83 protein-coding genes, 2 tRNA genes, 2 pseudogenes and 1 other annotated feature are annotated in these 96,813 nt (G+C 49.3%); of the genes and pseudogenes, 48 read left to right on the top strand and 39 right to left on the bottom strand.

Annotated elements, in window-relative coordinates; all coding sequences use genetic code 11:
* Window positions 1-59 precede the first annotated feature (59 nt).
* The 15 genes from PGS38_RS14015 (at window position 60) to PGS38_RS13945 (ending at window position 14,720) form a co-directional block, all read left to right on the top strand.
* Complete coding sequence (locus PGS38_RS14015; RefSeq protein WP_158578726.1) at window positions 60-845, top strand: TIGR02452 family protein; 786 nt, start codon at window positions 60-62, stop codon at window positions 843-845.
* Window positions 846-1,042: 197 nt separating this feature from the next.
* Window positions 1,043-2,071, top strand: a complete 1,029-nt coding sequence (locus PGS38_RS14010; RefSeq protein ID WP_118594508.1) for an RNA ligase (ATP) — start codon at window positions 1,043-1,045, stop codon at window positions 2,069-2,071.
* Between the two features lie 151 nt (window positions 2,072-2,222).
* Window positions 2,223-2,522 carry a hypothetical protein gene (locus tag PGS38_RS14005; RefSeq protein ID WP_119188929.1) on the top strand — a complete coding sequence of 100 codons (300 nt, stop codon included), beginning with the start codon at window positions 2,223-2,225 and terminating at the stop codon, window positions 2,520-2,522.
* A gap of 21 nt (window positions 2,523-2,543) precedes the next feature.
* The gene (locus PGS38_RS14000; RefSeq protein WP_118594506.1) at window positions 2,544-3,494 is read left to right on the top strand and encodes an RNA ligase family protein; all 951 of its coding nucleotides are present in this window, start codon (window positions 2,544-2,546) and stop codon (window positions 3,492-3,494) included.
* 312 nt (window positions 3,495-3,806) lie between these two features.
* Window positions 3,807-4,634 carry a helix-turn-helix transcriptional regulator gene (locus tag PGS38_RS13995; RefSeq protein ID WP_118594505.1) on the top strand — a complete coding sequence of 276 codons (828 nt, stop codon included), beginning with the start codon at window positions 3,807-3,809 and terminating at the stop codon, window positions 4,632-4,634.
* A gap of 242 nt (window positions 4,635-4,876) precedes the next feature.
* Window positions 4,877-5,128 carry a helix-turn-helix domain-containing protein gene (locus PGS38_RS13990; protein WP_158578725.1) on the top strand — a complete coding sequence of 84 codons (252 nt, stop codon included), beginning with the start codon at window positions 4,877-4,879 and terminating at the stop codon, window positions 5,126-5,128.
* A 202-nt stretch (window positions 5,129-5,330) separates the two neighbouring features.
* Window positions 5,331-5,403: transfer RNA gene (locus PGS38_RS13985), tRNA-Val, on the top strand.
* Between the two features lie 21 nt (window positions 5,404-5,424).
* Window positions 5,425-5,498 (top strand) — tRNA-Met (locus PGS38_RS13980).
* Window positions 5,499-5,636: 138 nt separating this feature from the next.
* Window positions 5,637-6,770 (top strand): exonuclease SbcCD subunit D, encoded by a 1,134-nt coding sequence (locus PGS38_RS13975; protein WP_118594503.1) that lies wholly within the window; start codon window positions 5,637-5,639, stop codon window positions 6,768-6,770.
* Complete coding sequence (locus PGS38_RS13970) at window positions 6,767-10,060, top strand: AAA family ATPase (protein WP_118594502.1); 3,294 nt, start codon at window positions 6,767-6,769, stop codon at window positions 10,058-10,060. Before PGS38_RS13975 ends, PGS38_RS13970 begins: the two co-directional genes overlap by 4 nt.
* A gap of 153 nt (window positions 10,061-10,213) precedes the next feature.
* Window positions 10,214-11,239 (top strand): tRNA preQ1(34) S-adenosylmethionine ribosyltransferase-isomerase QueA, encoded by a 1,026-nt coding sequence (queA, locus tag PGS38_RS13965; RefSeq protein WP_118594501.1) that lies wholly within the window; start codon window positions 10,214-10,216, stop codon window positions 11,237-11,239.
* Window positions 11,240-11,467: 228 nt separating this feature from the next.
* Window positions 11,468-12,142: a phosphatase PAP2 family protein gene (locus PGS38_RS13960; RefSeq protein ID WP_022461411.1), complete on the top strand. Its 675-nt coding sequence runs from the start codon at window positions 11,468-11,470 to the stop codon at window positions 12,140-12,142.
* Window positions 12,132-13,193, top strand: coding sequence for a lysylphosphatidylglycerol synthase transmembrane domain-containing protein (locus PGS38_RS13955; RefSeq protein WP_118594500.1), 1,062 nt, complete (start codon window positions 12,132-12,134; stop codon window positions 13,191-13,193). Before PGS38_RS13960 ends, PGS38_RS13955 begins: the two co-directional genes overlap by 11 nt.
* The gene (locus PGS38_RS13950; RefSeq protein WP_022461413.1) at window positions 13,177-13,812 is read left to right on the top strand and encodes a CDP-alcohol phosphatidyltransferase family protein; all 636 of its coding nucleotides are present in this window, start codon (window positions 13,177-13,179) and stop codon (window positions 13,810-13,812) included. The genes PGS38_RS13955 and PGS38_RS13950 overlap by 17 nt, the downstream gene beginning before the upstream one ends.
* Window positions 13,809-14,720 carry a phosphatidylserine decarboxylase gene (locus PGS38_RS13945; protein WP_243037593.1) on the top strand — a complete coding sequence of 304 codons (912 nt, stop codon included), beginning with the start codon at window positions 13,809-13,811 and terminating at the stop codon, window positions 14,718-14,720. Before PGS38_RS13950 ends, PGS38_RS13945 begins: the two co-directional genes overlap by 4 nt.
* 60 nt (window positions 14,721-14,780) lie before the next feature.
* Here the strand turns inward: PGS38_RS13945 and aroA are convergent, their stop codons facing one another.
* Window positions 14,781-16,064: a 3-phosphoshikimate 1-carboxyvinyltransferase gene (gene aroA / locus PGS38_RS13940; RefSeq protein ID WP_118594499.1), complete on the bottom strand. Its 1,284-nt coding sequence runs from the start codon at window positions 16,062-16,064 to the stop codon at window positions 14,781-14,783.
* A 34-nt stretch (window positions 16,065-16,098) separates the two neighbouring features.
* A complete protein-coding gene (locus tag PGS38_RS13935) occupies window positions 16,099-17,211 on the bottom strand; it encodes a prephenate dehydrogenase (protein ID WP_055265977.1) in 1,113 nt (370 codons plus the stop codon).
* A gap of 398 nt (window positions 17,212-17,609) precedes the next feature.
* On the opposite strand from PGS38_RS13935, the gene PGS38_RS13930 reads away from it, so the two are divergent.
* The 3 genes from PGS38_RS13930 to PGS38_RS13920 all read left to right on the top strand — a co-directional run bounded on the left by PGS38_RS13930 (window position 17,610) and on the right by PGS38_RS13920 (window position 22,997).
* Window positions 17,610-19,700 carry an elongation factor G gene (locus tag PGS38_RS13930; RefSeq protein WP_022461417.1) on the top strand — a complete coding sequence of 697 codons (2,091 nt, stop codon included), beginning with the start codon at window positions 17,610-17,612 and terminating at the stop codon, window positions 19,698-19,700.
* 233 nt (window positions 19,701-19,933) lie between these two features.
* Window positions 19,934-22,339 carry a leucine--tRNA ligase gene (gene leuS / locus PGS38_RS13925; RefSeq protein WP_022461418.1) on the top strand — a complete coding sequence of 802 codons (2,406 nt, stop codon included), beginning with the start codon at window positions 19,934-19,936 and terminating at the stop codon, window positions 22,337-22,339.
* Window positions 22,340-22,433: 94 nt separating this feature from the next.
* On the top strand, window positions 22,434-22,997 hold the full coding sequence (locus tag PGS38_RS13920; RefSeq protein ID WP_117761562.1) for a TIGR01440 family protein: 564 nt from the start codon (window positions 22,434-22,436) through the stop codon (window positions 22,995-22,997).
* 89 nt (window positions 22,998-23,086) lie between these two features.
* On the opposite strand, the gene PGS38_RS13915 is transcribed toward PGS38_RS13920, so the two are convergent.
* Together PGS38_RS13915 and PGS38_RS13910 are read right to left on the bottom strand one after the other, a co-directional pair.
* Window positions 23,087-25,555: a cation-translocating P-type ATPase gene (locus PGS38_RS13915; RefSeq protein ID WP_270476383.1), complete on the bottom strand. Its 2,469-nt coding sequence runs from the start codon at window positions 25,553-25,555 to the stop codon at window positions 23,087-23,089.
* A 215-nt stretch (window positions 25,556-25,770) separates the two neighbouring features.
* On the bottom strand, window positions 25,771-27,513 hold the full coding sequence (locus tag PGS38_RS13910; RefSeq protein WP_270476382.1) for an Rqc2 family fibronectin-binding protein: 1,743 nt from the start codon (window positions 27,511-27,513) through the stop codon (window positions 25,771-25,773).
* Between the two features lie 151 nt (window positions 27,514-27,664).
* Between PGS38_RS13910 and PGS38_RS13905 the strand changes: the two genes are divergently transcribed.
* Genes PGS38_RS13905 through pgsA form a run of 5 tightly spaced genes read left to right on the top strand, consistent with a single transcriptional unit; the run spans window position 27,665 to window position 30,704 of the window.
* A complete protein-coding gene (locus PGS38_RS13905; RefSeq protein WP_055218332.1) occupies window positions 27,665-27,943 on the top strand; it encodes a DUF370 domain-containing protein in 279 nt (92 codons plus the stop codon).
* Window positions 27,936-28,550 carry a guanylate kinase gene (gene gmk, locus PGS38_RS13900; protein ID WP_022461423.1) on the top strand — a complete coding sequence of 205 codons (615 nt, stop codon included), beginning with the start codon at window positions 27,936-27,938 and terminating at the stop codon, window positions 28,548-28,550. Before PGS38_RS13905 ends, gmk begins: the two co-directional genes overlap by 8 nt.
* A 15-nt stretch (window positions 28,551-28,565) precedes the next feature.
* The gene (gene rpoZ / locus PGS38_RS13895; protein WP_022461424.1) at window positions 28,566-28,844 is read left to right on the top strand and encodes a DNA-directed RNA polymerase subunit omega; all 279 of its coding nucleotides are present in this window, start codon (window positions 28,566-28,568) and stop codon (window positions 28,842-28,844) included.
* 1 nt (window position 28,845) lies between these two features.
* Complete coding sequence (gene rimO, locus PGS38_RS13890) at window positions 28,846-30,171, top strand: 30S ribosomal protein S12 methylthiotransferase RimO (protein WP_055217739.1); 1,326 nt, start codon at window positions 28,846-28,848, stop codon at window positions 30,169-30,171.
* Window positions 30,168-30,704 carry a CDP-diacylglycerol--glycerol-3-phosphate 3-phosphatidyltransferase gene (gene pgsA / locus PGS38_RS13885; RefSeq protein ID WP_055228244.1) on the top strand — a complete coding sequence of 179 codons (537 nt, stop codon included), beginning with the start codon at window positions 30,168-30,170 and terminating at the stop codon, window positions 30,702-30,704. Before rimO ends, pgsA begins: the two co-directional genes overlap by 4 nt.
* A 76-nt stretch (window positions 30,705-30,780) precedes the next feature.
* Here the strand turns inward: pgsA and PGS38_RS13880 are convergent, their stop codons facing one another.
* Window positions 30,781-31,080: a hypothetical protein gene (locus PGS38_RS13880; RefSeq protein ID WP_022461427.1), complete on the bottom strand. Its 300-nt coding sequence runs from the start codon at window positions 31,078-31,080 to the stop codon at window positions 30,781-30,783.
* Window positions 31,077-31,439 (bottom strand): hypothetical protein, encoded by a 363-nt coding sequence (locus PGS38_RS13875; protein WP_055217741.1) that lies wholly within the window; start codon window positions 31,437-31,439, stop codon window positions 31,077-31,079. Before PGS38_RS13875 ends, PGS38_RS13880 begins: the two co-directional genes overlap by 4 nt.
* Before the next feature lie 137 nt (window positions 31,440-31,576).
* On the opposite strand from PGS38_RS13875, the gene PGS38_RS13870 reads away from it, so the two are divergent.
* Window positions 31,577-31,726, top strand: coding sequence for a hypothetical protein (locus tag PGS38_RS13870; RefSeq protein ID WP_172680771.1), 150 nt, complete (start codon window positions 31,577-31,579; stop codon window positions 31,724-31,726).
* Between the two features lie 88 nt (window positions 31,727-31,814).
* On the opposite strand, the gene PGS38_RS13865 is transcribed toward PGS38_RS13870, so the two are convergent.
* From PGS38_RS13865 to purF, 4 genes are all read right to left on the bottom strand, one after another.
* Window positions 31,815-32,099 carry a hypothetical protein gene (locus tag PGS38_RS13865; RefSeq protein WP_055228247.1) on the bottom strand — a complete coding sequence of 95 codons (285 nt, stop codon included), beginning with the start codon at window positions 32,097-32,099 and terminating at the stop codon, window positions 31,815-31,817.
* A gap of 92 nt (window positions 32,100-32,191) precedes the next feature.
* The gene (locus PGS38_RS13860) at window positions 32,192-32,434 is read right to left on the bottom strand and encodes a helix-turn-helix transcriptional regulator (protein ID WP_022462361.1); all 243 of its coding nucleotides are present in this window, start codon (window positions 32,432-32,434) and stop codon (window positions 32,192-32,194) included.
* A 146-nt stretch (window positions 32,435-32,580) separates the two neighbouring features.
* Entirely contained in the window at window positions 32,581-34,281 is a 1,701-nt protein-coding gene (locus PGS38_RS13855) for a S8 family peptidase (RefSeq protein ID WP_158565941.1), read from the bottom strand.
* Between the two features lie 120 nt (window positions 34,282-34,401).
* The gene (gene purF / locus PGS38_RS13850; protein ID WP_117761558.1) at window positions 34,402-35,838 is read right to left on the bottom strand and encodes an amidophosphoribosyltransferase; all 1,437 of its coding nucleotides are present in this window, start codon (window positions 35,836-35,838) and stop codon (window positions 34,402-34,404) included.
* Window positions 35,839-36,302: 464 nt separating this feature from the next.
* Here purF and PGS38_RS13845 point away from each other — a divergent pair, with 464 nt between their 5' ends.
* The 17 genes from PGS38_RS13845 (at window position 36,303) to PGS38_RS13765 (ending at window position 56,943) form a co-directional block, all read left to right on the top strand.
* Window positions 36,303-37,913: a CTP synthase gene (locus PGS38_RS13845; protein ID WP_117802401.1), complete on the top strand. Its 1,611-nt coding sequence runs from the start codon at window positions 36,303-36,305 to the stop codon at window positions 37,911-37,913.
* Window positions 37,914-38,142: 229 nt separating this feature from the next.
* The gene (gltB, locus tag PGS38_RS13840) at window positions 38,143-42,681 is read left to right on the top strand and encodes a glutamate synthase large subunit (protein WP_118750552.1); all 4,539 of its coding nucleotides are present in this window, start codon (window positions 38,143-38,145) and stop codon (window positions 42,679-42,681) included.
* A 14-nt stretch (window positions 42,682-42,695) separates the two neighbouring features.
* On the top strand, window positions 42,696-44,180 hold the full coding sequence (locus PGS38_RS13835; RefSeq protein WP_118750551.1) for a glutamate synthase subunit beta: 1,485 nt from the start codon (window positions 42,696-42,698) through the stop codon (window positions 44,178-44,180).
* A 139-nt stretch (window positions 44,181-44,319) separates the two neighbouring features.
* Window positions 44,320-45,651 carry a type I glutamate--ammonia ligase gene (gene glnA, locus PGS38_RS13830; protein ID WP_270476381.1) on the top strand — a complete coding sequence of 444 codons (1,332 nt, stop codon included), beginning with the start codon at window positions 44,320-44,322 and terminating at the stop codon, window positions 45,649-45,651.
* A gap of 23 nt (window positions 45,652-45,674) precedes the next feature.
* Entirely contained in the window at window positions 45,675-46,223 is a 549-nt protein-coding gene (locus PGS38_RS13825; RefSeq protein ID WP_022462354.1) for an ANTAR domain-containing response regulator, read from the top strand.
* A 27-nt stretch (window positions 46,224-46,250) separates the two neighbouring features.
* Entirely contained in the window at window positions 46,251-47,465 is a 1,215-nt protein-coding gene (locus tag PGS38_RS13820) for an LL-diaminopimelate aminotransferase (protein ID WP_118750550.1), read from the top strand.
* A gap of 166 nt (window positions 47,466-47,631) precedes the next feature.
* A complete protein-coding gene (locus PGS38_RS13815; RefSeq protein ID WP_158555021.1) occupies window positions 47,632-47,781 on the top strand; it encodes a hypothetical protein in 150 nt (49 codons plus the stop codon).
* A gap of 194 nt (window positions 47,782-47,975) precedes the next feature.
* On the top strand, window positions 47,976-49,304 hold the full coding sequence (gene aspS / locus PGS38_RS13810; RefSeq protein ID WP_270476380.1) for an aspartate--tRNA(Asn) ligase: 1,329 nt from the start codon (window positions 47,976-47,978) through the stop codon (window positions 49,302-49,304).
* A gap of 39 nt (window positions 49,305-49,343) precedes the next feature.
* A complete protein-coding gene (gatC, locus tag PGS38_RS13805; protein ID WP_022462350.1) occupies window positions 49,344-49,637 on the top strand; it encodes an Asp-tRNA(Asn)/Glu-tRNA(Gln) amidotransferase subunit GatC in 294 nt (97 codons plus the stop codon).
* Window positions 49,638-49,652: 15 nt separating this feature from the next.
* A complete protein-coding gene (gene gatA, locus PGS38_RS13800; protein ID WP_118750549.1) occupies window positions 49,653-51,113 on the top strand; it encodes an Asp-tRNA(Asn)/Glu-tRNA(Gln) amidotransferase subunit GatA in 1,461 nt (486 codons plus the stop codon).
* Window positions 51,114-51,128: 15 nt separating this feature from the next.
* Window positions 51,129-52,565, top strand: a complete 1,437-nt coding sequence (gene gatB / locus PGS38_RS13795; protein WP_118750548.1) for an Asp-tRNA(Asn)/Glu-tRNA(Gln) amidotransferase subunit GatB — start codon at window positions 51,129-51,131, stop codon at window positions 52,563-52,565.
* A 163-nt stretch (window positions 52,566-52,728) separates the two neighbouring features.
* Window positions 52,729-52,941 (top strand): DUF378 domain-containing protein, encoded by a 213-nt coding sequence (locus tag PGS38_RS13790; RefSeq protein ID WP_118750547.1) that lies wholly within the window; start codon window positions 52,729-52,731, stop codon window positions 52,939-52,941.
* Window positions 52,942-53,055: 114 nt separating this feature from the next.
* Window positions 53,056-53,205 carry a hypothetical protein gene (locus PGS38_RS13785; RefSeq protein WP_158568563.1) on the top strand — a complete coding sequence of 50 codons (150 nt, stop codon included), beginning with the start codon at window positions 53,056-53,058 and terminating at the stop codon, window positions 53,203-53,205.
* Between the two features lie 106 nt (window positions 53,206-53,311).
* Window positions 53,312-54,109, top strand: coding sequence for a GGDEF domain-containing protein (locus PGS38_RS13780; RefSeq protein WP_243037557.1), 798 nt, complete (start codon window positions 53,312-53,314; stop codon window positions 54,107-54,109).
* 434 nt (window positions 54,110-54,543) lie between these two features.
* The gene (locus tag PGS38_RS13775) at window positions 54,544-55,344 is read left to right on the top strand and encodes a transporter substrate-binding domain-containing protein (protein WP_330411495.1); all 801 of its coding nucleotides are present in this window, start codon (window positions 54,544-54,546) and stop codon (window positions 55,342-55,344) included.
* Window positions 55,345-55,520: 176 nt separating this feature from the next.
* A complete protein-coding gene (locus PGS38_RS13770) occupies window positions 55,521-56,210 on the top strand; it encodes an amino acid ABC transporter permease (protein WP_117762276.1) in 690 nt (229 codons plus the stop codon).
* A complete protein-coding gene (locus PGS38_RS13765; protein WP_118594491.1) occupies window positions 56,200-56,943 on the top strand; it encodes an amino acid ABC transporter ATP-binding protein in 744 nt (247 codons plus the stop codon). The genes PGS38_RS13770 and PGS38_RS13765 overlap by 11 nt, the downstream gene beginning before the upstream one ends.
* A gap of 50 nt (window positions 56,944-56,993) precedes the next feature.
* Here PGS38_RS13765 and PGS38_RS13760 read toward each other — a convergent pair whose 3' ends face one another.
* Entirely contained in the window at window positions 56,994-58,781 is a 1,788-nt protein-coding gene (locus PGS38_RS13760) for an aminopeptidase P family protein (protein ID WP_117805378.1), read from the bottom strand.
* A gap of 289 nt (window positions 58,782-59,070) precedes the next feature.
* Here PGS38_RS13760 and PGS38_RS13755 point away from each other — a divergent pair, with 289 nt between their 5' ends.
* Entirely contained in the window at window positions 59,071-61,800 is a 2,730-nt protein-coding gene (locus tag PGS38_RS13755; RefSeq protein WP_118594490.1) for a beta-mannosidase, read from the top strand.
* Between the two features lie 54 nt (window positions 61,801-61,854).
* Here PGS38_RS13755 and PGS38_RS13750 read toward each other — a convergent pair whose 3' ends face one another.
* Window positions 61,855-62,736, bottom strand: a complete 882-nt coding sequence (locus PGS38_RS13750) for an AraC family transcriptional regulator (RefSeq protein ID WP_158565949.1) — start codon at window positions 62,734-62,736, stop codon at window positions 61,855-61,857.
* 133 nt (window positions 62,737-62,869) lie between these two features.
* On the opposite strand from PGS38_RS13750, the gene PGS38_RS13745 reads away from it, so the two are divergent.
* Window positions 62,870-64,219, top strand: a complete 1,350-nt coding sequence (locus PGS38_RS13745; RefSeq protein ID WP_117805371.1) for an MATE family efflux transporter — start codon at window positions 62,870-62,872, stop codon at window positions 64,217-64,219.
* A gap of 91 nt (window positions 64,220-64,310) precedes the next feature.
* On the opposite strand, the gene miaB is transcribed toward PGS38_RS13745, so the two are convergent.
* Together miaB and PGS38_RS13735 are read right to left on the bottom strand one after the other, a co-directional pair.
* Entirely contained in the window at window positions 64,311-65,795 is a 1,485-nt protein-coding gene (miaB, locus tag PGS38_RS13740) for a tRNA (N6-isopentenyl adenosine(37)-C2)-methylthiotransferase MiaB (protein ID WP_118594489.1), read from the bottom strand.
* A gap of 105 nt (window positions 65,796-65,900) precedes the next feature.
* Window positions 65,901-67,001, bottom strand: a complete 1,101-nt coding sequence (locus tag PGS38_RS13735) for an SLC13 family permease (protein WP_118594488.1) — start codon at window positions 66,999-67,001, stop codon at window positions 65,901-65,903.
* A gap of 228 nt (window positions 67,002-67,229) precedes the next feature.
* Window positions 67,230-67,502, top strand: a binding site (T-box leader).
* Between the two features lie 114 nt (window positions 67,503-67,616).
* On the opposite strand from PGS38_RS13735, the gene PGS38_RS13730 reads away from it, so the two are divergent.
* The 4 genes from PGS38_RS13730 to PGS38_RS13715 all read left to right on the top strand — a co-directional run bounded on the left by PGS38_RS13730 (window position 67,617) and on the right by PGS38_RS13715 (window position 74,193).
* Window positions 67,617-68,117, top strand: coding sequence for a TRAP transporter small permease (locus PGS38_RS13730; protein ID WP_118594487.1), 501 nt, complete (start codon window positions 67,617-67,619; stop codon window positions 68,115-68,117).
* Window positions 68,114-71,500: a TRAP transporter large permease subunit gene (locus PGS38_RS13725; RefSeq protein ID WP_118594486.1), complete on the top strand. Its 3,387-nt coding sequence runs from the start codon at window positions 68,114-68,116 to the stop codon at window positions 71,498-71,500. Before PGS38_RS13730 ends, PGS38_RS13725 begins: the two co-directional genes overlap by 4 nt.
* 195 nt (window positions 71,501-71,695) lie before the next feature.
* Window positions 71,696-73,099, top strand: coding sequence for a hypothetical protein (locus tag PGS38_RS13720; protein ID WP_147398224.1), 1,404 nt, complete (start codon window positions 71,696-71,698; stop codon window positions 73,097-73,099).
* Between the two features lie 128 nt (window positions 73,100-73,227).
* Window positions 73,228-74,193 (top strand): Rpn family recombination-promoting nuclease/putative transposase, encoded by a 966-nt coding sequence (locus PGS38_RS13715; protein WP_158578721.1) that lies wholly within the window; start codon window positions 73,228-73,230, stop codon window positions 74,191-74,193.
* Window positions 74,194-74,227: 34 nt separating this feature from the next.
* On the opposite strand, the gene PGS38_RS13710 is transcribed toward PGS38_RS13715, so the two are convergent.
* The 7 genes from PGS38_RS13710 to PGS38_RS13680 all read right to left on the bottom strand — a co-directional run bounded on the left by PGS38_RS13710 (window position 74,228) and on the right by PGS38_RS13680 (window position 82,800).
* Window positions 74,228-75,910 (bottom strand): recombinase family protein, encoded by a 1,683-nt coding sequence (locus PGS38_RS13710; RefSeq protein ID WP_046438251.1) that lies wholly within the window; start codon window positions 75,908-75,910, stop codon window positions 74,228-74,230.
* 118 nt (window positions 75,911-76,028) lie between these two features.
* Window positions 76,029-76,295, bottom strand: coding sequence for a DUF6870 family protein (locus tag PGS38_RS13705; protein WP_007884026.1), 267 nt, complete (start codon window positions 76,293-76,295; stop codon window positions 76,029-76,031).
* 469 nt (window positions 76,296-76,764) lie between these two features.
* Window positions 76,765-77,175, bottom strand: coding sequence for a sigma-70 family RNA polymerase sigma factor (locus tag PGS38_RS13700; RefSeq protein WP_014080198.1), 411 nt, complete (start codon window positions 77,173-77,175; stop codon window positions 76,765-76,767).
* Between the two features lie 580 nt (window positions 77,176-77,755).
* Window positions 77,756-80,266 (bottom strand): ABC transporter permease, encoded by a 2,511-nt coding sequence (locus PGS38_RS13695; protein ID WP_117461332.1) that lies wholly within the window; start codon window positions 80,264-80,266, stop codon window positions 77,756-77,758.
* A gap of 15 nt (window positions 80,267-80,281) precedes the next feature.
* A complete protein-coding gene (locus tag PGS38_RS13690; protein ID WP_005335790.1) occupies window positions 80,282-80,947 on the bottom strand; it encodes an ABC transporter ATP-binding protein in 666 nt (221 codons plus the stop codon).
* Between the two features lie 141 nt (window positions 80,948-81,088).
* A complete protein-coding gene (locus PGS38_RS13685; protein ID WP_117461331.1) occupies window positions 81,089-82,120 on the bottom strand; it encodes a sensor histidine kinase in 1,032 nt (343 codons plus the stop codon).
* Window positions 82,117-82,800 carry a response regulator transcription factor gene (locus PGS38_RS13680; protein ID WP_117461330.1) on the bottom strand — a complete coding sequence of 228 codons (684 nt, stop codon included), beginning with the start codon at window positions 82,798-82,800 and terminating at the stop codon, window positions 82,117-82,119. The genes PGS38_RS13685 and PGS38_RS13680 overlap by 4 nt, the downstream gene beginning before the upstream one ends.
* A gap of 246 nt (window positions 82,801-83,046) precedes the next feature.
* On the opposite strand from PGS38_RS13680, the gene PGS38_RS13675 reads away from it, so the two are divergent.
* Window positions 83,047-83,406: a helix-turn-helix domain-containing protein gene (locus PGS38_RS13675; RefSeq protein WP_054754179.1), complete on the top strand. Its 360-nt coding sequence runs from the start codon at window positions 83,047-83,049 to the stop codon at window positions 83,404-83,406.
* Between the two features lie 201 nt (window positions 83,407-83,607).
* On the opposite strand, the gene PGS38_RS13670 is transcribed toward PGS38_RS13675, so the two are convergent.
* From PGS38_RS13670 to PGS38_RS13585, 18 genes and pseudogenes are all read right to left on the bottom strand, one after another.
* Window positions 83,608-84,954: a relaxase/mobilization nuclease domain-containing protein gene (locus PGS38_RS13670; RefSeq protein ID WP_173815476.1), complete on the bottom strand. Its 1,347-nt coding sequence runs from the start codon at window positions 84,952-84,954 to the stop codon at window positions 83,608-83,610.
* 158 nt (window positions 84,955-85,112) lie between these two features.
* Window positions 85,113-85,460 (bottom strand): plasmid mobilization protein, encoded by a 348-nt coding sequence (locus PGS38_RS13665; protein ID WP_003020363.1) that lies wholly within the window; start codon window positions 85,458-85,460, stop codon window positions 85,113-85,115.
* Entirely contained in the window at window positions 85,457-85,621 is a 165-nt protein-coding gene (locus tag PGS38_RS13660; protein ID WP_014080207.1) for a hypothetical protein, read from the bottom strand. The genes PGS38_RS13665 and PGS38_RS13660 overlap by 4 nt, the downstream gene beginning before the upstream one ends.
* 12 nt (window positions 85,622-85,633) lie before the next feature.
* On the bottom strand, window positions 85,634-86,218 hold the full coding sequence (locus tag PGS38_RS13655; RefSeq protein ID WP_117461328.1) for a defense against restriction DarA-related protein: 585 nt from the start codon (window positions 86,216-86,218) through the stop codon (window positions 85,634-85,636).
* 13 nt (window positions 86,219-86,231) lie between these two features.
* A complete protein-coding gene (locus PGS38_RS13650; protein WP_117461327.1) occupies window positions 86,232-87,191 on the bottom strand; it encodes a hypothetical protein in 960 nt (319 codons plus the stop codon).
* Between the two features lie 179 nt (window positions 87,192-87,370).
* Window positions 87,371-87,724, bottom strand: a complete 354-nt coding sequence (locus PGS38_RS13645) for a cysteine-rich VLP domain-containing protein (protein ID WP_119189024.1) — start codon at window positions 87,722-87,724, stop codon at window positions 87,371-87,373.
* Window positions 87,725-87,728: 4 nt separating this feature from the next.
* On the bottom strand, window positions 87,729-87,905 hold the full coding sequence (locus PGS38_RS13640; RefSeq protein ID WP_014080211.1) for a hypothetical protein: 177 nt from the start codon (window positions 87,903-87,905) through the stop codon (window positions 87,729-87,731).
* Entirely contained in the window at window positions 87,902-88,651 is a 750-nt protein-coding gene (locus tag PGS38_RS13635) for a DUF4366 domain-containing protein (protein ID WP_117461325.1), read from the bottom strand. Before PGS38_RS13635 ends, PGS38_RS13640 begins: the two co-directional genes overlap by 4 nt.
* Window positions 88,652-88,653: 2 nt before the next feature.
* Window positions 88,654-88,908, bottom strand: coding sequence for a DUF4315 family protein (locus PGS38_RS13630; RefSeq protein ID WP_117461324.1), 255 nt, complete (start codon window positions 88,906-88,908; stop codon window positions 88,654-88,656).
* A 14-nt stretch (window positions 88,909-88,922) separates the two neighbouring features.
* Window positions 88,923-90,641, bottom strand: a complete 1,719-nt coding sequence (locus PGS38_RS13625; protein WP_117461323.1) for a C40 family peptidase — start codon at window positions 90,639-90,641, stop codon at window positions 88,923-88,925.
* A complete protein-coding gene (locus PGS38_RS13620) occupies window positions 90,622-92,982 on the bottom strand; it encodes a VirB4-like conjugal transfer ATPase, CD1110 family (RefSeq protein ID WP_173815472.1) in 2,361 nt (786 codons plus the stop codon). Before PGS38_RS13620 ends, PGS38_RS13625 begins: the two co-directional genes overlap by 20 nt.
* A complete protein-coding gene (locus PGS38_RS13615; protein ID WP_117461322.1) occupies window positions 92,939-93,328 on the bottom strand; it encodes a PrgI family protein in 390 nt (129 codons plus the stop codon). The genes PGS38_RS13620 and PGS38_RS13615 overlap by 44 nt, the downstream gene beginning before the upstream one ends.
* Before the next feature lie 3 nt (window positions 93,329-93,331).
* Window positions 93,332-93,901 (bottom strand): MT-A70 family methyltransferase, encoded by a 570-nt coding sequence (locus tag PGS38_RS13610; protein ID WP_257319276.1) that lies wholly within the window; start codon window positions 93,899-93,901, stop codon window positions 93,332-93,334.
* Between the two features lie 2 nt (window positions 93,902-93,903).
* A pseudogene (locus PGS38_RS13605) lies at window positions 93,904-94,685 on the bottom strand (DNA-methyltransferase).
* Entirely contained in the window at window positions 94,675-95,406 is a 732-nt protein-coding gene (locus tag PGS38_RS13600) for a septation protein SpoVG family protein (protein WP_117461321.1), read from the bottom strand. The pseudogene PGS38_RS13605 and the gene PGS38_RS13600 overlap by 11 nt, the downstream one beginning before the upstream one ends.
* 15 nt (window positions 95,407-95,421) lie before the next feature.
* Entirely contained in the window at window positions 95,422-96,288 is an 867-nt protein-coding gene (locus tag PGS38_RS13595) for a VirB6/TrbL-like conjugal transfer protein, CD1112 family (protein ID WP_117461320.1), read from the bottom strand.
* Window positions 96,289-96,299: 11 nt separating this feature from the next.
* A pseudogene (locus tag PGS38_RS13590) lies at window positions 96,300-96,380 on the bottom strand (Maff2 family mobile element protein); the annotation flags it as partial.
* A gap of 90 nt (window positions 96,381-96,470) precedes the next feature.
* A partial coding sequence (locus PGS38_RS13585; protein WP_270476378.1) for a DUF4368 domain-containing protein occupies window positions 96,471-96,813 on the bottom strand: 343 nt, incomplete at its 5' end.

Raw genomic sequence — 96,813 nt, 5'->3', positions numbered from 1 at the left:
AAGCGTAATTCATGAGTAACGTAGCAATATTTTGCGCTTACGATGGTAAGATGGCTTACATGAGAGAACAGAGGAACAACAGAAAAATCGAGAATGCGGTAAAGGCTGAGCGTCATACGAAGCTGATGCAGGACAAGTACAAGGATCAGATTCAGGCTTCTATTTCGGCAACGAAACTTTATAAAGTAGTCTGGAATTCGAAAGATCCGGACGAGAATGCAGAGCAGAATAAGATGCGTATTTTCGTGGAGGATCTGGACAGCGTTGCTGCAATCCTAAAATATCAGGGATCGAAAACGGCGGTTCTGAATTTCGCTTCTTACCGGAGTCCGGGCGGCGGTTTTATCAGGGGCAGTATCGCGCAGGAAGAATGTCTGTGTCATGAATCGTTTTTGTACAATGTGCTGGAAAGTTTTCAGAGAGAGTTTTATGAATGGAATATGCAGCATAAACAGAAAGGGCTGTATTTGAACCGTGCGCTGTATTCGCCGGAAATTGGATTTTTCCGTAATGGGAAGGAAGCGTTCTGCGATGTGATCACCTGTGCAGCACCGAATAAGGCGGCGGCACAGAAATACGAAAATGTCTCCGACCGGGAAAATACAGAGGCGCTGAAAAGCAGAATCCAGTTTGTGCTGGATATTGCGGAAAAGAACGAGGTAAAGACTCTGATTCTGGGTGCATACGGATGTGGTGTTTTCGGACAGGATGCAAAAGAAGTTGCCGGGATTTTCAAGGAATTTCTGACAACGACGCATACAAGTTTCGATACGGTCGTGTTCGCGGTGCCGGATGGAAAGAATGGGAACTACAGAAGATTTGCGGAAGTATTTAAAGAAAACTGAGCATATATATTTAGGAAAGAAGAAAACCGGGATGTTTTCCTGCAGATGAAGCAGGGTGGCATCCCGGTTTTGCTTAAAAGAGCGCGCAGCAGTTATACTACGGGATGAATGACTGGGCAGATGAAGCATGATAAAATTTTACCTGTGGCGTTTTACAAATGCCTATATAAAATTATTTTGAGAGAGGATTTTGAAAAATGGGAAAGCGAAAATTGGCATCTGTGCAGTATGTACATCACATAACTCCAATTGAAGGAGCAGACAGAATAGAGTGTGTGCATGTCCTGGGATGGAAGTGTGTTGCGAATAAGGGACAGTTTCGGGTTGGAGATTGCTGTGTATATATGGAAGCAGATTCGTTTCTTCCGATTTGTGAGCAGTTTGAATTTCTGCGAAGCAGCAGCTATGAGAAGAACGAACTTCTGGGAGAAGGTTTTCGGCTGAGAACTATGAAATTTAGAGGCCAGATTTCTCAGGGCCTGGTTCAGCCTTTATCTATATTGCCGGAAGGAACGTATAAGATTGGTGATGAGGTTACAGAGCTGCTTGGAATCAGAAAGTGGGAAGTAGAGGAAAGAGTCACCAGCAGTGGTACGATTATAGGGGAGTTTCCAGACGGAATTCCAAAAACAGATGAGCTGAGAGTACAGTCTTATCCAGAATTGATCGACGAATTTAAAAAGATAAATGGATATTACATCAGTACAAAGATGGACGGAACCAGTGTTACGATGTATCGGAAAGACGATCATTTTGGTGTATGCGGAAGAAATTTTGAATATGCAGATGACGGAAAATGTGCGATGTGGAAATATGCACATGAAAATGGGATACCCGATAGAATAAAGGAGAATAATCTGTCAGATCTCGCAATTCAGGGTGAATTCTGCGGTGCTGGTATTCAAAAGAACAGATTAAAGCTGAAAAAACCGGAATGGTATGTATTTACCATGATAGATCTGAAAACACACAGAAGACTGTCTCTTGCGAAGATGAAAGAACTGTGCGGAATTCTGAACCTAAAAATGGTTCCGGTGGAAGAAGAAAGAGATTTGTTTGAGTATGATAGTATCGAAGAACTTTTAGAAAGAGCAAAGGGAAAGTATACATCTGGTATGAATAAAGAAGGAATTGTAATACGCCCATTGGAACCGGTGTATTCCAGAATTGTGGAAGGACCGTTATCTATGAAAGTATTAAACAATGATTATTTGCTAAAGAAATAAAAGAACTGTTTGAAGAAACTTGAGCATGTATATTTGTCAATAGAGGAAAACCGGGATGGTATTCTGCTTCATCTGCAGGATACCATCCCGGTTTTGCGTAAAAGAGAACGCGGCAGTTATACTGCGGGACGAATGACTGGGCAGATGAGGTATGATAGAATTTTACATGGTGAAAGAGATGAGAACGGCCAGGTATCTCATCGAGTGGGAGAGATTAATTATGCGCCTGCCATCCCGGTACAAGGAACTCGTTACTGTCTGCCTTTATCAGAAACTGAAGGATGAGATTGCGGATCTGGATGAGAAGATCATGGACAATCTTTTCTTCTTCCGAATCAGTGCATCGGACTGCAACGAGCATGATACGCTCTTCTACCTGAAGAGCCTGGATCTCGACCGCAGAATGGGTTATGAGCTGGGTACGATCTATGAGTGTACCCATGAGAATTAGAAAGGAAAGGGGTATTATTTTATGGAGCAGAAGAAATTTATGGATATCAAGCGAATCGTGCAGGAAAATGAGATGCACAAAAACAAGAACACCTGGGCTTTCGAGCCCGGGGATCACATTGTGATTCAGATTAAAATCGATGGAAGCAATGCCAGCGTACGGTATGACCCGGAAACAGGAAAGCTTGCGGCGTTCTCCAGAAAGCAGCAGATCGTGAGGACAAAGGATGTCGACGCGACATCAAAATTTCTCGACTATGTGGATACACTGGACGCGGAGAAGTTTCAGAAGTATCCCGATTATGTATTTTTCGGGGAATGGATGACGCGTCATCGTGTACCGTATCCGGAGAAATATCTGAATATCTGGATCATGTACGATGTCTACGATCTGAAAGCGGACGGTTATCTGCCGCAGAAGCAGGTAAAGGCGCTGGCGGCTGAGGTAGGAGTTCCGTATATACATGTGCTGTATGACGGACCTTTCGTGGACTGGGATCACTGTCGGAGTTTCATGCGGATTACGAAGTATACGGATGGGGACTGCGAGGAAGGCATTATCGTCAAGAATATGTCGAAACTGAATAATCCGGACTCGAGAGCGCCGTTTGTGCTGAAGATTGTGAATGAAAAATTTTCAGAGATGAAAGCACAGAAAGCACCGATCACATCGGAGCAGGAAGCGGCGAAAAAGATGGCGTTTGCAACTGTTGAGCGGATGGTGACGCGGGAGCGCGTGGAAAAAGAGCTGTATAAAATGCGCGATGAAGGTATTCTGCCAGAGGAGTTTGGAACGGCAGAATGGAAGCTGATTGCCCCGGTGATCGCAAAAAGAATCTATGCGGACTGCGTGAAGGAAGAGGCGGAGGCCGTGGAAGCCTGCGGAAAACTCTTCGGTAAAATGTGCGGTGGGCAGACGATGAATCTTGCAAAGAGTATTCTGAAGAAGATGGATGAAGCACGCGGGAAATAAGGAATTTTTTCTGGCGGAGATCTGATAAAAGAAAAAGCTCAGGGGAACCAGAGTTATGAAAGTAAGGTTAACTCTGGACCTGAGCTTTTTTGGGGGTTGTAGCTTAGGGTAGTAGTTGCTTTGCGTAGGCAGAAGCCACTCAGTTTCCTTTTAGTTACATCTATGATATTACACTTTCCAGAGAAAAAATGCAAGCCCAGGATGAGAAAAAGGATTCAACTGTCGGGGGACAGTTACGGTTCACTGCTGAATGAACAGTAACGAGGATACATTTTTTAGAAATAATTTGGAGAATAACGAGGAGAATTTTAGATGGATGCTTATAATAATGTTGGGATTGATTCCATAGAAACAGCAAAAAATCTGAAAAAACTTAGAATTGAGAATAACTTGAAGTTAAAACAGGTGAGAGACGCGATTGGACTTTCGGCAGAGCAGACGGTATGCAGTTGGGAGAGCAAAACACATCCGAAACTTCCAAGCATTGATAATGCGTTGAATCTGGCACGGCTTTATGGAGTCAGACTTGACCAGTTGTACAAGACACGTCCGGTGAAAACAGGCAGCCCGGAAAAAGTGGATCAGGAAATCCGGGACAGAATAACGATTTCCATGCGGATGGGTGAGTTTGAGGAGTTCTTTGACGATATGCGGATGGAACGGGAAAGCATCTGCGGGCCATTCGTCGCAGCGGAAGCACAGCGTGAGGACGGAACCTGGGAACCGGAGACGATTCCGCTGCCGGATGAGCTGACTTATTTTTCATATGATCTGTTCAAACTGAAACTTTGTAAAAAGAAAGGAAGCAACAAGGCTCAGTTTTACCCTGGCACAGGATGCTTTGTCATAACACCGGAAGGGCTGGAAGACGAAAAACTTGTACTGCACAACATGATCCATCTCCACGAGTGGGTGCTGAACCAGGTGCCGGGCCATTACAAAGAAATGGTTACCAAAAGTCTCTATCAGGAACTGCGAAAGAGCATCAGCAATCTGGATGAACGTATAGAGGAAAACCTGTCCTTCTTCCGGGAAAGCCAGACGGACTGCGATGAACATGATACGCTCTTTTTCCTGAAGAGCCTCGACCTTGACAGAAAAAGAGGGTATGAACTCGGGACGATTTACGGAAGTAAGTGACATTTTTAAAAATTTAACCCGAAAAAATATGTGTCCAGAAAAGAAAGCAAAAGTTGGGGAGACCAAAAACACATATAATCTAAAATGATAAAAAAGTACCTGAAACAGTATATAAAAAGGGGTAAAAGGAAAAAAGAAGGGGGTCTAACCTGAACGAAAATTTTTTCTGTCCTGACCTTTTATGATTTTAACCCGGAGTGTAAAATATGGGTATAAGAAAAGAAATTAGGGAGGGCAAAGATATGAAAGAATCGGAACAGATCTATGCAAACTTGAACATGAAGAAAACGGGCGAAAATATCCGTAGCCGGCGTGAAAGATTGGGGATGAACCGACCGGACATTCAGAAGAAGATGGGGCTCGCCGGGGTTCAGAGTGTCTGGAACTGGGAGAAAGGAAAAAAGATGCCGAACATTGAAAATCTGTTTGCACTTGCCGAGATCTTACATACGACGGTAGATGATCTGTGTGTGCGGGAGATCGTGGAAGTTTGACATGGATGAGAAGAAGGCTGTCTGCTGAGAAAGCAGGCAGCCTTTTTCCTGAATTGGGCATGTTCGTACCATAATCGACGCTATTGTAGGAATAAAAGAAAAAATTTGAAAAATTTTAAAAATTACCGTTGACAAATTAAAAGAACAGTGCTAAAATCTATAAATGTCAGCGGGACATAAGCGCTGATGAAAAACAGGATATGGGATCTTAGCTCAGCTGGGAGAGCATCTGCCTTACAAGCAGAGGGTCATAGGTTCGAGCCCTATAGGTCCCATATTTATCAAAAATTACATATGGCGAGATAGCTCAGTTGGCTAGAGCACGCGGTTCATACCCGCGGTGTCGAGGGTTCGAATCCCCCTCTCGCTATGGTTGGAGGCTCCTGTGTGAACAGGAGTCTTTTTTTCGTTTTCCTGGCGGATGATTTCTTTTTCTGGTTGGGTATAGTATAATGAGCAGAGAACATAGGAAAAACAGAGTTTTTGCTGCAGAAAGGGGATAGTTTTTGTGAAGTTGTTTCATTTATCGGATCTTCACATTGGAAAACGCGTGCATGAGTTTTCCATGATCGAGGACCAGAAATATATGTTGACACAGATCCTGCAGGCGGTTATGCGGGAAAAACCGGATGGAGTTCTGATTTCCGGAGATGTATATGACCGGACGATTCCAACGGCGGAGGCAGTGCAGGTGTTGGATGCCTTTTTAACCAGCCTTTCGGAGCAGGAAGTTCCGGTTTTTATCATCAGCGGCAATCATGACTCGGCGGAGCGGCTGGCATTTGGGTCGAATCTGATGGGGAAGAGCGGAATCTATTTGTCGAAGGTATATGATGGAAGAATAGAAAAGTTCGCGTTACAGGATGCATATGGAACGGTGTGGATTCATCTTCTTCCGTTTCTGCGCCCGTCAACCGTACGCCATGCCCTGCCGGAACGCGCGGAGGAGATTCAGTCCACGGCAGATGGCGTGAGGGCGGCACTGGAGCAGACCCAAATAGATCCAGGAGAGCGGAATATCCTTTTAGCGCATCAGTTTGTGACAGGCGCGCTGCGGTGCGAGGCAGAGGAACTGCAGGTAGGTGATGTGGATCAGATTCCGGTGGAGCTTTTTGATGCGTTTGATTACGTGGCGCTCGGCCATATCCATAGTCCGCAGAAGGTTGGCCGCGAGACCGTGCGCTACTGTGGTTCACCACTCAAATATTCGTTTTCCGAGGCTGGACAGGAGAAGTCGATTACCATTGTAGAGCTGAAAGAAAAAGGAACTGTCGAACTTCGCACGATTCCATTGAAACCGCTCCACGATCTTCGAAAAATCCGTGGAACGTATCTGGAAGTGACAGCAAAAACGTTCTATGAAAACAGCGACCGTACGGATTATCTGATGGTAACCCTGACGGATGAGGAGGATGTTCCGGACGGCATGGCGAAGCTTCGGACGATTTATCCCAATTTGATGCGTTTGGAATATGACAATAAAAGAACGCGTTCCAATGCGGAGGTAACGGCGGCGGAACGTATCGAGGAAAAATCGGAACTGGAGCTGTTTCAGGAATTTTATGAACTGCAGAATAACCAGAGCATGACGGAACAGCAGAAAGCATTTGTGAAAGCATTGCTTAGGGGGATAAAAAGATGAAGCCAAAGAAATTGATTATCAGTGCATTCGGACCATATGCGGACCGGACAGAACTGGATTTTACAAAACTGGGCAGCGGCGGCCTGTATCTGATTACAGGTGATACCGGTGCAGGAAAAACAACAATTTTTGATGCGATTACCTTTGCGCTCTACGGCGAGGCAAGCGGTGAAATCCGGACGGGGGAGATGTTCCGCAGCAAGTATGCCGCGCCGGAAGTGCGCACTTTTGTGGAGCTTACCTTTGCGCATCAGGGAAAAGATTATATGGTAAAGCGGAATCCGGAGTATGATCGGCCGAAGGAGCGCGGTCAGGGAATGACGAGAGAAAGAGCAAATGCAGAACTGATTTTTCCGGATGGGAGACAGCCGGTGACGAAAAGTACGGAAGTGACAAAAACTGTAACGGAACTTCTCGGACTGGATCAGAAGCAGTTTCGACAGATTGCCATGATCGCGCAGGGGGATTTCCAGAAACTTCTCCTGGCAGAAACGGCAGATCGAAGTGAAATTTTCCGGAAAATGTTTCATACGGAAATTTATCAGGAGCTGCAGAATCGTCTGCGGGATGCCGCGAAAGAGCGAAGCAATACGTATAGTGAAAAGCGGAGGAGTATTCTCCAGTATCTCGACAATATCGTCTGCCCGGAGGATGCGGTGTTCAAAGAGGAATTTGCGCAGTTGAAAAAGGCAAATTTCGACGGTCAGGTGATGCGGGGGATGGAACTGCTGGCACGTTGCATCGAGATGGATCAGAAAAGACTTTCGGATCTTGAGCAGGAGCGGAAAGCGGTGGAAACAGAGATGGAGCAGAAAACCCAGCTGCTCGGCAAGGTAAAAGAGAGCCAGAAGCGGCGGGAGGAAAAAGCACAGAAGGAAAAGAAACTGGCGGGACTGGTTCCAGAGGAAGCGGAAAAACAGCAGAAAAGCGAACGGGCAGAACGGGAGGCTTCCATCTGCAAAGAACTGGAGGAGCAGATCCGCGCAGAACAGGAAAGCCTGGAACTGCTGAAGAAGATGAAGCAGGAACAGGCAGAGCTTTTGGAAAAGCAGAAAGAACTGCAGACGGCAGCGGAAGAGAAGGACAGACTGAAAGCAGAGCAGGAACAGGCAAAAGCGCAGCTGCTTGAGAAAAGAAAACGGGAAGAAGATCTTTCCGGCGTGGATGCGGTTTTGGCGAGGGTACAGCAGAACGAAACGCGGGCGCAGGAGCAGATCATGGCAATCCGGGGATGCCGCGAAAAAGTTCAGGAGTCCGAGAAGAAGACGGGGCTTCTGGCAGCAGAACTGGAAGGCCTGACACAGCAGGACACCGAGCTGGCATCCCGGATGGAAGCAACGACGGTATTTCTGAAAGAAAGACAGGATGCTGCATTTGCGGAGGAAGAATATCGCCGGGCGCGGACCGAATTTTCGCAGCTGCTGCGAAAATGGACGGCAGCGCAGAAGGAATGGAAAGAAAAGCAGGAAGCGTATCGAAAAAGTCTGGAAATCAGAAATGATGTGCGGGAAACGTGTCAGGAACTGGAACAGCTGTTTCTGGATGCGCAGGCGGGAATCCTGGCAGAAAATCTGACAGAGGGAATCCCATGTCCGGTCTGCGGATCCGTGCATCATCCAGTGCTGGCGAGAAAGGCGGAACATGTGCCGGATAAAGAAACACTGGATCAGCAAAAAGAAAAACTGCAGAAGCAGAACGAAGTGACTGCGGCATTAAGCGAAGCGGCAGGAAACTGTAAAAGACAGGCTGAAACGGCAAGGGAAGAGCTGACGCAGCGGATTGCCCGGGGAACCGCTGCTCCGGCAGAAACAGCAGATCAGGAATGCAAAAAAGAGCAGGAACGTCTGACACAGCTTTCGGAAGAGCAGTTTGCACAGGCTGCGGATGAAACAGAAAAGCAGCTTGCGGCAGAAGAAAAGCGTCAGAAAACACGACGGGAAGAATATGCGGCATATGAGAAACGTCAGCAGCAGGAACAGAAGCAGCGGGAAAAACTGAAACAGGTGATGGCAGAAAAACAGGCAGAGCTTGGACGGCTGGGCGGAGAAAAGCAGACACTTCTGGATCAGCTGAAACAGAAAATGGAAGACGCACAAAAAGCGATCTGTGAGGAAGTGGACATGGAAGAACAGCCAGCTGCTGTGGCAGCAGCTTACTGTGAAAAGCGTCTGGAAGAGAAAAAGAACAGAATCATTCTCTATAAGGAACGAATGCTGGAAAGACAGAGCGAATGGAAAGCTCTGAAACAGATGATTCCAGCAGAAACTGAGCGGGCAGAGCAGCGGGAAAAAGCAATCCATGCGAAGGAACTGCTGGAGGCGAAAGGAAAAGAGGCGGAAAAAGCGCTGCTGGAAAAGATCGGAGAAAAAAAAGAAAAGCTGGAAGGAAAAGACGAAACACAGCTCCGAACAAATATTTCCGTATGGAGTGCAAAAAAAGAGCAGCTGGAACAGGCGCAGAAGAAAGCAAAAGAAGCATATGAAACAGTGAAAGAACGGCTTACCGAAGTGCGCGCGGCACTAGAGACGATCCGCTCTCTGGAAGAAAATGAGGAGACAGATCGGACACTTCCTTCCGAAACAGAGCTGCAGGAAAAAATAGCGGAGCTGACAGAACAGAAACAGCAGCTGGAACAGAAATACAACGAACAGTATCATGCGGCAAATACAAACCGTAAGACGTACGAAAATGTACAGAATCAGCAGAACCAGATGCAGGCATTGGAGGAAGAATACAAATGGGTGCGGGCGCTTTCGGATACGGCGTGCGGCGGCATGAGTCAGAAATTGAAAATCGAACTGGAAACGTACGTTCAAATGACGTATTTCGACCAGATTCTGCGAAAAGCCAACCTGCGTTTCATGACGATGAGTGATGGTCAGTATGAATTGAAGCGTCAGGAAGCCTCAGGAAAAAATCTGAAGGTCAAAACTGGTCTGGATCTGAATGTCATTGATCATTATAATGGAACGGAGCGCAGCGTGCGTACCCTCTCCGGCGGCGAAGCATTTCAGGCCTCCCTCTCTCTGGCCCTTGGCCTTTCCGATGAGATTCAGTCGCACGCAGGCGGAATCCAGCTCGATGCGATGTTTGTGGACGAGGGGTTTGGCTCTCTTGACGAGGAATCCCTGAATCAGGCTGTGAAAGCACTGGAGGGACTGGCCGGTGGAAACTGTATGGTTGGAATTATCTCCCATGTGCCGGAACTGAAAGAGCGAATTGAGAGAAAGATTGTCGTAATGAAAAGCAGAAGCGGCGACCGCGTAGGAAGCATGGCGGTTATTGAATAAGTGAAAATCCAGGAAATGAGTTTTTAAATTTCTTGTCAGAAGGCGGATGCAATGGTATAATAAGGTTCGTTGAGCCCGAAAGAACGGGCGCAGCACAGTATTTTACCTGACATCGGCCTTTTGTGCCGATTTGCAATAGAATGGAGGAAACCAATGAAAACTTCAGATTTTTACTATGATCTGCCAAAAGAACTGATTGCGCAGGATCCGCTCGAAGATCGCAGCGCCTCCCGCCTGATGCATCTGAATAAAGAAACCGGTGAATATGAGCATGGTCATTTCCGCGATATTCTGAAATATTTAAAACCGGGCGACTGCCTTGTGATCAACGATACCAAAGTAATTCCGGCGCGTCTCTACGGTTCGAAAGTCGGCACCGATGCAGCAATCGAAATCCTTCTGTTAAAAAGAAGAGAAAATGATATCTGGGAGACCCTCGTAAAACCGGGCAAAAAATGTAAGGTCGGCACGGTGATCTCCTTCGGCGACGGCATTCTGACCGGAGAGGTTGTAGATATTGTCGATGAGGGAAACCGTCTGATCCAGTTCCATTACGACGGCATTTTCGAGGAGATCCTCGACCAGCTTGGCGAGATGCCGCTGCCGCCGTATATCACACACAAACTGCAGGACAAGAACCGCTACCAGACGGTATACGCGAAACACGAGGGAAGCGCAGCCGCTCCGACCGCAGGACTGCACTTTACAAAAGAGCTTCTGCAGCAGGTACAGGATGCCGGTGTAAAGATCGCCCATGTAACCCTGCATGTCGGCCTTGGCACCTTCCGTCCGGTGAAAGTGGAGGATGTCACCCAGCATCACATGCACTCTGAGTTCTATGTGGTAGAAGAAGATCAGGCAAAACTGATCAACGATACGAAAGCAGCAGGCGGCCGTGTGATCGCAGTCGGAACAACGAGCTGCCGTACTCTGGAGTCGGCAACCGGCGAGGACGGCATTTTAAAAGCCGGAAGCGGCTGGACCGAGATCTTTATCTATCCGGGTTACCGCTTCAAGATGATCGACGGACTGATCACCAATTTCCATCTGCCGGAGTCCACACTGGTGATGCTGGTATCGGCACTGGCTGGAAAAGAGCATATTATGGCAGCTTATGAAGAGGCTGTAAGAGAAAAATACCGCTTTTTCTCCTTCGGCGATGCCATGATGATTGAATAAAAAATTCGTTTATGACAAAAATACGATGCTGAAAGAAAACGACCATATAGGAACACCCGTGAAGCCCTATATGGTCGTTTTTTTCTCTGCGAATCTTCTAAATCTTTCTTTTTCCCTGCCGAAAAACAGAAGATTTTATTAAGGTTTCTGAAAACGAGCGGAACTGGGTTGTGTCAGGGAATGTTTTTGCGTATACTGATACGTGTTTGAGACAAGGGAGGACGGATTTTGAAGAGAGACGAGAGAAGAAAGTTTCCATACTATGGTATCCTGCCGCTAATTCTGACGCTGACAGCGAATTTTATCGCTTATTTTGGAACGCGGCCGTTCACCAGTTCGTGGAAACATTACAATATAGAAACGGTGCTGGATCAGCAGATCCCGGTGATCCCGTGGACGATCGTGATTTATTTTGGCTGTTATCTGGTCTGGATTGTAAATTATCTGATTGCCGCAAGCAGAGAGAAAGAATTTGTCTGGCGGTTCTTTGCAGCAGATGTTCTGGCGCGGCTTGTCTGTATGGCATTTTATCTGCTGCTGCCGACAACGAACGTAAGGCCGTCGATCCCGGAACAGGGATTCTGGAATCAGATGCTTGCCTTGCTCTACCAGATGGATGCGGCGGACAATTTGTTCCCATCGATTCACTGCCTGAACAGCTGGTTCTGCTATATCGCAGTCCGCGGAAGACGGGAGATTCCGCGCTGGTATCAGCGGTTCTCTTTCTGGGCGGCACTTGCCGTGTTTGTCTCTACGCTGACAACAAAGCAGCATGTGATTGCAGATGTGATTGGCGGAGCGCTTCTGGCAGAAGTGACGTGGCAGATCGCGGGACGCACGCATCTTGGTGCATGGTATGGCATGATATTGGAACGAAGGAGGTGGAAACGCCGTGCAGAGTAAGAAAAAAATGATCGTGAATACTGTTTTTCTCGTTGTGATTTTTGCGTTGACGATATACGGTGTTTTCCACGGCGAAGACCTTGGCGCAATGATGGAAGCAATGCGGCGAGCAGATGTGCGGTGGCTGTTGCCGGGACTGTTCTGTGTCGTGTTTTTTATCTGGGGAGAATCGATCATCATCTGGTACATGATGCATTCCTTCCAGATTCCGGTGAAGAGGCGGACATGTTTTCTGTTTTCTTCCGTCGGATTCTTTTTCAGCTGTATCACACCGTCCGCAAGCGGCGGCCAGCCGATGCAGCTCTACTATATGAAAAAGGAGAAAATATCTCTTCCGGTATCAACGGTAATTCTGATGATCGTCACGATCACTTACAAAGCGGTGCTGGTCGTGGTGGGACTTGGGCTTGTTCTGTTCGGACAGGGCTTCCTGCACCGGTATCTGACGGAAATCCTTCCGGTTTTCTATCTGGGAATCGGTCTGAATGTCTTCTGTGTCACAGCCATGCTCATTCTGGTTTTTCATCCGGCGCTTGCGCGGACAATTCTGGTTTTGGGACTGAAAATCGTGGAAAAACTGCATTTGATGAAACGAAAAGAAAGCCGCCTGAAAAAACTGGAAGCTTCCATGGAAGTCTACCAGAATACGGCAGCGTATCTTGGCACCCACAAAATGGTGCTGGTCAATGTCCTTGCGATTACCTTTGCACAGAGGTTTGCTTTGTTTGCAGCAACATGGTTTGTATACCGCGCCTTCCATTTATCAGGCGTTTCCTTTATTGCCATTGTGCTGCTGCAGGCGGTCATTTCCGTATCGGTTGACATGCTGCCGCTTCCGGGAGGAATGGGAATCAGCGAGACACTGTTCCTGAAAATTTTCCCGCCGGTCTTTGGAAGCACGCTGCTTCTTCCGGCAATGGTGCTTTCCAGAGGGCTCGGCTACTACGGGGAACTGCTGGTGAGTGCAGTCTTTACCATCGTCGCACAGCTTACGATCGGGAATACGAAAAGAGAAAAAAGAGGGGGAACTACATATGATAGGGTTCTATGATTATACCGTAATATTAACATATATCAGCTTTGCATCGTCCATCAGCGGCATTTTTCTTGCAACGCGGGGGCACTTTAACTGGGCGATTTTTTGTCTTGCTTTTTCCGGACTGTGCGATATGTTCGATGGAAAAATTGCGCGGACGAAGAAAAACAGGACAGAAGATGAAAAGCGGTTCGGCATTCAGATCGATTCGCTCTGCGATGTGGTCTGTTTCGGTGTCTTTCCGATCGTGCTCTGCTATGAGCTTGGCATGACACATTTTTACAGCATTCCGATTCTTATTTTCTACGGTCTTGCGGGCGTGATCCGTCTGGGATATTTTAACGTAATGGAAGAGAAGCGTCAGAATGAAACTTCGGAGAACCGGAAATATTACCAGGGACTGCCGATTACCTCGATGTCAGTGGCTCTGCCGCTGCTGTTCGTCTTTGCGCCGCTCTGCCGCGGATACTTTCTAATCTGGCTGCATCTGCTGGTGCTGGCGGTCGGTGTTCTGTTTATCACGGATTTCCGCTTCCGCAAGCCGACGAATAAAGAGCTTGCTGTGCTGGTAGCGGTCGTTGGAGTGGCTGTGCTCCGCGGACTTCTGATCTGGAAGGGAGGAAGAACGATTTGAGACTCTGCGCTTATCCTTACCGAAAACAGGGGAAAAATTATCCAAAGCTTGATCTGATCCGCGAGGAAAATGATCTGCAGGACCGTTTTCTACACATGATGTACAGCCATGCCGCCGGAAGAGCCGCGATGCAGCCGCTGGTTCAGTCATTTGTATCTCGTGCGGCAGGCTGCTTTCTGGACAGCCGCTTATCGGTGCCGCTGGTTGCACTGTTTGTAAAGAAAAATCATATTTCACTGAAGGAATGTACCGCAAAGCAGTTTATCTCGTTCAATGATTTCTTTGTGCGGAAGCTGAAAATGGATGCACGTCCGTTTTCCAATGCGCCGCAGGATTTTATCAGCCCGTGTGATGCGCGGCTTACGGTTTATCCGATTCATGAGAACGGGAAGTTTGAGATCAAGAACACAGAATATACGCTGGAACAGCTTCTGCGCGACAGGAAGCTGGCAAAACGGTATGAGGGCGGAACGTTATTTCTGTTTCGGCTTTCCGTGGACGATTATCACCGGTATCTCTTTGTGGATGACGGCGTCTGTTCGACGGAACGGCGGATTGAGGGTGTGCTCCACACGGTCAATCCGGCGGCGAATGATTTTTGCCCGATCTATAAAGAAAATACGAGAACCTACACGCTGCTGCAGTCCGCAAATTTCGGCACACTGCTGCAGATGGAGGTCGGCGCGATGATGGTCGGAAAGATTGTCAATGAAAATGCCGGAGCGGCGAGACGTGTACAGCGCGGCGAAGAGAAAGGCTATTTTGCCTTCGGTGGTTCGACAGTGATCGTTCTGGCACAGAAGGGAAGCGCAGTGCCGGAAAAACGGATCTGGAATTATTCGCGGCTTGGAATCGAAACGCGGGTACGGCAGGGAGAAACGGTTGGAACGGCCGGAAGAACAGGGTAAAAGCAAAAAAATGGATTGTGAGGAAATGATCTTCACAATCCATTTTTGTTTAAACGTTTTTTATGCCTGCAGCCGTGCCAGATCCTGGTAGAATGTCGGATACGAGATATCCACACAGCCGGCGCGCAGGATTTCCGTCGGTGTCTCTGCGGCAAGCGAAGCGATTGCAAACGACATCGCAATGCGGTGGTCGAGGCGGCTGTCGATTTGGGCGCCGTGGAACGGTTTTCCGCCCTCAATGATCATGCCGTCGTCCGTGCCTTCCAGGGAAACACCCATCGCGGTGAGTTCGTTTACCATGATATCAAGACGGTTCGATTCTTTGACTTTCAGCTCCTCCGCATTCCGGATCACGGTTGTACCGTTCGCTGTGGCGGCAAGAACCGCGATGATCGGGATTTCATCGATCAGGGTCGGGATCAGTTCGCCCTCGATGACAGTGCCGGAAAGAGACGGCGTATAGCGCACGAGAAGGTCTGCAACCGGTTCTCCGCCGGAGTTCTGCTCATTCAGAAGTGTGATGTCAGCACCCATGGCGCGGCAGACGCGGAGCATACCGTCGCGGGTCGGGTTGATGCCGACATTTTTCAGGAGCACCTCAGAGCCTGGAACTATCAGCGCGGCGGCGATGAAGTAGGCGGCGGAGGAAATATCTCCCGGCACACGGACGAGATTTCCATGGAGATCCGGGTCCGGCAGAACCGATGCGGTCAGCCCTTCGGAGGCAACGTCGGCGCCGAAGAATTTCAGCATCAGCTCCGTATGGTTTCTGGAAAGAGCCGGTTCGGTAACGCTTGTTTTTCCGTCAGCATACAGTCCGGCAAGCAGGACACACGATTTGACCTGTGCGGATGCGACCGGCGAAAGATAGGAGATGGCGTGGAGCGGATGGCCGTTGATCGCAAGCGGCGCACAGCCGTTTTCCGGAATACTGCGGATGGAAGCGCTCATCTGGGTCAGCGGATTGATGATGCGTCCCATCGGCCGTTTTTGAATAGAGGCGTCACCGGTCAGTGTACTGGAAAAGTTCTGGCCGGCAAGAATGCCGGAGATCAGGCGTGTCGTTGTTCCGCTGTTTCCGCAGTCGAGAACGGCGGACGGAGCCGAAAGCCCGTGCAGACCTTTTCCATGAACGAGGATGCGCTCCGGCGTGTTCTTGATCTCAATGCCCATACTGCGGAAGCAGGAGATGGTGGAGAGACAGTCGGCACCCTGTAAAAAGTTTGTGACTTCTGTGGTTCCCTCTGAAATGGCACCGAACATGACGGCGCGGTGGGAAATGGATTTATCGCCCGGCACGGAGATTTCTCCGCGCAGAGGACGTACTGCTTTCTGGAACTGCATAACGTAACTTCCTCCTGTCAAGATATACGCGCTTTTAATTGCGGATATGAATGGTATAGCCATGGTCTTTTAAGACCTTCCGGGCAAGAATGCCTGCCTGCTCTTCATAAAATTCAATGCGGAGAGCACCCTCTTCGAACTCGCGGTTATGCGTAATGCCGATATTTTTAATACTGATCTGGTTGATGGCAAGAATTGTTGTAACGGCTGCGATTCCGCCGGCTTCATCGAGCAGGTCGCAGTAAACGACGTATTCTTTCTTTGTCGGTCCATAGGAAGAATCTTCCATGGAATTCCGGTATTCGCGGGAACTCTCAAACATATTGTAGAGCTCGTGGCCTTTTTTGTTGTCAACCAGGTATTTTGCCTGGACGAGAAGGCGGATATAGGAATCCAGCACATTCGAGAGCTGCTTCTGGTTTGAGAGACAGATCTGCTGCCATACCTCCGGGGAGGAGGAAGCGATGCGGGTGATGTCCTTGAAGCCGCCTGCAGCAACGGTTTTCATCTGCTCTTCCGGTGTGTCCAGGGATGCGAGTGCATTGACCAGGGTAGCGGCAACGATATGCGGCAGATGACTGACACCTGCGGTGATGTAGTCGTGCTCTTCGTATGTTAAAACCATCGGGATCGCCTTTAAGGACTGGACAAGATCAACGAAAGCGGAAACTGTCGCGATCTCAACATCTGGTCCGGGTGTAATCATATAGTAAGCATTTTCCAGCAGGTAATCGGTGGCGCTGGAATATCCCGTCTTTTCGGAGCCTGCCATCGGATGGCCGCCGATAAACTGGTGCGTCATGCCGAGGGTCTCAACCGCCTGATGGATTTCTCCTTTTACACTTCCGACGTCTGTGATGATACAGCCCGGTTTTGCGATGCCTTTCACGAACGGAAGATAGGAGATGTTGGTGCTGACAGGAGCACATAAGAAGATATAGTCACAGTCGGCAAAGCGGTCGTCCCGTTCTTCCAGCGCGATATCAATCACGCCTTCCTGAATTGCCTCTTCGATCGTCGCTTTGGTGCGGCAGTAGGCCATCAGTTTATACTCCGGGTGAACCTTTCTGAGGGTTTTTGCAATGGAGCCGCCGATGAGGCCAAGGCCGATAAAGCCGATACAGATTTTTTCGGATGTATCACACATAATTCAAGTAGTCCTTTCTGACAATTTTCGTAGGTAAATCGTATAAAAGACATTGTAAAGCATCTGAAATCAAATGTCAAAGATTTCTTGCTTTAAAGCGACAAAGCATTTTTGAAAGGCAGCAATTTTGCTTGTTTTGCAAAATCCGGCAGATTCCACAGAAAAGCCAGACAGAAAAGCGGAAGAAAGACAGAATAACCAGCTAAAATACATATAAAATTTAAAAATTCAGAAATATATTGTGAAATATGAATAATATACTTGCAAAAAAGCAAAAACTTTAGTAGAATAGTGACTATGATAAGAGGAACGGAAGACGTGAATCTTGATAAAAAGCAGAAAGGCGAATAAGAGCGGCCTTGCAATCTGCAAATTTACTTACATGGGAGGTATTACATATGGACGTTTTTAGAACTGACCGAATCAGAAATGTGGTGCTGCTGGGGCACAGCGGCTCCGGAAAGACAAGTCTGACCGAAGCTATGGCTTATCTTTCCGGTATGACAAACCGTCTCGGAAAAGTGACAGACGGAAATACCGTCAGCGATTTTGACAAAGAAGAAATCAAGCGCAAATGCTCTATTTCCACAACGCTTGTCCCGGTCGTATGGGGAAAAAATAAGATCAATGTTCTGGATACTCCTGGAATGTTTGATTTCGTAGGAGAAGCACAGGAAGCCGCTTCCGCAGCAGATGCCGCTGTAATCGTGGTATCCGGAAAGGCCGGCGTGCAGGTCGGAACCCAGAAAGCATGGGAACTCTGCGAGAAATACAATCTTCCGCGTATGATCTTTGTAACGGAAATGGATCAGGACGATGTCAGCTACCGAGAAGTCGTTGAGCAGCTCACCGAACTGTACGGAAAACGAATCGCACCGCTTCATATGCCTCTGCGTGAAAACGGTAAATTTGTAGGATATATCAATATTGTAAAGAACAAAGGCCGCAGATATATCGAAAAAGATAAAAAAGAAGAATGCCCGATTCCGGATTACTCCGTAGAATATCTGGAGAAGTACCGTGAAACCCTGATGGAATCCGTGGCAGAAACAAGTGAAGAGTTTATGGACCGCTACTTTGGCGGAGAAGAGTTCTCGGTAGCAGAGATTTCCGCAGCGCTTGCCATGAACGTAGGAGACGGCACCATCGTTCCGGTATGCATGGGATCTCCGGTGAACCTGCAGGGCGTATCGAACCTTCTGGATGATATCTGCGGATACTTCCCGGATCCGTCCACCCGTCCGTGTGCCGGCATCAATCTCAATACGAACGAAATTTTCGAGGCAAATTACGACTTTGCGAAACCGAAGAGCGCGACCATTTTCAAGACGATCGTGGATCCGTTCCTTGGAAAATATTCAATGATTAAGGTTTGCTCCGGCGTTATTAAAAGCGATGATGTGCTCTATAATGTAGATCAGGAATCCGAAGAAAAACTGAGCAAGCTGTACGTGCTCGAAGGCTCCAAGCCGATCGAAGTACCGGAGCTTCATGCAGGAGATATCGGTGCCATCGCAAAACTCGGCGATGCAAGAACCGGCGATTCCCTTGCGACAAAGAACAATCAGGTCCGCTACGGAAAACCGGATGTTTCGACTCCGTACACCGCAAAACGATATAAACCGAAGAACAAAGCCGATGTAGATAAGATCTCCCAGGCCTTTGCCAAGATGATGCAGGAAGACCTGACTATGAAGGCAGTCAATGATTCTGCAAACCATCAGACATTGCTGTACGGCATGGGCGACCAGCACATCGATATTATCGTCAGCAAGCTGCTGGAGCGCTACAAAGTAGAAGTAGAGCTGTCCCGTCCGAAGGTAGCCTTCCGCGAGACGATCCGCAAAAATTCGGATGTAGAAGCAAAATACAAAAAACAGTCCGGCGGCCACGGCCAGTACGGTCATGTAAAAATGCGCTTCTCCGCTTCCGGAGATCTCGAGAAACCATACGTTTTCGAGCAGGAAGTTGTCGGCGGCGCCGTTCCGAAGAACTACTTCCCGGCTGTTGAAAAAGGTATCCAGGAAGCCGTACAGAAAGGCCCTCTGGCTGCTTATCCGGTAGTCGGCGTCAAAGCCGTTCTGTATGATGGTTCTTATCATCCGGTAGACTCCTCCGAGATGGCATTCAAGACCGCAGCGATCCAGGCGTTCAAGAAAGGCTTTATGGAAGCATCCCCGGTTCTCCTTGAGCCGATCGTTTCGATGAAGATCACGGTAGACGATAAATACACCGGCGATATCATGGGCGATCTCAACAAACGCCGTGGCCGTGTGCTCGGCATGAACCCGGATCACAAGGGCCATACGATTATCGAGGCTGATGTTCCGGAACTTGAGATCTACGGATACGGCACAACACTCCGCTCCATGACAGGCGGAAGCGGTGATTTCTCCTATGAGTTTGCGAGATATGAGCAGGCTCCGTCCGATATCCAGGCAAAAGAGATTGAGGCAAGAGCTTCGAAGGTTGAAAAAGCAGAAGAATAAAGCTTTATAAAATAGTGTGATAAAACAGAGAAAATCCGGTTTCGGGAGCAGAATTCGCCCGGAAACCGGATTTTTCTGCGGTTTTTGAAGAAAAACGGAGGATATAGGAAAAAATAAATTGTAAAAACAGGGAAAGAGTGATAGAATACAGCTATATGTTCAAATGCGCATGCTGTCCTATGCGGCGGTGTGAGAAAAAAGAACTTTGAACTTGAACATGCAGGAGGTTACCTATGAGTAAAAGATATGAGCCACAGGACATTGAAAAAAAGTGGCAGAAGATCTGGCAGGATGAAAAAGCCTTTGCCGCCACAGATGATTATACAAAACCGAAATACTACGCACTCGTTGAGTTTCCGTATCCGTCAGGACAGGGACTTCACGTAGGCCATCCGCGTCCGTACACTGCACTGGACATCGTAGCCAGAAAGCGCAGAATGCAGGGTTACAACGTTCTGTATCCGATGGGCTGGGATGCATTTGGTCTTCCAACGGAGAACTATGCGATCAAAAACCACATTCATCCGAAGATCGTTACCAAAAACAACGTACATCACTTCAAAGACCAGCTTCAGTCTCTTGGATATTCCTTCGACTGGGACAGAGAGATCAACACGACGGATCCGGAATACTATCACTGGACCCAGTGGATTTTCCTGAAACTTTTCAAAGCCGGACTGGCATATAAAAAAGAAATGCCGATCAACTGGTGTACTTCCTGTAAGGTAGGTCTTGCAAACGAGGAAGTTGTAAACGGCGTGTGCGAGCGCTGCGGAAGCCCGGTTGTCCGCAAAGTAAAGAGCGAGTGGATGCTGAAGATCACCGAGTATGCAGACAAGCTGATCGACGGTCTGGACGGCGTTGACTATATTGAGCGTGTCAAAACTTCCCAGAAAAACTGGATCGGACGTTCCCACGGAGCAGAGGTTGATTTCTCCCTGAAAGATAAACCGGAGAAGCTGACTATCTATACCACACGCCCGGATACCCTGTTCGGTGTTACGTACATGGTACTCTCCCCGGAGCATCCGTACATCGACCAGTACAAAGATGAGATCAAGAACTGGGATGAGGTCTGCGCATACCGTGAGATGGCAGCCAGAAAATCCGATTTCGAGCGTTCCGAGCTTGCAAAAGACAAGACCGGTGTCATGATCGACGGACTTTCCGCAGTCAACCCGGTTAATGGAAAAGAGATCCCGATCTGGATTTCCGATTATGTACTGATGAGCTACGGCACCGGCGCCATCATGGCAGTACCGGCACACGATGAGCGTGACTGGGAGTTCGCAAAGAAATTCAACATGCCGATCATCGAGGTTGTTGCAGGCGGCGACGTACAGAACGAAGTTTACACCGACGTTGCAGAGGGAACTCTTGTCAACTCCGGTTTCCTGAACGGACTTTCCGTTGCGGAAGCAAAAAAGAAAATTCTTGAGTGGCTCGAAGAGAACCACGTTGGAAAAGCAAAAACAAACTATAAGCTGCGTGACTGGGTATTCTCCCGTCAGCGTTACTGGGGTGAGCCGATTCCGATCGTACACTGCGACAAATGCGGTTACGTTCCGGTTCCGGAAGAATCCCTTCCGCTGGAGCTGCCGGATGTAGAGAGCTACATGCCGACCGATAACGGCGAGTCTCCGCTGGCTGCCATGACAGACTGGGTCAACACCACCTGCCCGTGCTGCGGAGGACCTGCAAAACGTGAGACCGATACCATGCCGCAGTGGGCTGGTTCTTCCTGGTATTACATCCGCTATACCGATCCGAAGAACAAAGAGGCTCTGGCAAGCAAAGAAGCTATGAAATACTGGCTGCCGGTTGACTGGTACAACGGAGGAATGGAGCACACCACCCTTCACCTTCTGTATTCCCGTTTCTGGCATAAATTCCTGTACGATCAGGGCGTAGTTACCTGCCCGGAACCGTATCAGAAACGTACTTCCCACGGAATGATCCTCGGCGAGAACGGCGAGAAGATGAGTAAATCCCGTGGAAACGTTGTCAACCCGGATGATATCGTAGCTGAGTTCGGTGCAGATACCCTGCGTACGTACGAGATGTTCATCGGTGCCTTCGACTTAAGTGCATCCTGGTCTCAGGAAGGCGTAAAAGGATGCCGTCGTTTCCTCGAGCGTGTATGGAAACTGCAGGACAGCCTGGTAGACGGAGATTCCTACTCCAAAGAGCTGGAGTCCAAAATGCACCAGACCATCAAGAAAGTATCCAGCGACTATGAGTCCCTGAAATACAACACAGCGATCGCAGCCATGATGACCCTGGTCAACGAGTTCTACAAAGCCGGAAAAGTAACGAGAAAAGAGTTCGAAACCCTTCTGATCCTGCTGAATCCGGTTGCACCGCATATGACCGAGGAACTGTGGGCAGACCTTGGATACGAAGGCCGTCTGTATCAGACCGCATGGCCGGAGTTTGACGAGGAGAAGACGGTAGAGGCAGTAGCCGAGATCGCTGTTCAGATCAACGGTAAAATGCGCGGAACGATCAAAATCGCCAAAGATGCAGATAAAGAGACCGCAATCGCCGCTGCAAAAGAGGCAGTTGCAGACAAACTGACCGGAAACATCGTAAAAGAAATTTACGTACCGGGAAGAATTGTGAATATCGTTCAGAAATAATAATTATGTAAGCTGAAGAAAGGAGGCTGATTCTTGGAAAAAGAGTCAGTCTCCTTTTGCATAAATATTGCTGTTTAGCAAGGAGGGATACAAAATGGATCTTAAAACAATCAGACAGGAAGCGCGTGCCGTCGCAGAGGAGCTGATTACGACGGCGCAGATGAAACCGGGACAGACTCTGGTAGTGGGATGTTCTTCGAGTGAAATTCACAACAGTAAGCTTGGAACGGATTCCAGCCAGGAGATCGGGCAGGCGGTGTTTGAGGCGCTGTATGCGTGTACGAAGGAGCATGGGCTGTATCTGGCGGCGCAGTGCTGTGAGCATCTGAACCGCGCGGTTGTTCTGGAGCGTGCGGCGGCAGAAAAATACGGTTACGAGCCGGTCTGCGCGGTACCGTGGCTGCATGGCGGCGGATCGTTTGCGATGGCGGCATACTATGGATTGGAGGACGCTGTCACCGTAGAGCGTGTGCAGGCGCATGCAGGTATTGATATCGGTGATGTGCTGATCGGCATGCAGCTGAAGGCAGTAGCCGTTCCGGTCCGGGTATCGCAGAAAACGATCGGAGATGCGCACGTTGTCTGCGCGCGGACAAGACCGAAATACATCGGCGGCGAGCGGACGCATTACGCGGAAGATCCGGAGATGAGAAAGTAAGAAACTGTGATTGGTAAATCAAAAAATGCCGTACAGGCGGAGAAAAATTTCCAACGCTGTACGGCATTTTTGATGTTTGGTTTTACGTTTTATTTCGCTTTTCTCGCTTCCCGTTTTCGCAGGAAGAAAATTTTCTGCTTCCGGTAAAAAGAGGAAATGGAATCCACGAGGATGCTCAAATATCGCAGAACCGGCTCTGTTGCGACAGAGAATACGACCAGCAGCATGATACATTTTCTGGACATATCAGAAATGGCGAACAGCTGGTTCAGATAGGTACTGCAGAAAATGAAGGCAATAATCGAGCCGATCAGGATCGTCCAGCGCATCCAGTTGAGCGGCTTGCTGATCCGGTAGAGAATCATAAAACCGACAATGGCGAGCAGTACGGTAGCAGCGGTCGAAATATCTTCCGAGCCGACCGCAAATTCCTGGCCGAAGACAACGAGTGTTGCGACCATCAAAAAGTCGGTCAGCGCCGCAGGCAGGGCCCGTGTCAGAATGTTCGTGATAAAGTGGCCCGCGATCCGGTTTTTGTTCGGCATTAGCGAGAGCAGGAAGCCTGGAATACCGATCGTAAACATACTGATCAGCGAGATCTGGGACGGCTCCAGCGGATACGTCACCATCGAGATCAGTGAGAAGATGGACAGCAGGAACGAGAAAATGTTCTTTACCAGGAACAGCGTTCCCGAGCGCTGCAGGTTGTTGACAACGCGGCGGCCTTCCAGTACGACAGAAGGCATCTTCGAAAAGTCGTTGTCCAGCAGAACGAGCTGTGCAGCCTGTGCGGCAGCGTCACTTCCGGATGCCATCGCAACGGAGCAGTCGGCATCCTTTAATGCGAGCACATCGTTGACACCATCGCCGGTCATCGCAACGGTCTTGCCGTTTTTCTTTAAAGCCTGGACAAACTGGCGTTTTTGGTCTGGTGTGACACGGCCGAACACGGTGTATTTCAGGATTGCTTCTTCGAGCTCTTCCGGTGTCTTTAGAGTGGAAGCATCAATATAATCCTCTGCGTGTGCAATCCCTGCCTGGCGGGCAACCTCAGATACCGTTACCGGAGTATCACCGGAGATGACCTTGACATGGACACCCTGATCTTCGAAGTAGCGGAACGTTTCCGGTGCTTCTTTTCGGATCGGATTGGAGAGAAGCACGTAGCCAAGCGGCGTGACACGGCCGGAGAGTGCTTTTCCATCCGGTACAGTTTCGGATGTGCCGAAGACGAGGAGACGGAATCCCTTTGAGGTATACGCTTCAATTTCACTCTGATAGCGTGCAAAATCATCGCGGAGAACGAACTCCGGGGCACCGAGCACGTAGGAGACATCCGAAAATGTCACACTGGAATACTTGAATTCCGAGGAGAACGAAGTCATCGAAACGGCAGTTCTGCCGTTGTTGTCTTTAAAATATTCTTTCAGTGCCGCCATAGTAATGTTGTCGTTTGACATGGCAGATGCGAAATCACCGACCGCAAGGGAAAGCTCTTCTTTCTGCGGTGCGGGAGCATTTTCGCCGGATTCTGTATCAGGGACTGAACTGGAGCCGACCAGAATCAGGTCATGTACTTTCATATTTGTCTCGGTGATGGTTCCCGTCTTATCGACACAGAGCACGTTGACGCGAGCCAGCGTCTCGATACATTTCATATCATGCACGAGAACCTTCTGCGAAGCCAGACGCATAACGCTGACTGCAAGGGCAACGCTCGCAAGCAGGTAAAGACCTTCTGGGATCATGCCGAGCACGGCGGCCACCATCGAGGTAATGCTCTCACGGAACGCTTCGTGGGAGACGAAAAACTGCTGGCCGAAGAGCAGAAGACCGATCGGAATGATCAGAATGCCGACAACCTTTACCAGCTTGTTGAGGGAGCGGATCATCTCGGACTGTTCGCCCTCTTTCATGGCCTTTGCCTCGAGGGTCAGACGGGAAATGTAGGAATCTTCACCGACCTGGGTCAGACGGCTCTTGCAGCTTCCAGAGACGATAAAACTTCCGGACATCAGCTCGTCGCCCGGGCGCTTGGTAATCTCATCGGATTCACCGGTAAGCAGCGATTCGTTGACCTGTACCTCACCTTCAAGCACGACGGCATCAGCGCAGATCTGTTTTCCTGCGGTAAATACAACAATATCATCGAGTACGAGATCCTCCGCGGCGAGTGTTACCTCAGCACCGTCACGGATCGCAGTAGCCTTCGGCGCGTTTAAAACAGACAGCTTTTCCAGCGTCTTTTTCGCCTTGATTTCCTGTACAATGCCGATCAGCGTGTTCGCGATGATGACCGGCAGAAACGTAAGATCCCGGAACGAACCGGCAAGGATCAGAAAGATGGCAATAATCAGAAAAATCAGGTTGAAATACGTACAGACATTGCTCTTTACGATCTCGGCCGTTGTCTTGGACGGAGGTTCCACCGCGCAGTTGGTCCAGCCGTTCTCGCGGTACTCGACAACCTGCTCGGCGGAAAGGCCTTTGGAAGGGTCTGCCTCATAGCGCGTCGTTGGAACACGGCGGTGAATGATTTCGGGAATTGTTTTGTTCATAACAGTTATATTCCTCTCCGGCTGTCCTGATAAAGAAGAGACAGCCTCACTGTGGTTTGGTTGAAAAAGATCACGTCTGGAATCTTTTTCCATACTAAGAAGTATACCATAGAGCATCGAAAAAGAAATGAAGGAAGTATTAAATTTTACGAAAAAAAGACTTTTCGCAAAGAGGAACAGATAGGAATGTGCGAAAAGTCTTTTGTATTCTGAATTCAGTCCTGTATTTCCTGAAGATTGCGGATGTTCGGCTCCGCCATCATGGAGTAATTGGTGTAATAAACAACGAAACCCGGTTTGCTTCCGTTTGGTTTGCGCAGGTTTTTCTTTAAGGTGTAGTCGATTTCCACCTTCGGTGCCTGTCTGCCTTTCGAGTAATAGGCGGCGAGAGCAGCGGCCTCTTCGTAGACGGAATCCGGCAGCTCTTTACCGTTCGTCTTTACGATGACATGGCTGCCCGGCTGGCCTTTCGCGTGGAACCACCAGTCGTTGCCGGAGGCGAATTTAAACGAAAGTTCCTCGTTCTGGAAGTTGTTCTTGCCGACATAAATGTCAAAGCCCTCGGAAGAGCGGTAGTGGAACGGATGGGAGGTGATTTTCTGCTTTTTCCCTGTCGGTCCCTTGCGGCGGATGTAGCCGTACTCGATCAGCTCTTCTTTTAACTGCACCAGATCCGCCTCATCGAGCGCAATATCAAGCGCCGTGCTGATGGATTCGAGATGGTCGATTTCCTCTTTCGTCTCGACAAGAAGTTCTTCGAGTGCCTCACGGGTCCGCTTCAGCTTTCCGTAGCGGTCGAAGTATTTTTTCGCATTTTCGCCGGCAGAGAGCGTTCCGTCGAGCGGAATCGTGATTTCCTCGCCGTTATAGTAATTGACGGCTTTCAGCGAAGTATCGCCCGGCTGGCAGCTGTAGCCGTACGTATTTAAAAGCTCACCGTAAATCCGGTATTTTTCCCGCTTGTCGGTGTCTTTTAACTGTTTCTGCTGCAGGTCGTATTTTTTGACATTCCGTTCGAGTGCGGTATTGACGACACGGCGCAGATCGGAAGATTTCTGACGGATGCGGGTGATGCGGTTTTTCATGGCATAGTATGTTTCCAGTACACCGGAGATCGAATCGTATGTTTCCTCCCGCAAATCCTGATACTGCGTCAGTTTCAGTGCGGAAAATTCTTTCGGCTCATCGCCCTGGTATACGATGTTCGGCGTAAATGCGCCGTTTTTGATATCCTCAATCAGATAAGAGAAGGTGCGGAACAGATGAAGCTTTGCATTTTCTTCGAGTGCATTGACCGCAAATCCGCCGTCGATGCCGGCGCGGCAGCAGACTTCCTCCGCCATCAGCGGGCTGAAGCCGGTAAGGGAAGTGTAGATTGCCTTTGCGGCAGCCATTGGTTTCGTGCAGACGAAATCGAAAAATTCTTCTTCTGTGATCGTGAGCGGATCTTTCTTATCCTGCGTGTGCGGAATGAACCAGGTGCGGCCCGGAAGAACCTCACGGACAGAACTCATGTTGACGGAAATATGTTTGATACTGTCAAGGATCGTATTGTCCTCCTGACAGAAGATCAGGTTGCTGTGTTTTCCCATGATCTCCACAATCAGCTTCTTGCGGCAGATATCGCCGAGTTCGTTCAAATGCTCGAGCTCAAAAATAAGAATACGCTCGAGTCCCGGCTGGGTAACGGAGAGAATGCGGGCGCTGCCGATGTGTTTGCGGAGCAGCATACAGAAATTCGGTGCGGTCATCGGGCCGGGCTTATTGTTGTCCGTCAGGTAGATCAGCGGAAGCGAAGCACTTGCCGAGAGGAGAAGACGGTAAACGGTACGGTTGTTTTTTATTGTAATCATCAGCTCGTCGTTTTCCGGCTGTGCGATCTTGTTGATCTTTCCGCCGACGATGGTCTGATTCAGTTCCTGTGCAATATTTGCAATGGTAATTCCATCAAAAGCCATAGAAAATATCTCCTTTGTTTGAAATTCTGGTATTTTCATTATAATACAGAAAAAAAGATTTGACTAGGCTTTCTGAATGAATTATAATAAATCTGTATGGGTAGATGTATTTTCTGAAAAAGACTTCAGAAGGTACAGGAAAGGACGGATTGTGGCAAAACTGATCAACATCGGATTCGGCAATGTCGTAAATTCGGATAAAATAATAGCAGTGGTGAGTCCCGAGGCGGCACCCGTCAAGCGTATGGTGCAGCGTGCAAAGGAAAGCAACCGCATCATCGATGCGACGCAGGGAAGACGCACGAAAGCAGTGCTCATCACCGGAGAAGAATTTATCATCCTTTCGGCTTTGCAGCCGGAAACGATCAGCCGCAGATTCAACGGCGGCTGGGAAACAGAAAAAGAGCGAGGGGAATCTGAAAATGAGTAGAGGAATACTTACTGTAGTATCCGGTTTTTCCGGAGCAGGAAAAGGAACACTGATGAAACGCCTGATGGAGGAGTACGACAACTATGCGCTGTCCATCTCCGTCACCACAAGAGACCCGCGTCCGGGCGAGGAAGACGGCGTATCGTACTTTTTCCGTACAGAAGAAGAGTTTGACCGCATGGTAGAAGAGGATGCCTTCCTCGAGTATGCGCGTTACGTAAAACATTCCTACGGAACGCCGAAGGCATACGTAGAGGAGCAGCTGGATGCCGGAAAAGATGTTCTGCTTGAGATTGAAATCCAGGGAGCACTTCAGGTCAAGGAAAAACGTCCGGACACCCTTCTTGTGTTCATCACACCGCCGACCGCCGAGGAGCTGGAACGACGCCTCCGGGGACGCGGAACGGAAACAGAAGAAGTCATCAAAGGCAGAATGGAGCGTGCAAAAGAGGAAGCACAGGGCATGGACCAGTACGATTATGTCCTGATCAACGACGACCTCGAAACCTGCGTAAAACAGATGCATGAGACCATTCAGAGCCAGCATTTCATGAGCAGCAACCAGAAAGACTTTATCGAACAGATGAAAAAAAGTCTGGAAAAATAGAAAGGAGCATTTATTATGATTCATCCATCTTATCAGGAACTGATTGCAACTATTAACGAGGGCCAGGATCTGGACGAGGCACCGGTTGTCAGCAGCCGTTACTCTCTGGTACTTGCAACAAGCAAACGTGCAAGACAGATCATCGGCGGAGCTGAACCGCTTGTAAAAGTGAAAAAAGGCATGAAACCGCTTTCCATCGCCGTAGAGGAGATGTACAAAGGAGAGGTTACAATCCTTCCGGAATCTGAAGTTGAAGCGGAAGAGGAAACAAAAGAGGAGCCAGTAATTGAATAATATGAAAATTCTGTTTATTTCCCTTGGATGCGATAAAAACCTGGTAGATTCCGAGCATATGCTGGGTCTTCTGGTAGAGCATGGCTTCGAGATCACCGATTCCGAGGAAGATGCAGAGGTTATCGTGATAAACACATGCTGCTTTATCCACGACGCCAAAGAAGAAAGCATTCAAAATATTCTTGAAATGGCGAAGTACCGTACAGCGGGAAGCTGTAAGGTTCTTCTGGTAACGGGCTGTATGGCAGAGCGCTACCGCGATGAAATCATTGAGGAGATTCCGGAGGTTGACGCCGTACTTGGAACGAACAGCTATGACAAAATCCTGGATGCCATTCAGGATGTCCTCGGCGGCGACCGCTTCCAGGAGTATGCCGATCTGAAAGGACTGCCGAAAATTGACGCACAGCGCGTTGTAACGACAGGCGGCCATTACGAATATCTGAAAATTGCAGAGGGCTGTGACAAGCACTGTACCTACTGCATCATTCCGAAGCTGCGCGGACCGTACCGCTCCGTTCCGATGGAGGAACTGATAGCAGAAGCGAAGACGATGGCAGAACAGGGTGTCAAAGAGCTCGTTCTCGTTGCGCAGGAGACAACCATTTATGGTATCGATCTGTACGGAAAGCCGTCTCTCCACCTTCTGTTAAAAGAGCTCTGCAAAATTCAGGAGCTCTACTGGATCCGGATTCTGTACTGCTATCCGGAGGACATCTATCCGGAACTCGTTCAGACGATGAAGGAAGAGCCGAAAGTCTGTCACTACCTGGATCTGCCGATTCAGCATGCCAACGATGAGATCCTGCGCCGCATGGGTCGCAGAACATCCAAACAGGAGCTGATCGACAAAATTGATTTCCTGAGAAGCGAGATGCCGGATATCACACTGCGCACCACGCTGATCACAGGATTCCCGGGAGAGACAAAAGAGCAGCACAAAGAACTCCTCGAGTTTATCAACGACATGGAGTTCGACCGTCTCGGCGTATTCACCTACTCTCCGGAGGAGGGAACACCGGCTGCTGCGATGGAGCATCAGATCGACGAGGAGGTAAAACTGGACCGTCAGGCAGAACTGATGGAGCTGCAGCAGGATATCTCTGCAGAACTCGGCGAGCGCAGGATCGGCCAGGAGCTTCTTGTTATGATCGAGGGCAAAGTGGCGGATGAGGATGCCTATGTGGGCAGAAGCCAGGCGGACGCACCGGGTGTAGACGGCTATGTATTTGTCAATACACCGGAAACACTCGTATCCGGCGACTTCGTAAGAGTGAAAATTACCGGTGCTCTGGAATATGATCTGATAGGAGAGATAAGCCAATGAATTTACCAAACAAATTAACGATTCTGCGGGTAATTATGATTCCGTTTTTCGTGTTCTTCCTGCTGTCTGGCGTGGGCGGAAGCGCGTCCAAATGGATTGCACTGGTAATCTTTGCCGCTGCCAGCATCACGGATACGCTGGACGGCTACATTGCAAGACGTGACAATCTGATTACCGATTTCGGAAAGTTTATGGATCCGCTGGCAGATAAGCTGCTGGTATGCTCTGCACTGATCTGCTTTGTAGAGCTGGACAAGCTTCCGGCGTGGATGGTTATTATTATCATCGCAAGAGAATTTATCATCAGCGGTTTCCGCCTGGTTGCTTCGGACAATGGAATTGTCATCGCAGCAAGCTGGTGGGGAAAATCGAAAACAATCAGCCAGATGATTATGATCATTCTTCTGATCGCTGACATTCCGGCACTTTCCGTGCTGAATACCGTGCTGATCTGGGTTGCACTGATTCTGACCGTTGTTTCTCTGATTGATTACCTGGTAAAAAATAAAAACGTGCTTTCCATGCAGAACTAGGCAGGAAAAAGCACAGAATAAAAACGCTGACCGGTTTGGGATTCCAGACCGGCAGCGTTTTTTGGTTTGTAGTTTTTCAGCGTTTTTTCCCGGAAGCAGCGGAGCGGAAGAGGCGTACCATCTGGTCAATTTTTGCCGCTTCCTGTTTGGATTTTCCGGCTTTGATGGCAGAGATGATCAGGTCCGCCTCGGAGGCGGAAAACTGTGCGCCGCCCTGATTTCCCTGCATCAGGGAGAGAAGAAACGGCATCATTTCCGCCTGGGATTTTCCACGGCTCTGAGAGGCCATCTGCTGCAGTGCCTGAAGCCGGGCAAAGTCAATTCCGGAAAGAGAGGGGTCCTGCGACCAGTCGTTTTGCTTATCATCCGAACTCATAGCAGATCCTCCTCATTTCCGGGATTTATATTCTGAAGCATCTGGACCATCTGCATGGTCTGAAACATCTGGGAGAGAAGATCCCGCTGCGGACCGGCGGCAAAACGGGAAATATCCTGCAGCATCTCAAGCGGAGAGACGTGCGGGGCATCAACAGACATCATGGAAAGGTCGGCCGGACGGGAAAAAAGCTGAATGGTCCGCTGGAGCTCGAGCCATTTGCTCAAAATCGCAAGGGAGGGCTGCAGGCCGAAGGAGGCGTAGGGAATGGCAGCCTTCAGCATCTGAAGCTGATCCTGTGCGATCATCTGGTCCAGCGGTGTCATCTGTTCCACATTTTGTTCCTGTTCCTGATTCAAATTAAGATCCTTCCTGGCAGCATTCCTGCATTTGTCTTTTTATTTCTCTTTATCTTATGTTCCAGGCCGGAAAAAATGACAGAAGGCGGGAAAAAACATATGATAAGAGGAAGAAAGAAAAAGGAGACCGCCGGAAAATGGATGGAAAAGAAACAGCAAAAAGAAAACAGGTACTCGAAGGGAATGCCTTTTATGAAATAGATCTGGAATGTATGAGAAAAAAAGAAAAAAGAGAAGAGATGGAAAAGCGGGAAAGAGAAGCACGGAAACCGAAACGGTTTCGCTGAAAGAGAATTCTGGTGAAAAAAGCCCCGGGGCGGTTGATCCGCACCCGGGGCTTTTTCTGCCCGAACATCTGGGAGGACTGAAAAAAGGTCAGCAGCCGCATCCACAGTTATTGCTGTTGCCGCATCCACAGCCGTTGTTGTTCCATCCGCCGCAGCAGAACAGAAGAATCAGAACGAGCCAGCAGTCGGAATTGCAGCCATTGTTGTTGTTTCCGCATCCACATCCGCCGCAGCAGGAGAGGAGAAGCAGAATCCAGATAATACTGCAGCCATTGTTTCCGAACAGGTTGTTGTTGGAAACACCGCATCCATTATCGCAGCCACAGCCGTTGTCACATCCGCATCCACAGTTTGTAGCAGCTAAATCACTCATGTTTGTTCCTCCAAAGGAATCATTTTGCTTACAATTCATGATATGAAAAACTGCCGGGCGGGGTTACTCTTAAAGAGAAAAATTCAAAGACCCTACAGACTGCGTCCCTGAAAATCAAAAAGCTCTTTCACCGGAATGTCAAGTGCCTCAGCGATATCGAACAGAAGATTCAACGAAATAGAGGTTTTTGTATTTGGCGCTTCGATGTTGCTCATATGGGTACGACTGATATGTACCGCCTCGGCAAGTTCGGCCTGCGTCATTCCTTTTGCTCTTCGGTAGTAGGCAATCGTAAGTCCAAGAAGGCGAAGATCGTTCAAGCGTTCGTAATTCATAGTCAGGAATCCCCCTTTTAGTTTTATAAATATAATGATAATACGTAATGATACAACGGAAAACAATCAAAAACAAGGCACTTGCACATTAAAAGTTTGCATCAACAAACGGATATACCATAGAAGCAAACCTGTGAGCGGGAAAATCAGTTTGTCATAAGGCTTAGAAAGCTCTGATATAACTGCAATCTTCCGTATCCCCACTCGCGGCTTGGATAAGTAATGGTATCAGTTCGGCCAGCGCCGCGGATCAGATAGTTTTTCAGCTCCTGCGCCGTAAAATAGCGGGATGGGGTGCGTTGAATGCCCCATTGCAGGAAGAGAGCGGCAGCACCGGATGTAATAGCAGCGGACGCGCTTGCGCCGCTCCGGTTTTCGTAGGAGCCTGCTGGTCCCGGTCCGGTGACGGAAATCCCGGGGGAAGCAAAATCGGGTTTGATTTCACCAAGCCGGGTAAAGCCGCGTCCGGATTCCGGTGAAAAACTGTTATTGGATGCCTGATAGGTGGAGGGAGACAGAACGGGAACGGTGGCGGAGGGTGTCGTCAGTGTCGTGTACGGGTCGGGTTCCAGAAAGATCACATCGGAAGTGGAAAATCCGGTAATCGGAAGCCAGACGTGGAAATCGGGCGGGGAAGGAAAGGCGCGGTAAACCTGAAGTGTCCAGATGCCGGGCGTCGGATCCAGCATGCGGATCAGGATGAGCTGGCTGCCGGTCGTCGTCTGAACGACTTCGTAGTTGACGTAGATGACGGTGCGTTCCAGAACAAAGGTGATCCTCTGTTCCTGAGTCAAAGAGACGGGAATCCGCGGAATCGTTTCTCCGCCGGGAGAGCGGAATCCGACGGAAAAAAGCTGCGGAACCTGTCCCCAGAACTCCAGGACAAAACCGCGGCTGCCTTCGGAAACGAGAAACTCCACATTTTTCGGGGAGTCATTTTCGGATACGGAGCCATAATAATGGTGAGCGGCGTTTCCCTCGTTGCCGGTGGCGCAGACCGGAATAATGCCCGGCGTATTTCCGTAGCGCGCCAGCGTCAGAGCGATGGGAAGGGTTCCGGAATGACTTCCCTGATTTGTTCCAAGTGCCAGACAGATGACCAGTGGTTTTCCCTCCCTGGCTGCGACTTCGTTTAGAAAACGCATCGCAGAGAGAAGATCATCTTCTTCAAAGACAGGAGCATTGGTGGAGACAAGATAAAAGTCTTTCAGATTCTGTTTCGCCGGTTTTAACTTAACAACAGCGAAATCGGCTTCCGGTGCAGCACCGAGAAAGCCGGCGGACGCATTCGGAGTACCGCCAGCGACTCCGGCGACGTATGTTCCGTGTCCGTCCGGATCCGTGACCGGAACGACAGAAAGAGGATCCCTGCTTCGAAGCGCATCGTCAAGGTCTGACTTTTCGTAGAGACTGCCATAGGGAAACTGCGGCGGCGGTGTGCCTGTGCGGTCGGTCTGATCCCAGATGGAAAGAATCCGGCTCTGACCGTTGCTGCGCAGAAAGGCGGGGTGGCGGTAATCGATGCCGGTGTCCAGAAAACCCAGGATTACATTTTTGCCGGTATACCCGCCGCCGTAGAGATTCTGCGTCTGTACAATGCCGGAGACTTCTAAAGAGAGGGTGGAAAGCGGCGTGAAAAGTTTCGGGAGTCCGGTAAAAAGAATTTCACCAAAGAGATTTTCCGGGAGCAGGCTGCGCTCGAGAAAGAGAACGGAATACTGCGAATTCAGTGTAAGAAGGGCACTGGATTCCGGAAAGAGCATCTGGTACCGCTCGGACTGTGCCACGTAATTCTGAATCAGAATGTTGATGTAATCGTTGGAATAGATGATGTCCGTAAGATCCATAAAGAGATCCTTTGTTTTTGAAGGTATTGTATGCAAACCATACAGAAAAGTATGCATGCTCAAAAAAGAAATCCCCCTACCGGGTGCAAGATCTGCACGGTAAGGGGAAAGAAAACGAAATCAGCTTTCCAGAAGAGCGCTGATATCCTGCTTTGGTACTTCCATCGGATAATGACTGTCGAAGCATGCACGACAGATCGGCAGGTCACCGACCATGTTCTGGAGCTTTTCGATCGGCATGTAGCCCAGGGAGTCCGCTCCGATCTGCTGGCGGATTTCCTCGGTGGAATGGGAGCTTGCGATCAACTGCTTGTTGGAAGGCACATCGGTTCCAAAATAGCATGGATACAGGAACGGCGGGGAACTGATACGGACATGAACCTCGGTCGCACCGGCTTTTCGCAGCATCGTAATCAGATTCGAAATCGTTGTTCCGCGGACAATGGAATCGTCAACGAGGACAATTCGTTTTCCTTTTACGACGGATTCCAGAACACTCAGCTTGATTTTTACGCTGGATTCCCGTTCCTTTTGTGTCGGTTTGATAAAGGTACGGCCGACATAGCTGTTTTTGTGGAAGGCAAGACCGAACGGAATGCCGGATTCTTCGGAATAGCCTTTTGCGGAGGCAAGTCCGGAGTCCGGAACGCCGCAGACAAGATCTGCGTCAACCGGATAGGTCTTTGCAAGCGTTGCGCCGCCGCGGATTCTGGCTTCATAGACACTGATGTTGTCTATTTTGCTGTCGAGGCGGGCAAAATAAATATATTCAAAAATACAATGCGCTTTTTTTACGTCAACCGGCATAAATTCGGATTTCAGATTTCCGGTTTTGTCAAACGTTACAATTTCTCCCGGAGCGACATCGCGGACGAATTCAGCGCCGATCGAAGTGAGGGCGCAGCTTTCCGAGGCGAGAACCCAGGCGTTGTCCCGCTTTCCGATGCAGAGCGGTTTTAAGCCGTATGGGTCGCGCACGCCGATGAGTTTTCTCGGGCTCATGATGACAAGGGCATAGGCGCCGCGGATTTCTTTTACCGTGCGCAGAATCGCTTCTTCTACCGTTTTGGAATGAACGCGTTCCCGCGCAATGCCGTAGGCGATGATTTCAGAGTCAATCGAAGTGTGAAAAATTGCGCCGGTGTTTTCCATCTGCTCGCGCAGTTCCATAGCGTTGACCAGATTTCCGTTGTGCGCAAGGGCGAGGGAGCCTTTCAGATAATTCAGAACGAGCGGCTGTGCATTCTCTACGGTAGTGGAACCGGTGGTAGAGTACCGGACATGGCCGATGCCGATATTGCCGGACAGCTCTTCTAATTTGGATTCTTTGAAAACTTCGTTGACAAGGCCAAGGCCTTTGTAGGATTTCACATGGCCCTTTGGACCGCTGGTGTCAGAGACGGCAATTCCGCAGGACTCTTGTCCTCTGTGCTGCAGGGCGGAAAGGCCATAGTAGATCGAAGGACTGACGTCGGCACCATCCAGATCGTAAATGCCGAAAACACCACATTCCTCCCGGAGACCGGTATCATAACAATTGTTTGACGATGGCTGCATAGGTATTCTCCTTTTTTCAGTTGTAGACCTGCATGTTTTAAAAACATTGATTATCATACTCATTTTTGCGGATGATGTCAAGAAAATCGTGATATGTATAAAATATGGTGCAGAAATTTAGGATTTCGTGGAAAATGTCGAAAATAATAAAAAATAGTAAAAAAAAGTTGCAGGAAATTCGAGATGTGTTATAATCGTTTTTGATTTTGAATGAAAGCCCCGGACAGCAGCTATGGATGAGCCATGCTTGCATGAGCGAATTCATAGATATTGGCCGGGCAAGACGACATGAGTAAGTAGGGCGATAGCCCGGATTACGAATGTTGTCAGCAGTTGCGGGAGCGACGCAGGCGCGGAGTAACTGGCTTTCATCATAGAGATGTCGCCGGCAGGCGACATTTCCTTTTAGAGAAACTTGTGACGGAAAAGAAAATATCAGAAGAGAAAAACAGGAGGAAATCAATATGGCAGTAAAATATGTCTTTGTGACAGGCGGAGTAGTCTCCGGCCTTGGAAAGGGAATCACGGCGGCGTCCCTTGGACGGCTTTTAAAAGCCCGAGGATACAAAGTGACGATGCAGAAATTTGACCCGTACATCAACGTTGACCCGGGTACGATGAACCCGATTCAGCACGGCGAGGTTTTCGTTACCGATGACGGCACAGAGACAGACCTCGATCTCGGCCACTACGAGCGTTTCATCGACGAGAGCCTGGATAAAAATTCCAACGTGACGACCGGAAAAGTATACTGGTCTGTTCTGCAGAAAGAACGCCACGGTGATTTCGGCGGAGGCACCGTACAGGTCATTCCGCACATTACAAACGAAATCAAGAGCCGTTTCTACCGCGGAAAAGAAGTAGACGAGGAGCGTATTGCCATCATTGAGGTCGGCGGAACCGTCGGCGATATCGAGAGCCAGCCGTTTTTGGAGGCAATCCGCCAGTTCCAGCACGATGTCGGACATGAGAACGCTATCCTGATCCACGTTACCCTGATTCCATATTTGAAAGCTTCCGGCGAAATGAAGACGAAACCGACGCAGGCGAGCGTAAAAGAGCTGCAGGGAATCGGTATTCAGCCGGATGTCATTGTATGTCGGTCCGAGCATCCGCTGACCACCGAGATCAAAGATAAAATTGCTCTGTTCTGCAACGTTCCGTCAAGCCATGTTCTGCAGAACCTGGACGTGGAGTATCTGTATGAAGCTCCGCTTGCCATGGAGAAAGAGAACCTGGCGCAGGTTGTCTGCGAGAGCCTTCACCTTCCATGCCCGGAACCGGATCTGTCCGACTGGACCCATATGGTAGAAGCACTCCGCCATCCGAACAAAGAGGTGACGATTGCGCTCGTCGGAAAGTATATCCAGCTGCATGATGCATACCTGAGCGTTGTTGAGGCATTAAAACACGGCGGAATTGCAAGCCATGCAAACGTACACCTGAAATGGGTGGATTCCGAGCTGGTAACCGAGGAGAACGTGGCAGAGTATCTGAGCGATGTGGACGGTGTTCTGGTACCGGGCGGATTCGGAAACCGCGGTATCGAAGGCATGATCACAGCGATTCGATATGCAAGAGAGAACAAGATTCCGTTCCTCGGCCTCTGCCTCGGCATGCAGCTGACGATTGTTGAATATGCAAGAAACGTTCTCGGTTACCACGACGCACACAGCATCGAGATGAACCCGAACACCATGCACCCGGTGATCGCACTGATGCCGGATCAGGATGGAATCGAGGATATCGGCGGTACGTTACGTCTCGGCGCATATCCATGCGTCCTGGCAGACGGATCGAAGGCACAGGAGCTGTACGGCAAGAAAGAGATCTCTGAGCGGCATCGTCACCGCTATGAGGTCAACAACGATTTCCGGAAAGCACTGACCGAAAACGGCATGGTTCTCTCCGGTGTATCACCAGATGGAAGAATTGTCGAGATGGTCGAGCTTTCGGATCATCCGTTCTACATTGCAACCCAGGCGCATCCGGAATTCAAATCCCGTCCGAACCGTCCGCATCCGCTGTTCCGCGGCCTGATTGCAGCAGCAGCCGAGTACCATGCAGCGAAATAATGGATCGAAAGTGTAGAAAATTAGGTAAAATGCAGCAATAACCTAAGAAAGTAAAGAAAAATTGTAAAAAATTATATAAAAATTAAATTTGCTCTTTACAGGATGAAAAAAATAGAGTATAGTAAGGGCAATCCAAAAAGAACGGCGGGGAATGAAATGTTCCCCTCCATTCTTTTCCGGAAAACAAAAGAGAACCGAAAATAAGAAAAGGTAAAGGAAGGGAAGCCGTATGACACAGAGTAAAGAGCGTGTCATGGGAGAAGAAGGGCTGTACCGTTCTTCCTTTGAACACGACAACTGCGGTATCGGAGCCGTCGTGAATATCAAAGGTGAAAAATCCCATGCGACCGTAGAAAACGCATTAAAAATCGTAGAAAATCTTGAACATAGAGCCGGCAAAGACGCCGAGGGTAAAACAGGAGACGGAGTAGGAATCTTGTTGCAGATATCGCACAAATTCTTTTCCAAAGCCTGTTCGACCCTCGGTTTTTCATTAGGCGGAGAACGGGAATACGGCGTCGGCGTATTCTTCTTCCCACAAAATGAGCTGAAACGGAACCAGGCAAAAAAGATGTTTGAGATCATCGTGGAAAAAGAGGGACTGGAACTCCTTGGATGGAGAACCGTGCCGACCGTTCCGGAAGTTCTCGGCCATAAGGCAAGAGAGTGTATGCCTTACATCATGCAGGCATTCATCAAAAAACCGGAGGATGTGGAAAAGGGAATCGCTTTCGACCGTCGTCTGTACGTCGTACGCCGTGTTTTCGAACAGAGCAACGACAACACCTACGTGCCATCCCTTTCCAGCCGTACCATCGTATACAAAGGTATGTTCCTCGTAGGACAGCTCCGCACCTTCTTCCGCGATCTGCAGGATGTCGATTATGAATCTGCAATCGCCATGGTGCATTCCCGGTTCAGCACGAACACGAACCCAAGCTGGGAGAGAGCACATCCGAACCGTTTCATCGTACACAACGGCGAGATCAACACCATCCGCGGAAACGCCGACAAGATGCTGGCCCGTGAGGAGACGATGTTCTCCCCGATGCTGCAGGATGAACTGCACAAGGTTCTGCCGGTTGTCAACACCCAGGGTTCTGACTCTGCAATGCTCGACAACACACTCGAGTTCCTGACCATGAGTGGTATGGATCTTCCGCTGGCTGTCATGATCACGATCCCGGAGCCGTGGGCAAACAACGATACGATTTCCCAGGAGAAACGTGATTTCTATCAGTATTATGCAACGATGATGGAGCCGTGGGACGGACCGGCATCGATCCTGTTCTCCGACGGAGATGTGATGGGAGCAGTGCTCGACCGCAACGGTCTTCGTCCTTCCCGTTACTACATCACCAACGATGGATTCCTGATCCTTTCCTCTGAGGTCGGTGTTCTGGAAGTTCCGGAAGAAAAAATCGTCTTAAAAGAGCGTCTCCATCCGGGCAAGATGCTTCTCGTCAACACCGTACAGGGAAAAGTCTTAAACGATGAGGAAGTCAAAGAATATTACGCAAAGAAACAGCCGTACGGCGAATGGCTCGACAGTTATCTGGTACAGTTAAAGGATATCAAAATCCCGAATCTGCCGGTCGAAGAGTACACGAAAGAAGAGCGGATGCGCCTGCAGAAAGCGTTCGGCTACACCTACGAGGAGTACCGTTCCTCCATCGGAAAGATGGCATTAAACGGTGTCGAGGCAACCGCTTCGATGGGTATCGATACCCCGCTTGCCGTTCTCTCCCATGAGCATCAGCCGCTGTTCAACTATTTCAAACAGCTCTTCGCACAGGTAACGAACCCGCCGATCGACTGCATCCGTGAGGAGATCGTAACTTCCACAAGCGTTTACGTCGGACGTGACGGAAACCTGCTTGAGGAGGAGCCGAAGAACTGCCAGGTATTAAAGATCAACAATCCGATCCTGACCAATACCGATATGCTGAAGATCAAGAACATGAAAGTCGAAGGCTTCAAGGCAGTGACCGTTCCGATCACCTACTACAAGAGCGCACCGCTTGACCGTGCGATGGACCGCCTTTTCGTCGAGGTTGACCGTGCACACCGGGCAGGAGCCAACATCCTGATTCTCTCTGACCGCGGCGTCGATGAGAACCATGTGGCGATTCCATCCCTCTTGGCTGTATCTGCGGTTCATCAGCATCTGGTAAAAACGAAAAAGAGAACTTCTCTTGCGATTATTCTGGAGTCCGGCGAGCCGCGCGAGGTGCACCATTTCGCAACACTGCTCGGCTACGGTGCCTGCGCAATCAACCCGTATCTGGCACTCGACACGATCCATGAGCTGATCGAAGAGGGCATGATCAAGAAAGATTACTACGCAGCCGTTGAAGATTACAACCACGCAGTCATCTCTGGTATCGTAAAAATCGCAGCGAAGATGGGTATCTCCACGATCCAGTCGTATCAGGGTTCCCAGATCTTCGAGGCCATCGGTATCTCAGCAGATGTCATCGACAAATACTTTACTGGTACGGTCAGCCGTGTCGGCGGTATTACACTGGAAGACATTGCAAAAGACGTTGATGAGCGTCATTCTCAGGCATTTGATCCGCTGGAACTGACGACGGATCTGACGCTGGACAGTCTCGGACGTCATAAAGCAAGAAGTCAGGGTGAGGAGCACCGCTACAATCCCCGTACCATCCATACCCTGCAGGAGTCTACAAGACGCGGTGACTACAGGATGTTCAAAGAGTACACTGCCATGGTTGACAGCGAGGAGAGCGGTTATCTGCGAAGTCTGATGGACTTCGATTATCCGGAGCAGGGCGTTCCGCTCGAAGAAGTTGAGAGCGTAGATTCTATCGTAAAACGATTCAAAACAGGTGCGATGTCCTACGGTTCTATTTCCCAGGAGGCACATGAGACACTGGCAATTGCCATGAACCGTCTGCATGGAAAATCCAACACTGGTGAGGGCGGTGAGAGTGATGACCGTCTCGAATCCCCGGAGAGATGTTCCGCAATCAAACAGGTAGCATCTGGCCGGTTCGGTGTTACCAGCAAATACCTGGTCAGCGCAAAAGAGATTCAGATCAAGATGGCGCAGGGTGCAAAACCGGGCGAGGGCGGCCACTTACCGGCCGGAAAGGTTTACCCGTGGATTGCAAAAACACGTCACTCCACACCGGGTGTATCCCTGATTTCCCCGCCGCCGCATCACGACATCTATTCCATCGAGGACCTTGCACAGCTGATTTATGACCTGAAAAACTCGAATGTGAATGCAAGAATCTCCGTTAAACTGGTATCCGAAGCAGGTGTTGGTACTGTCGCAGCCGGTGTTGCAAAAGCCGGAGCACAGGTTATCCTGATTTCCGGATATGATGGAGGAACGGGAGCAGCACCGAGAAGTTCCATCCACAATGCAGGACTTCCATGGGAGTTAGGCCTTGCCGAGACCCATCAGACGCTGATCAAAAACGGCCTCCGCAACCGTGTCATGATTGAGACAGACGGAAAGCTGATGAGCGGCCGTGACGTTGTGATCGCAGCACTTCTTGGCGCCGAGGAATTTGGTTTTGCGACGGCGCCGCTTGTAACCATGGGATGTGTCATGATGCGTGTCTGCAATCTGGATACCTGCCCGATGGGTATTGCAACGCAGAATCCGGAACTCCGCAAACGCTTCCGCGGCAAACCGGAGTATGTCATCAACTTCATGCGCTTCATTGCAGAAGAGATGCGTGAATACATGGCAAAACTCGGTTTCCGCACGGTCGATGAGATGGTTGGACGTTCCGATCTCTTAAAGAGAAATGATAAGGTGACGAATGAACACGCAGACCGCGTAGACTTAAGCCAGATCCTGAATAACCCGTTTGCAAAAGCAGGCGAAAAAGTAACCTTTGATCCGAAGGATGTTTACGATTTCAAACTGGGCACTACACTCGATGAGAAGGTGCTCTTAAAGAAATTCGGTCCGGCGATGGACAAGAAAGAGAAGAAGACGGTAAAAGTCGAGATCACCAACACCGACCGTACCGTGGGAACGATTCTTGGTGCTGAGATCACCAGAAAATTCGGCACCTCCCTGGAGCCGGATACGTATACCGTACAGTGTAAAGGTGCCGGCGGACAGAGCTTTGGAGCCTTTATTCCGAAAGGTCTGACCCTGGAGCTTGAGGGCGATTCCAATGACTACTTCGGAAAAGGCCTCTCCGGCGGAAAACTTGTAGTCTATCCGTCGAAAGCAAGAAAGTATAAACCGGAAGAAAACATCATCGTCGGAAACGTTGCCCTCTACGGTGCAACGAGTGGCGAGACGTACATCAACGGTATCGCAGGCGAGCGTTTCTGTGTCAGAAACTCCGGCGCTTATGCCGTTGTCGAGGGTGTCGGCGAGCACGGATGCGAGTATATGACCGGAGGCCGCGTTGTTGTCCTTGGCGCAACCGGAAAGAACTTCGCAGCCGGCATGAGCGGCGGTATCGCCTACGTTCTGGACGAAAAGAGCAACCTGTACCGCAATCTGAACAAGGAAATGATTTCGATTGAAACGGTAGAAAGTAAATACGATATTGCAGAGCTGAAAAACATGATTGAAAAGCATGTCGCACACACCGGCTCGGAAAAAGGAAAAGAAGTACTCACACACTTTAACGAATATCTGCCGAAATTCAAGAAGATCATTCCGAATGACTATAAGCGCATGATGATGCTGAGCGCACAGATGGAAGATAAGGGCCTCAGCAGCGAGCAGGCACAGATTGAAGCATTTTACGAAAGCATGCGTAAGTAGGAGGAAGAAGAATTATGGGTAAGCCAACTGGATTTATGGAATATCAGCGCAAGACGGGAAACACCGTTGCCCCGCTTGAGCGTATCAAAAACTTTAAGGAATTTCATCTGCAGCTCCCGAAAAAGGAACAGCAGATGCAGGCTGCCCGCTGTATGGCATGCGGTGTACCGTTCTGCCAGGCGGGAACCATGATTGCGGGAATGGCCTCCGGCTGTCCGCTGCAGAACCTCGTTCCGGAGTGGAATGACCTTGTGTATCTTGGAAACTATGAGCAGGCACACCGCCGCCTCACCAAGACAAACTGTTTTCCGGAATTTACCTCCCGTGTCTGCCCGGCACTCTGCGAAGCAGCCTGTACATGCAACGTAAACGGAGACCCGGTCTGCACGAAGGAAAATGAACGCGCGATCATCGAAAACGCATGGGCAACCGGCCTGATTACGCCGCAGCCGCCGAAAGTGCGCACCGGAAAACGCGTTGCCGTTGTAGGAAGCGGTCCTTCCGGCCTTGCAGCAGCGATGCAGCTCAACCGCCGCGGCCATTCTGTTACGGTCTTTGAACGCCGCGACCGCGTGGGCGGACTTTTACGCTACGGTATTCCGAACATGAAACTCGATAAGAGCGTCATCGACCGCCGTGTGGATCTGATGAAGGCCGAGGGCATCGAGTTTGTGACGAATGCTGATATCGGAAAAGATGTAAAAGCTGACAAACTCTTAAAAGAATTTGACCGTGTCCTGCTCTGCTGCGGTGCGGCAAATCCAAGAGATATCAAGGCAGAGGGAAGAGATGCAAAGGGCATCTACTTTGCTGTCGATTTCCTGACTTCCGTAACGAAGAGTCTTCTGGATTCCAATTTTGAGGATCATGCCTACATCGATGCCAAGGGCAAACACGTTGTTGTCATCGGAGGCGGCGACACCGGTAATGACTGTGTCGGAACTTCCATCCGTCTCGGTGCCAAATCTGTGACACAGCTTGAGATGATGCCGAAAGCACCGGATCAGCGTGCCGAGAACAATCCGTGGCCGGAGTGGCCGAAGATCTGCAAGACGGATTACGGCCAGGAAGAGGCAATCGCCGTATTCGGCCATGATCCGCGGATTTACCAGACAACCGTAACGGAATTTATCAAAAACAAAAAAGGTGAAGTCTGCCAGATCAAGACCGTAAAACTGACACCGAAAAAAGATGAGAAATCCGGCCGCATGATGATGGTTCCGGTTGAGGGAACCGAAGAGATTCTCCCGGCAGATCTCGTTCTTATTGCAGCAGGTTTTTTAGGATCCCAGAAATATGTGACCGATGCATTTAAAGTGGAAGTCAACCAGCGCACCAACGTGAAGACAGATGACGGAAAATACCAGACAACAAAAGAAAATGTCTTCACCGCAGGCGATATGCACCGCGGCCAGTCCCTGGTCGTATGGGCGATCCGCGAGGGACGCGAGGCAGCAAAGGCAGTCGATGAATCCCTGATGGGATACACGAATCTCTAAGTTTTTCTTGACAAAACACGCGAAAAACTGCTATAATATGCCCAAAACAAGGGTGTTTTTACGCAAGGTGTCTTTCTGCCCTGCCGCGTGAAAGCACCCTTTTCGTTTAGAATCGTCTTTGATAAAGGAGAGAATCGATATGGCAAAGTATACGAAGGAAGCGATCCTTCAGATGGCGGAGGAAGAAGATGTTGAATTTATCCGCCTGCAGTTTACCGATATGTTTGGAATGATGAAAAATATGGCCATCACCGCCGGACAGCTGGAAAAAGCCCTGAATAATCAGTGCGTTTTCGATGGCTCTTCGTTCGAAGGATTTGTCACCATCAAGGAAGCAGACATGTTTCTGCACCCGGATCTCGACACCTTTGCAATACTTCCGTGGCGTCCGCAGCAAGGAAAGGTTGCAAGATTGATCTGTGATGTGTATGATAGAGAGGGGAATCTTTATGCAAAGAGTTCCCGAACCATCCTTCAGAAGGTAATTTCCGAAGCGAAAGCGATGGGCTATGAGTTTGAAATCTCACCGGAGTGTGAATTTTTCCTGTTCCACACCGATGAGGACGGCGGAGCAACGAGTGTAACGCACGACAAAGGCGGTTATCTGGATCTTGGACCGCTGGACCTGGGAGAAAACGCGCGGCGCGATATGGTGCTGACCCTCGAAGAAATGGGAATCGACGTTGAGTCTTCCTTCCACGAGGTAGCGGCAGGCCAGCACGAACTGGATTTCTGTCCGGCTGCAGCACTTCGGACGGCAGATCAGCTGATGACTGCCAAATTTGCTATCCGTACGATTGCAAAACGTCATGGCCTTCACGCAACCTTTATGCCAAAACCAAAAACCGGAGTTCACGGATCGGGTCTTCATCTTTCCTTCTCCCTGTTTCAGGAGGGAAAAGATGTGTTTGCCGACAAATCCGATGAATACGGGCTCAGCAAAGAGGCATATTACTTTATGGGCGGACTGATGAAACACATCAGCGGAATCGCAGCGATTACCAATCCGCTTGTAAATTCCTACAAACGTCTGACACCGGGATACGGTGCACCGATCTACGTGGCATGGTCTGCAAAGAACAGAAGCCCGCTGATCCGCATTCCGCTGACGGGAGACGGTATCATGGCCATTGAGCTTCGATGCCCGGATTCGGCAGCCAATCCGTACCTGGCACTTGCTGTCTGCATGGCAGCAGGACTTGACGGTATCAAACAGAAAATCGTTCCGCCGTCCCCGGTGGACCGCAATATTTCCGATCTGACAGAAGAAGAACGAAACGCGATGCAGATCACCCTTCTCCCGGGAAGCCTTGGAGAAGCGGTCGCAGAGTTAAAGAAAGACGATTTTCTGTGTCAGGTACTCGGCCAGGAATTTGTGGATGGATATATCAATGCCAAAGAAGAAGAGTGGCATGAGTATCTCCGCCAGGTATCCGACTGGGAGACCGAGAAATATCTGTACCGTATTTAGACGACGAAGGGGCCTGAAAATGCATGAGCAGCATAGTGATAGTACTTCCCAAAATAGAAGATGGAAAGCGCATCCGGGATATTCTGGCAAAAAGAGGATATGAAATCGATGCTGTCTGTTCGACAGCGGCAGCGGCGCTCGGAGAGATGAACAACTTAAACGGCGGTATCGTCATCTGCGGCTACAAGCTCCCGGATATGTTTTTTACGGATCTGAATGAGTGTATGCCGTCCGGCTTCCAGATGCTTCTGATTGCATCGAGCCGCGCATTAAGTGCGGTGGAGGGAACCGGAATCATGGCGGTTACGATGCCGCTTTCCGTGTACGAGCTGGTCAATACACTGGAGATGATGCTGCAGAGTGCGGCACGGCGCAGAAAGAAAGAGCGTGCAAAGCCCAAGGTGCGCAGCGCCGAGGAACAGCACATCATCGATCGTGCAAAAAGCCTTCTGATCGAACGAAATCACATGACCGAGTCGGAGGCCCATCGCTACATGCAGAAATGCAGCATGGACAGCGGCACCAATCTGGTTGAAACGGCACAGATGGTGCTGACGCTTTTGACAGAGTAAGAAAAAGTGAAAAGGAGCGACATAATAATGTTCAAAATCAATGACAATTATCTGAAATTGCCGGGAAGCTATCTGTTTTCCACCATTGCAAAAAAAGTTGCAGCTTACACCGAGGCAAATCCGGACGCGAAAATCATCCGTCTTGGAATCGGCGACGTAACCCAGCCGATCGCACCGGCGATCATTGAAAAGCTGCACGGAGCAGTGGATGAGATGGGACACGCAGAGACCTTCCACGGATATGCACCAGATCTTGGATATGCTTTCCTTCGCGATACCATCGCAAAAAATGATTATCAGGACAGAGGATGCGATATCTCATCTGATGAAATTTTTGTATCGGACGGCGCAAAATGCGACTGCAGCAACATTCAGGAGATCTTCAGCCTGGACAACAAGATCGCTGTATGCGACCCGGTTTATCCGGTTTATGTAGACTCCAACGTAATGGCAGGCCGTGCCGGTGACTACGACGCAGCAACCGAGCGTTTCACGAATGTGATTTACATGCCGTGTACCGCAGAAAACAACTTCACTCCGGATCTCCCGAAAGAAACCCCGGATCTGATTTATCTGTGCTTCCCGAACAACCCGACCGGCGCTATGGTTTCCAAAGCCGAGCTGCAGAAATGGGTTGATTATGCAAATAAAGTAGGAGCCATCATCCTGTATGATGCTGCATACGAGGCATATATCTCAGAAAAAGACATTCCGCATTCCATCTATGAGTGCGAGGGTGCAAGAACATGTGCCATCGAAATGCGCAGCTTCTCCAAGAACGCAGGCTTTACCGGTATGCGTCTTGGATTCACCGTTATCCCGAAAGACATCAAATCCGGCGATATGACTCTGCACAGCCTGTGGGCACGCCGTCACGGAACGAAATACAACGGAGCTCCGTACATCATCCAGAGAGCCGGCGAGGCTGTTTACTCTCCGGAAGGAAAAGCACAGTTAAAAGAGCAGGTTGCTTACTACATGAAGAACGCAAAAGTCATCTACGACGGATTAAAGGGCGCAGGCTACACCGTATCCGGCGGCGTCAACGCTCCGTATATTTGGCTGAAAACACCGGGAAATATGACTTCCTGGGAGTTCTTTGATCACCTGCTTGCAGACGCAAACGTAGTCGGAACACCAGGATCAGGCTTCGGCCCGAGCGGAGAAGGCTACTTCCGTCTGACTGCATTCGGTACGTATGAGAATACAGTAGAGGCAGTGGAGAGAATCAAAAAACTGTAAATTGTGTGCGAAATACCAATAAAACGGAATTTCTGCGCAATTTTATAAACACGCGAAAAAATAATTTTGTATAGATAAAATTCATGAAAAATGCATTAGAATTTATATGAAATCCGTAAAAATTAGGTGTTTACAAATGCAAAACTGCTGTGCTATAATGCACAGTATGAAAAAGGCAGTGAAGGAAACTCCGTATGCGGAATCTGACAGGAAGCCGATGTCACCGACTGAGAGCATCAGCATGGAGGAAACATACAATGGGGAACATTCCGGAGCCGGTCTGCTGAACATGAGATCCGAACAGGAAATCAAGTAGGCAGATCCGTGATACGCGTTAAGTATAAATGAGTGGGCGTTTTCCCCCGGAAAACCGGAGAGAAAAACGCAATGCGGGTGGTACCGCGGGAACATAAAATATCCCGTCCCGGAACAGTAGTTAAAAAACTGTTCCGGGACTTTTTTATTTGAAAAAGCAATCCGGGACAGGCGAGAAAGAGAGGAGAACAAGACATGGGATTTATGACAGGCGTAAAGAAAAAAGAAGACATCTCCGTAAAAACTCTGCTGGAGACACCGGAAGGCACAGAAGTAAAACTCGAAGGAGCCGTACACATCATCCGTGACATGGGCGAGGTTGCCTTTGTCATCTTAAGAAAGAGCGAGGGACTCGTTCAGTGTGTGTACGAAGAAGGAAGCGTTGACTTCCCGCTGAAAGATCTGAAAGAGGAATCGGCAGTTGCCGTAACCGGAACGGTCAAAAAAGAGGACCGCGCACCGGGCGGCGTCGAAGTCAGGCTGCAGACCATCACCGTTCTTTCCGAGCCGACCGAGCCAATGCCGCTCGCAGTCAACAAATGGAAAATGAACACCTCCCTTGAAGCAATGCTGAACATGCGGCCGATCGCTCTTCGAAACGTCAGAGAGCGTGCAAAATTCCGCATCCAGGAAGGCGTGGTACGGGCGTTCCGTGATTTCCTTCATTCCCAGGGATTCACCGAAATCCATACACCGAAGATCGGCGCGAAAGGCGCTGAGGGCGGCGCAAACATCTTCAAGCTGGAATATTTCCACCGCCCGGCTGTCCTGGCACAGAGCCCGCAGTTCTACAAACAGATGCTCGTCGGCGTGTTTGACCGTGTCTTTGAAGTTGGACCGGTTTTCCGTGCAGAGAAACACAACACGAAACGTCATCTGAACGAGTATACCAGCCTTGACTTTGAGATGGGCTACATCGAGGATTACACCGACATCATGGCAATGGAAACCGGATTTTTACAGTACATGGTGGAGCTTCTTAAAAAGGATTACGCAAAAGAGCTGGAGATCCTGAAAGTTATGCTTCCAAAGACAGAAGAAATCCCAACTGTACCGTTCACGAAAGCGAAAGAGCTAGTAGCCGAGAAATACAACCGAAAGATCCGCAACCCGTTCGACCTTGAGCCAGAGGAGGAGCTTCTGATCGGCCAGTATTTCAAAGAGGAGTACGACGCAGACTTCGTATTCGTCACCGAATATCCGTCGAAAAAGAGACCGTTCTATGCGATGGACGACCCGGAGGATAAGAGATACACAAAGAGCTTCGACCTGCTGTTCCACGGTCTGGAGATTACAACCGGAGGCCAGCGTATCCACGATTACAAGATGCTCTCTGAAAAGATCGCAGCCCGCGGCATGACAGAAGAGGGCATGGAGCAGTACTTGAGTGCTTTCAAACACGGTATGCCGCCGCACGGAGGTCTTGGCATCGGTCTGGAGCGTCTGACCATGAAGCTGATCGGTGAGGACAACGTCCGCGAGACAACGCTGTTCCCGCGTGATCTTACAAGACTGGAGCCGTAAGCGGATCCTGCTGGAAAATAAAAAAGGAGAATGAGTGAAATGGCAAATGTGATTTCAGATGAAACGATGGAATATGTCGGCATCCTGGCAAAGCTGGAATTAAAGGATGAGGAAAAAGAATCCGCACGGCAGGATATGCAGAAAATGCTGGATTATGTAGATAAATTAAACGAGCTCGACACCAGCAAGGTCGAGCCGATGACCCACATTTTCGAGATGGGAAATGTATTCCGCGAGGATGAAGTAACCAATGGCGACGACCGCGATGCAATGCTTGCCAATGCACCGGAAGTCAAAGAGGGCCAGTACAAGGTTCCGAAAACGGTAGAATAGCAGGAGGAGATTGATATGGAAATCAAAGATATGACAGCAGTACAGCTTTCTGCCGCAATCAAAGAAGGAAAGATCACTGTAGCGGACGCTGTAGAAGCGTCTCTTGCGGCAGTCAAAGCATCGGAAGAATCAATTCACGCATTCCTTCTTGTGGATGAAGAGGGTGCAAGAGCACGCGCGGCAGAAGTGCAGAAGAAAATTGACGCAGGAGAGCTCACCGGTCCGCTGGCCGGCGTTCCGATTGCGGTCAAGGACAACATCTGTACGAAAGGTCTTGCGACGACGTGTGCGTCAAAGATCCTGCAGAACTTTGTTCCGACGTACGATGCAGAGGTTATCACACGGCTCGAAGAGGCGGGAGCCGTTATCATCGGAAAGACAAACATGGATGAGTTTGCGATGGGAAGTACGACAGAGACTTCCGCGTACGGCGTGACGAAAAATCCATGGAACACCGAACACGTTCCAGGCGGTTCCTCCGGCGGTTCCTGCGCAGCCGTTGCAGCAGGAGAAGTACCGATGGCACTTGGCTCCGATACCGGCGGATCGATCCGTCAGCCGAGTTCCTTCTGCGGCGTAACCGGCATGAAACCGACGTACGGCACCGTTTCCCGTTACGGACTGATCGCTTATGGTTCCTCCCTCGACCAGATCGGACCGGTCGCAAAGGATGTGACAGACTGTGCAGCACTGCTGCAGACGGTCGCTTCGTATGATGCAAAAGATGCGACATCGATGAAACGCGACGATTACGATTTCATGAGCGCTTTAAAAGAAGATGTCTCCGATCTGAAAATCGGTATTCCGAACAGCTGCTTCGGCGAAGGCCTGGATCCGCAGGTGAAGGGATCCATTTTAAAAGCTGCCGATGTCCTGAAGGCACGCGGAGCAGAAGTAGAGTATTTCGATCTCGACCTCATTGATTATGCCATTCCGGCTTACTACGTTATTGCATCCGCTGAGGCAAGCTCCAACCTGGAACGCTTCGACGGCGTGAAATACGGCTTCCGTGCCAAAGAGTACGAAGGACTCCACGATATGTATAAGAAGAGCCGTTCTGAGGGCTTCGGTCCGGAGGTGAAACGACGGATTATGCTGGGAAGCTTCGTCTTAAGCTCCGGTTACTACGATGCGTATTATCTGAAAGCACTGCGCACGAAAGCCCTGATTAAAAAAGAGTTTGACCGCGCATTTGAAAAATACGATATGATTTTAAGCCCGGCAGCACCATCGACCGCACCGCGTCTCGGGGAATCGCTTTCCGATCCGCTGCAGATGTATCTGGGCGATATTTACACCGTATCCGTCAACCTCGCCGGCCTTCCGGGCATCACCGTTCCGTGCGGCATGGATGACAAGGGGCTTCCGATCGGCATGCAGCTTATCGGAGACTGTTTCTCAGAGAAAAAACTGTTCCGTGCAGCATACACCTATGAGCAGGTACGCGGTGCATTCGGGCAGCCAGAAAAATGGTAAGGAGGAAGCAAAACAATGTCAAAACAGTATGAAACCGTCATCGGACTTGAAGTACATGTGGAGCTTGCGACGAGAACAAAAATTTTCTGCGGCTGCTCTACCGCATTCGGCGGTGCGCCGAACACCCACACCTGCCCGGTCTGCACTGGTATGCCGGGATCCCTTCCGGTATTAAATAAGAAGGTTGTCGATTACGCCCTGCGCGTCGGACTGGCTGCAAACTGCAAAATCAACCAGCTCTGCAAATTCGACCGGAAGAACTATTTCTACCCGGACAACCCGCAGAACTATCAGATTTCCCAGCTGTATCTGCCGATCTGCCACGATGGATATGTCGAGATTGACACCGCAGCGGGAAAGAAGAAAATCGGCATTCATGAGATCCACATGGAGGAGGATGCCGGAAAGCTGATCCACGATGAGTGGGAGGATTGCTCGCTCGTCGACTACAACCGAAGCGGCGTTCCGCTGATCGAGATTGTATCTGAGCCGGATATGCGCTCTGCGGAAGAGGTTATCGCTTATCTGGAAAAACTGCGTATGATGATTCAGTATCTCGGCGCATCCGACTGCAAACTGCAGGAGGGCTCGATGCGTGCCGATGTCAACCTTTCGGTCCGTGAGGTTGGAAGTGAGAAATTCGGAACACGTACCGAGATGAAGAACCTGAACTCCTTTAAGGCAATCGGAAGAGCGATCGAGGGAGAGCGTGCAAGACAGATCGAGCTGATCGAGGAAGGAAAAGCCGTTGTCCAGGAGACCCGCCGCTGGGACGACAACAAAGAGTATTCCTACGCGATGCGTTCGAAAGAGGATGCGAAGGATTACCGCTACTTCCCGGACCCGGATCTGCCGCCGGTGCACATTTACGACGAGTGGATCGACCGCATTGTGAAATCCATGCCGGAATTCCAGCCGGAAAAACAGGCACGCTACGTGGAGCAGTACGGGCTGCCGCAGTACGATGCGGGCATTCTGACCGGTTCCAAGAAGCTGTCCGATCTCTTTGAGGAGACGACGGCGCTCTGCGGCAAACCGAAAAAAGTGGCAAACTGGCTGATGGGCGAGACCTTACGTCTCTTAAAGGAGAACGGCCAGGAGCCGGAGGATCTGCAGTTTTCACCGAAGCATCTGGCATCCCTGATCGAACTGGCAGAAGCCGGATCGGTCAACAACCAGGTGGCAAAAGAGGTATTTGAGCAGATCTTTGCAGAGGATGTCGATCCGGAAGCATACGTCGAGGAGCACGGACTGAAAACCGTAAACGACACCGGCCTTCTGGAAGAAACTGCGAGAAAAGTTCTGGAAAACAACCCTGGCCCGGTAGAGCAGTACAAATCCGGAAAGACAAAAGTCCTCGGATTTCTGGTCGGGCAGGTCATGAAAGAAATGAAAGGCAAAGCCAACCCGGCAGCAGCAGGAGAGCTGCTGCAGAAGCTGCTGTCTGAATAAAGAAAACAGAATTGCACGAATGGAGGCCTGGAAATGGTCTCCATTTTTCAGCCCGAAAAATCAAAGAAAATGCATAATCTGCCTCCTTTTGGGAAATTCTTTATAAAGAAACCGGAAGAGATAAAAAGACGATACAAAATCCGGAAAAAGGAGGTTTCTTTACATGAAAGGACTGGATTACACCGCACTCACCGTTACAATCATCGGAGCCGTCAACTGGGGCTTGATCGGATTCTTCCGCCTCGACCTCGTCGCCCTGATCTTCGGAAACATGACGTGGCTGAGCCGCATCATCTACGCGGTTGTCGGCATCTGCGGCCTTTACCTGATCTCCGTCTACGGAAGAATTTCCGACCACGTACTGGGACAGGCGTAAGAACAGGAACCCTCTCATATACGCAGAGAAAGGCGGTATGAGAGGGTTTTCTTTTGCTGTTTTAGGAAGAACAAAACAAATATTGCGGCCCTCTGTATGGTTTTGAGCAGGGATATGGATCAGAAAAAGAAAAAATACCGGATGCTTCTGATGCAGCTTTCCTGTGCTGTTCTGCTGGCAAGTGATGCCGCAGCGTGGGCATTCCGCGGAAGTCCGGGGAGTCTGGAAAGAGGTATTGTGTATGTGAGTAACTATCTGGTTTGAATGTGATAGATCTTGCTGAATGGATTGCCCTTGCAGCAATTTTTATATTAATGTGCAGACGCAGAAATATCATATTGTAAAGACAACATCGCAGAGTGCAGCCCAAATGGGGGAATATGAGATCATAGACGATTTTGGCGGGCATGCGAAGTGCATGGCAGAGAAAATGTGCATGGAATCACAACTGGAAGAAACTGCTGCATTTATCGATCTCAATACGCTGGAAGAGCGGCTCGCCGGAAAAAACAGTATCATACACGAATTTATCGATAAAAAAACAGGCTGGTGCCGGAGCAGATTCATTCCTGTTGATTACGATGAAAATGGAAGGCTTCTGCATGTGCTGTTTTGTATTGAGTGTATCGAAGAAGAGAAAAAACGTGAGAACCGCTTGATTTATCTGGCACAGACGGATCTTATGACGGGATTGTATAACCGTGGAAGCGGGGAAAGACAGATTTCCCATCTGCTGCAGGAAAAAACAGGAGGTCTGCTTTGCCTGATTGATTGTGACAAATTCAAAACAATCAACGATACGTATGGACACTCGACAGGGGATAAGGTTATTATCGCCGTTGCAGAGACGATGCAGAAATCCTGCCGGGACAAGGACGTAGTTCTGCGCCTCGGGGGTGACGAGTTTGCAGTCTTTATGCCGGAAATGCGGGAGAAAGCGGCGGCAGAGAGATTTTTCGAAAGACTTTTTTATAACATCAGCCAGATTACGATTGCGGAAATGAAGGGGAAGCAGATAGAAATCAGCCTGGGTGCCTGTTTCTGCGAGGCATCGGAAGAAGTTTCTTTTGACCAGCTGTACAGAAAGGCGGACCGGGCAATGTATCAGAGTAAAAAGAAACAGGGATACAGTGCCTCCATTTATGAAGAATGGATGAAAAGCAATTAGAACAGGACAAGGCAGGAGAGATACCAGATGAACATCATTTGTGTAGACGACGAACAAATACAGAGGGACTGGAAGGGATGGAAGCCTTAAAGCTCTTCGGGAGCAGTGTGGAAGCCTAGGAATGGGCAAAGGAGCATCCGGTGCCGGGAAATTTGCGAGAAACATCAAAACGGAAGCAGAGTTTCCGAACTCTCAGAGGAATATGCTTTATCGGAAAAGAGCATTCAGCGGATCCTGCGCTGCACAGCAGCAGACGGAAAAAATACGGACTGAATACAAAAACGGAAAGACAGCCATGGAAGAACCCCCGGGCTGTCTTTTGTATTTCTGTTGCTTTTTTTCCGTTTTTCCTTGCATTTCAGAAAGATGCTGTTATAATAAGGGAAAGTGAATAAATATACATTACATGAGGAGAGAAGGAGATTATTATGAAAATGAATTTTGCAAAAAAAGCAACAGCACTTGCAATGTCCGTTTTGTTTGCTGTTTCGATGGCAGGCTGCGGAAGTTCTGCATCTACCGCAAAGAAAGTAGAAGTAACATCCGTAGAGGATCTGGCAGATCTGAAGATTGGTGTACAGACCGGAACAACAGGTGATTCTCAGGCGAGCGATGCCGTTAATGCAGATTCCCAGATGCAGCGTTACAACAAAGGCGCCGATGCTATTCAGGCACTGAAAAACGGAAAGATTGACTGTGTTGTCATCGATTCCCTGCCGGCAGAAAAATTCGTTGCAGCAAACGATGATCTGAAAATTGTAGAAGGCATTTTTGATACCGAAGAGTACGCGATGTGCTTCAAAAAAGGAAATGAGTTAAGAGACGAGTTCAACACTGCATTGGCAGAGCTGAAAGAGGACGGAACTCTTGATGAGATCATGAGCAACTACATTGGTGATGAAGTCGGCCAGCATCCGTATGAGTCCCCGGCAGACGTGGACCGTTCCAACGGAACGCTTACCATGGCAACCAACGCTGAGTTCGAGCCGTGGGAGTACAAAGAGGGAAATGATATCGTTGGTATCGATGCCGACATTTCCAAGGCAATCTGCGACAAGCTTGGTTATGAGCTGAAAATCGAGGATATGTCATTTGAAACCATCCTTGCATCTGTCAACAGTGGAAAAGCAGACTTCGGCGCAGCCGGAATGACCGTTACTCCAGAACGGGAAGAAAGCGTTGATTTCACGGATACTTATGCAGATGCAACACAGGTTGTCATCGTCAGAAAGTAATAACATAGTGATAAGGACTGCGAGAGTACGAAGTACGGGGCAATCTGGAATCAGGGGATAGAAACGAGCGGCTGTCCGCCAGACAAAAGGCGCGGCCGTTCGTTTTTCGATTGCGCTGTAAGGAAACTGCCGGTTGCAGATCCCGCAGTTAAAAACACAAAGGAGAGATGTGTCATATGGAAAATTTACATCATCAGTTCAACCGCTACTTTGTAGACAATGGTGCTACAGAATGGTGGCTGACCGGTCTGAAGACGACACTGCTTGTCACGGTGCTTGCGCTGTGCATCGGTGTTGTGCTCGGACTTCTTATCGCACTGATCCGCTCGACACACGAGCAGACCGGTAAATTAAAACTTCTGAACATCGTTGCGCGCGTCTATCTGACGATCATCCGCGGAACGCCGTCCATGATTCAGATCCTGTTTTTCTATTCGGTTATTTTTGCAACCGTAAACCTGAACAATATCGTGATCGGCGGAATCGCATTTGGTATCAATTCCGGTGCATACGTTGCTGAGATTTTCCGTTCCGGAATTATGTCTGTGGACAAAGGACAGACGGAAGCAGGACGAAGCCTTGGCTTAAATTCTGCACAGACCATGCGTCTCATCATCATTCCGCAGGCGTTTAAAAATGTTCTTCCGGCGCTGATTAATGAGATGATCGTGCTGTTAAAAGAGACTGCCATCATCGGCTATATCGGAACCATTGATATTACAAAGGCAGCGACCCTGGTACAGAGCCGTACGTACGATGCACTGGTTCCGCTTCTTTCCGCAGCGATTTTTTATCTGATTCTTGTTATGATTCTGACCTATTTCATGGGAAAACTGGAAAGGAGACTGCGTAAGAGTGACCACTAATGAAAAAGTATTAATCAAAGTTGAAAATCTGCAGAAGAGCTTCGAGGATAATAAGGTTCTGGACGGGATCAGTACAGAGATCCATCAGGGAGAGGTTGTCGCTGTCATCGGTCCTTCCGGTTCCGGAAAATCGACCTTTCTGCGTTCCTTAAACCGTCTGGAAATTCCAACCGGCGGAAAAATTTATTTCGAGGGCGTTGACATCACGGCGCCGGAAACCGATATTGACCATGTACGACAGAGAATTGGAATGGTATTTCAGCAGTTCAACCTGTTTCCGCATAAAACCGTCAAGGAAAATATCATGCTCGCCCCGGTGACATTAAAGCTGATGACACCGGAAGAAGCAGCGAAAAAAGCGTTGGAGCTCTTAAACCGCGTTGGACTGCCGGATAAAGCAGATGCTTACCCGGGAAGCCTTTCCGGCGGTCAGAAACAGCGAATCGCCATTGCACGCGCCCTTGCGATGAACCCGGATGTCATGCTGTTTGACGAGCCGACCTCCGCACTCGACCCGGAAATGGTAGGGGAGGTTCTTGAAATTATGAAGGAACTTGCTGAATCAGGCATGACGATGGTTGTCGTAACACATGAAATGGGTTTTGCAAGAGAAGTGGCAACCCGCGTGATCTTTATCAACGAGGGAAATATTCAGGAGGAGAATACGCCGCAGGAGTTCTTCGCAAATCCGCAGCATCCCCGGCTCAAAGAGTTTTTATCGAAAGTATTATAATAAAAAACGCTGTTCTGTATCATCAAAACACAGAACAGCGTTTTTGCATCTTATTTGGAAATCGGGCGGGTGGCTTCTTTCAGCCACTCTTTTTCGTCTCCTTCTAGATAAGGAGAAATCTTTTCATATACTTCTTTGTGGTAGTTGTTCAGCAGTTCCACATCTTTTTCGGTCATATACTGTGTGTCAATACCGTCAAGATCGATCGGAACCATGGTAACGAACTCAAAGCACATGAACTGGCCGTACATGTTCTTTTCTGCTTTGCGGCAGAGCATCAGGTTCTCAGTACGGATGCCGTGGCTTCCTTCGATATAGATACCCGGTTCATCGGAAGTAAGCATGCCCTCCTCAAGAACGGCGTTTTCCATCCGCTCCGGAACCATTTTCCAGCGGAAACCGTTTGGACGCTCATGTACATTTAAAAGATAACCGACACCGTGGCCGGTTCCGTGATTGAAGTCAAGACCTCTCTCCCAGAATGCCTGTCTTGCAAGGTAATCAAGGTTGATACCGATGCAGCCGTGGAGGAATTTTGCATTTCCAAGACGAAGGGTTCCCATCGCAGTGATGGTGAAATGTTCTTTTTCTTCCTCGGTCAGCGGTCCAACTACGATTGTTCTGGTAATATCGGTCGTTCCCTCATAATACTGTCCGCCGGAGTCCACTAGGTACATGCCTTTTGGCTGCAGAACAGAGAAATTGTCTTTCGTTGCCTGATAATGGCACATAGCAGCATTCGGGCCGTAAGCGGAAATCGTTCCGAAACTTGGCTCAATAAAGCCTTCCTGCTCCTTCCGGAAGGATTCCAGTTTTTCAGCAACGGAAACCTCATCCATTGGGATCTTACCGATATTCTTCTTTAACCAGTATACGAAACGGGTAACGGCAACGCCGTCTTTGATGTGGGCTTTTCGGATGTTTTCCATCTCAACCGGTGTTTTGACTGCTTTTAAAGAAGAAGCCGGGTTCATGACATTGACAATCGTATTGCTGCCCATGACACTCTGGCAGATCGTGTAGTTGACTTTGGCTTTTTCCAGAAGAATGGTTTTTCCTGTGATGCCGGAAACAAAATCATAAACAGCATCGTATGGATGAAGGGAAATGCCAAGATCAGCAAGATACTGTTTTACTTTCTCATTTAAGGTTTCTTCCTGAATGAACAGATGACTCTCGGTTTCTGTCAGTACGAGATAGGAGAGAACAACCGGGTTGCATGGAATATCGTTTCCACGGATATTCAGCATCCAGGCGATATCATCCAGTGCAGTCAGAATATGCACTTCGGCACCGTTCTCTTTCATCTTTTCGCGTACTTTTGCAAGACGCTCCGCAGCGGATTCACCGGTATATTTTGCATCAAGGATCCACACGGGTTCTGCGGAAAGTGCCGGGCGGTCCGACCAGATCTCACCGATCAGGTCGCTTCGATAGGAAAGAAAACGCTCCGGAAGTGTTTTCTCCAGTGCTTCGCCGAGCATTTCATTGACAACGCGGCCGTCAAAACCAATGGTCATGCCCTCTTTTGTATTTGCCGCCAGGTATTCCTCTACCGTCGGAACGCCTTCCTGGCCCATTTTCATTAAGGTAACGCCGGTTCCGGCAAGTTCTTTGGCTGCCTGTACGAAGTAGCGGCCATCGGTCCAGAGGCACGCTTCGTCCTGCGTAATCACAGCAGTTCCGGCAGAACCGGTAAAACCGGTAATATACGTTCTTGCTTTAAAGTAAGTTCCTACATATTCGGATTCATGATAATCGGCGGTCGGAACCAGATAAGCGTCCACGCCGTATGCTCTCATTTTTTCGCGGAGAGCAGCTAATCTTTCTGGTATCATAGTTTTTTCCTCATCTTTCTTTTCGAAAAATAATGTCGACATTTTTAAATGGGATGCCAACGTTTTTATTCTATCACATTTTCCAAATCTGTCAAAGTGATGATTGAGAATTTGTCTCACTGTTTTCCTGTTTTTGCGAAAATTTTTGTGCATTTGGAGATTTTTCCTATTTTTCAAGAGCTTTTTTGTACCATTTTCTGTACAAAAGAAGTAAGATAGGAAGAAGGAAAAAGCGTGGTGAAACTACGCGAAGAAGCAGAAACTATGTAAGAAAGGGGGACATACTGTAATGCATACAATATGTCTGAAAGACAACTGGACCTTAACGGTCCTTGGAAAAAATGTTTACGATATTCCGGAGACTCCAATTGAGACAAAGGTTCCGTCTACCGTTTACGGCACACTTCTGGAAAAAGGTCTGATCCCGGATCCGTTTTATCGTGACAATGAACTCGACGCACTGAAACTGATGGAGAACGATTTCGCATACGAGACAGAAATCGTGATCGGAGAGGAAGACAGAAAAGCGGACCGCCTGTTTTTACATTTCGACGGAATTGATACGATCGCGGATGTTTATTTGAACGGAGAGAAAATCGGCTCCGCAGACAACATGAACCGTGTCTGGGAGTACGATATTACCGATCTTGTTGCAGGTGATGCAGCCGATACCGTATATCAGGTAAAAGTGATTCTGCATTCCCCGACCAAATTCATTGCGGAAGAAGATACAAAATGCCCGGTTGGCGGATCCTCCGATGCAATGCCGGGATTCCCGCATATCCGTAAAGCAGCGTGCATGTACGGCTGGGACTGGGGCCCGCGTCTTCCAGATGCAGGACTGTTCCGTGAAGCTTCCGTTCTCGCAGTAAAAACAGCCCGTCTGGCGCAGGTATTTGTAGGCCAGGAGCATCACGTAACCGGAAAAACGGTTCACGGAAACGTTGTTGATTCTGTTCGCCTGACGGCAGATGCTGAGATCGAGTGGATGCCGGGAGTTACCAACGGAAATGTAAAAATTGTCATGACGGTTACTTCTCCGGATGGAAAAACCGTTCTGACCGCAGAAAGCGGCAGCATCGATCCGCTGACCCATTCAGCACCGGCAAAGAATCTGACTGGTCTTACGTGTGAGCTTCGCAGCAACCATGTACAGGCTTCTCTTACCGTAGAAAATCCGGAGCTGTGGTGGCCGAACGGTTACGGCGCACAGGCACTGTATCAGGTAAAGGTAGCGCTTGTTGCAGAGGATACCCTGGATACCTGGGAGAAAAAAATGGGTCTTCGCACCATCACGGTCAATACCGATCCGATGGAAGATGAAGTTTATGATGAGCACATGACCGGACAGGCACCAGATTACGACGACGGCGACAACATGGTTATGACAAACGGTGAGAAGAAAGTAATTATCACCGATAAAGCAGCAAAGACGGTAAAAGGCCGCAACTTTGCATATGAAATCAACGGACTGCAGATTTTCGCGATGGGCGCGGATTACATTCCGGAGGATAATATTTTAACCCGCCAGACGAGAGAACGTACCGATCTGCTGTTAAAATCTGCACAGGAAGCAAACTTCAATTCCCTGCGTATATGGGGCGGCGGATACTTCCTCGATGACTTCTTCTATGATGTCTGCGATGAGAGAGGACTTCTGATCTGGCATGACTTCATGTTTGCCTGCGCTTCCTATGAGCTGTCAGATCATTTTGAGGAGAATATCTCCACAGAAATCCGTCAGAATGTACGCAGACTTCGTTCTCATGCAAGCATTGCTCTGTGGTGCGGAAACAATGAGATGGAGACACAGTATGAAATGCTGGCATGGCCGAAATCCAAGAAACAGTATTACGATTATATCCATCTGTATGAGTACATCATTCCGAAAATCGTCAAAGAAGAGGATCCGGAGAAATTCTACTGGCCGTCATCCCCGTCTTCAGGTGGAAATTACGAAAACAGCAATGCGGAAAATGTCGGCGATACCCATTACTGGGGCGTATGGCACGGAAGCGAGCCGTTTACCGCTTATCGTTCCCACCATTACCGTTTCCTGTCCGAGTTCGGATTCCAGTCCTTCCCGTCCCTGCAGACTGTAAAACGGTTTACGGAAGACGGCGACCGCAACATCTTCTCACGCGTCATGGAAATGCACCAGAGAAATACGGCTGCCAACGGAAAGATCCTGAACTATATCTCACAGACCTATCTGTATCCGAAGAATTTCGATGAGCTTCTTTACTGCTCACAGCTTCTTCAGGCAGATGCCATCCGTTACGGCGTAGAGCATTTCCGCCGCTTCCGTGGTACCTGCATGGGTGCTGTTGTATGGCAGCTGAACGATATCTGGCCGGTAGCATCCTGGGCAAGCGTCGATTACTACGGAAACTGGAAAGCCCTGCAGTACGCAGAGAAGAAGATGTTCGCACCGATTCTGCTTTCCTGTGAGGAGCATGGAGAGATCGATCAGAAACCGTTTGTCAACACCCTGCCGCATCCAATCGATGTCAGTGCAGACCTTCACGTTGCGAATGAGACGGGTGAGCCGATTGTTGGAACCGTAAAATGGTCTCTGCGCCGTCCGGATTCTTCCGTAGTCAAAGAGGGAACCTTCGAGGTCAACGCACCGGCCTACGGCGGACAGTGGATGCCGCATCTTGATTTCAACGGTCAGGATCCGCTGGAAGTTCATCTGACGTATGAGCTGGTTGTCGATGGAAACGTCGTATCTTCCGGATCGACGCTGTTCTGTGCACCGAAGCATTACCATTTCGCAGATCCGAAACTTTCTGTATCGGTAGACGGCGATACCGTAACTGTAACGGCAGAGAACTTCGCAAAATCTGTCAGCGTAGAGACCGAAAACGGTGTGCTTCGCCTGGACGATAACTTCGTTGATATGGAAGCAGGAACAAAGACCTTCCGTATTCTGCCGACCGCAGACTTTACCGCCAAGGGAACCGGCGTATCGGGCGCATACCGCGTACGAAGCGTATACGAGACAGCAGAACGATAAGGCATGGAAAAAGGGCACGCAAAATGAATGCGTGCCCTTTTCTGCAAAATAACGTTATTTATTTTTTTCTGCCTGCATTTTTCTGGCCTGTTTCGGTGTGATTCCTTTTATTTTTTTATAACACCGGATGAAATAGCTGCAGTCCGGATAGCCGACTTCTCTGGCAATAAAAGAAACATCGTGACTGGAAAAAAGCAGCATGTTTTCTGCCGCATTGATTCTGGTTGCCGTAATATATTCTTTGCAGGTCATATTGTAGCGGCGGTAAAAATTCATGGAAAATGTGGAGTGCGACATGTTGCACATGGCGGCAAGTTTCTCTACGGTCAGTTCTTCAAAATAATGGGAATCAATGTATTCGGAAATCAGGTCAAAACTGATTTCGTAGGAAGGATGCACGCCGGGAGACGGAAAAGAAGTCCCGCTTTTCTGCCAATTCCGTACAAAACGGCTGATGATTTTCCGAAGATCCGCTGTAAGAATCATGGAATAGCCAAGCTCTTTATCCCGGTATTCCTTAAGAATATCCGAAAAAAGAGGAAAAAGGTCCATTTTCCGTACCTGCTCCGGAGAAAAAATACAGGGGCAGCGGAACGTGTGGAGGCCGTGCAGAATCGAACGCAGATCCAGCTCATCCGTCTTGCAGGTGGGCAGAAGATTGGGGTCAAATTTAATCACATCATACTGCACCGGAACAGACCCTTTTGCAAGCGCGATGGAATGAACGCATTTGGGCGGAAAAAGGATCACGGATCCTTCCGTTCCGATGGATGTCACATTATCAAGGGAAACCTCAATTTCTCCTTTCAGAACGTAGAGAAGTTCTACATAATAGTGCCAGTGAGCAGGAATCGGAAGGGAGTCCCGCGTGCTGTCAAAAAGAAAAGCCTCATAAGGAGAGGCGATGGGGTCGATATATTCATATAAGTTATTCATAGATGTCTCACTTTTCGTTCGTAGTGGATGTTCCATACTGACTGTGGATGGAAACAAACTTCTTTTAGTATATAGTGATTTTATATGATTTGCAAGAAGGAATGAAGAAAGGAAAGGTTACAAGATTATCATCATGCAAAAAACAACAAATGATATGACGCAGGGCAACAGCATGAAGCTGATTTTTCAGTTTTTCCTGCCGATTCTGATCGGAAATCTTTTTCAGCAGCTTTACAGCTTTGTGGATTCCATGGTCGTTGGAAAGGGGATCGGAGATGTGGCCCTGGCAGCGGTTGGAAATACCAGTTCGGTACATTTTTTGATTCTCGGCTTTGCCATGGGGCTTACCGGAGGACTTGGGATCTGTATTTCCCACTCCTTTGGAGCGAATGATATCGAAAAACTGCGGAAAGAAATTGCGATGTCGGTTTATATCTGCCTTGCCATTGGAATTGTAATTACGGTGGGCAGTCTGTTTTGGATGCGCCGTCTGTTTGTCTTTCTCCAGACACCGGAGGATATGATGACAGACACTCTGGTTTATTTTGGAACCATTCTGGCGGGCAGTACCGTTACCATTTTTAATAACTTTGCCATGACGCTGCTCCGGTCCGTCGGAAACAGTAAAGTGCCGCTGGCTTCTATGATCGTTTCGTCGGTGGTCAATATTGTGCTGGATCTTCTATTTGTATTTCCGTTTGGCATGGGCGTGTTTGGAGCGGCGCTTGCAACGGTTCTGGCGCAGGTGGTTTCTGCCCTTTACTGTCTGGTATATATCCGGCGCGCCGCAGAACTGCTTCCGCGGAAAACAGACTGGAGGGCAGATGGTGTACTTCTTGGCGCACTCGTTGGAAAAGGCCTGCCGGTAGCTGTGATGAATTCTGTAACTGCGGTGGGCGGTATGGTCCTTCAGGTTTTTGTCAATCAGATGGGAACGGCTTATGTCGCGGCTTATGCTGCATGTATGAAGGTGTGCGGTCTGTTCGAGCAGCCGGGTATAACACTTGGACTTGCACTTCTGACTTTTACAGGACAAAATTATGGAGCCGGAAAATACGACCGGATCAAACAGGGAGTCAGGGCAGGTGTCGTGCTTTCTGTCCTTGTCAATCTTCCTTTTGCAGCACTGGAAATTTTCTGCCCGAAGTTTCTGGCATCCCTGATGCTGAATGATGCGACAGTCATTTCCTATACCTGTATCTTTCTGCCGGTTACCGGAGTTGCCCTGTTCGCCCTTGGCGGGCTGTTTGTCTTCCGAAACGCCTGCCAGGGAATGGGAAAAACAGTTCTGCCGATGGTGTCCGGGATTGTGGAGGTTGCCATGCGCGTCATGGTTGTGCTGCTTTTAGAACCGCGCCTTGCGTTCCGCGGAGTGGCATTCGCAGAAATTTCCGCATGGGTCGGAGCTGGAGTTATGCTTATGATTACCTACTTTTTTTATCAGAGGCGGCTCTCCGGGAAAACTCCAGATGTGAGAGGATAAAAGGAGAAGTTATATGTAAAAACCCTGCCTGCACAGCTTTGTAACATAGTCTTTTCAAAGACTGAAAAACTGTGCGGGCAGGGTCTTTTGGTTAAACAAGCGTTCCCATATAGTAGAAGCCGCGGCATTCGTCCAGGGAAACGTTCTGCAGCGTTCCGATCATCGAAGCATCTCCCGGGAAATGAACCAGCGTATTGTTGCTCATACGGCCGGTGACAAGAGAAGCGTCCTGCTCATTGATACTTTCCACCAGAACTTCCTGTACGGTATGAAGATGTCTTGCGGTTACCTCGCGGGAAATTTCCTGGACCTCGGCAAGAAGACGGTCAAAACGGTCTTTTACAACATCCGCCGGGATCTGGTCTTCCATGGCAGCTGCCGGTGTTCCGGTTCTTCTGGAATACTGGAAGGTAAACGCGCTGTCGTAACGAACGCGGCGGACCACATCCAGTGTTTCCAGAAAATCTTCTTCGGTCTCACCAGGGAAACCAACGATAATATCTGTTGTCAGAGAAATATCCGGCACTTTTGCGCGGATTCGGTCTACCAGGTCAAGATACTGCTCTTTGGTATAACGGCGGTTCATCAGTTTTAAGATACGGCTGCTTCCGGACTGGAGCGGAAGATGAAGATGGAGGCAGACCTTCTCGCAGTCGCGCATTGCATCGATCAGTTCTTCCGAGAGATCCTTCGGATGTGAGGTCATGAAACGGATGCGTTTCAGCCCTTCAATCTGATTTGCCTTGCGCAGAAGCTGTGCAAACGTCATCGGCTCCTCGAGATTCTTTCCGTAGGAATTGACATTCTGACCAAGCAGCATGATTTCAACAACGCCGTCTGCAACGAGGCGTTTGATCTCTGCGATGATTTCCTCCGGCTTCCGGCTGCGTTCGCGGCCGCGCACATACGGTACGATACAGTAGCTGCAGAAGTTATTGCAGCCGAACATAATATTAACACCCGACTTGAACGGATATTTGCGGTCAACCGGGAGATTTTCCACGATTTTGTCGGTATCTTTCCAGATATCGATCACCATGCGGTCCTCTGTCATGCAGCGGACAAGATACTCGGCAAAGCGGTAGATATTATGCGTTCCGAAAATCAGGTTGACGAAATGGTAGCTTTTTTTGAGTTTTTCGACAACAAGCGGCTCCTGCATCATGCATCCGCAGAGGGAAATAATCATGCCCGGATTTTTCTTTTTGTACTTGCCAAGCTGTCCAAGGCGACCGTAGACACGCAGATTTGCGTTTTCACGGACGGTACAGGTGTTGTAAACAACAAAATCGGCATCTTCGGTCTCCACAATGTGGTAGCCGACGGTTTCCAGAATTCCCTCCAGCTTTTCGGAATCTCGGGCGTTCATCTGGCAGCCGAAGGTTGTGATGCAGGCAGTCAGATACTCTTTTCCGTTTTGTTTTGCACGCTCCGGTACGAGCTGCTGTTTTAAAAGTGCCATAAAGTAATACTGACGCTGCGGTTCTGTCTCCGGCGCCGGAACAGTAATGTCAATATTTGCAAGATCAATACCGGAAACCTCGGCATCCGGAACGTTTCTGAGATCTATCTTCATAAATGAAACCCTTTCTTTTTCAATATAAAATGCTAAGTACAGTAATCATGAGACGGTATAAAATGCCGTGAAAAAAGACCCGTACAGCCGGATCTTCTTTTTATTTTAGCGTATCTGATACAAAATAGCAAGAAAAACAAGATTGAAAACAGTAAAAACCAGGATATATTTTTTGCGGCAGGAAGCGTCTGCGGCCGTAATCTGGCGATAGGAGATCAGGCTTGCCATAGATGCAATTAAAGTCCCGAGGCCGCCGAGGTTGGTTCCTACAATCAGTTCCGGGATTTCTTTTGTATATCCGGAAAGCAGCATGGCGGCAGGAACATTGCTGATGATCTGGCTTGTGAGGACGGAAAGAAGCCGTTCGTGTCCGGTAATCATCTGTTCCAGATAAATACGAAGCGCTGCCATTTGTTTCATGTTTCCAATAAAAAGAAAGAAAAACACAAAAGTGAACAAAAGAGAGTAGTCTGCTCTGCGGTAAAGGCTGCGGTTCACCAGGCAGATCCCGGCAATCGTGATCAGAAGCAGAATACTATGCGGGAGAAGTTTGGCAACCGTAAGAATACAGCAGAAAAAAAGAGCTGCAAAAACTGCGATTTGCCGCGGATGAGTAATCGCTTTTTTCTCCAGGGAAACGGAAATTTTCTTTCCGGAGAAAAACAGAAAAATGCAGATCAGAAAAAGAACTGCAGCACCCAGAGTATAAGGCAGCATCATAAGCAGAAAATGCAAAAGGGAAAGTCCGGAAAGCGAATACAGATAAAGGTTCTGCGGATTGCCGATAGGAGTAAACATACTGCCAAGGTTTGCAGCCATGGTCATAAAGGTGACAAGAAGTATTTTTTTCTGCTCCATATGGCACATTCGCAGAAGCAGAATGCCAAACGGAACAAAGGTAATCAGAGCGACATCATTGGTAATCAGCATGCTGCAGAAAAAGCACAGGGAAATCAGAAGCAGAGCAACCATCCGTTCTGAGTTTACATGCCGGAGAAGACTGGTGCCAAGCCAGTCAAATACGCCACATTCCCGCAGACCCGCGACAATCAGCATCAGACAGAACAGCAGGATCAGAGTATGAAAATCCAGATAGCCAAGATACTGTGGACCGGGAGGACAGAAAAAGCAGGAAAGCACTGCAAGAAAAAAAGAGACGGTAAGCACTGCATCTTTTTGAAAAAAGGAAATCAGTTTTTTTATCATAAAAATCATCCTTTCATGAATAAGCAGGACTGATGTTGGAAGATCGAGATGAAAAATCAGGCTGCATATTTCGGATACCGCAGATTATTATATAAAAGATATGGAAAAGATGCAAGAAAAAGGTCCAAAACCGAAAAAAATGCGGTTTTTCAAAAAAACGACAAATTTTTCCAGTCAATTCTTGACAATCAACAAAAATCGCGTTAAAATTGCTCCAGTCGTGTAAAAGCAAATTCTGAGAAAAGAAAAAGTAAATGCAGACAAATCGTTTTCAGAGAGCTGCCGGAAAGGTGCGAGACAGCAACGAATCTGGATTGAAAATCATCTTGGAGAAGGAAAGCCCAACGAATCGGCCGTGTATCGTACTATGTGCCGGAATTCCAGTAGGTTTTCACGGGAGTTTCCCGTTACAGAAACCGCGTATGCTTGTGCGTTGTATTCGTGCTTGTTTCAAAGAAGAGACAAGGGTGGTTGCGGGAAAAGAACAATTCCGTCCCTCGTTGAGGGGCGGATTTTTTTGTTTGTCAGCTGCAAATTCACCCCGGTAATACAGCCTGGCAAAGAATAGATCCTGCTGGAACATTGTACCTGACAGCGGGAAAAGGGAGGAAACATATGAAAGTGTACAAAAAAATCATGAATGGACTGGCGTTTGTTGAGAAACTGGTTCTCGTGCTGTCCACGATCCTGATTGTTGTGCTTACGGTGGGAAACGTTCTTTCCCGTAAGGTACTGCATCAGTCCTGGTCATTTACCGAAGAGCTTGTCGTTGCGGTATTTGTCCTGATTACACTTCTCGCAGCAGCGCTTGCTGCCCGTGACGGAGAACTGGTCAATCTTTCTTTGCTGCCGGACCGTCTTTCTGCGAAGGCGAGAAGAATCCTGCTGGTTGTCAACACAGCATTTAGTGTTGCCTTTACCGTAGTTCTGTTTAAATACGGCATGGACAAGGTACTGACCCAGCTTGCCAACGGAAAGAGAACGTTCGTTTTAAACTGGCCGGAATGGGTTTTCTGGTCTTTCGTACCGATCGGCGCAGCCTGCATGACGCTGCACATGATCGAATATCTGATGGATACATTCGTAAAAGCAAAAGAGGAGGGACAGAAAAAATGATCAGTGCAATTCTTTTTCTTTCATTCTTTGTTTTTCTGATCCTTGGTATCCCGATTGGCATCTGCCTTGGTCTGTCTTCGATCTGCGCGATCCTGTACTCCGGTACATCCCTGACCATCGTAGCAACCAATATGTATTCCGGTATCAGTAAATTTTTGCTCCTTGCCATTCCGTTCTTTGTACTGTCCGGAAACATTATGGCAAAAGCGGGCATTTCCAAACGACTGATTCGTTTCGTCGACACCTGCGTCGGCCATAAAAAGGGCGGTATCGCGATCGTATGCGTTATCGTAGCCTGCTTCTTTGGCGCGATTTCCGGTTCCGGTCCGGCAACCGTAGCAGCACTTGGTATGGTTCTGATCCCTGCCATGATTGAGCGAGGCGGATTTTCTGCTCCGTTTTCCACGGCCCTGATGGCGACGTCAAGTTCGATTGCGATCGTCATACCGCCGAGTATTGCATTCGTTGTTTATGCATCCATCACAGGCGTATCCATCGCCGATATGTTCACAGCAGGTATCGTTCCTGGTATTCTGATGGGTGTGGCCCTTGTCATCGTTGTTCTTCTGGAGGCAAAGAAACACAACATTCAGCCGACCCAGAAAAAAGCAACAGCCAAAGAAAGATGGGATGCTTTTAAAGATGCTTTCTGGGGATTCTTAATGCCGGTCATCATCCTTGGCGGTATCTATGGAAGTATTTTCACCCCGACCGAGGCAGCTGCCGTTTCCGTTGTATACGGTCTGTTTGTCGGAATCTTTATTTATAAAGAGATCAAACTGAAAGACCTGTGGGATCTGATGGTAGATTCTGCCAAAACAACCGGTGGAATTATGCTGATCGTCGCAAGTGCTTCTCTGTTCTCCTTTGTCTGCACAAAGTTTGGTATTGCGCAGGCAGCGTCGGATCTTCTTGGAAGCGTTGCTCATAACCAGTTTGTATTCCTTCTGATTGTCAATATCATTTTCCTGATTGCAGGATGCTTTATCGATGCAAACTCTGCCATGTATATTTTCATCCCGATTATGCTTCCGGTCTGCAAAGCCCTTGGCTATGACCTGATAGCATTCGGTATCGTGGCAACGGTCAACCTGGCCATCGGACAGGTAACTCCGCCGGTCGGTGTCAACCTGTTTGTCGCCATTTCCGTAAAACTGAAAAAAGGAATGGAAGTTACCATTCAGCAGATTTCCAAAGCCGTTATGCCAATGATCGCAGCATCGGTAGCAGTTCTGCTTCTGATTACGTATGTTCCGCAGATTTCCACGTTCCTTCCAAAAGCACTGGCAAAAGACGGAGCTTATACCGGAACGGTAGCTGCAGCAACGAATTCCGATACTTCCAGTGGCGATGGTGCGGATGGCAGCACAGCAGGAAATTCCTCCGGCAATGAGGATTACAATGATATCGCTGATTACAGTGACCTTGGATGGGAAGAGCAGACCTGGAACTTTACCTGCTCCACCACCGAGAACAGTACCTGGGCAGAAGGCGGACGCAAGTTCGGCGAGCTCATGGAAAAAGCAACCGGCGGCAAGATCAAAGTCAATGTATACGCTGCAGACCAGCTGACCAACGGAAACCAGTCCGAGGGAATCCAGGCACTGATGAACGGAGATCCGGTACAGATTTCGATGCACAGCAACCTGATTTACTCTGCATTTGACCCGAGATTTAACGTCGTATCTCTTCCGTTCCTGTTTGATTCCGTAGAAGATGCGGATGCCAAACTGGACGGCGAGGCAGGCGAAAAATTAAAAGCAATCCTCGATGAGTACGGCCTGCACTGCATGGGAATCGCCGAGAACGGTTTCCGTCAGCTGACCAACAGCAAGCAGGAAGTAAAAACCGTCGATGATATGAAGAACCTGAAAATCCGTGTAGCAGGAAGTAACCTGCTGATGGAGTGCTACAAACGCTGGGGTGCCGATGCGACCAACATGAACTGGTCTGAGACCTACACCGCCCTGCAGCAGAAAACCGTAGAAGGCCAGGAGAATCCGCTTCCGGCTATCGATGCAGCCAGCGTACAGGAAGTACAGCCGTACTGCTCCATGTGGAATGCAATTTATGACTGCCTGTTCTTCTGCATTAACGGAGACATCTATAACAATCTGACCCCGGAGCAGCAGAAAGTTGTCGATGAGGCCGGACAGAAAGCCGTCGATTACGAACGTGCGATCAACCGTGCCGGTGACGATGAGATCATGAACCGCTGGCAGAACGAGAACGGTGTCAAGATCACAAAATACGAAGATATGGACATCGATTCCTTTAAACAGGCGGTAGACGGTGTAGATGCCTGGTATCAGAACGAACTGGAAAGCCAGGGCTATGACGATGCCAAAGATCTGATTGAAGCCTTTACAAAGAAAGATACATCTTCTGCAAGCACCTACGATGTAGAAGACAGAAGCGATCTCGACTGGCCGGAGCAGACCTGGAACTTCACCTGCTCCACGACAGAAACCAGTACCTGGGCAGAAGGCGGCCGGAAGTTCGGTGAGCTGATCGAAAAAGCAACCGGCGGCAAGATCAAAGTCAACGTATATGCCGCAGACCAGCTGACCAACGGAAACCAGTCCGAAGGTATCCAGGCACTGATCGATGGAGATCCGGTACAGATTTCAATGCACAGCAACCTGATTTACTCTGCATTTGATCCGAGATTTAACGTCGTATCCCTTCCGTTCCTGTTTGATTCCGTAGAAGATGCGGATGCAAAACTGGACGGCGAGGCAGGCGAAAAATTGAAAGAGATCCTTGATGAGTACGGCCTGCACTGCATGGGAATCGCCGAGAACGGTTTCCGTCAGCTGACCAACAGCAAGCAGGAAGTAAAAACCGTCGATGATATGAAGAACCTGAAAATCCGTGTCGCAGGAAGCAACCTGCTGATGGAGTGCTACAAACGCTGGGGCGCCGATGCCACCAACATGAACTGGTCCGAGACCTACACGGCCCTGCAGCAGAAAACCGTAGAAGGCCAGGAAAATCCACTTCCTGCTATCGATGCAGCCAGCGTACAGGAAGTACAGCCGTACTGCTCGATGTGGAATGCAATTTATGATTGTCTGTTCTTCTGTATTAACGGAGACATTTATGACAGTATGACACCGGAGCAGCAGGAAGTGATCGATGAGTGCGGTCGTCTGGCAACACAGTACGAGCGTGAGATTAACCGCGCCGGTGATGATGAAATCATGAACCGCTGGCAGAATGAGAATGGTGTAGCCATTACCAATTATGAGGATATGGACATCGATTCGTTCAAACAGGCCGTAGACGGCGTGGACGAGTGGTATCAGAAAGAACTGGAAGGCCAGGGATATGATGATGCCAAAGAGTTGATTGAGACGTTTACAAAAGAGGCAGTTTCGTAAATATCTTTATAAGATTTGCTGAGCTTGCCTGAAAAAATAATGTAACAAACTACATATTTGGTAGAAAATAAAAATTCATCCATGACTTGGAGGTCTCTGGTGAGACTGCTTCCGGGCGTGGGTGGATTTTTTTATTTGAGTTTTCCAGGAAAACAGGTATACTGGATGGTATCAGAAAACGGGAGATTTGAATCAATGAAACAGAAAAAAGAACGGGAAAAAGAAATCAGTCAATGGCCATGGATTTCCATGCTGCCGTTCGGAATCCTGGCGGGATACTGGGGAGATAAGGAAGTGCGGATCACGGCAATTTCAGAATATGGCTTTCAGACCCGGCTTGCGACACCGACTACAGTTGAGCAGAAAAATGCGCCGTGGGAACTGGCATTTTACGATCAGAAAACAGCATCCTACCAGCGGATTCTTCTTCGTGATGCGACTTTTCTGCAGGAAAAAGAGGAAGATTTTGATGTTGTTTATACCTTCGCCACGGAACAGGAAGATTATCAAAATGCGGTACAGCGCCTTGCCCTGCAATACAGCCAGTATATTCGCTGGAAAATGGAGGACGATGATGCCGCGCTTGCAGAAGAGATGACAGGATATCCTGCGGAGCAGGACGCGTTTCATCTGGAAAGCCTGGAAGAGCAGAAGAAGGTATGGTTTTCCGGGGTCGGGAAGGAAACATTTACGGCATTGCAAAATGGCTTTGCGGAATCCGGGCAGCCTGGGCAGCCGGTCGAGCTGGCGCTCGAACTGGACCGGCCGGAATGGTATACGGCGTATCTTTCGATGGAAAGTGCGGTGTTTTTTGATGCTTATTTTCGGAAAAACCAGATTCCAGATCCGCCGATTTTTCACCCAGACCGGCTCTATATAGGAAATGCTTTCTGCCCGCATTTGGCACCAACGGAAGAGGAACTGTTCGCACTGATGGATAAAGCCTGCCGGGAGTCGTTTGCGGTTACACTGGTCTTTCCTTTCTTACTGGAAGGAAATCTGCTGGAAACACAGCAGCGGCTGCAGCGTCTCGTCGAATGGTGTGAACAAAAGAACAAAATCATCGAGATTGTCGTAAATGACTGGGGAACGGCCCATCTGGCAGCTCAGCTTCCGGTGTTTTCCCTCTGCCTTGGCGTGCTGCTCAACAAACGGAAAAAAGATCCGCGGATGGCTTATAAGCTGGGGGACCGTACACTGTTTGAACAAAACAGCGTCCACGCGGCATTTTACCGGGAGTATTTGAAAGAAGAATTTCGGATGGAACGGTATGAATGGGAGAGCTGCGGCGATACCAGTACAAGGAAGTTTCCAGAAGGGAAAAACAGTCTTCATCTTCCCTTTTATCAGACAAATACTTCGCAGTATTGTCCAATGTATGCAGCGTGTATCAAAGGAAGCCGCGGCGCGCAGACGCCGGTGAGGAAATGCCCGGAGTTTTGCGAAAAACAGACATTTTTATATCCGGAGCATCTGCGGATGGCAGGAAGATATAATTCGCTGTTTGGGATTGATTTGTCGGTTTTGCAGGAGCCAGAAGCGATGGGGAAGATGTATGGGCTGCGAGGGATAGATCGGATTGTAGTGAATTTGTTATAGTGACATCTTAAGAAGCATGTTCATAGTTCGTATTTCCAACTTGATAGAGCTGCCAATTCGTGATAAGATGAAAAACAACAGGAAGGGGTGCAGACTTCTCTGAAATATTTTTGAGGAGGCGTATGCACATGGGAAAAGCGGACATTGTTACCAAAGCATACATGCGAAAGAGTAACATTTTTGCAGATGCGTTCAATTATTTGATCTATGACGGGAAAAAAGTTGTTGATCCGGAAAAACTGACAGAAGTTGATTCAACAGAGATTGCCATACCGTTTGGCGCAACAGAAGAGAGAAAAGAGGCAAAAGAGACAACCGAAATGACAGAAGATCCGGTCCAGAAATATCGGGATATATTGAAAACAGCTGTGATTATGCAGGAAGTGGAAACGTATTATCTGCTTCTTGGAATTGAAAACCAGACAGACATTCATTATGCGATGCCAGTTCGAAATATGATATACGATGCCTTACAGTATGGCAGACAGGTTACAGACACTGCGGCAAGACATCGAAAAAACAGAAAAAGTGCAAAACAACAGGAAAAAGACCATGGAGATGATTACACAAAAGCAGAATATTTGTCTGGATTCTATAAGGACGATGTCCTGAAACCAGTAATTACACTGGTAATTCATTTCGGAACAGATCCATGGGATGCGCCGTTGTCTCTGCATGAGATGATGAACATTCAAGACGAGAATCTGCTGCGTTTCGTGCAGGATTATCGGATTCATCTAATAGACCCGGCAAGGTTAACCGAAGAAGATTTGGAGAAATTTTCTTCCAGTCTGCGGGAAGTTATGGAGTATATCAGGTATTCAAAGGATAAGAAAAAGCTATTAGAAATTTTAAAGGATAATCCGCGCATGATGCTCGACCGGAAGGCAGCAGTGGTGATCAAGACCATTACAAATACACCCATAGAAATTCCAGAAGAGACGGAGGTGATTGATGTGTGCAAAGCGGTAGAAGATATGCTGAAAGAAAGCAGAGAACAAGGTATTGAACAGGGTATTGAGAAAAAGCGTTGGCAGCATGGTTTGAGGGGAGTAAAGAGTCAGAAGTATTATGATATGATTAGCGCCTATTAGGAAAACACACTGTCAAAGGGGTTTGTAGCGGGGGTTAGCCCGCTACTGCGGTATCTTCCGTAGTGTTGATTTCAATGTACTCGGCAATCTTGCGGAGCTCGTCAGCAAATTTGAATTTCACGCTGATATTGCCGTTTTCATAGACCTTGATATAGTCCACAAGTTCAACCAAGATTTCACGGTTGAGGGCTTCAATGTTCTGATACTTCATAAAGGCTACCAGTGCAGGATGCTCATTGTCCACACCGTTTGCCAGTTCTGCGCGTTCAGCGTTCAGCCGGGTAAGCACCGCGGAAATATCAGAAGTCTGCCGTTCATAGTCAGCCTTCATATCCCGGTATTCCTGCTGGGTGATTTCACCGTCTTTCCAGTCCTGATAAAGAGATTGCTTGTAGCGTGTTATCTTTATCAGTTCCCGCTCTTTTGCAGCTATCAGATCGTCCAGTCGGTAAGACTGGCTTTTTTTGATTGGAGCGGAATTGATCTGCGTTACGATTTCTGAGTAGGAAACAGCTAAATGTACCTGATGCTGTACGGCGAACAGAACAGCAGCCTCCAGCCGTTCATGCTTGATTGAGTGCATGGTGCAGGCTGTCCGGGAACGGTTCTTGTAGGTTGAGCAAGAATAATATACATTGTTGTTCTTGCTAACGCATCGGGTAATGGCCCGCCCGCAATCGGCACATTTCAGAAAGCCGCTGAATAAATGTACCTCACGGCCTTTCGGGGAAGTACGGGTATCACGCTGTAAGAGAGCCTGTACCTTATCGAAAGTTTCATAGTCGATAATGGCCTCATGTGTTCCAGCCACTTCCACCCATTCCTCGCGGGGAACAGCTTCAATCTGGTGTACCTTGTAGCTTTTCACCCGGCTCCGGCCTTGGGCTAAGTCCCCGGTGTAGGTCGGATTGGTAAGAATGGAGTGGATCATGCGGGCTCCCCACATAGGATCGTCATACCCTCTTGTCGAAACAGGCAAGCCCTTTTGTACCTTGTAAGCCGAGGGGCTCGGTACGCCGTGTTCGTTCAGGTACAACGCGATAGCACGTTTTGATGACCCTTGAATAAGCATTGTGAAAATGAGTTTGACATTTTCAGCAGCATCGGGATCAACAATCAGCCTGTGCTTGTCCTTTGGGTGCTTTACATAGCCGTAAGGAGCAAATGCTCCGATATACTGGCCGTTGCGCCGTTTGTAATCAAATACCTGCCGGATCTTTTTGGAAGTCTGATAGCAGTAATTATCGTTCATCACGTTTGTAATGGGAACGATGATATTTGAAACGCTGTCGGGGTTCTTGTAGCTGTCCACATTCTCAGCAAGGCTGATAAAGCGAACACCCATTTGAACAAACAGGTTGTCGATCAAACTTCCGGCATCGCTATAATTTCGTGCGAAGCGGGACAGGTCTTTTACTATAACGCAGTTGATTTTACCACTCATGACATCCGCCAAGAGCCGTTGAAAATCTTCACGGTTAGCGTCCGTTCCAGTATGTCCGTCATCTACATATTCCGTGATACTTTCAAACTCGTCAATGTTGCGTCGGTAAAAATCGTTCAGTAGGTCACGCTGGTTCTTTACGCTGTTGCTATCGTCTTTTCCTTTTTTCAAATCTTCCTTTGAAAGCCGGATATAGATGCCCAGCCGCCAGCGGCGGATTGTGTAAGAGGGAGAGAAACTCTGCTGATACCCTCTGTTTTTTGCTCGTGCCATTGTTCCTCCTTCCCTATCACATTACACTTATATTATAACTCTGTCCGGGGAGGACAACAAGGATGCCTCCACTTCGGGACACTTTGTCTCGAAGAAGCAAAACGAGCTGTAACCGAAGTTACAGCCCGCTTCTTTGCCGCAGCAGGAAATCCGTCAGCTTGTCTTGGAGAGATGGCCCGCTTTCAGCAAATTCAATTTTCACGCCAACACCACCGATGCAAAAGCAGTATGGATTTTTGACAGTCTGCAAAAATCGAGAGATGCGCTCCTTTCGGGAAAGCGCATTGTCAAAGGTCATACCGCTCACATCAGGCAGGGACTCGGCAGCCACCGCGCCAATGTCAACGCTTCTCATTTGTTCAAGTTCCTGTGTAGTTAATTTCACGGTAAACCTCCTTCGCAGATTGATAGAACGCCTCCCGCTGTTTGGTGGGGAAACGCAACAGGCCAGCACCACCGGGATGCTGGCCTGTTGCCTTACTCCACCTTGGGACACTTTGTCTCGAGGTTTATTATAGTTTTTGAATATTAGAGAGCGCCGCACATATTTACTTGGCCTGTCCAAAGACAATCGTTATTTTCTGTGCGGCGCTCTCAACGCAAGTAAAGCGACAAGCCCGGAGGAACAGGCAGCCAACCTGTTCAGCGCCGGATCATGGCCTTGGGATGGCCGGGCCCATTTACAGTGTTGGTGTTGTTCGCTCAATCTCTTTTGGGAAATGTCACCGCGCACCCACCGTCTGGCTCCACGTACTTACTCAGGGTTGCCGTTATTCCCTCGCGTTAGGAAGAAAACCTCCTCTCATAAACCGAGACATTTTTTCATCAATTCCAAGTGGGTTAAGAAGAAAAAATCAAAAAGTTTTTTTCATGCGTTCAAGGCCACGCTTGATCGACTGGCGAATAGACTCCTCATGTACGCCCTCGGCCTCGGCAATTTCCTTAATCGACTTGCCAAGAATGATATGTGCGTCAATTCTGCGGCCCTGGATCTCCGGCAGAGAATTGAGAGCGTTCCACAGACGAAGAAAGGTTTCCATCCGTTCAAGGAGCTCCTGCGGGGTCGGCTCATGCAGGCAAGCGGAATATTCAATCCCGTCATCGCAGTCCAGAGAATACTGCGCCTTGTGCCGGGAGAGCCGCCGCTGGTAGGCCATTTCATAGCGGGCATCGGCCTTGAATACCTCGGCCACCTCGTCAGAAACTTCGATAAGCTGATCCTGCGTGTACCAATAATAAAAATCTTTCAAATTGATAGTAGTCATCGTAAAATCCTCCATTTCAGTTTGTTCGGGGTTGGTCGGAAACGAAATGGAGTAACGGCGGAGAACGGCACCGCACCTCGGGACACTTTGTCTCGAAGTCTGGAAAGCAAAATGCGCCTGTGCGACACAAGGCCGCACAAGCGCACGAAAAAGTATTATCGGTTATGTACTGTTTAATTTCATGTTCAAAACCGGACTGCTCCGACGGAGGGGCTACGCTTTTTTTAGCTGGTGCAGATCACGCGAACAATGAAATAATAAAATGAACACGGCAAAATAACCTCCCATCGGCTACCGTGTCCCTACAAGTCGTCATTGGTTTGTGTAGACGCAAAGAAACGGCGGCTCTGAAAATCAAAGCCGCCGTTTCAAATGGGCGTGTTGATAGGCTGCTGTACGACGGCTTTTTTTCTTTTGCCGTCGTGCGGCAGCTTGTTCCTTTTGCGCTTATCTTAACAAGCAATCCTCACAGAAATGTCACTGACACACGCTGTTTCGACAGAATAATGGGCTGAAATCTCACGAACCTGTGAGATTTGAAAAACCGGGAGAATAATCTCCCGGTTTTCATCGCAAATATTTAATTCTGCCGCAGTCTCTCTACAACGCTTTGCTTAACATTTTGCATGAAAGTTATGACGGGGGTTGCCAAGCAGACCAGCAAAACAATAGCTGCGACAACCAACAGAGAAATTACAGGATAGTGAAAAGCTGCATAAGGAACCATTCTTCTAAAGGCTGAGTATATTGGAATATATATCGCTGTTCCCAGTGTGGCAAGCAGTAGGAAAGAAATACTCCAATAATACCCGCCTTCCCAAAGCAATACATTTCTAATTTGCTTTTTCGTCATTCCTATACTTTCAAGTGTTGCAAATTCATGTTTCCGAGTATTTACACTAACAACCATTGTGTTAATGAAATTCATAATTCCTATCAGCAAAAATACAGCGGACAACCCTGCGGCTATAATCCTTGAGGTCAGCAAATATCCGGCCATTTCTTGCTGCTTTTCATATCGTGACAGAATCGTAATGCCCGGTGACGAAGCAGTAATGGATTGAAGCTGCTCCATAATCCCTTTGTCATAACTGCTATCAATCGTATCAAAAGCAATCCGAAAGATTTTGGTTTCTCCAGACAACTTCTCTATTGCCTGCTCACTGATATACAAATCAGGGGCAGTACCTCTCTCATTTCCTCGACCATTCTGAAAATCAGCGTCCAGAAAGCCAGTTGCCACTGTAAAGACCTGTTCCCCGGACTCACCGACAACGGTGATTGCTTGCCCTGGCTGAATCAATAGGTTTCCCTCATCATCCGTCATAGCGGACAAAACCACCAACTCTCCCTTTTCAAAGGCGGTTAAGTCAATAGGCTTATCAAGCGTTTTATTAAGTTCTTCGATATATCTGGAATCTATTCCGTAAACGCCGCTCCAAAAATTATCTGTATAGTTTTTTCGTGTTTCCGCATTTGAAAAATCAAGACCTGATATGCCATCCAAGGAATCAATATATTTCCCGAATACATTTTCGTCGTAAATGACATCCATAGTGGGCCACGGTGAAGCAGAATAAGTGACGCGCAGATTTTCAATTCCCTGCATTGTTTCAATTTGCTGCAACATTTCATCAGAGAGCAGGTTTCCTTCTTCGGAAATGCTGTAAGTCAATGCGAAATCACTTTCTCCCCATTGATTTACAAAATTGTCGGGACTTAGGCTTGATAGTAGACCAGCAGAAACCAAAAACAATATTAAGCCTAAAAATAAGGACGCAAAAGTAAGGAAAGCGCTTTTAGGGTTTCTAAAAATATTATCTCGTGCCATCCGAGATAATTTTGTTCTATGGCTCTTATGATCTCGGTAACTCCTTGTATTTGCCTCCGTATAGCGTGAAGCCGCAACAGGAGAAATACTTGCAGCTATTTTCGCTGGTTTCATGCTGCCGATGATTGCAGTAAAAAATGTGAAGATTGCGGCACCCGCAAAAATAATGGGGGAAAAGGACACTATCTCCCCAAGGTCTGTATCGCTTGAGTACATCATATTCATGGCAAACGGAACAAGTCCAAGCGAAACAATACCACCGACAATCAGGCCGCTGGGAATACCGATCACCGCCGTTCTGAATATTTGAGAACGCACGATCCGCTTGATTTGTCTTTTTGTCGTGCCTATCGTTTTAAGCTGTCCATAGAATTGTGTATCTCTTGAAATTGAGATATACAGAATGTTATAAATCAGCAAATAGCCGCTGATAATGATAAAGACGATAATAGCAGCCAGTGGAAGAACAATGGTGGTGGAATTGCTCTGAGCAATAGGTACAATTTCAAAGGACTGACTTTCTGTAAACGAAATCTTCCGTTTTAGTTTTTCACAGGATCGCAGGGCATTACTGTCATCAGAAAAAGAAATCATTGCGGTAGACACACTATCAAAGGGAAGCCCTGTTTGTGTTGCAAAAAGCTCCGAAACATAAGCGGCACCACGGTTGCCTGCACGTGAAGCCGAATAATCTGTGTAATAGCCCGACAAAACAAATTCATCGGAGATATATTGATAATCTGTTCCGAGTTGATAGGAAAGGGAAATATTCATCCCTATCTGTGGATCATCAATCCCCATTGCACGCAAAGCCCATGTAGGGAGCATAATTTCATTTTTTGCTTGCGGATAATCTCCGTGTATATCCGAAATTGTTGGTACACGGTGTTCTTGCCATTCTGTTTCGTCTATCCAGGTAATACTCAGCAGGGCATCGTCCATTCCAGATGTATCAATGCTGCCCAATCTCTGACTGACACCAACTACGGATACCAAGCTGGATCGGCTCAATTCTTCATATTGTTCTTCTGAGAGGCTTGTAATTGCCACATCCGCAGTCGTGCCCATCGCACGAATTTGCTGCATTTGATAGGTTTCAAAATAACTGCACCCCAAACTAAATACAGATGTAATCATAAAGGCGGTCAAGAATAATGCGATGGTAACGAAAACATTTCTCTGCTTATTAGCGCGGTAGCTTCTTTTGGCAAGACGATTGATTGTTGCCTGATTATTGTTCCCAAATAAAATATCATCCATCAATGTCACCCCCTGTCACTGTGCGATTTTTCCGTCCTCAATACGGATAATTCGGTCGGCAAGCTGGGCAATTTCATTGTTATGGGTAATCATTACAAGCGTTTGATGGAACTTCTGACTTGTAACTTTCAGCAAACCAAGAACATCACTACTTGTCCGGCTATCCAAATTGCCTGTCGGTTCATCTGCAAGTATAATAGCTGGTTTGGAAACAAGGGCGCGGGCAATCGCTACACGCTGCTGCTGGCCGCCGGACAGATTGTTAGGCATACTGTTCAGCTTCCCATCGAGAGCCAACATTTTCACGACTTCATCCATAAACCGCTTGTCCACGGTATCACCATCCAGCTCCACCGGCAGGACAATATTTTCATAGACATTCAGCACAGGAACAAGATTGTAATTCTGAAAGATAAACCCGATGTTACGTCTGCGGAAGATGGTAAGCTGTTCATCCTTGAGTTTCGATAATTCTTTCCCTTTTACTTTAATACTGCCGGAAGTTGGCGTATCTAACCCGCCCATCATGTTCAGCAAAGTAGACTTACCGCTGCCGGAAGTACCAACAATGGCAACAAATTCACCTTCCTCAATGGATAGGGTCACGCCATCCAATGCTTTTGTAATGTTCGGTTCGGTGCCGTAATATTTCTTCAAATCTGTCGTTTGTAATATGTTCATATAGAACACCACCCTTTCTTTTTGATGGCTCTATCATAAAAGGTAAACCTCACAGAAATGTCACGGGAAACAAAATACCTCTGTTTAATTAAAGCTCAAATGTCATAGGCCTGTGACATTTTGTTTTTTAGCGTACTTATTTTATTGTCGAGGCAGAAAGACGGAAAAAGTTGAACCCCTCCCAACCTCGGATGTTACCCGGATATAACCGCCTTGCAAGGTTACGATCTCACGAGCCAGATATAGACCAATACCAATTCCATCTACATCATGTACGATGTCCTCTCGATAGAAACGCTTGAAAATTGCTCCCTGATGCTGTTCTGAAATGCCAATGCCTGTATCTGCAATGTCGATTTTCACATACATTTCCCAACTTTCAACCGAAACACGGATTTGACCGCCCTCCGGCGTATATTTCACTGCATTGTCCAAAATATTGAACAGTGCTTCGCTTGTCCATTTTCTGTCATGGGAAACGACCAAGTTCTCCGGGCAGTCCACTTGAACATTGATCTGTTTTTTCTCGGCGTTCAGAAGAATACCTCCCAATGCGGCGGCAAGCGTGTCATAAAGCGGCTGGCTTTTCTTTTCCAGAGAAATAACACCTGTTTCCAAACGAGAGGTTTTAATCATAGCCTGCATGAGAAAATCCAGTTTATCAAGCTGGCTGGCCTGTGCCGTTAGAAACTCTTTTTGTTTTTGCACAGGGACTTCATTTTCAAGCAGAGTGCTGTTAATCATTTTCAAGTTCGCAATCGGGGTCTTGACCTGATGGGAGATGTCGGAAATCAGTTCTTGCAGGTCAGCCCGTTCTTGTGCAATGCCGTTCTTGTTTTCCTGCATGACTTCATATAAACGGTTCAGCCGATATTCAATTTTATAGAAAAGACTTTCTTCTTCCACAGTCTGTTTCGGCTGCATATTCCCGGATAACATATCATCCATTAAACTGCAAAAAGCATCGGAGAACATTGCCAGTTTGCGGCGAACCAGCACCATAAAACAAACAGCGCAAACCAGCACAAAAATGCCGAACAATAATACATACCAGACAGCGGTTATATTTTGGGTCAGCCCATACAAAGCTGCTGAAACCGTCCCCATTGCCACCAGCAGGAGAACAGCAAAAAAGATACAGGCTTTGTTGACGGAAAGTTTTCGCACATTCATTTCAGCACTCCTCCGATCCACATATAGCCCATACCATATACCGTTTTGATATACTGACGGTCAGGTGTTTCGATTTTGTTTCGTACCCGGCTGATCGCCGCAGTCAGAGCGTGTTCATCCACAAAATTTCCGTCTGCGTCCCACAGCTTTTCCAACAAGACTTGCCGGGTCAAAACAATCTGCGGATTTTTCATCAGGATTTTCAAAAGTCGATATTCCAGTGGGGTGAATGTAAGTGGCTTTCCTGATAGAGTAGCACTCATTTCTGAAAAATTGATGGTCAGTGTGCCATCCTCATAAGTATCACCACCATATTGTTTTGTCAGCCTACCCAGCACTACCGCTAATTTCTTTTGAAAGACGCTCATAGGGAAAGGTTTTGTCACATAATCCTCTGCGCCCAGTTCATACCCTTTGAGCATATCGCTTTCCATATCATTTGCGGTCAGAAAAATAATAACGGTATCAGGGCGACGCTCTTTTATTTCCCGGCAGAAGTCAAAACCGTTTCCGTCCGGCAAATTTACATCCAGCACAATCAGGTCATAGTCCTGCTTTGTCAAGAAACTACTGGCCACTGATTTTGTCAGTGCAGAATCAACCGTATAGCCCGCAGTATTCAAGTTATAGCATAAAGTATTATTCAAAAGCCGATCATCCTCGACTACTAAAATTCGCATGGTATCACACTCCTTCATTTTCAGTATAGCACCCAAATGTCACAGAAACCTCACAATATTTCTGATTTTATTTTAGATACCAACCTCTGATCTTCGGGACAAATTGTCCCAAAGTTATAGGTATATTGTACCTCACATTTCCGCGATCATCAATTTTGCGTATGTGAAATTAAATAGTCAGTAGTATGAAATACACAGTCGTTCAAATAATATCACATGAAATGTAAAATCATATCAGGTGATGTTATGAAGATAGAACGAGATGAAAGACGCTTTGATTTTCACGATATAGGGCTCGCCATCAAGCGTGCAAGAGAAGCCAGCGGCATGACACAGGAGCAACTGGCCTATATTGTTGACCGCGCTCCGCGTACCATTATGTATAATGAAAATGATGGTCAGCATCCAAGCTTCAACACCTTTTATCAGATGGTTACAATGTTTGATATATCGGTGGATCAATACTTTTACCCGTCCCAGAATAGCGGGAGCGAGTGCAGGAAGCGGATTGATGCCATGTTGAACGCCTTGGACGAAAGAGAATTGAAAATCGTTGAAGCTACAATCCAAGCGATGAAAGCATCGAAAGAAACGGAGGAAACGTAAAAGAAAGCGTAACCTCCGTTTTTTGCGCCATGTTGCGGGTTGCGCGTTTTGGCAAGCAATTCGGGTGTGGCCACACTCCGAAATTTTTGCAGGGCGCAGGGCCCGCAAAAATGCTTGTTGGGGAGCTCCCCAAACCCGCTGTACTTCGGGACAAATTGTCCCAAAGTCCCGGTGCGCTGCACCGTAGTCTGCGGCCCGTCACTATCGTTCCTGGGCCTTATTTTCACGCTCGTCTGTTATGCCGAGCAGATGATCAATGTTCGCTTTTATTGCCACGGCCTCCCGCATTTGCCGCTGGGCCTCCCGGTATTCTGCATAAAGCGCTTTCTTTTGTCCCGCCAGCTCACGGCGGGATTTTTTTAGTGCTTCAATCTTAGGGAGCTTTGCGCCGTTCAGTATGGTGTTCATAGTATCCTTTGCCGCCCGGTAAGTGGCAAGCTCCGCTTCGTGCTGGGCCAGATACTTTTTGCTGTACCGCGCAGCTTTGTATCCATCAAACACCGGGCGAGTCTTGGCATAGTCCACCGTGGCAGCCATCAGCTCCGAGGTTTTGGAAAGAGCCTCCTCCGTTGTGCGGAGCTCGTCAGACAGCTTGTGAAAGTGATCCACCGCAGCCTCGGTGCTGGCCGTCAGTGCCGCATAGTCTGTCAGATGATGCTCCTGCAAATACTGGAGCGCGGCGGCCATTTGTTTTAGGTTGTAGACCTTGGCCCATCGTTCATAGGCCGGGCCCTTGCCTTGGGCCATACGCTCTTGAATGTCGATGATGAGATTAACTCGCCGTGGCGGAACCGTGGGCTCCTCGGGCAGTTTGGGGAGTGGACGTTCCCCGGCAATTACCGCCTTGATGTCCTCCGGGTCAAATCCAACTCCAAGTGTAGAAGCCCGGAGCCGGGTCGGTTTTTCCTGCCCGGGTGCAAGGAATGAGATGACACCGCCCCGCCCATGTTTCACCGCAAAGCCGGACTCCTCCATGAGACGGAGAAAGTCGGCAAAGTCCGTGGGCTTTTTCTCCAAAGCGGCGAGAACAGCCAGCCGCACCCGCTGCTTGGCAGAGGGTGGCTTTTCTCCGATCCACTGTCCATAGTGGAGAAAACGACCCTTGCTGTGCTGGCACGGATTTTGGATAACAGACAATTCATGTTCGATGCACACGCGGTCAGAGAGCCGCCGCAGGGCAAAGGACGAACCAATGAAATTATGAAATTTCCGGGAGCGGTCAAAGGCCGTCGCATTGAAATAAATGTGATTGTGGATATGGGCCTTGTCGGTATGCGTACAGACGAAGAACTGATACTTTCCCTTTGTCCAGCGCATCGCCGTTTCATAGCCGATACGGTTTGCTTCTTCCGCCGTAACCTCCCCGGGCAGGAACGCCTGCCGGATCTGAAAGAACAGGGCCCCGCGAGACACGGCCCGGCCTGTCTCTGCAAGGTATTGACTTTTTACCAGAAGAAACTCGGCGGGAGCCGTGTTCGGATCGCAGAGATAGGAAGATACGGCTCCCAGCTTTTCCGGGTTTAGGCCATAGGTGAAACGATCCTCCATCGTTTGAATTGCACTTTTTCCCGCCGCTGTTTTATAAGGGCGGATGTAGGTGGTCGCCGTAAAAATTCCTCCTTCCGGCAAACAGTATTTTTACTTTGGGACACTTTGTCCCGAAGTAGAAAAAGCCGGGGAGCGGTATCAACCACTCCCCGGACGGGTCAGAGCTCTACCAGCGCGGAGAGCTGTTTCAAAAGATCAGACAGCGGCCCCCACAAAGCAGCATAGTCCCGCTGTAAGGCTGCGAGTTCTTCGGGATAAATTGCGCCGTAGGTGTTGGCCTGAATTGCCACTTGGTTCAGATTGTTGGAGCAGCGCCGCTGGAGCGAAACCAGCTCACGAACAGGCGAAAGGTCAACATGAAGCACATACCCACTCAGGGCCATTTTCCGCATATAGGCTCCCATATTACGGATGCCAGCCTCCGCCATACGTTCTTGAATCAGGGCCTGCTCCGCCTCCGACACCATCACATGAAGATGGATCGGACGGCGGCGCTTTTTTGTCATCGCTCCTCACGCTCCCGGCTGCGGCAGGCGCGGGGCGGCTCCTTTACCTTATCCAGCGGCTTTTCCTGTTCGTCTGCCGGAACAGGGTGCGGCAAATGAAATTCACGGTGCAGGCGCAGCACCTCCAGTACAGACAATTCCTGTTCACGTTTCTTTTCCATACACGCTCCTCCTTATCTATCGCCACGGTCAGGCTGCCTGCGCTGGGGAACCAGTGCCTCCGGGCCGCGATCTGCCTCCGCCAACTTTGCCGCATTTTTCATCTGCTCGGCAATCGGACGGGGCCTGTCGGGATTATCAGGCGCAGGACGCAGCTCATAGTCGGATGCCTGTTTTTCCGTTAGCGGGCGGGTATAGGTAAGATAGCCCCAAGCCAAGAACGAGCCATTTTCCACCGGGATGCGCTGATCGTAATTGAAGATTTCATCCGGCTTGTTATAAGGCGGCTTCGGGAATGTCCCGATGTCCACAGGCCGCTGGGTCGAATAATACTTGTAAAGGCCGGGAGCCTCGGTCTGCCTGATCCCGACGTTATAAATACGCTGATAGTCCTGCACCCGGTCTGTGAAATCCTGTTCCATCGCGGTGCGGTCATTTCCATAGTGACCCCATTCATACTGCCGCTGGCCGTCCTTGTCATCATAGCAGGCCCATGTGACATAGCGGGATGGCGCGGTGGGATGTTCGCCCAATACAAATCCTCGTCCATTTTCCAGCATGACCGCCTTCAAAATGGCGTAGCCTTGATTTTTGTCCATAGTACACCTCCCATCATCGAGACATTTCTTTGTTTTCTCTTTTCACAAACGGCTGGAGCTGATAGGGGCTTGTACTGTCCTCGGGCCGCAGAAAGTCTATCCGGGCCGCAGCACGGATGGCGTTCTGGTTAAGCTGCCGCTGCCATGCCCCTTGGCTGGGAGCCCACTTAAAGCCGTTGCTATTCAGTTCCTGCCGCTGATTGGCATCGGGCTTTTCCTCAAAAATAAGCTGCAAACGATTTTCAGCCTCGTTGATTTTTGCCTCGCCTCCGGGGAATGTCCAGCCAGCAAACTCGGAGCGGCTGCTCAGTTCCTCAATGCGCTGGCGCACACGGCGGATGTTGGCGTTGTTGTTGGAAAGCAGATAGGCGGGGTATGGCTTGCTTTTGTCCAAGTGCCATGACTGCGCCATATCTGCTTTGAGCTTTTCGGCCTGCTCCGGCGTAAGCTCCGGGCAGCCGTCCAGCGTTTTGTGTTTCCGAAAATACGCATTGACTGCCTTCATGGTGGCCTGCAGGGACTCCAGCCCCTCCAGCTTTTTTGTCAGCTTTTCCACGGCCAGATCGTCATCCGCGCTGATCCCACCCATTCCAACAGAGCGGATTTTATCAAGCAGCTTTGAAATCTCCGCATACTCTCCATAGTTGCGATCCCGGGCGGCGTTCTGCTTGTGCTTTTTTGTCACAGGGAAATTGCCGCCCCCGGAGATCAGAATAGAGGGCACCCGGGCATCAATCACATTGCGTTCATTCAGATTTTCCGCAAGTTTCCGGGCATAGCGATCCACCAGCGCGTCAATCTTATCATGGTACATTGGATCGACACGGGCTTTCTGGCGTTCCGCCGCTGCATACGCTTCATCGACCATTGCCCGGTAGCCCGCCGTAGCGGAGCCCGGCTGATAGTCAGAAAAGCTGTTCATATCTTTTGCCCGCTTTGCGGCTTCTTCATTGATCGGATAATATTTCGGCATAGTACCTCCTTCCACAAAAGCCGGAACTTTGGGACAAATTGTCCCAAAGCCCCGGCAGCTAAAATGTTGACAGCATCTCACGGAAACAGGGGCGGACGTAGAAACATACGCCTTCCGCAGAAAAGGGCCTTAAAAAGCCTTGCTACAAGCGGATTTGTGATGGTCTAATTGTCAACACATCAGCTCCGTTTTTTCCGCATATATTCCCGCTGCTGTCTGCGGTGTGCCGCCTTTGCACAGGCCGCCGAACAATAGGTTTGCCGTTCATCAGGAGCCACGGCTCTGCCGCATACCGGGCAAGCCTTGAAATCCGGCCTTGGCCCCTCTGTCAGCAACGCAGCCTCCAGCGCCGGATCAAGGGGCAGAACTGCCTCGCGGAAGTAGCGGCAATAAGCCCCTGTCCAGCATTTCCCAAACATATAGCACTCGCAATCCAGCGGCAGGCAGCCGCAGTCCCGGTCATAGTTGGCACACCATTTTGACACCAGCCTGCGGATTGCCGCTTTTTCTGTCCGGGTCAGTTCTCGGCCCACAGTATCACCTCCCGTTGCCCGGTGGTTTGAGCTGCTCCCGGTAGCAGAACACGCAGCCGATCCCGCGCCAGTAAGGGCAGCCGTCACAACGGGAGCCCTTCGGCGGCAGGCTTGGCGGCACACCCTTAAAGTAGCTTTTTTCTTTCATAAATCCCTCATAGGGGTTATTTGTAAATCTCATTCATTATCCTCGCTTTCGGTATCGTCCTCGTCCCAAGGCGGCCCATCGTCCTCGGGATCGTCATAATCAGCCAGTTCCTCACTGTAATCCTCTTCGGGTACAGCAGCTTTTTCATGCTTCGGGCGGTAGATTTTGAAGTACCAGCCTGCACCGCCGCCCAGAACAGCCACTGCCAAAATCAGCAGAAGCGTCCCGGTATTACTTTTCTGCTGGGGCTCGGGTTCCGGCTCCTCCGCAGGTTCCGTCACCGGAGCGGATTCGGGAGCTGTGCCAGCACACTCGGTCATGTTGACCGCGCAGACCTCGCAATCCGTATGGATGGCTCCGGGCGCACATTTTTCTGTGCAGGAGCAGGCCGGAAGTTCTCCGCCAGCGGCCTCCAGTGCCGCCAGCAGATCGGCTTCATCCACCATGTTCAAAAAGTAGGTGTGATACTGTTCGCCGTCCTCGTCCACAGGCTTGTCATAGTCAATGACAATGTAAAAGGTGTTGCCGCCGCTGGTTTCCACCGTGATGAACTGTTTGTTGGTTGCGGCATCGTAGAGCAGATCGCGGGTCACAAGGTTTCCATCCTCCGAAAAGCCCTCGCCCGGGGTAATGGTAGGCGCTGGCTCCGGGGCCGGAGTTTCTTCCACAACAGGCGGTTCCTCATTCCCGCCGTCCGAATAGGCGTAGGCTGGGATCGCAAAGCCGCATAAAAGAACGGCGGAGCAAAGCCCCGCCGCCAACATACGAAAATGTTTCATATTCAGTTTTCCTCCTTCTTTTTTTCTTCGGACTTCGGGACACTTTGTCCCAAAGTACCGCCGTCCTTCAGCTTCTCAAACAGCAGCGGGAGCTCCGTAAGGGAAATGCTCATGCCGCGCACAATGTCCACGATCTCGCTGTTTTCTGCCTCCAGCTTTTTCTGTTCCAGTTCCTTGAGCCTGGCCTGCTGTTCACTGATTTTGGCCTTGACCTTATCAATCTCGGCCTGAATTTTCATGCTTTTGGTAGTTGCCATTTCAAAACCTCCTGTCACGGTAAACGCCCGTAGGCGTAAAAATGAGATTGCCAGTAGCTTGTATTCAAGTTTGCGTAGCCGATGGGATCTCCGCAATGCAGCATTTTTCCATCACCGACATAAATCCCGCAATGGCTCACGCCCGGCGTGTCATAGGTGCCTTTGAAGAACACCAGATCACCGGGTTTGGGAGAACTGGTCGGCGTACAGATGTTATAGAGCCCCTGGGCTCCCAGCCTGCCCACATTCCAGCCGGAGTGATTGATAACCCACGAAACGTACCCCGAGCAATCAAAGGAAGTGGCGGGAGAACTGCCGCCCCACACATAGGGATAGCCGATGTATTTCTGCGCTTCGGCAAGCATCGCGGCAAAGGTTTCATCGTCCAGATATTCTCCGGGCACTTCGTAATCACCGGGTTTCCCGGTAATGTACTTGTTCACATAGGGAGAATCTGGGAACAGATCGGGGCGGTTTCCCAGCGTTGCCATATAGATGGCATACCGTGAAAGCTGCTCCTCGCTCATGACATATACGGGCACATGGGATAAATCAAAGTTCTCCAGCGTGACCGTACAGATGTAATAGTCGTAAGGCACCTGATAGGTGTCCGTATGGGAGTTGCCGTCCTCGTCCGTCCATGTGTCGGTTTCCGTACGATACCGGGTTTCCACCACCACATCCTCGGTCAAAATGTACTGGCGGTCAAAGAGCATTTGCAGCGTTCCCTGTACCTCGCCTACTGTCCATTGTCCCTCATGGTGCGCACACAAAAGAGAAAGCAGCACATAGGGATCATGTTCGATTTCGTCCAGATCGAAGTGGTATTCGTCATAGTCATGGGTGCTTTCATAGGTGTCCAGATAATGCTGTAAATCATCTTCCAACGCACAATAGGCGGCTTCGGCGGCCAGCATATCACGATCCTCGCAAGGATAGGTGCTGGCTCCTAATGCACCGGCCCCGGCGTTCCCCAGCATAAGCATGGTAGAGGAACAGGACTGCATAGCAAACAGGAGTAACACACAGAGCACCGCAATCACGGCACCTGCGGGATGACTTTTGACAAATTCCACTGCCCGGGCAGTCAGGCGTTCTGTGGCTGTGGCAGTTTTCCCAGCCGCAGCCGCGCCCTGCTTTGCAGCCTCCTTTGCCTGCTTGCGGTATTGCTTGCGAAGCCGTTGCTTTTGCCAGTAGCGGGTAAGGGCATTTTTCGTCAGCTCCGGGTGCTCCTGTGCGGCGGTGTGAAAATGGTAGTCCGCCGTGTATTTGGTATAGCGGGCCTCGGTCTTGCGTACCACTTTTGCCGGATGTTCCCGGACTTTACGGCGCACAAAGCGGGAGCCGTGCCGCAGCGCGGTTTCTCCCACAAGCTCAGAACGGTGTGCGCCTTCTGTGCCGACATTTTCCTGTTCCACTTCAAAAATCTTGCCATGCACGAAGCTGTGAACGGAACCGCTGGCAACACGGCCTATGCGTTTTACCGGGCCGGGCTTTTTCGGCGGCTTTTGTTTTGCCAGCTTCTCCCGGGCCTGTTCCAGCTTTTCGCCTTGGGACTCCATACGGAGCTTTGCCGCCGCAGCCTGTTCCTGCTGGCTCTTTTTGCGGAACTTGGACTTCGGGACACTTTGTCCCGAAGTGTCAGAAGCCTCTGGCCCGGGCTGCTCCCCGTCAGGGGCGTGGGCGGTCTGCGACCAAGCCTCCTCCTTGGCCTTATTCGTTTTTCGTTTCATTCTTCATATCCTCCGGGCGGGTAGTCAGCAGGTCATAGATTTCTCCGCGAGGGAACCGATCCACAAACGGGATGGTCACATTTCCATAGAACAACAGACCCTCGCCGGAATTGCTGTGTGTGATATAGGAAAGCTGGTGCTCGGAAATACCGAGCTGTTTTGCCAGAATGGTACGGTCACTCTGCGCCTGCGAAAGCAGGATCATAAAATCCGTGTTATCCAGAATGTTCTCGATTTCCCGGCTTGCCAAAAGGTCTTTGACGTTCTGCGTCAAAGCAGACGGCACACATCCTTTTTTACGCAGCATTTTCCAGACCGCTACAAAGTAGCTGGCCGTCAGTGGATCGCGGAGCAGAATATGAAACTCGTCAAAGTAGCACCAAGTCGCCGCACCCTCGTGGAAGTTCTGATCCACCGCCTGCGAAACAAACTCATTTGTGATGTGCATTGCAATCTTTCTAAGGTTTTCGCCCATGTTTTTCAGAACGATGCACACCACATGGCTGTCCGTCTTGACGTTGGTAGGATGGTTAAAGAGATTGAGGGAGCCTGTGCAATAAAGCTCTAAGGCAGTTGCCACGCGCCGGGCCTCGGGCTCCGGCTGGCGTAAAAGCTCCTCATACAAATCCTGCAACAGCGGTGTTTTTGCGGTTTCCAATCCGAGCGCCTGCTCCCGGTACACCAAACGCACACAGCGGTCAATGACCGTCTTTTCAATGGGCTGCAAGCCTTCCTTGCCGCCGACCACCAGCTCGCACAGGGACAAAAGAAAATCCGCCTTCATGGAAAGTGGGCTTTCTCCGGCAGCCATATTGAGCTCTACATCCATCGGATTGAGGTGGTGCGGACTGTCCGGGGCAATCTCAATCACCTGGCCGCCCAGCCTTCGCACCAGCGGCGCATATTCGCCCATCGGGTCAACCACAATGATCCGATCCTGCGGGATGGTGAGAAACACATTCAAAAGCTCGCGCTTTGCGGCAAAGCTCTTGCCGGAGCCCGTAGAACCCAAATACATCCCGTTTGCCGACTTCAGCTTTTTGCGGTCAGCCATGATGACATTGTGGGAAAGTGCGTTCATGCCATAGTAGAGGGCCTGCCCAGCCATGCGGAGCTCCCTTGTCATAAAAGGAATAAAGATGGCTGTGGAGCTGGTGGTCATACCGCGCTGGATTTCTACCTCGTTGTAACCAAGGGCCAACGAGGAAACAAAGCCCTGTTCCTGTTGCCAGTCCAGACGGCGCAGAGCGCAGTTGTATTTCTGCGCGATGCCGCCCACGGTAAACACATCGTTTTCCAGCCGCTGGCGAGTAGGGGCAAGGTTTACCACCGTAAAGGTCAGCAGAAACATTCGCTCATTGCGGGATTGCAAATCAGCCAAAAGCTCCGCTGCGTCCTTGCTGAATGTGATCAGGTCAGGGGGAAGAATATCCGGGTCATAGCCGGAGCGCACAGCCTTTCTCTGTTCCTCTACTTTCATTTTTCCGATGTCCGAGATTTTCCCCTTGATGGTCTTAATTGCCTTGAGCTGATCCACGGTCTGAATGTGCATGGTCACAGTCATTTCCGCATCCAGCTCCAAGATTTCCGCCAGCAGCTTATCCGAAAGCTCCGATGCCATAATCTGTAAGTAGGACACCGCGCCCCAATACTGGCCGATGCGGAATGTGCGGGACTGGCGGAAGTCGAGACTGTCCGGGGCAATAAAGTCTTTTGTGCCGAGCCCGGTCTGCGGGATGTCTTTCCACGAAAAGCGGAACGCCTCACGGCTCCCCGGGTGCATCTGGCTATGAAGCAGCGCAAGGCGGGCCTGTCCGTCCATCGGCTCCGAGGGAACGCCCAGTCGCTTAAAGTTTCCCATGACATCGGCCTCCACACGCTCCAGACGGGGCCGTGCCTCCGCAATCCCCTCGGCGGGTATGCCAAAGGTGATGTATTTTGAGCGTTCAATGCCGTTATTGCTTTTGGCAATCTGATTTTTCAGCATCCCGGTAAACTCATCCCGGACGCTGTTATAGTTGTCATCCGCTTTCGGGATATTGACTTGATAGCGGCTGCGGGAATGGGAACGGCGGTTGATAAAGGAAAGCTGGAACGGCAGCGAGCTGTCAAAGTAGTTGAGGAATGAGCTCCATCCGCTGAATATGGCAGTCTGATCCTCGGTGGAGGCCACGGAGTAATTGATGTCCTCATATTCCACGGTTTTTGTATAGAGCCCGCCCGGGAGCTTGCACACACCGTCCGGGTGCATGGACAGATACGGGATTGTCTGCTGGGCAGACAGGGGCGCCCGGCCTTTACCCTTGGCGGCGGCTCCGTTTTTCTTCTTTGCGTTTTTCAATCACATCCTCCTTTCCAGCGCCCGGCCCGACAAAGGGCGCATAAATGTTTTCGATTCGGTAGGCCCTGATCCCCGGCCTTTGAAACTTGGCCCGGATGATATTCCGCACCACCTTTTCAAAGGGTAAGCCGTCCTTTTCATACATGGCCAGCAGGAACGCCGGGAGCATAATTCCCAGCATGAGAAACATCGCCCCGGTATTGCCGAGGGTGCCACGGGTTAGCAGATAGGCCGGAATCCCCACTGCGCCCGCGCTGCCGAAGCAGACAAGCTGGCGTTTGGTGAGGTTGAAAGCCATCTTTGTTTTGATTTTGGATAAATCGTTTGGTACGTTTACATAGGGCATAGATCACACTCCTTTCTGTACTTCGGGACAATGTGTCCCAAAGTCCGGGATGGTTGGTGTTACTTCATTTCCCCATACAGCCCAGCCGGGCGGGGTCTGCCTGGCAAAGAGCTCCACGCGGGGCAGATCGCCCATCAGGGAAATGATTTTGGCGCGGGCCTCGTCCGGCTTTTTGCTATGGGCTTCAATCGGGGAAATGATGAATTGATGAATGTTGGCAGCCTGCCGCTTTGGATGTCCCTTGGTTGCCAGCAGGCAGATTTCTGCATTGCCCCTTGTCCAGAAGCCAAGGCCGTAAAACCAGCTATCCGCCTTCTTGTTCTTTTTCAGCCAGACGAAAGCAACGCTTTTGTAGGTGAAGCCCCAAGCCTCGATCAGCCGGAGCGCCTCCGGGAGCTGCGGGAAAGTAGCCCATAAAAAGAGTGCGCTGTCCGGGGCTGCAAGATCAGCCACAGGCAACGCACATAAATCCTCAATGCTCATAGTGGGATAATGATTTTCCGCCGCGCCCTGCACTTTCTTAGCCGAGTAGCGCCAAGGGGGATCGGCGTAAATGATAGAATACTGCTGGATAATTACACTCCTTTCTCGCCGGAGCTTTTTACTGCCTGCGCCGCACGGATGCGCTCACTGGCGGCGGCATAAAAGGACGGGGCCGTTTCAAAGCATACAAAGCGGCGTTCTGTGTTGATGGCTGCAATCGCGGTTGTGCCGGAGCCAACGCAAATGTCCGCGACCAGTTCTCCGGGATGGGTATAGGTGCGGATCAGATACTCGCAGAGAGCTCCACGGGCTTCTGCGTGGGGTGGATGCCGCCGGACACCGTAGGCACAAATAGTACATTTCCGGGATAGCGGCGGCCATCGTTGGACTCCGATCCCTGCCGTTCAAATTTTCCATAGTTGGAGCTTGTACCGCTTCTGGAATGTACGCGGGCATAAGGCTTGCCATAAGTAAACTGCGGATTGTAGACCGGGGACTTCTGGTAAAACACCAAGATATTCTCGGACTTTTTCAGTGGAGCCCGGTTTGCATTGAGAAAGCCCGTTCCGCGCTCCTTGTACAAAATCCACTCATAGCGGAGCATGGCGAGGTTGGATGCGCCCAGCACCTTGTCAAAGGGGCACTGTGCGAAAAACAGCACTGCGCCATTCGGCTTGACCGCCCATTTCACCGCCTCCCACAGCTCCGGGAGCGGCAGGGGCACATCCCAATAATTCCGGGTTGTGCCGTAGGGCGGATCAGTCAGCAGCATATCCACGCTATGTTTTGGCAAAGAACGCAGGCCCTCGATGCCGTCCATGAGAAACAAGCCCTCCTTCGGGACACTTTGTCCCAAAGTGCGGCTATCGGTCATTGCGGGCCTCCTTTGCTTTGGCAGGTGCAGGCCGGGCGGCATTTTCTTTTCCAGCTTGTTTCGCGGCCTCGGCCATCTGCTCCTTGATCGGGGCAGGCCGTACCGCCTGGGCCCGTGCAACAAGCTGTTCCACCGCCGCATGATACGCCTCCACACCAGCCGCATTGATCCGCTCCTGTGTGGCGCGGTCAGGAATCCGAACCGTAGCCCGGTATCCCGTCCGGCTGGCAAGATCGGGTTTAGAGGGAGCGCCGAGGAAAATCCCGTTTTTCCCGTCCACAACCTTAAAATCGTCGATGACCACACCGCCAAAATTGACGCTGGCGAAGCCGATCAGTTTTCCCTGCGGCTCAATCGGGCGGACAGATACCGTGATCGGAACAACCGCCTCCTGCAAGACAGCATCTGTCCGCATTTTTACTGCCTCATCAATGCTAACGCCCTTGACTTCTGCAAGCTCCGCGATGGGAGCATCAAACAGCCAGCGCCGTTCCTCCGCAGCAATCTGCTCCGGGGTCAGCAACACATCGTCTTTCTTACTCAGATAAAATTCCTCCTTTCCGCTTGCCGGAGCAGGCTGGGCGGGGTCGTCCATCAACTCTTTTCTTTGCAGGACGGCCTCTGTTTCCGCCATAAAGCGGTAAGCGTCTGCCTCAGTAAACTCCTCCGGCGTTTTTCCATTCCATAAGCGCGTTCCGTCTGCCCCGTATCTTCTCGGCATAAGCACCACCTCCTGTTAATGAGCGCCAAAGATACGCTGGGCAATGCTCCCGGTCTTAAAGAGCATGAAGCAAAGCAGAACCGTGTAGCCCACAGTTCCCCAAATCGCCCCAATGGGATCGCCGCCTGTTGCGATGCCTTGAATGAGCACTGCGTAAATTGCAACACATACAAGGATCAGCAGCCCTTGAAAGCCCACGGCAAACAGGGACTTGATGTAGTTCTGCCCGGTGCCGCCAAGCTCCCGGTTGGAAAGCGTAGCAACGGGGATGGGGGCCAGACTGGTCAGCAGATAGATTTCCAGCATCCTGCCATACACCAAAACGAAAATGATAATTCCCATCGCCTTCATTGTGAAGCCAATGAGCGCAGACTGCAGCCACAGCCCCAAAAGCGGCCCTAAGTCCATCGTCTCCAGCGAGGTTTCCAGTTCAGCAAGCATATCCGCCGAAACATCGGTGGAGCCTTGAATGAGCCCGCCTGCCTGCGCGATGACGCTCTGTGACACATCGAACACGGCCATGACGATATTGAATGTGTTTGACAGGATCAGGATTGCACAGGCTGTTTTGAACATCCATTTATAGAGGTTCGCAACGTCAACCTCGTGCATATTGTTCTTTTCCAAAAGCATCTGTATGAGCTCATAAGTGGCAACAAAGGTCAGCACCATTCCGGCAATCGGCAGGATCACCGTTTCGGAAAGCTGTCGGATCAGGGAGAAAACCCCGGCGTGCCACGCCGCCGGGGTAGTCCCTACCTGTGCCGCAATCTCTCCGACTTGGGTATTGACAGTATCAAAAAGACCTTCGAGGTTCCCCATGATCCCGCCAATCAGAAGCTCTTTGAGCCAGTTTGTGAGCCAGTCGGTGAGAAAATCCATAAGCGCCTACCTTAAAACAGGCCAGACAGCAGAGGGATCAGTGTGGTGCCAATGACGATGATGCCGCCGCCCGCCATGAGCTGTTTTATCCCCAATTAGGTGTAAAACTCTGCTCGATGGCGGGCGGCGGCGTACAAAAAATCTATATGGTGTTTTTAAGAGAACCGTCCCGGCGGGACAGGTCAGGCAGTGACCTGTTCCACCTCCGGGATGGGTTTGAGATTAAAATGAATTTCGATAGAAATGTGTCTTGTTTTATCTTCGTCAATGCGCTCATGCACGACGATTTCTTTGATTAAGCGGTTGAGGGTGGCTGCGTCCAACTCTGTGATGTTGGCATATTCCTGAATGGCTTCCACCCATTGTTTTGCGTCATTGGCAAGCTGGACTTCATCGGACAGCCGCTTTCTGCCCTCGGACACTTTTGTTTTAAGCTCCGTCTGCTCGCTCTGTGTCTTTTCCAGCATGGTGTTGAAATTCTGCTCACTGATACGCCCTGCAATCATATCCTCATAAAGCCGCATG

Origin of the sequence: Fusicatenibacter saccharivorans (assembly GCF_027667425.1) — a bacterium.
Classification (GTDB): Bacteria; Bacillota; Clostridia; order Lachnospirales; family Lachnospiraceae; genus Fusicatenibacter; species Fusicatenibacter saccharivorans.
This window is presented reverse-complemented; position numbering and strand designations above follow the sequence as displayed.

Excerpts from the sequence above, each read along its gene's own strand:
- PGS38_RS13750 (WP_158565949.1), bottom strand. The coding sequence starts at position 62,736 with ATGAATAACTTATATGAATATATCGACCCCATCGCCTCTCCTTATGAG.
- queA (WP_118594501.1), top strand. The coding sequence starts at position 10,214 with ATGAAAACTTCAGATTTTTACTATGATCTGCCAAAAGAACTGATTGCG.
- PGS38_RS13665 (WP_003020363.1), bottom strand. The coding sequence starts at position 85,460 with ATGACAAAAAAGCGCCGCCGTCCGATCCATCTTCATGTGATGGTGTCG.
- rpoZ (WP_022461424.1), top strand. The coding sequence starts at position 28,566 with ATGATTCATCCATCTTATCAGGAACTGATTGCAACTATTAACGAGGGC.
- PGS38_RS13670 (WP_173815476.1), bottom strand. The coding sequence starts at position 84,954 with ATGGAGGATCGTTTCACCTATGGCCTAAACCCGGAAAAGCTGGGAGCC.
- PGS38_RS13600 (WP_117461321.1), bottom strand. The coding sequence starts at position 95,406 with ATGCCGAGAAGATACGGGGCAGACGGAACGCGCTTATGGAATGGAAAA.
- pgsA (WP_055228244.1), top strand. The coding sequence starts at position 30,168 with ATGAATTTACCAAACAAATTAACGATTCTGCGGGTAATTATGATTCCG.
- PGS38_RS13915 (WP_270476383.1), bottom strand. The coding sequence starts at position 25,555 with ATGAACAAAACAATTCCCGAAATCATTCACCGCCGTGTTCCAACGACG.
- PGS38_RS13780 (WP_243037557.1), top strand. The coding sequence starts at position 53,312 with ATGGGGGAATATGAGATCATAGACGATTTTGGCGGGCATGCGAAGTGC.
- PGS38_RS13690 (WP_005335790.1), bottom strand. The coding sequence starts at position 80,947 with ATGAACATATTACAAACGACAGATTTGAAGAAATATTACGGCACCGAA.
- PGS38_RS13650 (WP_117461327.1), bottom strand. The coding sequence starts at position 87,191 with ATGCCGAAATATTATCCGATCAATGAAGAAGCCGCAAAGCGGGCAAAA.
- PGS38_RS13930 (WP_022461417.1), top strand. The coding sequence starts at position 17,610 with ATGGACGTTTTTAGAACTGACCGAATCAGAAATGTGGTGCTGCTGGGG.
- gatC (WP_022462350.1), top strand. The coding sequence starts at position 49,344 with ATGGCAAATGTGATTTCAGATGAAACGATGGAATATGTCGGCATCCTG.
- PGS38_RS13860 (WP_022462361.1), bottom strand. The coding sequence starts at position 32,434 with ATGAATTACGAACGCTTGAACGATCTTCGCCTTCTTGGACTTACGATT.
- PGS38_RS13880 (WP_022461427.1), bottom strand. The coding sequence starts at position 31,080 with ATGAGTTCGGATGATAAGCAAAACGACTGGTCGCAGGACCCCTCTCTT.
- PGS38_RS13920 (WP_117761562.1), top strand. The coding sequence starts at position 22,434 with ATGGATCTTAAAACAATCAGACAGGAAGCGCGTGCCGTCGCAGAGGAG.
- PGS38_RS14005 (WP_119188929.1), top strand. The coding sequence starts at position 2,223 with ATGATAGAATTTTACATGGTGAAAGAGATGAGAACGGCCAGGTATCTC.
- PGS38_RS13760 (WP_117805378.1), bottom strand. The coding sequence starts at position 58,781 with ATGATACCAGAAAGATTAGCTGCTCTCCGCGAAAAAATGAGAGCATAC.
- rimO (WP_055217739.1), top strand. The coding sequence starts at position 28,846 with ATGAAAATTCTGTTTATTTCCCTTGGATGCGATAAAAACCTGGTAGAT.
- PGS38_RS13865 (WP_055228247.1), bottom strand. The coding sequence starts at position 32,099 with ATGAGTGATTTAGCTGCTACAAACTGTGGATGCGGATGTGACAACGGC.
- PGS38_RS13695 (WP_117461332.1), bottom strand. The coding sequence starts at position 80,266 with ATGGATGATATTTTATTTGGGAACAATAATCAGGCAACAATCAATCGT.
- miaB (WP_118594489.1), bottom strand. The coding sequence starts at position 65,795 with ATGAAGATAGATCTCAGAAACGTTCCGGATGCCGAGGTTTCCGGTATT.
- PGS38_RS13825 (WP_022462354.1), top strand. The coding sequence starts at position 45,675 with ATGAGCAGCATAGTGATAGTACTTCCCAAAATAGAAGATGGAAAGCGC.
- PGS38_RS13655 (WP_117461328.1), bottom strand. The coding sequence starts at position 86,218 with ATGGACAAAAATCAAGGCTACGCCATTTTGAAGGCGGTCATGCTGGAA.
- PGS38_RS14000 (WP_118594506.1), top strand. The coding sequence starts at position 2,544 with ATGGAGCAGAAGAAATTTATGGATATCAAGCGAATCGTGCAGGAAAAT.
- aroA (WP_118594499.1), bottom strand. The coding sequence starts at position 16,064 with ATGCAGTTCCAGAAAGCAGTACGTCCTCTGCGCGGAGAAATCTCCGTG.
- PGS38_RS13685 (WP_117461331.1), bottom strand. The coding sequence starts at position 82,120 with ATGAATGTGCGAAAACTTTCCGTCAACAAAGCCTGTATCTTTTTTGCT.
- PGS38_RS13935 (WP_055265977.1), bottom strand. The coding sequence starts at position 17,211 with ATGTGTGATACATCCGAAAAAATCTGTATCGGCTTTATCGGCCTTGGC.
- PGS38_RS13635 (WP_117461325.1), bottom strand. The coding sequence starts at position 88,651 with ATGAAACATTTTCGTATGTTGGCGGCGGGGCTTTGCTCCGCCGTTCTT.
- gatB (WP_118750548.1), top strand. The coding sequence starts at position 51,129 with ATGTCAAAACAGTATGAAACCGTCATCGGACTTGAAGTACATGTGGAG.
- PGS38_RS13640 (WP_014080211.1), bottom strand. The coding sequence starts at position 87,905 with ATGAGATTTACAAATAACCCCTATGAGGGATTTATGAAAGAAAAAAGC.
- PGS38_RS13970 (WP_118594502.1), top strand. The coding sequence starts at position 6,767 with ATGAAGCCAAAGAAATTGATTATCAGTGCATTCGGACCATATGCGGAC.
- PGS38_RS13715 (WP_158578721.1), top strand. The coding sequence starts at position 73,228 with ATGGGAAAAGCGGACATTGTTACCAAAGCATACATGCGAAAGAGTAAC.
- PGS38_RS13720 (WP_147398224.1), top strand. The coding sequence starts at position 71,696 with ATGAAACAGAAAAAAGAACGGGAAAAAGAAATCAGTCAATGGCCATGG.
- aspS (WP_270476380.1), top strand. The coding sequence starts at position 47,976 with ATGGGATTTATGACAGGCGTAAAGAAAAAAGAAGACATCTCCGTAAAA.
- PGS38_RS13630 (WP_117461324.1), bottom strand. The coding sequence starts at position 88,908 with ATGGCAACTACCAAAAGCATGAAAATTCAGGCCGAGATTGATAAGGTC.
- PGS38_RS14015 (WP_158578726.1), top strand. The coding sequence starts at position 60 with ATGAGAGAACAGAGGAACAACAGAAAAATCGAGAATGCGGTAAAGGCT.
- PGS38_RS13710 (WP_046438251.1), bottom strand. The coding sequence starts at position 75,910 with ATGGCACGAGCAAAAAACAGAGGGTATCAGCAGAGTTTCTCTCCCTCT.
- PGS38_RS13845 (WP_117802401.1), top strand. The coding sequence starts at position 36,303 with ATGGCAGTAAAATATGTCTTTGTGACAGGCGGAGTAGTCTCCGGCCTT.
- leuS (WP_022461418.1), top strand. The coding sequence starts at position 19,934 with ATGAGTAAAAGATATGAGCCACAGGACATTGAAAAAAAGTGGCAGAAG.
- PGS38_RS13820 (WP_118750550.1), top strand. The coding sequence starts at position 46,251 with ATGTTCAAAATCAATGACAATTATCTGAAATTGCCGGGAAGCTATCTG.
- PGS38_RS13995 (WP_118594505.1), top strand. The coding sequence starts at position 3,807 with ATGGATGCTTATAATAATGTTGGGATTGATTCCATAGAAACAGCAAAA.
- PGS38_RS13775 (WP_330411495.1), top strand. The coding sequence starts at position 54,544 with ATGAATTTTGCAAAAAAAGCAACAGCACTTGCAATGTCCGTTTTGTTT.
- PGS38_RS13680 (WP_117461330.1), bottom strand. The coding sequence starts at position 82,800 with ATGCGAATTTTAGTAGTCGAGGATGATCGGCTTTTGAATAATACTTTA.
- glnA (WP_270476381.1), top strand. The coding sequence starts at position 44,320 with ATGGCAAAGTATACGAAGGAAGCGATCCTTCAGATGGCGGAGGAAGAA.
- PGS38_RS13730 (WP_118594487.1), top strand. The coding sequence starts at position 67,617 with ATGAAAGTGTACAAAAAAATCATGAATGGACTGGCGTTTGTTGAGAAA.
- PGS38_RS13770 (WP_117762276.1), top strand. The coding sequence starts at position 55,521 with ATGGAAAATTTACATCATCAGTTCAACCGCTACTTTGTAGACAATGGT.
- PGS38_RS13950 (WP_022461413.1), top strand. The coding sequence starts at position 13,177 with ATGATAGGGTTCTATGATTATACCGTAATATTAACATATATCAGCTTT.
- gltB (WP_118750552.1), top strand. The coding sequence starts at position 38,143 with ATGACACAGAGTAAAGAGCGTGTCATGGGAGAAGAAGGGCTGTACCGT.
- PGS38_RS13870 (WP_172680771.1), top strand. The coding sequence starts at position 31,577 with ATGGATGGAAAAGAAACAGCAAAAAGAAAACAGGTACTCGAAGGGAAT.
- PGS38_RS13855 (WP_158565941.1), bottom strand. The coding sequence starts at position 34,281 with ATGGATCTTACGGACATCATCTATTCCAACGATTACATCAACATTCTG.
- PGS38_RS13660 (WP_014080207.1), bottom strand. The coding sequence starts at position 85,621 with ATGGAAAAGAAACGTGAACAGGAATTGTCTGTACTGGAGGTGCTGCGC.
- purF (WP_117761558.1), bottom strand. The coding sequence starts at position 35,838 with ATGCAGCCATCGTCAAACAATTGTTATGATACCGGTCTCCGGGAGGAA.
- PGS38_RS13785 (WP_158568563.1), top strand. The coding sequence starts at position 53,056 with ATGGATCAGAAAAAGAAAAAATACCGGATGCTTCTGATGCAGCTTTCC.
- PGS38_RS13700 (WP_014080198.1), bottom strand. The coding sequence starts at position 77,175 with ATGACTACTATCAATTTGAAAGATTTTTATTATTGGTACACGCAGGAT.
- PGS38_RS14010 (WP_118594508.1), top strand. The coding sequence starts at position 1,043 with ATGGGAAAGCGAAAATTGGCATCTGTGCAGTATGTACATCACATAACT.
- PGS38_RS13755 (WP_118594490.1), top strand. The coding sequence starts at position 59,071 with ATGCATACAATATGTCTGAAAGACAACTGGACCTTAACGGTCCTTGGA.
- PGS38_RS13625 (WP_117461323.1), bottom strand. The coding sequence starts at position 90,641 with ATGAAACGAAAAACGAATAAGGCCAAGGAGGAGGCTTGGTCGCAGACC.
- PGS38_RS13990 (WP_158578725.1), top strand. The coding sequence starts at position 4,877 with ATGAAAGAATCGGAACAGATCTATGCAAACTTGAACATGAAGAAAACG.
- PGS38_RS13835 (WP_118750551.1), top strand. The coding sequence starts at position 42,696 with ATGGGTAAGCCAACTGGATTTATGGAATATCAGCGCAAGACGGGAAAC.
- PGS38_RS13745 (WP_117805371.1), top strand. The coding sequence starts at position 62,870 with ATGCAAAAAACAACAAATGATATGACGCAGGGCAACAGCATGAAGCTG.
- gatA (WP_118750549.1), top strand. The coding sequence starts at position 49,653 with ATGGAAATCAAAGATATGACAGCAGTACAGCTTTCTGCCGCAATCAAA.
- PGS38_RS13725 (WP_118594486.1), top strand. The coding sequence starts at position 68,114 with ATGATCAGTGCAATTCTTTTTCTTTCATTCTTTGTTTTTCTGATCCTT.
- gmk (WP_022461423.1), top strand. The coding sequence starts at position 27,936 with ATGAGTAGAGGAATACTTACTGTAGTATCCGGTTTTTCCGGAGCAGGA.
- PGS38_RS13735 (WP_118594488.1), bottom strand. The coding sequence starts at position 67,001 with ATGATAAAAAAACTGATTTCCTTTTTTCAAAAAGATGCAGTGCTTACC.
- PGS38_RS13595 (WP_117461320.1), bottom strand. The coding sequence starts at position 96,288 with ATGGATTTTCTCACCGACTGGCTCACAAACTGGCTCAAAGAGCTTCTG.
- PGS38_RS13790 (WP_118750547.1), top strand. The coding sequence starts at position 52,729 with ATGAAAGGACTGGATTACACCGCACTCACCGTTACAATCATCGGAGCC.
- PGS38_RS13615 (WP_117461322.1), bottom strand. The coding sequence starts at position 93,328 with ATGCCCTATGTAAACGTACCAAACGATTTATCCAAAATCAAAACAAAG.
- PGS38_RS13675 (WP_054754179.1), top strand. The coding sequence starts at position 83,047 with ATGAAGATAGAACGAGATGAAAGACGCTTTGATTTTCACGATATAGGG.
- PGS38_RS13910 (WP_270476382.1), bottom strand. The coding sequence starts at position 27,513 with ATGGCTTTTGATGGAATTACCATTGCAAATATTGCACAGGAACTGAAT.
- PGS38_RS13815 (WP_158555021.1), top strand. The coding sequence starts at position 47,632 with ATGAAAAAGGCAGTGAAGGAAACTCCGTATGCGGAATCTGACAGGAAG.